The following is a 113,629-nucleotide window of genomic DNA, read 5'->3' as shown; positions in this document are numbered from 1 at the left end:
GGCGATAAGAAAAGTGAAGGTGGCGAAGGTGCTGACCCCCGCGAATCCAAAAATAGAATACAAATTGCCTGCAAAAGAAGAGGCAATGAAAGTTCCGATGTACATACAGGCGTTGGCCAAGCTCGATATGGTACCGCGCGAGGTGTCGGACAATGATTGTAAGTACCCCATCAGGACAGGCACGAGTACACCGCCGAAGCAGTACATGAAGAAGAGGACAACCTGCAAAAAGCCGACTCCCGGTATGTAAGGCAAAACAAGATAGAGCAGGGCGCTGCCCAGAAACCCAACGGTCAAAATCGTATTTGTCTTCCAACGCTCGAGTAACCAACCGCTGAGTAAGCTGCCAACGGTGTTGCCAAGCCCGATAACGAAAGTGATCAAGCCAATTTGGGTAACGGATTGCTGATATTGATCGGAAAGCCATACGCCATAGAATGAAAAGACTGCATAGACACCCGTCATGAAAACGAAATAGCCGATAAAGCTGCGTGAAGCTTGAGGCAGTCGCAACAGATCCATGTAACGTGCAAAAATAGCCACCCGGGCGTTGTTTGTTCCAAGTCCGGCTATGGCGGTAGGAGGCAATAAATCGGGAAGTTTTCGGATGATGAGTACAAAAGCTCCGAGAGAAGCAATTCCTACAGCCAAAAAAGGAAACGACCAATGATAAGCGGACAAAAAACTGCCTATAGGTACACCGATCACTTGGGAAACCGAAAGACCTGCCATGACAATCCCCATAGCTTTTCCGATACGAGCAGGGGGAAACAAAACAGGAATGGCAGCCCACACTTGAGGACCGATAAAGGCAGAGAAGGTCCCGGCAAGAAAGCGAAAGAAGAGCATCGCGGCGAAACTAGGTGCAAAGGCGCATGCAAGTGTGGAAAGTGCAAATCCGAGCATACCGAATGCCATCACATGTTTCCTGTTTCGATTATCGGATAGCGGACCGGCGACTAAAGCGGTCAAAGCAAATCCGAGAGCATACGTTCCGATCAGCCAGGCTGCCTGGTTAGTGGATACGTGATATAACTCTCGCAAGGTTGGCAGCAGTGGGCTAATGATAAATGTATTCGTACCTATCAAAAACATGGTGAAGAAAAAGATCATCAAAAATAGGCGTTCCATAAAAAATCTCTCCTCGTTGTTTTATAATTATATAGTTAAATAACTTTTGAACTGATGAGCAAAAAAAGGATACCAATCACAAGGTATCTAAAAAGCCAGGCAATATTTGATCGAAGGTTTCTTTATATATGCTCATGTACCGTGCTTGTCCATCCTTTCTGACTTTGATCAGTCCTGCCTCTCGAAGTGTCTTGAAATGATAGGAGGCATTGGACTTGGAGGTGTCGCAGGTAAAGCCTACTTCTGTACAATTTAGCTCGTTGCCGGAATGATACAAGGTCTTTAAAATGGCTAGCCTTGTCTCATCTGCCAACGCTTTAAAAATCTTGATTCGCTTTTCGGTTAGTTCAAGTTGTTCAATATTCATAAAACTATCTTACTAAGGAAACTCTATCCAGGCAACCATTTCATTCCTTTTATTTTCGATTCTTCCTATTTTCGTTGTTGTGTTGATGCTGATAGGATGATCCTTGGTTGTCTTCAGTATGCGTATCATCCGCAACTGTACTGCTGGTAAGCCCTGCAACAGCCAAGCCTTTTTGATTCAAGTTTTTGGCACTTTTGAATTTGGACATGGTACAACCCCCTGTTCGATAATGGATGCTTTCTTAAGATGTCTTGTTTCGAAAGGGAGTAGTCATCCTCATTTTCCTAGGTGAGAGTTGAGGTATACTATAAAAAAACGTGCGTGCGTCAGGAGGATGGGAACGGATGGCAGGGTGTGTCATGATCGTGGAGGGGAAGACAGACAAAGAACGCTTGCTTCGGGTGCTGGCTGAGCCTGTCACTATTCTTTGTACATACGGTTCCTACAGCTTGGAAAAAGGGGAGAAGTTGCTGGCCCAAACAGAAGCAGCAGATGCAGATGAGGTATACCTATTTACCGATGAAGATGACAGCGGGAAAAAATTGCGAACCCATTTAAGTGAAGACTTTCCTGATGCGATCCATCTGCATACACCGAAAATGTACAGAGAGGTTGCCGACACGCCTCTTTTCGTACTGGCAGAAATTCTGGAGCAAGCAGGCTTTGCGGTAATTGTGCCTCATCCTGATCTTGGAGAGCGGTAAGGGGATAAAACACCGTTTCATCGGCTATAACAGTAGTAAATGGAATGGTGGAGGTGCGAGGTAATTGCGTAGTTTGATGACGTTTTTTAATCGAATGAACATTATGGTGTGGCTGGTAGGTATCTTTGTTGCTCATGCCGCACTTTATCTGGTGCTGGGGACGGCGACGTGGCTGGCTACTTCGCTTTTGGCAACAGCGTTTTATGGCATCATTTTATTGGTAGGCAAATTAATTGCCAGCCGTTATCCAGACAAGGAAGAAAGTAGATGAAAGCCGGCGAGCAAGCAGCCGGCTTTTTTCGCATTACCAGCCCAAGAGCTGCATGAGTAAAATTAACCCACCCAATACCCAGACGTAGATAGCGAAGCCTTTCATCGAGCCTGTACTGATGATGGTAAGCATCCAGCGAATGGCTACATATCCAGCTAGTCCGGCAAACATGGTGCCCACGAGCATCGGGATCCATAAAGCTGTTTCAAGCGGTGTTTCTACGAGCTTGGCTGTTTGCAAGACACAAGCACCCAGAATCGCGGGTAAGGATATTAAAAACGAAAAGCGCGCAGCATCAGCACGGTCGATTCCGCGCAGGAGAGCACCGGCAATCGTCAGCCCTGAGCGGGAAATAGCAGGTAGGATCGCTGCACCTTGCAGTGTTCCGATGATGAGGGCGTCCGTGTAGTTGATTTCCTCGAATCTCCGATTTCCACGGCGCATGGACTCCACTGCCCAGAGGATCGCGCCTGTCGCAAGAAATTCCCAGCCGATCGTAATGCCTGTCTGGGAGATTTCTTCAAAATAATCTTCAAAGGCGAGTCCGATCACTGCGGTAGGGATCGTGCCTACGACCAATAGCTTTGTCAGCTTGCTCATCGGATTCATGATGATAAAACGAACCTGTGGCCAAAAGACAATAACGACAGCGATTAGCGTACCGAAATGAAGCATCGTGTCAAATAAAAGGCCTACCTCCTGCATGCCAAACATTTTGCGAAATAGGACGAGATGACCCGTGCTTGATATCGGTAAAAATTCAGTCAAACCTTGTACAATGCCGAGAAAAATATGTTCAAGCAACAACAGCATAGGCAAGAGTCACTCCAGTCTTGGAAAAGTAGGGCCAAGCCAGTCTTACTGTCATATGTATGTCCGTGAATGGAAGACTTGCCTATTTCGTTTCGCATCGTTATTTTGTTAGAAAAAAGTTGTGGTATTTTCTTGCGGGGGATGGGTATAGTTAGTGTGCACAATGGTAGAGAGCGAGGAAAAAATAAATATGTACAAAAGACAAATGCGTGAAAAGCGTGAGCCCCAAATCATTCAGAACGGCAATTTGGAGGCAGGGATGACGCTTACCATGACGGTAGCGCGAAAAACGGAAATCGGCTATTTTTTGCGCGATGGCAAAGATGAAGTGTTTCTCCATGCCAATGAAGCGCACGAGCGTTTACATATCGATGATGAGGTCGAAGTGTTTTTGTACCATGATCACGAAAACCGACTGGCTGCGACCATGGACATGCCTCATGTCGGCATGGGTGAATACGGCTGGCTGGAAGTAGTGGACATCTCTCCGCGCATGGGTGTATTCCTTGACAACGGCATTAACAAGGATCTGCTCTTGTTCATCGATGACCTGCCCAAGCATAGCGATGAATGGCCGCGTCCCAAGGATCAAATGCTAGTAGCGCTGAAGCAAGACAAGCTCGGCAGACTCTTGGCAAAGCCGGTCACTGAAAACGAAATCGTCAAGATCGCAGCAATGGCAGATCAGAGTATGAAGAACAAGTCTGTCGAGGGTACGGTCTACAAAGTGATTCAAGCAGGTGCATTCCTGTTGACGGAAGACGAGCATATCCTTTTCATTCATCGTGATGAAATGGTAGGACGTCTGCGCCTCGGACAAACTGTGCGCTGCCGTATTAGCTTTGTACGTGAGGATGGCCGTCTGAACGGTTCTATGAAAGAACGCAAGGAAGTACAGTATGGCGAAGATGCGGACAAGCTGCTGCGCTATTTGATCAATCGTGACGGGGCGATGCCTTACACCGATTCGACAGAAGCGGATGTCATCCGAGAAAAATTCCAAATGAGCAAGTCCAGCTTCAAGCGGGCACTCGGCAAGCTGATGAAGGAACGCCGCGTGGAGCAAGTAGACGGCTGGACCAAAATGATTCGAAGCGAACAAGAAGAATAAAAGAAGAAAACCCTCCTAGGCAAGAGAGCTTCCTGGCAACAGGAAATGAATGCTTGGGAGGGTTTTTGTTTGTTTTCTTATATTGTCGTTTGCACAGATTGTTTTTGCTTACGGGCTTTGTAATACGATAAGGAAAAAACGAGCCCTAGCAAAATAAAACCGGCGATATCCGTTTCGATCCCAGGGATGACCGCGAGCACGCCACCTGCAACTGCGAGGATACGTTCCAAGACGTTTAGCTTGGACATCCAATAGCCGATCAACCCTGCTCCCACCCCGATCATCCCAAGCGTTGAAGTCAGCATAACCCAAATCGATTCGAGCAAGGTGGTATTAATCAGCAGCAAGGCTGGTGAGATGACGAAAATATAGGGAGCCATAAAAGCAGCGATTGATAGCCGCGTGGATTCTACACCTGTCCGGATCGGCTTTGACTTGGCGATGCCTGATGCGGCAAAGGCAGCAAGCGCAACTGGCGGCGTGATGTCTGCAACGATTCCGAAGTAGAATGTAAACATGTGAGCAGCGATAGCTGGTACACCCAATTGAATGAGTGCCGGGGCAGCGATGGTAGAAGTGATGATGTAGTTCGCAGTCGTAGGTGTTCCCATGCCCAAGATAAGCGATGCGATCATCGTGAAAAACAGCGTAAGGAAAAGCTGACCGCCAGCCAAATCAATCAAGCCATTTGCCAGCTTCAATCCGATCCCAGTCAACGTAATCGTACCGACGATAATTCCGGCACACGCAGTTGCGGCCACGACACCGAGAGCCATTCTGGCACCTGAGGCAAGTGCTTCTAAAATATCAGCAATAGACATGCGGGTTTCTTTTCGGAAGGCGCCCACGATAATGGTGGAGATGATGCCGATAATCGCGGAGCGCTCGGCTGATATGTTCATCATCAGAGCGGTAATAATGATCACGATGGGGAGGAGCAAGTACATTTTTTTCAAAACTTCTTTTTTGTTCGGTAGTTCTTCCTTGGAGAGTCCGCGTAACCCGAGGCGCTTTGCTTCGAAGTGCGTCATAATCCAGATGCCCACGAAAAATAAAATCGCAGGAAGGATTGCAGATTTGGCGATTTCCAAGTAAGGAACGCCGATGAATTCCGCCATCAAAAAGGCAGCAGCCCCCATGACAGGCGGCATGATTTGTCCACCAGTAGAGGACGAGGCCTCCACCGCCGCGGCAAATTCGGAACGATAGCCGAGCCGTTTCATCATCGGGATGGTAAAGGCGCCGGAGGTAACGACATTGGCAACGGAGCTGCCGCTAATCGTCCCTTGCAAGGCGCTGGAAAATACGGCCACCTTCGCAGGGCCACCGATTCGTCTGCCTGCAATGACCAGCGACAAATCGTTAAAATACTCACCGACCCCTGTTTTTTCGAGAAACGCGCCAAATAGCACAAACAAAAAGATGAAGGTAGAGGAAACGGCGAGCGGAGTACCGAGAATACCCTCTAGTGTGTAGTAGCTGTGCCCAATAATCCGCTCGACATCACTGCCGCGATGCTCCAAAAAGCCTGGCATGTAAGGTCCGAAGTAGGTGTATAAAAGAAAAATAGTGGCGATGAGAGCGATTGGAATTCCGACGACTCGTCGTGCAGCCTCTAGGACGAGCGCGATGGCAATACCGCCGACCACCATATCCATCGTCGTATAGTTACCTGTTCGGGTCACGAGTCCTTCGTAGTCAATGACCCAATACAGCGATACGAAGACACCCAACAAGGCGAGAATCATGTTCACGATTCCGATTTTGTTACGGTTGCCTTTGGATGTTCCTGCATATAACAGATAGACAAGTGCCAGTCCGAAGGCCAAGTGGATCGGACGATGAATCTGGGGAGGCAGCGTGAAGAAAAGCGTGCTGGATAACTGGTACAGGGAGAAGAGGACAAGTAGACCAAAAGAAATCCACTTCATAGGACCCGCGAGCTGGCGTGTGGCTGATTCCTTGTCATATTGCGCGATCAGCTTATCCATCTCTAGTTGGTTCATATTCGTTGTTGTACTCATCTAGTAACCTCCTAACTCGCTCAGAATGGATCGCTTTTCTGCCTGAATCGTGATGGCTTCTCCTGGCTTGTCGATCAAGCTCAACGGAATATCCTGTCCAGCGAAAAGCAACGTATGATTAGCCCGTACTTGCCCGATAAAAAGCCGCAGGGCAGGAAAAGAGCGCTGCATATTGCGAATGTGGAATCGTCCATCGGCCAGAATCAGCTCCTCGCCAGGAGCCAATTCATTTTCCATGCCGATACCGTAGTCGTGAAAGCTCATCTCTGACAAAATAATTTGACCATCTACAATCCGGTATTGCTCCTCGATTGTCGACCGATGAATGGAATGAGTCCAGCGGATGCCAAAGGCTGCTTCATTGTATATGTTTGCACGCCAAACTACCTGATTCGATTGAGTATCCCGGATAACCAGAGCGGGAATCAGCGGAGTGGCGATGCCCACATAAATGACAATGACGAGAAGAAAGAAGGAGAAAAGGCGGAACAACGTCCGCCCTCTTTGCTTTGATACTTCCTGGATAAAAACCATCTGGTTTTACTTCACGCCTTTTTCGTCAAAGTACTTTTGGGCGCCCGGGTGAACAGGGATGCTGACGCCGTTCTTCACGTTCTCCAGCTTGATTTCTTTGGCTTTGGCGTGACCGAGCTTGTCGCTGTTCTCAAAGATCGCCTTTGTTACTTTGTACACGAGGCCTTCACTGAGATCGGAGCGAATCAAAAGCATTGATTTGACGGAGACGGTGGTCACTTCTTCCGGAACGGTTTGGTACGTATTGGCTGGGACGGTTGTTTTTACGTAGTAAGGGTATTTGGCGATGATCGCATCGATTTTGTCCGCATCAATAGGAATGATTTTTACGCCAGTTGTTGCTGCCAGCTCCGTGATTGCTGCGGTAGGCGTACCAGCAGTTTGGAAGGCAGCATCCAATTGGCCGTCCTGAATGGCTTTGGCTGAGTCAGCGAAGGAGAGGCGCTGGAGCTTGGTGTCTTCAAAGGTCATGCCATATGCTTCTAAAATTTGCTGAGCGTTCACTTCAGTGCCGCTTCCTGGAGCGCCTACAGATACGCGCTTATCTTTCAAATCGGCAACGCTTTTAATATTGCTGTCAGCAGAGACGACGACTTGGATGGTCTCATCGTAGAGAGCGCCCAATGCTTGGAAGGAATCAATTTTACCGTCTTGCTGGAACATGTTCGTTCCTTTTGACGCATACTCGGCAATGTCATTTTGCGTGAAGGCGATGTCCGCCTTTTTATCACGAAGGAGGCGAATGTTTTCTGCTGAAGCGCCTGTGGCTTGTGCTGTAGCAGTGAGGCCAGCGTTTTTCGTTATATGGTCAGCCATGCCGCCACCGAGTGGGAAATAAGTGCCGCCTGTACCGCCTGTTGCAATAATTAATTGGGAGGGATCGGCGCCTCCACCTGCACCTCCTTGTGAAGAGTTGCCACCACCACATGCCGTGATGAGCGACATGGACAGAAGTAGTGTGAGCGAGAGAAGAAAATGACGATTCTTCAAGATAATTCCCCCTAGTCTAAATGTTCTGTTTATATAACTTTCCTTGGCATTGTAAGGGGAGGTCTATAAAAAACTACAAAAATCTATAGAAAAATATAGTAAACTAAGAAATAAACAGGAAGTGCGGGCAACATTGTATGAGAGAGACCCTTTCGATCCTGCTGCTTATGCTCATTGCTGTCCCGATTGCCGGGGAGCTCAAATTCCACCCGTTTCAAGATGATTTCCGCATTAGCTTTGGTACAACGGCTTTTTTCTTTTTTTTATTGTGGCTGCGTCCTTCTTTCTTGGCAGGGATAGTAACTGGATTAATTGTTGTTCTATTTAGAATAATCTTAGATTTCTTGTATGGAGATGTCTTTTCGTTTCTGCCTTCTCTTCAGATGCATTTCCCCGCCTTTTGCTATTACGCTACCTTTGCTTGTCTATTCTCGCTCTTGCGCGTTAATACACTACATCATCGACCGCTTTGGGTGGGACTGTTGGGGACAGTCTCAGAAATAGCTGCCAATTTGGTAGAGCTGTCCTTTCGTGCTGTGTCCTGGGAGGGAGTCTTTCAGCTGGAGGTCGTAGGGCCGATTGCCGTCATTGCTTTGATACGCAGTTTTTTTGTCCTTAGTTTTTTCAATATGATTCAGCTGCGTCAGGCGAAATGGATGGAAAAGCAACAGCGCAATCGAAACGAGCAGATGTTGATGCTCATTTCCAACTTGTACGAGGAATCTGTTCATCTAAAAAAGACATTGCATCAGGTCGAGGAAATCACGCGCAGCTGCTATGAGTTGTATCGCGAGATGAACGAGGTGGAGCACAAGGATGGGACGAGCAAGCGATATGCAAAGCGGCTACTGTCCCTTGCCGGACAAGTGCATGAAGTGAAAAAGGACAATCAACGCATATATGCAGGCCTTTCCAAGCTGATTACTGACGAGAACGAACGAGATTATATGCCACTGGGCGAATTGATTGCTATTATTGTTCAGGTGCAACGAAAGTACGCGAGACTGTTGGAGAAGGACATTCAGTTTGAAACGAATGTGGAGGTGCCCTATCTCGCTTGCCACATTTACACGACACTCTCACTCATCAACAATCTGGTCGGCAACAGTGTTGAAGCAATCCGTGACCAGGGGATGGTCTCGATCGTTGCCTCCATTGACGAGAGTCAGGAGTGGATTCATTTTGATGTGACCGATGATGGGCCAGGCATTGTGGTGGAGGACAAGGAGCTCTTGTTCATGCCTGGATTCACGACCAAATACGACGTATCGGGCAGGCCTTCCACGGGGATAGGACTTTCATACGTAAAGGAAGTGACAGACAATCTCCAAGGAAGGATTGATATAGCCGAGGCCTCGTGCGGACAAACCACACAATTTTGCATTCGCCTGCCAATCGCAACTCTGATTCAGAAAGGGTGACCTAATGCGCTACTTCATCGTGGACGACGATCCGGCGATTCGATTCATGCTCGCTCAGATCATAGAGGATGCTGATTTGGGAGAGGTATGTGGGGAAGCAGAGGATGGTTTACAGATTGACCACGATTTTTTGAATTGGAAGCAAGTAGACATCTTGTTGATTGATCTTTTGATGCCGAATCGAGATGGCATTGAAACAGTGCGCCAACTGAGGCGTTTTACAGGCAAGATTGTCATGATCTCGCAAATCGAAACGAAGGAGATAATCGCAGAGGCGTATGCGACAGGGATCGAATACTACGTGACCAAACCGGTGAATCGACTGGAGGTCATCAGTGTTCTGCAAAAGGTACGGGAACGCATATTGCTGCAGCAATCCATCGAGGGTATTCAGCGGTCGCTTTCCGTTTTGTCCGGCAGTATGAACGTGACGGCAGCTCTTTCAAAAGAAACAACGTATCCTGAAAAGGGGATCTTGTCTTCCGCACGGTTTCTCTTAACCGAACTGGGGATGATTAGCGAAAAAGGCAGCAAAGATTTACTCGACATGATGGAGTGGCTGTATCACTGGGAGAAGGAAAGGGATGGGGAAGTGAATCTCCCACCTTTACGCGATATTTTTTGGGCGATTGCTGCCCGCAAGCTGGGTAAGGGAGTGACTGTCCTGATCCAAAAGGAAACGAAGGCCGCTGAGCAACGGGTTCGCAGAGCCATTTATCAGGCATTAACCCATCTGGCTTCCCTTGGGCTGACTGATTACAGTAATCCCAAATTCGAGAGCTACGCGACCACATTCTTTGATTTTACCGAGGTGCGAAAACGCATGTTGGAGCTGGAGAATCAGATGGAAATGACGATCTCTTCTACTCGTATCAATACCAAAAAGTTTATTTTTGTACTCTATATGGAGTCAAAAAGACGAATTGGTGTATTTCAGGGCTGATTTTTGGAGTGGGCATCCAAATGTGATAAGATATTTCTATTGGTCATGAGCGAGGGCTTCGATGTAAGCTGATAAAAGCTTGGGAATGCCTCCGTTTTACATTTGTTTTGGGAGGGAAGTAAGTGAGCGAACTACGTAATCCATGGCAGCTACTTTACCGAGTCTATCGTCATGTGCAACCTGTTCTGGAGCGAGAGTTTGCGGCCTGGTACAAAAGAGCACAGGCGATTCCCAATCCCGAGCTGAGAAAACAGGCACAAGACAGCATGAACTCCAAAAAGTTTCACTGCCAAGGGGGATGTGTTTATGCTGCACAGGTCATCCCGCATGTAGAGACAATTGTCCCGCTGATTGTCGCCTACCAAACGATCAGTGACTACTTGGATAATCTGTGTGATCGCAGCACGTCATTAGACCCGCAAGACTTCCGTCAGCTTCACGTGTCGATGCAGGATGCACTGACACCAGGCGCGCCATTACGCGACTATTATTTGTACCGCGTGGATAAGGATGACGGCGGCTTTTTGGCTGGGCTGGTTCAGACCTGTCAACAACATGTCGCACAATTGCCAGCCTATGAAAAAATCCAGGCAAAGATACTCGAGTTTTCTTGTTTGTATAGTGATTTGCAAGTATACAAGCACATTGCTCCCCATTTGCGCGAGGATCACTTGTTGACGTGGTGGGATCAGTATAAGGAACGCTATCATGATTTGTACTGGCAAGAATTTGCGGCTGTCACAGGCTCGACCATCGGGATATTCGCTCTTTTTTGCTTGTCGACTGATCCAGATGTAGGGGAAGAGCAAATTCAAATGGTAAGTGAAGCTTACTTTCCATGGCTGTGCGGGTTACATATTTTATTAGACTATTTAATTGACCTGGAAGAAGATAAAATGGGTGGAGATTTAAACTTTGTGAGCTATTACGATTCAGAACGGATAGCGACTGAACGCTTGAAGCTTTTCATAGAACAAGCAAAGGCAAGCGTTAAACGCTTGCCAAATCCTGCATTTCACCGTATGATCGTGGACGGGCTAGTCGCGTTTTATCTCGCGGATCGCAAGGTGAATCGGAGCCAGCCACACATTTATACTATCGCTAGACAACTACTGAAGCAGGCAAAGGGCTTGCCCTCTGTCCTGTTTTATGTGAACAGTTTACTTGTACGGCGATAACGGAGAAGAGGTTAGCGCATATGCTTGCGCTTGTACGAAAAGCCAAATCCCATCAACGAGAAGGCAACAACGATACAGCCAAGGATACCGAGGGGGCTTTTTTCCCCAATGGCAATGCCAACTCCGATGAGACAGGCGGTTACCAAAAATGCCAAAGCCAGTGTTACCAATTGATAACGATTCATCGGTCTGTAACCTCCTATCTGTCAATGTTCCCATTATACCTTATTTTCCGCGAAAAGCATCCAGGTAAAGATTTCGGAAATCCCGGTAATATAATTGTGCGAAGTGGTGGAGAACGCAGATGGAAAGCATAATACAAATTAGAAAAGGGAATCGAGTGATAGAAGGTCATGTTACCTATGAAGAAGGAGACTTGATCGAAGCCGTATTTCCCAGCCCATTGGATGTCACTGTAGGGGATCAGATCCCTTGTCTATTGACGGCTGATTATGAAACGATCAATACGTTTGAAGCCGTAGTCGTGGCTAAAGACAAAAATCGCTTGTTTTTGTTCCACTCTCCAACAGCTACTGAATTTCGGGAACAGCGCAGACGCTATCCCCGTTTCGACATGGAGGTTAAGGGCTGGATCCAGTATCCGACGCAGGAGCCAGACTCATTTTTTTCCGTTTATAGCCAAATGGTGTACTTGGTGAATTTGAGCCTGGGAGGCTTGGCATTCCGCTCAGACAAACATATTCCTGCGGATCAGCAAATTGTTTTTTCCTTTGAATTGCATGGTCGCAATCGCCCGGATGGGGTAGTGAAAACTGACCTGGTTATCATTCATGAACGAATAGAAGGTCCGAACTATTTTTACGGCTGTACGATCAAAGGAATCAATGCACGTCACTTTCACAATTTGCGAAAGTACATTTTGCATCGACAAATCGAGGAACGAAGACAAGTGAATATCGAGTAGGTCTTTTCGTGAATTGGTTCAATGGGGACCAATTTTTTTTTGTCTTTTTTCCGGGGTAGATTAGGAGGGGCTGTAGTGGGGGGAAGAAGCGGATTTCCAGTCTACGCTTCAACCTACGCCCTGCCGGGAGGCGGGGGCTGTCCGCTACGGAATGAATGTCGGGAGCGCTTCAAACGTTGAAGTTTCAAGGGAGTATATCATAAGTGAAGCTGAAAACCCCCGACATTCATTCCTTCGCTGGGTTGGGCTCCAGAGGCGCTTGGACTGGAAATCCGCTTCTTCCTACGCGGCTTCAGTCAACATTTTAAAGGCATAAAAGAGGAAAAAAAGATAAAGAAAAACGGAAAGACTTCTCTGATTAACTACACAAACGTTCTAAAAAAGCTGGACGCCCACCTCAGTTGTGGAAGCACGGTGATATGTTTGGAAGGAGACCGCCCGAACGAAGAGAGGATATAGGCGACTGGAAAACATGTCACCGGGCTTCGGTCCCGGCACAACTGCTGGAGGACATCCAAAACAGATTTTTTCGCAGTGAAAAAAGGATCATAAGCGTACATTCGCGAAGCTTTGTCTAAATGCTTCCTGGTTCCTACTGGAAAATCGCACAGGGAGGAAAACGTGAGATGTGGAAAAAATGGATGGTGTGTGTTCTTACCTTGATCTTGAGTATGCCGGTTGTGGCCTGTGAGGCGAATCCCGCTCCTGAGTCGCAGCCAGCTCAACAGACTCTTCCATATCGGATGGAGGTAGTGGCTGATCAGTTGGCTGTGCCGTGGGCGATGGATATAGCCTCGGATGGTCGAATCTTTTTCACAGAGCGACCAGGAAGAGTGCGAGTGATCCAGTCAGGCAAGCTGTTGCCGGATCCGCTCATCTCATTCCCTGCCCCGTTCATCAGCGAGGGAGAGGGCGGGCTGTTGGGCCTTGTGCTCGATCCTGATTTTGCGAATAACCACTACTTGTACGTTTACCATACATACAAAGAGGGAGAGGCTATTTTCAATCGTGTTCTGCGACTGCGAGAAGCAAATCATGCAGCACAGATTGACAAGGTACTCCTCGATAAAATCCCGGGAAGCTCGATCCACAACGGAGGACGGATTAAAATCGGTCCGGATCAGCGTCTTTATATTACGACAGGCGATGCGCATGAGCCGATGATTGCGCAAGATCGGGCAAGTCTCGCCGGAAAAATTTTGCGCATCAATCTGGATGGAACCATTCCTGCCGACAATCCTTTTTCTGGCTCACCTGTATACAGCTATGGACATCGTAATCCGCAAGGCATCGCATGGCATCCGGATACAGGAATACTCTACAGCTCGGAGCACGGCCAGACTGCACATGATGAGATTAATCGGATCGAGCCAGGCGCAAATTACGGCTGGCCGGTCATTTCTGGTGAACAGCAAAAAGAGGGGATGAAAACCCCCCTCCTGCAAAGCGGTGATACGACATGGGCTCCTTCTGGCATGACGTTTGTATCCAAAGGGCCGTGGAAAGGACAACTGCTCGTAGCGAACCTCAGGGGTACGCAGCTTCAGAAAATTAGCTTAGACGCTACTCGACCTGATACGGTATTGGAGGCTGCTACTTTGTTCCAAGACGAGTTCGGACGATTGCGCGATGTGGTCGAAGGAAAAGACGGCGCACTCTATTTGTTGACCAACAACCGCGATGGTCGTGGAAATCCGAGAGAAGGGGACGATAAAATTATCCGACTCGTTCCGATCCAGCCGTAGCGGTAGCAACAGCCACGTCTTTTGTTCGTTTCCCCCAAATCCATTGTTGTAAGAGAACAGCGCCTCCACCAATCGTAGCGATTAACATTCCGACCCATAAAAAAGCAGTGTTTGGACCCCAGATGGTCATAATGACGCCACCGAGCAACGGAGCAATAATGAAAGTAGCGCTCGTCAATGAATCGATAATTCCCCTCACACGGCCCAGTGCTTGCGGGGGGCTTTCTTTTTGTACCAGATAATTGGCGCCGACCGAAGTCAGACCTGTTCCGATTCCTGCCAATAAAGCGGGAATCAGCAGCCAATACATGCCAGCACCAGCCTGGAAAAATCCAATCCACGAAAAGCTAATTCCGATGAGCAATACGCCACCGCCCAGCACCCACCCGTAGGAACGCATCTCTTTTAAACGATGTAGCCAGGTGACAGTAACAAGTGCGCCTAATCCAATGACACTGACTGTAAACCCGAGCATTTCCGGATTGTCGGGCAGCTTCTCGCGGAAGATCACGGGAAACTGTGTATCCGCCAATTGAATCGCCAACGAGGTAACGGTTGCGAAGATCGTGCTGAACAACAGGACACGGTTTTGCAAAAAGATCCGCCATCCCTCTTGCCATGCTTGACGGTAAGGGAGAGGCTGCTCTTCTACGGATGTACGAGACAACGTATTCTCCACTTTCCGAATCATGAACAGAAATCCAGTAGAGAGAAGGAAGGTCGAAGCATTAATCATCAGACAAATGGCAGGTGCAAAAACGGCCGCTACCAATCCTCCGGCAAGTGGACCAATCAATTTCCCCATCTGATATACGGCTCCATTCAAAGCAGAGGCTTGTAACAATTGATTCTCAGGTACGATTTGACGCGTCAAGGTCTGTTGCGCTGGATCATTGAAGACAGAGGCACCTGAACGCAGGGCAATGACCACCAGGAACCAGAGTGGAGTAGGCATGGCAAGCAGGAGCAGAGTGAGAGCAGCCTGAATGATATTCATGGTCATGATCATACGTACCTTGTTCACGCGGTCTGCAAGCACCCCGGCAAACTGCCCGAGCAAAATGCTTGGAGCCGCATAGGCAACCGGCAGGAGAGCCATGGTCATCGGATCAACCTTCCACACAAATCCTAATAGGATGGATACCGCAATAAAATCAAACCAATCGCCAAGCGTAGACAGTCCGTAAGAGATGAACAGTGTGCGAAACGTTCTATTTTCCTTTAACAAAAAAATCCCTCCATCGATCTGTTAACTCGATGATAAAAGGGATTTGTCAGAGGAATATCAGATAGTCGATGGGATGATGGCACGAATCTTTTTCTGCAAGTAGTCAAACTGGTACTCTTCGGATAATTCCGCCCACATTTTCTGGTATTTGCGCTCCCATTCTGCATCATAGCCGAAGTTTTTTAAGAACAACAAGATCATTTGTACGCCATAAATCAGATGGGGGACAAACTTAGTACTTCGTACTACTTCCAGACCTTCATCGACCAATCGGCGCGCCTTGGCAATCTCCTGTCGATGGTACAGACAAAGGCCGCGCGCAATGGTAAAGCTGCCGAGCTCACGCTGCATAGGGAGTTCTTGCAAGATTTCCTCAGAGCGTTGAATGACTTTCTCAGCTTCGTCACTCTCACCCATGAGTAGATACAGGAGGGCCTCTACTGCTTGAAAAAAGAGTCGAAAGCCGGGTGAATTGACTCGGTCGACAACCTCTCTAGCAGGTATCAGCTGTTTTTTGGCTCGCTCCCACTCTTTGGCTTGGGCGTAGACACTGATTGCGGTGATTTGTAGCTCATCCTGATAATTTTCAGGCATACTTTTCGCGTTTTCCAGAGCCCATTGTAAAATTTCTACTGTTTTTTGCGAGTCAAGTTCCGTCATATGGTACAAATGGAACATATAAAACAGCTTGTCGGAAATGGGTGTAGCTTTATCCTCTACAAACCAGTTGAAGTCACCGACAACAAATCGCAAAAAGGTAGCGTAAAATGGGTCCATCTGAATGCCCAGTACCTTCTGATGAGTATAAAGGGTCTGCAACGCGGCCCCCATTCCCATACCGTGATAGGTGCTCAGCATTTTATTGATGGTTTCTGAGAAATTGCTGTTCAATATCGTTGGACTAGGTGATTTCTGCTCTTTTAGCGTAAGCCGATAGCCGACTCCTCGGACCGTATCAATCGTGAGCAGATGCGACCACTTTTGTAATTTTTTCCGCAAGCGGTAAATGTGATCGTCGACAGTACGGTCAGTAGGCTCTTCCAGCGGCCAGACGCGATCCAGCAAATCACTCCTTGAAAAGGACCGATTTTTCCACGTGTACAGAAATTGAAACAAGGCGTATTCCTTCGGCAAAAGGACAATCGTTTCCCCGGCATAATGGATTTGATACGTATTATCATCCGACCATGTGATCAATCCCATTTGAAAGACTCCTCGTTTATATTGAACTTCTTCATTTTATTGTAAAGGGTTCCGCGAGATACGCCGAGCAGCTCGGCTGCTGCCTTTTTGTTGCCATACGTGCGCTCCAATGCTGCCAGAATGCGCTCTTTTTCGTTCACAGGTGGAGCAGTGTACGCAATCGACGGACGTAGGATTGACGGCGGCGTCGGAGTCGGCGGCGCATACGTTCCCCCAATCGGTGTGTGCACAGAAACTTGGGTGGGTTCTGCGTGGCTGCGAATGACAGTCGGCAGATGCTCAGGCAATATAACACCGTTTTCTTGCAGGATCGACAGACGTTCGATGACGTTGCGAAGCTGTCGGATGTTCCCAGGCCAATTGTACTCGAACAACGCTTGCATGACCTCGGGAGAGATGCGTGGTACGGAGTGGTCATGGGCCACGGAATACTCATGAATGAAAATTTGCACGAGCTCTGGCAAATCTTCGCGTCGTTCACGCAGCGGCGGGATTTCCAGAGAAAAGACGTTCAGCCGATAATACAAATCCTCGCGAAAACGACCGTCTGCAACCATTTGCTCCAGCTGTCTGTTTGTCGCTGCTACGATCCGTGTGTTAACGGTGATCGGCTCTGTTCCGCCTACGCGGTAAAACTGCCGTTCCTGTAAGGCACGAAGCAGCTTGACCTGCAACTCTAGCGGCAGCTCCCCAATTTCATCGAGGAAAAGCGTCCCGCCATGCGCCAGCTCCAGCTTGCCAGGCTTGCCTTTTTTCTCGGCTCCAGTAAAAGCACCGCCCTGATAGCCAAACAGCTCACTTTCGAACAGCGCAGCAGGAATGGCACCGCAGTTGATCGCGATAAAAGGCTTCTCATGTCGGCGACTTGCCTGATGAATCGCTTTGGCAAACAGTTCCTTCCCGACGCCGCTTTCTCCATAAATGAGTACAGTCGCATCCGTCTGCGCCACTTTTTTTGCGGAACCAATAGCGGATTGTATCGAGGCGGAATGCCCTTTGATTGCATAAAAAGGATCGTCTGCTGCCTGAAACCGACTCATCTCTTGCTGTAAATTGTGGAGATGGGCCGTCGTATGTGCTAATTCTTCATTGAGACGAACCAGCTCAGTAATATCCTGTTCAATGGAAATCGCGCCGATAATTTCACCCTCGCGGCGAATCGGTGCCGCATTAATGAGTACATGACTATCAGGACGAGGAATGTGATAGACACGTTGAACAGATGTCCCTTGACGCAGGGCATCGAGCAGGCGGATCGATTCACTGGCGAAGTGCTCATCGAGAGAAGTTCCGACGACTTGCTCGCGATCGATTTCATAAATGGTTTCTGCTGCCCGATTCCAGTGTTGGACAACGTTGCGGGAGTCCACGATAGTGACGGCCTCACTCATCGTACCCATCAAGGTACTGAGCAGGGCAGACTGGTTTTGGGTCAACACGACAAAGGCAGTCATGAGCTGGTATGGCTCAACCATTCCCGTCGGAGTCCCTTGTTCATCCACGATGACGAGTGTAGGCAGATCGGAAACGCCTGGGCCAGCGAGAATGTGGCTGATGGATTGTTCGAGCGTAGTTGTAGGAGAAACGATGACGACTCTGCCTTTTTGTTCTTTATCAACCCATTCACCTAGGGTTTCACCTGCGCGTATTTTGACCATATCAGGTGGAATCGGAATCGCAAAGAAAGAGAGTGTACTGTCCAACGAAAATAACGGTTTCAAATTGTCACCTCTTATCCAAACTAACAGGAAAAGGGATCGTCCCTGTTGTACATCTAATCAAAAGTGTACAAGAATAAACACGCAATGTACATATGTGTTGAAAGTGTCGTAGAGACATCACGATAGCGCTTACGAGAATAAGTTGGCATGATTCATGCTAGTAGAAGTGGACAGAGTACGTTGAGGAGGAGACAGTCAACGATGGAACAAGCTATGAAGGATTTCTTTCTATTTTTATCTAAAAACAAAACCTTAAATTCTGCCGCGAAAAAGTGGGGTCTGCGCTTTGGAGCGAGTCGCTTTGTATCCGGTCAAACCATTGCGGAGGCAATTAGCGCCGTACGTAAGCTGAATCAGCAAGGTCTCGTGTGCACGCTGGATCATCTGGGCGAATTCGTGTTCAGTGTAGAGGAAGCAAACGAGTCTGCTGACTATTGCATCAAAACGCTGGAAGCGATCCACCAATCCGGTGTCGATTGCAATCTCTCGTTGAAAATGACTTCGCTTGGCCTGGACATCAGTCGTGAGCTCTGCATGAACAACATGAGACGCATTTTGGATTCGGCTAAGAAAAACGGAAACATTTTCGTTCGTATCGACATGGAGGACTATGCACACAATCACGTGACCATGGAGATTCTGAACGAATTACTGCAAGAGTACGACAACGTAGGAACCGTTATTCAGGCGTATCTCTACAAAGCAGCGGATGATATCGACAGCCTGAAGGACAAAAAAGTGAACTTCCGTCTCGTAAAAGGAGCTTACAAGGAGTCTCCTGAAGTCGCTTACCCGAACAAGCCAGATGTAGATGAGAACTACAAGAAAATCATCAAGCAGCATCTGTTGAACGGCGGGTATGCTGCTGTAGCAACCCATGATGACAACATTATTGATTTTGTGAAAAAGCTGGAAAAGGAACACAACATCCCGCGCACACAGTTTGAATTTCAAATGCTGTATGGCATTCGTACGCAGTCCCAAATTGACTTGGCTCGCGAAGGCTATAAAATGCGTGTTTATGTACCGTATGGAAACGACTGGTACGGATATTTCATGCGCCGTTTGGCAGAAAGTCCGGCAAACGTAAAATTTGTTCTCAAAGGGATGTTTACGAAATAAGTTTTGCAAAGTATACTTGACACCTTCGGAGGATTCTCCGGAGGTTTTTATTTTATCTGGAAAGGTGAGAGTCTTGTGAATTGTTCGATTATTCCGCTTACTCCCCCGTATTCTTTTGACCGGTTGCTTCGGCGTCTTGAGACACATCCAGATACGCAGATACGTGTGAATAAAGAAAAAAATAGCCTAGAGCGCGTCTTTCGTATTGGCTTACGGCCTGTTCTGGTCCATATGCAATTTGTGGGTAGCTTGGAAGAACCCGTATTGCACTACGAGACACAGGCGATTTTGTCCACGACAGACCAGCAGCTGCTAGAAAAAATGATCCGCCGTACTTTTAGTGCCGATTTGGATCTATCCGTTATTTACGAGCAAATGAGGGCGGAAAAGGAACTCGCCATTCTGACCGAGCGGTTTCGTGGTCTTCGTCTTATGCTGGATGCAGATTTATTTCAGTGTATGGTCAAGACCATTATCGGGCAGCAGATCAATCTGACCTTTGCAGCCAATTTGACCGAAAGGCTGGTGACACTGGCAGGTGACCCAGTAGAAAACCCAAACGGCGAGGGCCTCATCGCTTTTCCGACTCCTGACGCGGTAGCGAGATTGACTGTAGAGGATTTGCGTACACTGCAATTTAGTCAGCGAAAAGCAGAGTATATTATCGATTTCGCCCGTGCCATTGTGAATGAAACGATAGATTTGGAAAGACTATGGACAATGGGTGACGAGGAAATCATTACGTACCTCACTTCGCTGCGAGGAATTGGACGGTGGACAGTAGAGTGCCTTCTCATGTTTGGGATGGGGCGTCCAGACTTGTTGCCGGCTGCTGATATCGGTTTGCGAAATGGAATTGTTCACCTCTATGGAATGAATTCGAAGCCAAATGAAAACGATATTCGCAAGATAGGGGAAAAGTGGGCTCCATGGCGTAGTATCTATTGTCTCTACGTATGGGAAGCAGTGGGGGCGATCAAGAGAAAAGAGGTATTTGACCTGTAAAAACTTTCATTTTTAACAAAAGTTCAATAATTTTAAAAAATTAAAGGTTGAATAATGAGTTAATTTTAAGTTATACTAATGAAAATTTTATTTTATTAAACAATATTGAGAGGATTCATATGAAAGAACTTTCAACGAAAGAAACAATTACAATTGGTTTGATGCTGTTTGCCCTATTCTTTGGAGCAGGGAACATGATTTTTCCGCCAGCTCTAGGACAAGCTGCAGGAGATAATGTTTGGGTCGCGATGGCTGGCTTTTTGATTACTGGTGTAGGTCTGCCTTTACTGGGAATCATTGCGGTAGGCTTGGCTGGTGGTAATTTGCAGACGATGGCGTCAAGAGTCCATCCAATGTTTGCAGTTGTGTTCACCTTTATTGTGTATCTGTCGATTGGTCCATTCATGGCGATTCCGCGGACAGGTACAGTAACCTTTGAGATGGGCGTGTTGCCGTATTTGCCTGAATCCATGAAAGGCAGTTGGGTACCGCTTTTTGTGACCACGATCGTCTATTTTGCCATCACCTTCTGGTTGAGTCTGAACCCGAGCAAGCTGGTGGATCGAATCGGTAAAATCTTAACACCTGCTCTTTTGATCATTATTGGTCTGATGTTTGTCAAATCACTCATTTCGCCTTTGGGTGAGGTAGGACAGCCGACAGGCGCCTATCAGGATACAGCATTTTTCAAAGGATTTATCGAAGGCTATCTGACGCTAGATGCGTTGGCTGCGATGGTATTTGGTCTGGTAGTAACATCGGCTGTTCAGGATAGAGGTATCATCGATCGCAAAAAAGTGATGTGGTCCACGATCAAAGCCGGAATCCTCGCCGCTACGGGTCTCGGACTCGTATACCTTGCCCTCAGCTATCTGGGAGCGACGAGTGTTTCGATTGCGAAATCGGCAAACGGCGGTCAGATCTTAACTGGGGTTGTGCTGCAACTGTTCGGTCCATTAGGCTCACTCCTGCTGGGAGCAGCTGTTACGCTTGCTTGCCTCACCACTTCTGTTGGGCTCGTCACAGCGTGCAGTCAATTTTTCTCGAGTCGTATTCCTAGCATTTCCTACAAGAAAATGGCTGTGATCCTGTGTGCGTTCAGTGCTGCGGTAGCAAACGTAGGCTTGACGCAGCTGATTACCTTCTCAGTGCCTGTCTTGATGGCGATTTATCCGCTGGCGATTGTGCTGATGCTGCTGACGTTTTGTGATCGGATGTTCAATGGACATCGTGCTGTATACGTAGGCGCGATCACGGCAACGGCTGTCATCAGTCTGTTGGATGGAGCATCTCAGCTTGGATTGTCTATCGACTCTCTGACGCCATTCTTGGAACAATTGCCACTGTACAAAGTAGGAATTGGTTGGCTGGTGCCAGCTTTTGCAGGCGCACTGTTAGGGTTGTTGTGGGCTAGCCTCACACGCAGTGTTCCGATTGTAAGAGAAACGAAGTAAAGAATAAAGAGCGAGTGGGCTTTAGGTCTACTCGCTTTTTTCATGTCGCAAACAATTCTTGTCCTGCTTTTACCAGCTGCATAGGACTTCTATCCGTCCACAATACGGGTGATCTATGTTACCATGGAAAAACGTAAATTGTCTGAACGACATGTTTCATTTTATGTCGTTTTGAAAGAAGGGAGGTTATTGGCTATGTCCACGATGAAAGTCTTGGTTGCCGATGACGATCCAAACGTACGCGAAATTATTCGCCTTTATTTTGAAAAACAACAAATCGAGCTCATCTCAGCAACAGATGGAAGAGAAGCTCTTGAGATGATGGAAAAGGAACAGCCGGATGTGGTCATTCTCGATGTCATGATGCCACAAGTGGACGGCTTTGAAGCATGTCGGGAAATCCGCAAGAAGTGGGATACGCCGATTATTATGCTGACGGCAAAGGATGAGGAGTTTGATCGTGTACTCGGCTTGGAGCTCGGAGCGGATGATTACGTAACGAAGCCGTTTAGTCCACGTGAGATCGTTGCTCGTATCCGCGCGATTATGCGCAGATTGCAGCCAAAGCCAAGAGTAGAAGATGAGGCAGTGCTTCGGACCTTTACTTTTGATCAATTGACGATTGACCTGGATAAACGAGAAGTAATCGTTGCCGGGGAAAAAGTGAGCTTTCGCCCGAAGGAGTTTGATCTGCTAGTTCAACTTGTCAAATCTCCGGGAAGTGTATGGTCACGGGAGCAATTGCTGGAACAAGTGTGGGGCTTCGATTATTTTGGCGATGTTCGAACGATCGATGTTCATATTAAAAAGATCAGACAGCGTTTAGATAAGCTCCCTTATGAATGCATTCAAACAGTTTGGGGGATCGGCTATAAGTTTGGGGTGGATAACTGATGCTAGGCATGTCGAAAAGTATCTATCGCAGACTGCTGGTCAGCTTTTTGGCTACCGTTTTGGTGGGGCTGGGGATTACCGGTATCGTTCTCTCCTTTTTTACGAAGGAGTACATCTACAATGCCAAGGAAGAAGAGCTTTTGCGGATGGCGAAAAAAGTGAATGCCGCTATCCATAACAGTAATGAAGTAAACAAACAGCTCTTGGACAAGCTGGCGATGCTGGACGAGTCATTTGATACCCGCATCTGGTTATTTGATTCGAAAGGAAAAATCGTCGCGACTTCGATGAAGGATGAGATGCTTACGGGCAAGTCCGTGGCAGTTTCCATCGCGGGTAACGTGCTTCACGGAAAAAGCGCGGTAACCGAGCTGCAAATCGAAGGTCTGGATGACCCGATGCTGTCGGTCTCCGTCCCGTGGGGCGAGGGCGAAAACGTTTATGGCGGAATTATTTTGCATGCGCCGATTGAAGGAATTGAGAAAACCTTTGGTCAAATGCGCGAGTCGATTCTGTGGGCGACATTGTTTGGGGTGCTTCTTTCTACGATCATGGTTTCGTATTTGTCATGGTCAATCTCCCGCCCATTGCGAACCATTGAGAGAACAGCGGCTGAAATTGGTCGCGGGAATTATGCAGAGCGCGTTCAGGTCGATACGTCTGACGAGATCAGCGACTTGGCGCAAACGATCAATACAATGGCACAGAAGCTGGAAAAGGTAGAGCAGGAGCGTCATCATCTGGAGCAAGTGCGCAATGATTTTTTGGCGAATGTCTCCCATGAATTGCGGACGCCTCTCACCGCGATCCAAGGTTTTCTCGAGGCGTTGCAAGACGGCTTGGTAGAAGAAGAAGAGGCTCGACAGAAGTATTACGCTGTGATGTACACCGAAACGATGCAAGTGAATCGCTTGGTGGATGACCTGATGGACTTGATGAAGCTGGAGAACAACGAAGTAAATCTGGCCAAATTCCCTGTCGATGTGGCAGATGTCATGAATCGGGTTGCTTTTTCCTTCCATCAAGAAGCAGAGGAAAAAGGGCTTCGCATGGGAGTAGAGGTAGAGGACGAGCTTCCGCGAATTTATGCTGACAAGGACCGGATCGCGCAAATTCTGAAAAATCTGGTGAAGAATGCGCTCAAGTTTACGACTACAGGTGAAATTCGCATGCGTGCTTCGCTGGAAGAGGAATACGTACAGATTCAAGTGATCGATACAGGGATGGGGATTGCCGCAGATGACCTGGATCGCATCTGGGAACGTTTTTTCAAAGTGGATCGGGGACGTTCCAAGAACAATAAAGGGACAGGACTTGGACTCGCCATTGTAAAAGAGCTGGTAGAACTGCATGATGGCAAATGTAGAGTAGAGAGCACGCCTGGGAAAGGCAGTACTTTTACGATATGGCTTCCAAGGATTAAGCCGGAGAACTAAAGCATGATCCACTCCAAATGATCATGGTCATACTTTTTTCATATTTTGATCATCGTTTTTTCCCACTTTCCTTACAGAATGGTTATCTTTGTCCGTTACGATATAGGTGTGACAGCGAGAAGGTCACGAAGCCAAGGAATGAAAGGGGAATGAACATGAACAAAAAATGGTTCTCCATTGCCACTGTCGCATTACTCCTGTCTGGCAGCTTGGTTGCCTGCTCTGACACAACAGGAACACCTGAACCGGCGACACAATCAGAGGGCACGACAAGCGAAACCGCTCCGGGGTCCTCCACTACTGATAGCGGACAATCGACCGATAGCTCGGTTTCGCAAGATCAGTCTACAACGGATGCCTCTGCGGACAAAGGTTCGTCTACGGAAGCACCTGCGACAGATGCCAATTCTGATGCAGGTACCAGCACTGGATCGCCTGGTGCTGCGGGAACTGACAACAGCGGTTCCACTGGACAGGCTGCAACGACTGACGCCAGCAAGAAGTAATCATTCACGAACTCGAAACACGTTCGTTTGAACTCCTCTACTTCCCTCCCGTTTTATATAACTTGATGACGGCCATAGGTCGTCTTTTTTTTGTCTAAGAAAAGTAGTCGTAGTGATGAGAGCCTGGAAGATACTTTGGTGGTATGTGGTATGATTATCCAAAATCATAGAGAGCGAGCGGGAGGGAGAAGCATGATCACGTATCCATCGTTAAAAAAGGGCGCTACTATAGGGGTAACTGCGCCATCATCTGGTGTACCAGTGTATTTGCATGAACTAATCAGGCTGGCATGCAGTCGTATGGAGAGCAGGGGGTATTCCATCGTTTGCAAAGATACAGTCTGGACACAGGAAAAAGCCAAGTCAGCTCCTGCCACAAAACGCGCAGCCGAATTGAACTCCCTGATGCAAGAGGAAGACGTCGATATCATCATCCCTCCCTGGGGTGGCGAGCTGCTGATTGAGATTTTAGACAAGCTTGATTTTCAGTCCATGCAACCAAAATGGGTGTTAGGCTATTCAGATGTGAGTGTGCTGTTGCTCGCGATTACATTAAAAAAGGGGATGGCTACGGCCCATGGGACGAATCTGGTGGATTTGCGTGGAGCAGATATGGATGAGACGACCTCCATGTGGGAAACGGTTCTGTCAACGAAAGAGGGCGAATCTGTGTTGCAGTACTCTTCCCCGATGTATCAAAAGGAATGGCAGCATACGAATCCTTCGCCGCATATCTTTCACCTGACAGAACCGACTGTATGGAAAACTACAGAGACTACTCCCCACGTAAACATGCAGGGCCGGCTACTTGGCGGCTGTATCGATACCATTCGGCATGTGATCGGCACACCGTATGGGGACGTGCAAACGTTTCAAAAAGAACAGATCGGGAATGAAGCGATCATCTGGTATTTGGAAAACTGTGAGCTTTCTACGACCGATCTGCGCAGATCATTGGTACAGATGAAGCTGGCCGGATGGTTCGATCATTGTGCGGGGATCATGTTTGGGCGCAGTCCAGCGAATCAGGCGGTCGACGGCTATACCGTGGAAGACGTCTATCAGGAGTTGGCTGCTGAGCTGCAAGTTCCTGTCCTCTACGATGTAGATTGCGGGCATATACCGCCACAAATCACGTTTATTAATGGCGCCTTTGCTGAAGTGGAGTTGTCTTTCGAAAAAGGAAGCGTCCGGCAATATTTTCGTCCATAAGCATAAGAAAACGAGGGCTTCCCAACGAATGGGAAGTCCTCGTAGCATGTAAGCATACATGATTTTTAGCCTTGCTTCTCGTTGTAATGGGGGAGAGGATGTTCCTTCGTCGATTCACGTGTTCGCAGAGTGGACAAGGCGACACCAAGGAAAATAAATGCGCCGCCAGCGAAAAAGCCAACACCCAAATGTTCATGTAGCAACAGCCAGCCTAAACATGCACCGACAATGGGCTGAACAAAAAAGAACCCAGCCCCACTCCCTGCGGGCATCAGCTCGAAGCCTTTGTTCCACAAATAAAAAGCACCTGCGGTAGAAATCACCCCGATATAGAGAACGCCTGCCCAGATGTCCCAACCAAATTGCCAGGAGACAGGCGTGACAGACAGCTCCCAAAACATGAGCGGACTCGTAAAGATGATGCCAAACAATGCTACGTAGGTAGTGACTAACAGGGACGAATAGCGTTGCGTTGCCTTTTTGCTGAGAACGGTATACAATCCCCAGCTAATCGCTGCTACGAGCAAAATCAGGTTGCCTGTCAGGGAAGACTGGGCGTCAGCTTGATCTGGAACACCGATGACGATGATCACACCAATCGTCGCTAACAAAATACCCGCTGCCTGCTTCAAATGGATGAGCTCCTTTAGTAGCCAGACCGCAAAAATGGCAATAAAGGCAGGCGATGCGGAGGTAATCAATGCACCCATGTGGGCAGTAGACAGCTTGGTACCAAGAAATTGCGCGGCGATTGAGATCGTGACCCCGACGAATGCGATGGCCATCAGTAGAGGATAATCCTTTTTCGCGACACGCTCCTTGTGAGCAACGGTAAATGCCCCCAACACGACTAAAGCAATGCAAAAGCGAAAAATCAATAGCGTGAACGGTGGAATCACTTCCAACACGACCTTGCTGACTACATAAACACCGCCCCAGATCGCTGCGGCGAGCGTTAGGCAGACAGCACCCAAAAACATTTGCTTCCATTGTGATTGTGACATAACAGGTCCCTCCCGGAATAATGAATCAATCATTCGAGCGTTATTCCGTAGCCGGGAGGCAGTAAGAGAACCGCTTCCTCACCGACTAGGAGAGGAGGGTGGGCACATCATTTTCAAAAAGGCGACGGTTCATATATTTCACCTCCTTACTTTGTAGGGGTTAGCCACTTGGCTACCAGCAGCACCGGTTGTGTCAGACGACCGACTGGTGCCTCCACCTGACGATACTGCTCATAGCCAAGCCGCCCCCAGAAAAGAAGAGTGGGTTCATTATGCGCAATGACACCGTGATGAACATGCTGACTGCCATGTTGGATGCAGTAGTCTTCTATGAGCGCCACTGCCTCTTTTCCAAAGCCCTGCTGCTGATAGTCGGCATGCAGTAGCAAGAGACTAATCCAGCTTTTTGGATCGTTTTCACTGGAGAGGACGATATGGATGACTCCGATGATCGTACCTTCACGAGTAATGGCGAGCCAATGTCCGGAAGGTATGCGTATGGTGGCGTCATATTCGGCTTCCAGTTCAGCAAGACATACTGTACTCATGCCGTTTCGAAGCTGATTGTACTTTGGATTACTGTTGTAGGTGGCGAGTAAGTCGGGTAAGTCCTCGCGCAGCAATTCGCGAATGATGAGCCGCTCACCTGTCAGAATGAGACTCATTGAGGTCCTCCGTACTTGCGGATAAGTCCAATCTGCCCGCCGTGGTAGCCCATATGATAGATCAGACGACCAAGTGCCTGACGGGGAGTCAACGTGGCAATCGGTGCTTCACAGGGGATGTCCCACGCGTCTTTTGGCAGGGTAGCCAGAGAATCCAGCAAGTGGTGGTAGGCAGCCTCTTTGAAAGCAAGCAAGGCAGACAAGTCGGTAAAATTTCCTTCATCCTTTACAGGTCCAATTGTAGTGAGGGTGATTTCGGACGGGATTGCTCTGCCGAAAAACATCATACAGAATCGATATTCAACTTCCGCGATGTGATGAATCAAAAATCCGATAGAATTGGAGCCCGGAGCCAGCTTCCAGCCAAGCTCGGCTTCATTCAAATGGACGAGTGCATCCTGATACCGAGAGCGAGCTGTTTGCAAGGTCGGCAATAGTTCTTGTTCGAACATCCAATCTTCCTTTCTAGTGGTTTATTTTTATTATAGGAAAAAGATCAGGAAAGAACAGCATGATCATTCGGAATATTTTGAATGAATGTTCACTCAGCTAGCTGAATTCGTTATACTGAAGAAAAACAAGGAGTGAGAACGATGGCTCATCGCTATAATTTAACTGTGCGTTCTACTGATATTGATGTAATCGGACATGTAAACAATGCTAAGTATTTAGAGTACATGGAGTGGGCGCGTTTTGAGTGGATATGGGAGCAAGGATTTACACTGGATGAATTGAGGCGACGGTCCATCATGCCGGTAGTGGTCAATATAAATATTAACTACCGCAAAGAGTTGAAGATGCGTGAAGAGGTAACGGCGCTTACTACGGTGATCAAGGTGGGTGAAAAAAGCTTCGTCATCCGCCAGGAGCTGTACAACGCTGCAGAGGTATTAGTGGCGGACGCCGATGTGACAATGGTCATGATCGATGCGAATACACGCCAGTCTATTTCTTTGCCAGTTGAGTTGAAAGAGACACTGCTTGTGGAATTGCCTAAAAGCTAAAGGCATCAGGATGACTTGCGAATGAAATCTCGGCGGAAATTATTCCATTCGAGAGCGCGCAGCGCCAATGTCTCCAAGATACGCTCATGGCGATCTTGACCTTCCTTTAACTCAGCAACATCCTGCTTTAGTTCGGCAACATCGTTTTTTAACTGGTGAACGTCCATAGTCAAAGCTTCCATCTTGGCATCCAATTCGTCCTGCCGATCCATAAGAGCATGAGAAACCAAACGCAACTCATTCATACCCTCTATCAAAATATCCAGTTTTTCGTTAGACATGTTTCCACCTCCTTTTTCCGTTACAATGATCATAACAAAAGACAGAGTCATATGCACAATGAAACAGCAAGAAAAAGGGAAGGGGACGCAACTCAGCCATGTCCAAATTTACAACAATCCTATTTGATCTCGACGACACTCTCTTCGATTTTTCAGCTTGCTGGGAGAAAGGGATGCAGCAGACGATCGCGGCACATGCACTTACAGCAGAACTAGACCAAGAGAAATTCCTTGAGGGTCTGCGGCGCCACGGAGATGATTTGTGGGGCGATGTGATTGCCAAACGCTACGATTTTACGCAATACAGAAGGTTACGTTTTCAGCGAGCCATGGCTGATTGTAACCGACAGATTGAAGTGGAGCAGGTCGACGATTTTCAACGCGCCTATCAGGCGGCATGTATGGATGCAGTCCAGCCAGATGTCACTGTTCAGTCTACCATTGCGAAGTTGGCAGAAGAGCATACGCTAGGGATTGTCACCAATGGCCCTGTCGATATGGCTTTTATCAAAGTGGAGCGGTTGGGTTTGTCTGCGTATTTTCCTCGGGAGCGGGTGTTTATCTCCGAAATCATCGGACATCATAAGCCTGATCTACGCATATATGAACATGTTCGTGAAAAACTCGGTGTTGAGAGCAAACAGGTGCTGTTCGTTGGAGATACGTGGGAGGCAGATGTAGCAGGCGCGATGGACGCAGGCTTCTCAGCGGTTTGGATCAATCCAGGTGGGAAGAAACCTACTTCCGAGCATCAGCCACTCGCTGTCATTGAACGACTGGATCAACTTCTTGCAATCTTGTAGAAAAAAGCAGCCCGTTGCCCCATAGCTGTTTTCGGTGGCAATCGAGCTGCTTTTTTCTAAGTATTTTCTTGCTTCTTTTGTTCCTCACGTTTTGCGTACTGCTTTCTCATGAAAAGGATGAGAGTAACAATAATCAGCCCAATTAAAATCCCAATAGCTCCCGATGAAAGATTTCCCCAAAAGATTTTATACAGTAACATCCCTGTCAGGATAACGGCAAACTCCAGATATCTACTGGCCATGCGAATCTTCCCCCATTTACATGAGCCTGATTATCGATGGTTTCTACTAACCTGATCTTTCATTTTTTCATGATGACTCTTCCTGTACTTTGTGATGAAAAAGATGAGATTGAGGACAATCAGGCCAATCGTGATTGACATACTTCCGGTGGTCACGCTTTTTCCTATCGAGATGTTGAAAAGCAGCATCCCGGATAGAAGCAGGGCAAAAACGAGATTAAGCATCATGAGCTTCTTCCCCCATAAAGATTCGTTCGAGCGAAGGTACTTCAACGTTCACGCCATAAATATCCACGCGTCCCTGAACAAGAGCACGAACGAGGGTTGCCACTTTTTGATCATCATCGACCTGGATCGAGAGACGCCCGTCTTCCCAAATTGTATTGCGCCCGAGTGACTCAATAAAGGTGCGCAGGTTTCCAGAATCCTCTGTAGCAAAAGCCGAGTGGCGCACATGCACAGATCGCCATGCCTGATGGGCAGCTTGCAACTCATCGAGAGTGCCGAGAGAACTGATATTTCCGCTTTTCATGATGGCGATGCGAGTACAGATTTTCTCGACTTCATTCAAATTGTGCGAGGTCATGAAGATCGTTTTTCCTTGTTGATGGAGCTTGCGCAGCAAATTTTGAATATGCAGGGCTGATTCGACGTCTACGCCAGAAGTAGGTTCATCAAGGAAGATGAGCTCTGGGTCTCCGACTAATGCTTGGGCAATCCCCAGCTTCTTTTTCATCCCGAAGGAAAAGGTTTTGGCTTTGCGGGATGCATGCTCCTCAAGCTCAACGGCTGTCAGGATACGCATGCATTCTTCCTTTGTCAGTGTGACGCCTTTTACCTGAGCGAAATAGTGGAGGTGCTCCGCAGGTGAGAGATGGTCGTAGAAGGTGGAGTAATCTGGCAGTACGCCAATTCGTTTTTTCCATCCCTCTGTATGGGCATCTTCTCCAAACATGCGAATGGTGCCTGCTGTCGGAATCAGAATGCCTGTCAGCATATTGATAAAGGTCGATTTTCCTGCGCCGTTTCGACCGAGGAATCCGAAAATCTCCCCGCTGTGCACAGTAAGACTGACGTCATTCACGACCGTGCGATTGCCAAAGCGCTTGTTCAACTGTATGGTCTCGATCATTGCCATTAACAATCCCTCCGTCGGAATAAGTACATAGAAGCGATTAGGAAAGCTGCTGCATAGAGCCATATGAAGCCGGTCCAGGCGCCGCCTTTTTCCATAAATGAAAAGGGTGTCAAATATTTAATCCATGGTGCTGCTGGGTGACTGGAGAAGGTGCTCCACAGACCGAGACCTGGCATAATCAGTGCGATCACAATTCCCAAAAACATCGTGTAGCTGGGGCGAGGTATCACGAGCGAGAGCAGCAGTGCCAGCGAGATGCAATAGATAAGCAGGGATACGCAGAGGTAAAAGGTCTTGGCGTCAAACGTTTGCACGGTGGCGAATACTACGCCAAACGTAATAAGCATGCAGGTTAGCCAGAAGAACGCCACTCCGAGAAATTTCCCTAAAATGATCTGATTACGTGAGGTCCGAGTGACGAGAAAGCGAATCGTCCTGCCCGCTAGCTCACGATTTATGACATCATGGGACAGGCTGAATACAAACAACGGTCCAAACAGCATGATAAGTACAAAGATACCAAGCGCATGTCCCTGCGCTAGCTCCTGTTGTGGTAGAAAGCTTGCTGCCTGATTGACGAGGTCAGAAACCAAGTACGAGATGCCCACGATAAAGGCAACGGTAATTAACGATTTGATACTTTTAAACAACTGAAAAAATTCGTGTTGGCAAATAGCCCACATAGGTGAATCCGCTCCTTTCTCCTTCATCATAATGGCCAGACCTTTCCCCTACTAAAACGCTACCTTACCATTTCCTTATCTTTTTTGTTGGCGTCGTTTCTCATGGTAGAATGAATGACAGCAGGGGAGGGAACGGATATGGAGAAAGAAGCAAGAATCTTGCTGGTAGATGATGAAGAAGCGATTTTGCAGATGCTCCAAACAGTGCTGAAAAAGGAAGGCTTTGTCCAGATCGATACATGTACGACAGCAGCAGAGGCGATTCGTCTCGTGGAGGAGAAGACATACGACTTGTTGATTCTGGATGTGATGCTGCCTGATAAAAATGGCTTTGAGCTGTGCGGAGCAGTGCGCCAGAGAACAAAGGCACCGATCTTTTTTCTGACAGCAAAGGGCACGGATTTTGATAAATTAAGCGGATTCGCTTATGGAGCGGACGATTATATTACGAAGCCGTTTCATCCGTTAGAGGTCGTGGCCCGGATGAAGGCTCATCTGCGCAGAACCTTGGGGGGAGCTGCTCCATCGACGGAAGAAAAACGCTTTGATTTTGGACGTTTTCACGTAAATGTGGAGGCAGCCGAGCTGTTCGTGAACGGAGAGCGAGTAGACTGCCCGGCGCAAGTATTTTCCTTGCTCGTCTTCTTCTGCCAGAATCCAAACCGAGTATTTACGAAAGAACAAATATACGATCATGTATGGAAAGACGAGTACGGGATGTTTGATGAAAATACAGTCATGGTGCACATTCACAAGCTGCGTCAGCGCATAGAAGAAAATCCGGGACAGCCAAAGCTCCTGGTTACGGTGAGAGGGCTGGGCTACAAGCTGGTTAGCCCGGCAAGACAGTCATGAATTTGCGGAACAAGCTGATCTTTCAATATGTCCGGCAGCTGTTCGGATTTCTCCTCGTTTTACTGCTATTTCTGATTATCGCGATGCTGGGGTTAGGCTGGCGGATCATGAACGAGCAATTGTCCATCGATTTGTCCAGGCTGGATGCGTCTGATATGACGTTGAAGATTGATTATGAGGGGGAGCGTATTCACGTCAATCCGGAAATCGAGAAGAGTGTGGCGAGACATCAGGGCTGGTTGCAGATCATCGACAAGCACGGTAAAATTCTGTACAACTATCGGACACCTGCTGATGTTCCCAGTCAATTTGGGCCAGGGGAGTGGATCGCTTATGTAGAAAATCGTGATGCTTCTCGTTATCACATCACACATTGGGTCATTAACCAATTTGACGAGAACATGATCATCCTTTATGGAACACCCGCTCCCGAAAAAGAAATGATGAAGCGCCTGATCGCAGCAAAAACGGGAAAGAGCAAGGAGACATGGAACGAGTTGAACGAAAGCTTTTCCCAAGAAAAGGCATGGTACTTGGTATACGATCGTGCGGGGAAACTCATCCATCAATGGAATCACCCGAACGCTTCCGCCCAGTTAGACATGACGGAAGTTCTTCAGAATGGTGAGACAGCCAAAAATGTTCCTGTTCATATCACTAGCAGATATGACAAAAATAGCGATTTGACATACGTAGTGGGCATTCCGAATCCAACCTATCAGTCTGGTGTCCAAGAGACGTCTGAGGATGCCATGGTCAAGGAAACGTTCCTTCAGATCGGTATTGTTTTGATCCTGGTCGTTTTATTCGCAGGCAGCTGGTATGCGTGGCGGGTAGGTAAGCCGCTCTTGCATATGGTGAATTGGCTGGAAAGACTGGCCCAAGGTCGCTATGAGGAGCCCATCGGGAAAAAAGGAAAACCAATCGGAAGGAATTGGCGTGGGAAAGAAAAGAAGTCATTTCGTGTGTTCAAGGATGTGTTTGACGCTCTCCGGCATCTGAGTGAAACCTTGCGTTCCAATGAAAAGCTTCAACGAGAGATCGAGCAGACGCGAGAGGAATGGATTACTGGGCTCTCCCATGATCTTAAGACACCGCTGAGCTCGATTTACGGTTATGCTACCTTTTTGGAGTCCGAACAGTACGAGTGGGACAGAAAAGAAGTCAGCGAATTTGGGAAAACGATACGGGAAAAGTCAGACTACATGAACGGGCTGATTGAGGATTTGAATTTGACCTATCGACTTAAGAACCAAGCTTTGCCGATGGTCAAACAACCTGTCGCGATCGTAGAAACCATTCGCAGGATTGTGGTGGATATGGTGAACGATCCGAGCTCTTCTTTGCATGACATCGAATTTTCGGCGAATGTCCAATCGATAACAGCCGAGGTCGATCCAATCTGGTTTCGCCGCATCATCGTCAACATTTTGACAAACGCGATCAAGTATACCCCGACAGGTACACACGTGCTCGTAGAGGTACAGTCGATTGCAGCAGATCAATTTGTCGTCAAAATTGCCGACGATGGTCCGGGAATGGATGAGACGACACTGGCTAATCTGTTCGAAAGATACTACCGAGGTGGGCATACAGGAGAGAATACTAGTGGAACGGGGCTGGGCATGGCGATAGCCAAGCAGCTGGTCTTGGCTCACGGGGGAGAGATTACGGTGGACAGCAAGCTGGGTAGCGGAACTGTTGTCGTAATGACGTTTCCTGCGGTCACCAGCTAGCTGGTTTCTATAAGGAAAGCCAAGGGATTCGCAATGTCCCTTGGCTTTTTCTAGTATTACGGTTTCGAAATAAACGTTTGAATGACTTTGCCATCCTCTTGACGCTCTTGATAGTGATGGGCTGTGTAATCGCGGATGCTGGTACGCCAAAAGCTGATGGCAGGGATGTTGTTTTCCAATTGAAAGACTTCCCAGGCACCCGGGAACATTTTGAAGATTTGATGGGAGACCGCTTTTCCGATCCCCAGCCGACGGTAGCGTTTCATGATGAAAAACTCAGCAATGGAGTGGATCGATGGCAAATCTGGATCAGAGGTTGTGAGCATGCGGACAAGGACAAACCCGGCCAGCTTACCATTTACCTTGATAAAAAAGGGATGGCGTTCTGGTTCTACCCAATACTTCTCAAAGTAGTCATAGCCAAACAAGCCGTTGTCATCTACTTCGAAAGGCTCAAACTCAGTGAAATCGTACGTATACAGCTCCAACAGTTGCTTGAGAGCGTGCTTCTGTTCAAAAGGAACTCGTTCTATCGAGAATGCTTGATTCACTGAGAAAACCTCCTTCATCCATGAGTGATACGAATATCGTACTCTATTTATCAGCTTGTGGAAACAAATGGTAGACATTTCTTTACAGAACGTAATTACAAAAATACCCTATAGAACGACTTTTTAAAAGTCGCTCTATAGGGTACACTTTTTTCCCTCTAATGAATCGCTTTCTTCTTAAACTGCCCGCCGCGCACATCGTGAATATTGCCGACAGCCAAGAAGGCATTCTCGTCAACTTCTTCCACGATCAGCTTCAGCTTGGCTTCTTCTAATCGTGTAATAATGCAGAAAATTACTTTCTTGTCGTCTCCAGTATAGCCGCCTTCACCATTCAAATAGGTCACACCACGGCCCAGACGAGCAACAATCGCATCTCCCAAATCCTTGTGATTGTCGCTAATGATCCATACCGCTTTCGACTCCTGGAAGCCTTCGATGGTCAGATCGATCATTTTGAATGCAATGTAGTAGGCAATCAGCGAGTACATCGCGCGATCCCAACCGAATACAAATCCGGCACTGCTCAAAATGAATAAGTTCATGAACATAACGATCTCACCAACGGAGAACGGAGATTTCTTGTTAAGTAGTACAGCGACGATCTCTGTACCATCCAGAGAGCCTCCATAGCGAAGAACAAGTCCTACACCAATCCCGAGAAGTATGCCGCCAAATACAGCTGCAAGCAGGGGATCATCCGTTAGCCCTGGGACAGGGTGAAGGAGTGTCGTTCCAATTGACATGATCGTAACCCCAAAGAGGGTCGAGAGTGCAAACGTTTTTCCGATTTGCTTGTACCCTATGATTAAGAAGGGCAAGTTAAGCACGAAAAGGAAAACGCCAAGAGGCAATCCAGACAGATGCGAGGTAATAATCGAGATACCTACGATTCCACCGTCGATAATATTGTTCGGTACGAGAAAAATCTCGAGTGCTACCGAGAACAGGGAAGCACCAATCAGGATACCGAAGACCCTCTTGAGCAATTTTCCAATGGGTAATTTCTGATGAGTCGATTTTGCAAGTGGTTGTTCCATCGTTCCTCTCCCCATTGTGAAATTTTTTACTTACTTAGCTATTATAGCATTCATTCTTATGCGATTACTGCACAATTACACTTTTTAGTAAAAAATATTCCATTCAGACTTGTTCAGACTCATTTATACGCTTAAAATCTCGTTCAGGCATGAAATTGGAGATAGCGAGTGCTTGTATTGACTGGATATACAGAAATTGCTATTTTCAAACTGTTAGGAAAATAGTTGGGGGGAAGTTTAATGGGTTTCTTCAAAACGGAGATAGAAGTATCATCATCCATAGAGCTGGTTTGGTGGGCATGGACACGAAAGGAACGACTTGTTCAGTGGTTTGCGCCTGATGCAACGATTGAGCCGTATCTGGGCGGAACGTACGAATTGTACTTCCATCCAGCCAATCGCGACCAGATGGGGACGAAAGGGTGCATCATTACCCATTTTGAACCGAAGGAGCGTTTGGGCTTTACATGGAAGGGACCGGATGAATTCGCAGATACCATGAATCACGAGGATGCCTTGACTTACGTGCTTGTCACCTTGTCTGAAGCAGAGGGGAAAACGCAAGTATTGGTCGAGCATTTCGGTTGGAAAGAGGGAGAGGAGTGGGAAAAGGCTCGGGGCTGGCACGAAATGGCTTGGTCTCATGTTTTGGGGAGCCTGAAATCTGCACTTGAATCGGGCAAAGGAGATCTGTGCTGCTCTCCACAGGCTGCCCATCAAGGGTAGATTTTGAAGATTCGTCCGTCATGGCGAGCCAATGTGATGATTACATATACAGACTATGAGGGACAATCAGATAATAGACGTGATCTTTGCACTTACTCGTTTTGATAGGAAAAGAGGAAACATGGATGACGGTATCGATACTATTGTTTATTTTAGCGGGATTGGCCGAAATCGGCGGGGGATATTTGGTATGGCTTTGGCTAAAGGAGTCCAAGCCATACTGGTACGGTATCGTCGGGGCGCTGATCCTGGTGTTGTACGGAATCATTCCTACGCTTCAAAGCTTCCCTTCCTTCGGGCGGGTATATGCCGCCTATGGAGGGGTCTTTATCATTCTTGCTGTTTTTTGGGGATGGCTGGTGGATAAAAAGACACCTGATTTGTATGACTGGGTAGGCGCTATTATCTGCCTGATCGGAGTGAGCGTCATCTTATGGGCGCCGCGCCAATAACTTTGGAGTGGAGGTTGCAATGAAAAGCTTCGAGGAATTGTACTGCGAAAAGGATTCAGCGATCGAAGAGATAAAAAAATGGCAGTCAGCATCAGACCGAAAGATTACCCTTCTTCCATCTGAACAGGAGAAAGGGGAAAAACAGCTTGTTGATTTACAAGTAACGACGAGGTCAACTCTAGGGGCTGTTGCTTTTGAAACAGGCGGGATTCTGATTCATCAAGGCTGGCTCCGGATTCTAGGGTCAGGTCATCCGAATTTACCCCGTTCCATCACTTCTTGGAATCAGCAATGTGCCATGAATCAGATGCTGTTGGTAGCAGACGATGTCATAGGGGGATTCTTTGCGATTAATGGTGGAATGTTTCCAGATTCGGTAGGCGGTATATGGTATTTTGCTCCGGACAGTCTCGCGTGGGAGGATCTTGAGATTGGCTATACCGACTTTTTGCACTGGGCAATGACGGGGGATATCCATACGTTTTATGCGACATTTTTCTGGAAGGATTGGGAGAAGGACGTTTCCAAGCTAAAAGGGGATGAAATGTTCGCGATCTATCCTTTTTTGTGGTCAAAAGAAGCGCGTGAATTAACGATGGAGGGGTGCTCAAAAAAGCCGGTACCTGCATGGGAAATTTGGGAGATGAACCAGAAGGTTGTGTAAAGGAAAAAAGAGCGGCCCACGAAGGACCGCTCTTTTGCTTTTATTGTTTGGTTGCTGCAACTTCAGCTTGAGCGCTATTATGATGATCCAAGTACTCATCTGGACCGATAATTCCCGCAGCACGATCTTGTTTTTCTAGTTCAAGTGCTTTCGGAACGGAGAGCCAGTAAGCAAAAGCAATCCCGATAATACCTGCACCCAATTTACCAATCATAACCGGCAAGATAATGTTCGGTTGGAAGTTTGCCGAGAAGGACAAGTGGTCACCCAGCAAGAAAGCGGAACAAACCCCGAAGGAAATGTTGATAACTTTGTCTTTTGGCGGCATGGAACGAATGAGACGGAACATAGCCAGGATGTTCGCGCTAGTTGCGAGCAAGCCTGCACTACCAGAAGGGCTCATGCCCAGCTTATTACCCAATGCTTCGAGTGGCTTCGCTGCATATTTACGCAGCATGTAAACCATTGGGAACGCACCTGCGAGCATGATACCGATGTAACCAGCGGTCTCCAACGCACGGTATTGATCGGTTGGATCGGCGATGATTGGATCGAAGCCCCAAGCTCCGAAAATCTTTGTAAAGATGCCAGTAAAGTGTTGCACGATCGAGAATACGAGAACGAGCTTGATAGCTGCATCCATTGTCTTCCCGAAAATCATGAAGCCTTTAATCATCAAGTCTGGCAGGAAACGCAGACCAGCAGCAATCGCTAGTACGAAGAACAAAATCGGTGAAAGGTTCAGAAGTACCTGTCCGAAGCCAATGGCAAAAGCATAAGTCGATTCAGCGTTCGTCGAGATTTCAGCACGAACCTCTGCATTTGTCAAAACAAGAATGGCACTAGAGATAAAAGCACCAATCGGAACAGTCAAAATACCGGACATTACGCCAAGCGCCATGTATTTATGGTCGCGCTTGTCCAACATAGCAAGTCCCATTGGGATGGAGAACACGATCGTAGCACCGGCCATCAGACCGACGATCATCGCCATAACCCATCCTTCTGTGGAGGTCTTCAGGAGGTTTGCCAACTGATAGCCACCCATGTCAGATGCGAGAATCGCAGTTGCCGCAATCGCAGGATCTGCTCCAATTTTGTTGAAGATGGGTGATACCGCTTTTTCTACGAACCAAGAGATGTACGGTAGGGACGCCATAATACCGGCAGCAGGAACGAAGATGTAACCTGTTGAGTGAATCCCTTCCATGAACTCCTTACCGAGACCCTCATCGGCGTTGCGAATCGCGGCAATGGCACCAATCACTGCACATAACATGATGATGTAAATAATGACGCTTCCAATGTGCTCCATGGATATCCCACCTTTTTGCGGATGTAAACAATAAAAGCACTTAGGACCTCATCAATGAATGAGATAGACCCTAAGCGCCTTTGCTTACTTTTGTATGAACTTGTTTACAGGTAATGGCAATAACAACCAGCTGGAACCGCTTTCATAGCTCGCTAAAAATAAACAAAAAATACAAATCACGTTTATTTTATTGTGTCATTTTAGAAACTTATGCTAGAAAGCGCCGTTGCTTTACTCTGCATTATAAAGTGATTATATGGGGAGGCATGGCTAATGTCAACTGCTCTTTAGGAACAAAGAACGAATTTTGCGAAGAAAAAAAGCTGAAAAAAAAAGCCGCCCTTGTTATTCGCAAGGGCAGCTTTATGTGTAATTTACAGTTTTGTTACGTTCTCAGCTTGTGGACCACGGTTGCCTTCAACCACGTTGAATTCAACGCGTTGGCCTTCTTCGAGGGTTTTGAAACCGTCGCCTTGGATTGCGCTGAAGTGAACGAATACATCGTTTCCGCCTTCAACTGCGATGAAGCCATAACCTTTTTCTGCATTGAACCATTTAACTGTACCTGTTTGCATGGGTGTTACCTCCAACAAAATAAAATGAATATGTAACTTTTATTTATGGATAAAATAAAATTCACACATTGTAAAAGGTTCAAACATAAGTGTAAACCCTTTACAATATGTGAACGCTTTAAATAAGAATCTTTTGTTTAAGCTAATACTATCACAGAAGAAAGAGGAAAGCAATCGCTCAATACATGAAAGGACGGCCCGAATACGAAATGATCAGAGCCGTCCATTACAACATTGAACAAAATGTTACTTAGGAAAAGAACTTCACTCTCTCATCCAAAGGCTGGAATTGTTTTTCACCTGGTTGAGCGGTTGGTTTGCCAAAAGGCATTTGTGCTCGCAGCTTCCATTCGCTCGGGAGGTTCCACGTTTGTTGGATTTCTTCATCGATGAGTGGATTGTAATGCTGCAAGGAAGCACCGAAGCCCTCGATTTCCAGCGCAGTCCACACAACATATTGAAGCATGCCGGAAGATTGCTCGGACCAAATCGGGAAATTATCTTTGTACGCTGCGAATTGCTGCATGAGGTTTTCGACGACGCTCTGGTCTTCAAAGAAAAGAACAGTACCGTAGCCGCTACCGAAAGCGTTCATTTTTTCTTCCGTGGCCCCGAAATTTTCGGCGGGAACGATTTTACGCAGTGTTTCTTTGGTAATGTTCCACAGCTTATCGTGCTCCGCACCCAAGAGGACAACAACGCGAGCGCTTTGGGAGTTGAATGAGGATGGTGTGTACTTTACTGCTTCCTGCACGATTTCTTTAATACGCTCGTCAGATACAACATTTTCCTTGCTGATCCCATAGTACGTTCTTCTGTCTTTTACGGCTGCAATAAAATCCTTACCCACTCTGCATTCCTCCTGCAACTTGTTTTTACACTAACATGATGCATTGAAAGGGAGAAGCTTATTCAATGCATGGTTCCTTACATTTCGTAATTAAATATAAATTCTTGTGAAACTGCTGTCAACATTTGGGTGTGCTGATAGCGATAAGTAAACTTTTTTTCGGTTAGAATGGGATGATAAGGTTCGAGTTAGTAAGGAGGAAATGATGATTACCAAAATGGCAACGGTAGCTGTTTACGTAGAAGATCAACAACGCGCAAAAGTGTTCTGGACAGAAAAGGTTGGATTTGAAGTCAAGCAAGAGCACCCGATGGGACCAAACAGCAGTTGGCTGGAGGTAGGACCAGCAGGTGCACAGACTGCTTTGGTACTCTATCCGAAAAGTATGATGAGCAACTGGCAGGAACAAAAAGCCTCGATCGTTTTTGAATGTACAGAAATTGAAAAGAAGTACGAAACGATGCGCACAAACGGTGTTGTTTTTCAAGGAGAACTGAACAAGATGCAGTGGGGGACCTATGCGACTTTTCAGGATGAAGATGGCAACAGCTATTTGCTAAAAGGATAAGCGGAGTGAAGACCTCTGGCCAAATGCGGCTGGAGGTTTTTTTAGGACGAATCAAACAATCGCGCGAACGAGGTAATACATGTGCGTAGTTGGTAGACCATCAGACGTCGCATAGTGGTCAAAAATCGGCATAACACTCTCCATGTGCTGTTCGATGGCGGACGAGAGAATAGTGGGACTTTGTCCGAAGCAACGCATGCGAATGACATCGAGCGGGGTCTGAAGATACTCGGTGGCGATCACCGTCTGAATATCCACTCGCTGAAAAGCAGCTTGTCTGAGTCTCTCTTGCAAATTTTGCAGGATCGGAGTGTCTACTGGACGTGAACCAAATAAATAAGGAAACCATTCGAATAATTCGGCGGACAACTGATCGCCCGGATGTAATCCGATGAAGGAGCCTCCTCTTTTAACGACGCGTGCTATATCTGGATAGGCGGAGGTAGGTCCCTTGCGATTGTAGGCGCAATCGAACGTATCGTCATGGAAGGGGAGAGTATATTTCGTATTGGTGACAACGAAGGAGACGTTTTCGGGTGTTTGCGTGCGGGCCTTTTGCACAAAGTTTTCTGTCACATCCAAGCCGACAATTTCTTTGACAGAACGGGTCCAGTGCAGTGTGAATGCACCATGTCCGCAGCCGATGTCGAGAACGGATTGATTCGGAACCATGCGACTAATTTCTTCCATAAAAAGCGACTCGCCATTCGGTTCCGTAATGGTAGAACGCCACGGGTATACGTATTCACCAGTCATTTCGCCCAGCTGAGTGTACCAGGCCAAAGAGTGGGGGGCGAGCCAGTCGGGATGGGTGTTTGGATTCGGTGGATGAAGCATGATCGGTCACCTCTCATCTAACGAAAATGCACAACAGGTATCATTGTAATAATTTCCCTGTCTTTTGACAAACTCTTTAAACGGCTTTACACGAACGAAAAGTAGCGATAACGTGGAAGATGGAAAGCGGTTGAAAGGAGCCAGGGCAAATGATTTTGTCACAACAATATAGAAGCATTCTGATCGTGACCTCCGTTGACGCAGAACGGGATGCAGTAATGCGCGGCATTCAAGGGGATGAGCGTTTCACAGTCATCGCTGGGGGAGTAGGGCCAGCGGCAGCCGCAGCGAGTACAGCCAGAGCGCTTGCTTGCGCGGACTACGATCTGGTCATTTGTGCAGGAATATGCGGTGGATTCGTGGGAGAAGCAGAGATTGGGTCGCTGGTTGTCGCGACAGAGATTATTTGTGCGGATTTGGGGGCAGAAACGCCTGAGGGCTTTTGCAGTGTGGACGAGCTGGGATTTGGATCAGCTCGGGTAAGTGTCGATCAAGAGATGGTCGAACGGGTCACGGAAGCAATGAAGGTGGCAGGCTTGGTCGCCAAAAAAGGCATTGTACTCACACTATCAACCGTGACGGGAACAGCGGAAACAGCGGCGGCTTTGGCACAGCGGATGCCAGATGCGCTAGCTGAAGCGATGGAGGGGTATGGGGTTGCGACTGCTGCCCAGGCTGCCAGACGACCTGTTCTGGAAATTCGCACGGTATCGAATGCAATTGGACCGCGGGATAAATCCGCTTGGCGGATAAAAGATGCGTTGGAATCACTGGAAAAGGGAAGCTCTGTACTACGGGAGGTACTATCATGAAAATTGCGTTTTCACCATGTCCGAATGACACTTTTGTTTTTCATGCCTGGGCACATGATTTAATTCCGGGAGCGCCAAAGCTCGATATTATGTACGCAGATATCGATATTACGAATACGCTTGCTGCACAGGGGGAAGGCCGAGAAGTAATGAAAATCTCCTATGCGGCATTGCCTTGGGTGATGGACAACTACTCGTTGCTCCCTTGCGGCGGTGCACTGGGCAGAGGATGCGGGCCACTCGTTTTGACCCAAGGAAATTCTAGCGAGAGTGCGAACGATCCAGCACGCCTGTCCAACAAACGTGTAGCAGTTCCGAGTGAGCGCTCCACAGCTTATTTACTGTTCCGGCTCTGGGCTGCACAAAATGTCCCGGGTGGTGTAGGGGAGATCGTCGTCATGCCGTTTCATGAGATTATGCCTGCTGTACGTGACGGCAAGATCGATGCGGGACTCGTGATCCACGAGGCGCGTTTCACGTATCAAAACTACGGGCTGTCTCTTATGACTGACTTGGGCAACTGGTGGGAGTCTGATACGAATTTGCCGATTCCGTTGGGGGCCATCATCGCGAAAAAATCAATGGACATCGAGGCACTGACCAATTGGACGCGCTCCTCTGTGGAATATGCTTGGGCGAATCCGACCGCATCACAACAATATGTCATGTCCCATGCCCAAGAGCTGTCCCTGGAGGTAGCGCAAGCACATATTAACTTGTACGTGAATGAGTTTACGAGAAATTTGGGTAACGATGGTTATGCAGCAGTCGAGGCTTTGCTCGGTCGTGCAGCCGAGGAAGGGCTTGTACCAGCATTTGATTTGTCGACATTACGGCGATAACTGATTCAATAATCGGAGGGGGCAGCTTGCAGAGTTGCCCCCTTTTCCTGTTCGAGTAAAGCGTTATCCAGCGTAGATCAATCCACATGCCAGTCGTTTTCCGCTATTACCTGCCGGCTGCGAATGGAAGTCATCGGGACTTTGATGGATGATCACGCTTCTGCCGACCACATCTGCTGCACTGATTTTGTTTGTGAAAAAAGTCATTCGTGCATAGCCGTCATTGGAAAACAGCACAGGGAAGTCGCCTACGTGGTTGCCATGTGGCTGATGCGTGGGGTTCCAGTGACTGCCTGCTGCGGTAAAGGGATCTTCCGGATTTCCTACCGTACAGACGCCATGCTCATGTAAATGAAAACCAAATGGCCCGATTTGCAGGTGATTGCCGGAAGCAGGCTGGAAATTGGGAAGACCGCTGACTTCCACGAACACTTCGGTGCCGTAGGGGACATCGGTAAACACAACGTAGCCGTGCAGGTTCGGTGCCAGTGGACCACCCTGAATTTCGGCAAAAGATTGTCCTGTTCTCCGTCCATGTTGTGAGGATACGGCTCGTAAGTCATGCTCATATGGGTATTCATAAGGCTGATATCCGTACATGTTACACACCACCTTACATTTATCCAGTTTGCCATATCTTATGTAAGGGATGGGCACATGGTTACTGGGCTGCGTAGGAGAACATTGACGCTGATAATTATTTTCATCTACAATCAGGTGGAATTCCCCGGCATGGGCAAAAGGGTGGGCAAAACGTGAAAAGAGTGCTGCTGATAGAAGATGAGATCAATATGGCCCGATTTATTGAACTGGAGCTGCGCTATGAATCGTTTGCGATTACAGTCGCGCATGATGGACATAAAGGACTCGAGCTCGCTTTACAGGAAGAATGGGATGTCATCTTATTGGACGTCATGCTTCCGGGGCTCGATGGTATAGCAGTTTGTCAAAAAATACGCAGCGTGAAAAAAACGCCGATTATTATGCTGACAGCCAGAGACAGCATTACGGACCGCGTCTCAGGCTTGGATAGTGGTGCCGATGATTATATTCCGAAACCATTCGCGATCGAGGAGTTGTTGGCACGCATACGCGTTGTGTTTCGCCGTCAGGAAGAGAAGGAGAATGTCCCCCAAACCTTGCTTGCGCACCGAGGGCTGGTGGTCCAAATGGAGGGACGTATCGTCACCAAAAATAATCAACCTGTTGAGTTGACCAAAAGAGAATACGATTTGCTCGTGACGTTCATGAAAAATATCAATCGAGTCCTGCCTCGCGAGGTGCTACTCGATACCGTATGGGGATTCGAGGCGGCTGTCGAGACCAATGTTGTCGATGTGTACGTTCGGTATTTGCGCAATAAAATCGATTCTCCCAATGAGGACAGCTATATCTCGACTGTACGCGGGATTGGCTACGTAATGAGAAAATGAGAGGACCATCGAGATTCTTAAAGCTCCCGATTAAATGGAAGCTGACACTTTGGTCGTCACTTCTGCTTTTTCTCGTATTCATTGGCTATAATAGCTTCCAATATTTTTTTGTAGAGAAGTGGATGTTTAATAATGAGCAGCAGGTTGTGCAACAGACGATGCGAGAGTTCCTGAACTACGCGCTGGAAAAAGAGCAATCTTTTGAGGGAGAGGACCTCGCAGAGTTGCGCAGCTTCCTGGAGAAAATCAATCAACGAAACCAGATGATTCGCATTCTGGACGAAGAGGGTAATCCGATTGTCGTGGTCTCGGAAAACTTTCAAGATATCCCACTGCCAGCGCTTCCGCCTGTTCAGTCGATTCGCACCCAGACCCAAGAAGTACGTGATGACCTGTTGATCATGAGCAGTCCGCTTACGATCTTTCAATTTAACGGGACAGTCATGATTTTGAAGAATATGAAAGAGTTTGAGCAGTTGAGTGGTGCGCTTTTTCAGGTCATGGCAATTGGGTGCTTGACCGCTGTGATCATAAGTGGTTTGGGGGGCAGATTGCTCGCGCGACAGTTGCTTAGGCCCCTGCAATCGATGAATGAAACGATGAGCAACGTCCGGCAAAAAGGATTCCATGAACGTGTGCAGTTTCACGATAATCAGGATGAGATTGCGACCTTGATGAAAATGTTCAATAAAATGATGGATCAGGTGGAGCGGTCCTTTTTGCAGCAGAGACAATTCGTCGAAGATGCCTCACATGAGCTGCGCACGCCGATTGCGATTATCGAAGGGCATCTGGGAATGCTACGGCGTTGGGGCAAAAATGATCCAGCTGTTTTGGAGGAATCCTTGCAGACATCGATTCAAGAGCTCGCCAGACTAAAAGGACTGGTGCAGGAACTGCTCGCTTTGACGAGAGCGGAGCATGTGGAGATAGAAGAGGATGTCGCGCTCCGTGATCCGGATCGGGCTGTCTGTCACATGATCAAGAAATTCGCCATGATTCAGCCGACATTTACGATTGAGCAAGAACTTGCACCTTTGGCTGGAGAAATCCTTGCCATATCAGAAGAACACCTGGAGCAAGTGTTACTGATCCTTTTGGATAATGCGGTCAAGTATTCCGGGGAGAGCAGAAGAATCTGCGTGAGGGCCAAGGTGCAAGAAAATGTAGTCTGTATGGAAATCATAGATGAAGGAATCGGCATACCCGAGCAGGATTTGCCGTATGTCTTGGACCGATTGTATCGGGTAGACAAAGCGAGAAATAGCGGGGAAAGCGGGCACGGACTCGGACTGGCGATTGCCAAACGATTGCTTGCGCGTTACAACGGCAGCATAACGATTCAAAGTGTGGAACAGAAAGGGACGACTGTGACTGTTTTTGTACCGCTTCGTCAGTGAGTTTCACCCGATCCACCTATCACGAAAAATAATTAGGGATGTTTTTTTATTTTCACAGCATTTTCTCATTTTTGTTCGTTACAATAAGCCTTGTCAATTGGCAATGATATTCATTATCAATAATCAGTGCGATAGAGAGGGAGAATCAAAATGAGAAAAAAATCGATGCTGGCGGTCATGCTGAGTACGATGCTGACACTGCCTTTGCTTGCTGCATGCGGAAACGGTGCGAATACTGCCCAGCCACAAACAGAAGCACCAAAGGCACAGGAGCCGGCTGCCACAGAGCAAGTCGTTAACGTATTTACTGCGCGCCATTACGATATTGATAGCAAACTGTTCGCAGAATTCACGAAGCAAACAGGCATCAAGGTAAATGAAGTGAAGGGTACAGCAGAAGAGCTGGTTGAGCGCTTGAAGCGTGAAGGAGAGAGCTCCGAAGCAGATTTGTTCATCACGGTTGACGGTGGTGTTCTGAACTACGCGAAGCAAAATGGCGTTCTGCAACCGATTCAATCTGCCGAAGTAGAGAAAAACGTACCGAAAGAACTGCGTGATCCTGACAACCAATGGATCGGTATGGCTACCCGTGCACGTGTAATCGTGTATGCGAAGGATCGCGTGAAGCCAGAGCAGCTGTCTACGTATGAAGATTTGGCTACAGATAAATGGAAAGGCAAAGTATTGGTACGCTCTTCTTCCAACCTGTACAACCAGTCACTCGTTGCTTCTTTTATTGAGCTGAATGGCGAGCAGGCTGCATTGGATTGGGCAAAGGGTCTTGTAAACAATTTCGCGCGAAAGCCTGAAGGTGGAGACCGTGATCAGGCAAAAGCTGTCGTTGCCAAAGTCGGTGACGTTGCGATCATGAACACCTACTATGTTGGACAAATGCTGAACTCTAAAGATGCAGAGGAAGTAAAAGTCGCGCAAAACATCGGCGTTTTCTTCCCGAACCAAGAAACGACAGGCACACACTTGAACATCAGCGGTATTGGTTTGACTAAGCACGCGAAAAACAAGGACAATGCCGTGAAATTGATTGAGTTCGTTACAGGGAAAGAGGCTCAAACGATGCTGACAAGCGGAAGCTACGAGTTCCCTGTCAATGCAGAGGCTGACAAGCCTGCTCTTTTGAAAGAGTGGGGAGAATTTAAAACGCAAAAGCTCGACTTTGCTAAGCTCGGCGAGTATAACAAAAAAGCGGTAGAACTGCTGAATCAAGCAGGTTGGAAATAAGCATGACGGGAGCACTTTTGCGTAGAAGCCTGAGACGAAAACTGAACGGGTGGGTAACGCTGAGCGTGATAGGGGCCTTTTTGGCCCTTCTCCCGTCTCTTTATATTTTTTTCGGACTCTTTCAAAAACAGAATGAAAACTGGCAGCATATCCAAGAGTACATGCTGTTGGATTACGCGTTGCAATCGTTATGGCTCGTGCTCGGTACTGGAGCCTGTACGATCATCGTAGGTGTGACGCTAGCTTGGCTGGTCGCTGCCTACGATTTTCCATTGCGTCGCTTTTTTTCATTTGCTTTTGTACTGCCGCTGGCGATTCCTCCGTATATCGCGGCATACACATACGGTTCCATGCTCAGCTACACGGGGAGCGTTCAGACGATTTTGCGTGATACATTCGGGCTGACGCTCGATCAACGCTACTTTGACATTATGTCGATGAAGGGCGCTATTTTTATTTTTACTCTGTTTTTGTTCCCGTACGTTTATTTGATTACGAAAACCTTTCTCGAAAAGCAGAGTGCTGTGTTCATTGAAAATGCCAGATTGCTCGGAAAAAACCAAACGCATATCTTTTTTCGCATCGTCCTGCCTATGTCGCAGGCAGCCATCGTCGGTGGGGCTAGTCTTGTGGCCTTTGAAGTGCTCAATGATTTTGGAGTGACGAAGCATTTTGGGATTCAGTCTTTTACAGCGGCGATTTTCAAGACGTGGTTTGGCATGTATGACGTAGAATCGGCCATCCGTTTGTCCGCCTGGCTCATGACGTTGATCATCGGGATCTTTATCGTCGAACGTCTCGTGCGTAAACGGAAAAAATACAGCTCGCCTACGAACAGGAGCACGCCGCTCACACGCAGAAAATTGCGCGGAATCCCGATGTACGCTGCCGTCATCTTCGGATTGGTTATTGTTTCGTTTTCGTTTGTAATCCCTGTTGCGCAGTTGAGTGTCTGGGCGACGTGGACGTATGGGGAAGTGTTGAACGAGACCTTCTGGAAGCTCTTGAGCAATACGCTATTCATTTCCTGTATCTCCATCACCATCTTGATGCTGCTTGCGGTAATCGTAGCGAATGTCATCCGATTCTCCCGAGGCTCGATATTCGCAGTGGCACTGACGCGCTTGATTTCCATGGGCTATTCTATTCCGGGCGCAGTCTTGTCCATCGGTGTGATGGCGGTGGTGATGTCCGTAGATAAAGAACTGAGTTCCTTCTATAGCTGGCTAGGTTTGGGCGCCAACAAGCTGGTACTCAGCATGTCCTTGTTCATGCTGACGTTTGCCTACATCATCCGCTTTCTTGCAGTTGGATTCAATGCAGTCGAGGCAGGATTTGAGAAGACGGGAAACCGCTATTCAGAAGCGGCACGTATGCTCGGGATGAGCATGACACGGACTTTTTTTAAGGTGGATTTACCATTAATCAAAGGGGCTGTGCTCACTGGTTTTATCTTGGTGTTCATGGAAATTGTGAAGGAATTGCCGCTTACCTTGCTCCTTCGTCCCTATAACTTCGAGACGCTGGCAACAAAGGCGTATCAATATGCAAGCGATGAACAAATTCATCAGGCCGCGATTCCGTCGCTCTGTATTATTGCGGTGGGGATCGTCTCCGTTATTTTCTATCACTGGTTAGGAGAGAGACAGGCAAAATGACTTTTTTTGAAGTGAAAAACCTGACGTTTGGTTATGCAAGCGGGAACGGCAGCGTCATCCGGGATTTTTCTTTGCAGATGGAGCAGGGGGAAGTTGTCGGGCTGCTCGGGAATAGCGGTTGCGGAAAAAGTACATTGCTTCGATTGATAGCCGGACTGGAGTCACCCAAGAGCGGACGCATCCAGATCGATGGGAAGGTGTTGGTCGATCAGGGGCAGTTTGTGGAGCCAGAGCAGCGAGGGATCGGTATGATTTTTCAGGATTATGCGCTGTTCCCCCATTTAACTGTCGAGCAAAACATCTTGTTCGGGCTGCATCGCTTATCCAAAGCAGAGCGTCTGGTTCGTTTGAAAGAGATGTTGGCGCTCGTACAGCTCGAAGGATATGGCAAGCGATATCCACATGAACTGAGCGGGGGACAGCAACAGCGTGTCGCATTTGCGCGTGCACTGGCACCTAGACCGGCTATCTTGTTGATGGATGAGCCGTTCAGTAATCTGGATGCCGAGCTGAAAACGAAAATACGCGATGACTTGAAGCGAATGCTCCGAGCTGCCAAGATGACTTCGATCCTGGTCACGCATGACAAAGCAGATGCGGAAACAATATGTGATCGCATCATTCGAATGACTCGCTAAGGGCAAAGTGCAGCTTTCAGCCTCCAAAGTGCATAGTCGTACCGTACGTTGTTGTATAATGTGCATACGACGAATTTTGTAGTGTGCGGTCTGCTGTCTTTTGGTCAGCACCGTTCAAATAGAGGAGGATGGAACATGAAAATTGAAATCTGGTCTGATTTTGCCTGCCCGTTTTGCTATATCGGAAAGCGCCGTCTGGAAGGAGCGCTGTCTCAATTTCCGCATAAGGATCAAGTAGAGGTAGTATATCGCAGCTTCCAGCTCGACCCGCAGATGGAACGCGATACTGATATGGACATGCATGAAGTACTGGCAGCCAAGTATAGTATTCCGCTCGCACAGGCGAAGGGCATGAATGACCAAGTAACCCAAATGGCAAAAGGCGTCGGTCTCGACTATCATTTTGACACGATCATTCCGACCAATACATTCGATGCGCATCGCTTGACGCACTTTGCTCATGCCCATGGAAAAATGAAGGAAATGAAGGAGCGAATGCTGAAGGCGTATTTTACGGAATCGCTCCATCTCGGTGACCATGAGGTGCTGGCACAGCTTGCTTCTGAGGTAGGCTTGGACAAGGAAGCGACGCTCGCCATGCTGGCAGGAGACGAATACAGAGAGCAAGTACAAGAGGACAAACAAAGAGGCAACGATTTGGGTGTCACAGGTGTACCGTTCTTTGTCATTAATAACAAATATGCAGTCTCTGGCGCGCAGTCAGGTGAAGTCTTTTTAGGTGCATTGAACCAGGTATGGGAAGAAGAAAGCACTGCTCCTGCTCTGAAATTCGTGCAGAACGACGAGAAAAAAGACGAGCAATCCGGCGACAATTGCGCGGATGGCTCCTGCAAAATATAAGCGACACAAAACGAATAACTCAATGTTAGACCCTTAATGTTGTAAATTGCGCATTTTGTTGGTGCTACCCCTGACCAGTAAAATCTCAAAAGCCGATCCTCCTGAAATGATGGGGAATCGGCTTTTCTCATGAAAAGTTGCTTTGAGAAGTAATGGAAGTTATTGAGTTGTCGATCGCCTAAAATCACTGAATAACGAGATTAGTTCCTGATACTGTGAACTGTTTACCAATAGAAGAAGCAAATTGGGATGAAGCAGCGCTAACGCTTCCAATTTGCCTGCCAGAACTGTAGTCATGACTTCCTTGGAGCGTAATATTCTCGAGACCATAAAAGAATATTGTCAATGTGAGCATTGCCGTATTCTGCGCTTCAGTTCCCTGATGCACGGTGCGCTTCGTACTCGCGTAATAGGCTACATGGTTATTTCCATCATACACTTTACCACCTTCATATTGCCACACACCAGCAGCGTCATCCACATTCGTCAGACTGAGTCGATTTAATGTCAGATTCAAGTTAGTTACCCCCCGTAGTAGCCTTGTGCCTTGTTTCTACTGGTCATCATATGCCCTGGCTGCCCAAAGTTGTCGGCATAACACGCCTATTTCCATGTGATTCATGATTTGGTATTATATGTATTTTGATAATTCCTCCCCACCGATGGGCTTGTTACCGAGCTTACGGGCAACTTTTCGGATTTATCTTGGATACATACGGATCAGACAGCAAAAACGCTCTCCAAGGAAGAGGCACTTGTTCTATTTGTGCAGCATGCTCCACTGGAACTCGTATACGTACCAGCGGAAAAAGGGGCGGAGCCAGCACTTACTTTTCAAATCCGCCGGGATTCAGAACAGCCATGGGCAATAGAAGCCACGACAGGCAAGGTCATCAATTATGAAAAGACGCTTCATGGAGGTTTTGATTCTTTACTGGCGCGCAAGCTGTTTCTGTAGTGCAAGCGCGAGCTCCAAAGACTCGACTGCATGATCAACATCGATGATCGATTGTGTATGGTCCGCAAAGCATTGAATGGCATGACGCAAGCTCTCTTCATACGGATTGACAGGTTCTAGAACGAGCTCATTCTTGCCTGAGGACGTGTATTCCCATAAAAAAGTTTCGGTCTGACCATGGCTGTCAGCTTCCTGAAAGACGAGCTTTGCCTTCTCAAAGTACGCCTCGTAACCGACAGTGAATGGGTACGAGGTCGGCATCTGCGAGGAGGCGACTATTTCAGCATGCGCATCAGGGTAATGAAAGTGCGAGTGGACGATGGACTGTTTTTTATCCGATGACTCTGTCCCCCATGCGCTCATATTGGCATTGCGACCGAACAGCCATGTTACGAAGTCCAGCTCGTGGATCATCAGATTGGTTGTAATGGAGGACAAGCCTAGATCCCCCCATAAAGGAGCTGTTTCTCTTTTGAGCGAGAGGGAGAGGAGCTGTCCGTACTTGTTTTCTGTCTGAGCGCTGCGAAGGTAGGCGTACGCCGGATCAAATTTGATAAACTGATTTACCAACAGCTTTTTCCCCGACTGGTCCCTTGCATGCTTCATGGCTAATGCATCGTCTAGCGTATAGCAAACCGGTGTTTCACAGAATACATGCTTTCCGTTTTCGAGTGCTTCTACTGCGAATTGCCGATGCAGCTGCGAAGGCAAGCATATATCCACGACATCGATCGTAGGATCGCACATGATCTCGTCCATATGCTTCGTAATTTCCACATGCAGCTCTTCCTTCAACTTTTGCAGCTTCGATTCATTCCGACCGAAAACTACTAATCTATCTACACCATTCATTTTTTTCAGTAGATGCGCATGATACGCACCAAAGCCAGTTCCTAATACCGCAATGTTCATCTTGCATCCCTCCCATAATGATAGCTCTATGATATCTTTGTATTGTTGACAGCATTGTGTCATCAATTTGACCGGGTTGAAAAATAGAGTGGTCGTTTTGTCATGGAGGCTGGGGATGAGACTGCATCGATTGATTGCGATCTTGCTGCTGATTGAATCAAGAGGAAAAATGAAAGCAAAAGAACTCGCTATAGCACTGGAGACGTCTGTTCGCTCGATTTATCGGGATATTGACGCACTGTCCCAGGCAGGGATTCCGATCGCGGCAACTTCGGGACCTAGCGGTGGAATTTATTTGATGGAAGGATATACGGTCAATCTGAAACAGCTGTACGTCGATGATGTCGTGCACTTGTATTTGACCGGGATGGGGATTCATGTTGGACAGGATACCGAGACTGGACACAAATTAACGTCTGCTTTGCTCAAATTGGAAAAGACATTGCCGCAGACTTATCGGCCGGATATCGAGAAAGCGAAGAAGCGTTTCTATTTCGATGAGACGCCGTGGTGGGAAGAGAGAGTAGTCATACCGCATCTGGAGGTTTTGCGGGCAGCGGTTTGGCGATCAAGCAAACTCGTCATTGCCTACCGCAAAATGGATGGGAGCAGCTCGTCACGTACCGTATGTCCCTACGGTCTCGTCGTGAAAAAAACGGAGTGGTATCTCGTTGCTTACTGTGAAAACGCCCAGGAGATTCGAACATTCAAGTGCGAGCGGATTCCTTCTGTTCATATACTGGAGGAGGCATGCGAGATTCCGGAAAGCTTTTCGTTGGCAGGTTATTGGACGAATCAGGAGGCGGCGTTCAAGCAGGCTTGTCGTGAAGTCGAATATTTTCCTGTAGTGATCAGATTGCATGCTGAAAAGCTGGCCGTGCGAGAGAGGCTGGAGGTGATTTTCGCTGTGCAGCAGGGAGATTACGAGCAATTGACGGTTAATTTGTACAGTTATGAAAGAGCATGTCGCGATATTTTGGATATGATCGGACATATGGAGGTAGTGGAGCCAGCGGAATTAAGAGCTTTTGCAAAAGAGAGGCTGCGAGAAAGGATGGCACTCTATAAGTAGCATACGCCAAAAGGCTTCGCACCAAGTCGATGCGAAGCCTTTAGCGAGAAAGCATGGGATAACTCGCATGCACATGCTGTTTGAAGCCTTCATAGTCCGAGGCATGTATATGAGAGTCGTGGTCGCTTATACAGACATGCTTCATGCAAAGGCGCTGAGCGAACCGATTGCCAGCTTCTGTGATATTGTCCATGATGATCGATTGGATGCGGTAGCCACTCTGTTCGACATGAGCCAGTACATCGAGATAATGATGCAGCATCATGCGCAAGGCAGGGCTTTTCCGATAAGATTGATCGACAACGACACAGGACAGAAAATAATAGACTTGCTCGGGAGAAGTAGTTAAATCTTCGATATCCGCTGTCGTCATCAGGCTGTCCTTAAACGTCCCTTGTGCAATTTGCAAATAGATATGCGGCTTGACGGGAAGTAGGTTCATAAAAGCGATGATGCGCCCATTCTCTTCGATCGCAACGACCGAATCGGGACGAAACAAATACCAATTGTAGCTCTCTTGGTACGGTGTAATAAATTCAGCATCATAGTATTGAAGCTCGAGTTGTTCCATCTGTCTAAAATGCTCAAGGTGCAAATGCTCCATGATCTTCACAAGCAAATCTCCTTCCTTATGTAAAGCGGCTTTTCCGGAGAGCTTCAGCTCGTTGTACGCTTTCTTTGATCCAAGGTGGAGTCTTGGGATGATCTGTGCGCCATGCTTTGTGGGGTGTTATTCCCTCTTACTAGGCGACAGCTCGCAGATATAGTGTATAAAGCGCTGGGTTTCCTTTGCCCGCTTGAATCTGTTCGAAAATAAAGATGGTTCGTTTGGTTGGTAGCGTATTCGCAAGGATTCTTTCAGTAAAAGATGCCATTCATTTGGGAGTTCTTGCAGAGCCTGTTCTACCGCTTTTCTCTTCGGAATAATGTCCTCATGGATGAGCGCGTAATAGATTCGGCATAAGGTGAAAACGGCGAAGTCTACCCAACCATCGAGCAAGAATTTCCGCATGCTTTTTCCTTTCGGTGACCAATAATCATGGACATTGTATTTCATCGTTTCCCCGACATCAAACCACTGGGTCGGGATGTGTAATGCTTCAATACTTTTCCCCATAACGGTAATGCCCTGTTGCTTGAGGATCCACCACGTCACATGATTAACATCATAGTGGCCGGATGATTTGAATGTCCCATTGTCAACGTAAGGATAAGGCTCCAAGGATGGATTGGTTTTTCCGATGTCATCCAGCTTGATATACATGCCGTCCATTCTTTTAGCGAGTGGGTTAGCGTTTTGGAGAGCATAATGAATGTTCTTGAGCGTTTTTAATTCTGCATTCGTTAACCCACTATGCAAAATCGTTACAAAATCAATATCGCTGTTATCTTCCTCGAAGCCTGACAGTGCAATAGAGCCATACAAATACACACCGTAGATGACATCAGGCAGTTCTGCCATGAGTCGCTGCGTATAGTCGTGTAAGAATGGTCTAACACTTTCTGGGATTCTCGTGTCCATAAGGAAACTCCTTCTCCCCAATTTTTTCGAAGTCGCCTGTGAAATTGATCACTTCCATAATTTTCATACCACCAGTAAATGAGATAAAGTTTACTTGGTTTTTAATTTTCTCGCAAGATGAATTCTAACCTGATAGAAAAATGGTTTGATAGCCAAGAAGGGACACGGTATGATAATTCAGATGGTAACAATTGTTAAAGGAGGCGTTTATTGTGATTGGGTACATGCTAACAAAGGGCAAATTTTTGATGGGGAACTCGCGTAAGTAGCCCGCAAACCCGCGATATTCCCCGAGGATGAAAGGGGTATTATTGTGAGTCAATTATCAACTGACATGATTATTCGGAATTTTCAAAAGGAAGACTTCTCGTTACTTGGCGAGCTATATCAAGCCGTTACCTCAAAAGAGAACGCCACGTTTTGGTGGGTCGGTGAAGAAGCAAACTGGAGTAATGTCTATTGTGCATTTGAAAATGGAAAGATGGTGGCGAAGGGTCAAGTCAGTATTATTACGATTATCCCTCCTGGACGTTCAGCAGCAAATAAGCATTCGATCTACCTGAATCTGAAGACGCTACCGGAAAGAGACAATGACTTCGATTTGCTAGAAAACGTGTATCAGCACCTATTTCTAAGAGTCTTGCAAGTAAAAGAAACGTTGCCAAGTGAATATCAAACGATGCTGTGTGTCGGTAACGATTCATCCGAACTAGAAAACAACCGCTTTTTTATCCAAAAGGGCTATACCCATTGGAATAGCTTGTTTCAGATGAAGCGTGATTTACTAGAACCTATCCCCGCGTTAACGCTGAATGAAAACTTTCACTTTTCGTATTGGAAAATGGAGAGCGCACAGGAAGAAAAAGATTACTTGGATCTGGAAGCCACGATTTGGCCGGACGCTCCTTTAGGGTTTGAAAGACTTTCTGAATACAAGAACAAGGCGCTCTGGACATCCATGGTGATTCGTCAAAACGACACGATTGCTGCCAGCTTGATGGCATGGCAGGAGGAAAAAGAAGGAGTAGTCGAGGATGTTTTCGTACAGGAACCTTGGAGAAAGCGTGGGCTTGCGAAGTTTTTACTGACACAAGCATTGGGATATCTAAAATCGCATGAACTGAAATCCGCGTATCTCATGGTGGAAACGACGAATGAAACTGCTTTGTCTCTATACAAATCGGTTGGATTCGAGGTAGATAAAGAGGAGATCAGGTACTATATGGTGCTGAAATAAGAAGGAAATGGGAGGAGCGCTAGAGTGGCGCCCCTCTTTTTTGTGCAAGTTGATTCGAAATTCCCTTGCAAGAATTACAAAGATAAGGTAAATGTTGGGTGTATCTCATGCCGATACAATAGAGAGGACCTAGCGTCTAAATATGAGAAGGTGAGGATTTGCGATGAATTTTTTCAAGAAGCTATTCGGCGGTACGAACAACGGAGAAAAGTCAGGGGACGGCACTGCGATTTACACATATAACGAACAAGCTGATTATGAACCTCCAGCTCCCATGGAATATGTAGAAGAAATTGTTGCCCACTTTGAGACGGTATTTGCGGGAAGAGAAAGCAGTGTTTTTCACGAAATTATTTCCGATATGATACATATTGATGTGAATGTAATGAGTCCTACAGAAGAAGAACCATTTTGGGTTCTGTATACGACTGGGATGAGTGATTTACCGATGACGATCCCGGATGAAATACAGGAGCAGATGGAAGAGAATTTCGATCGAGCAGAAGTGATGATATTTTTGCCGGCTTCCTGGGAGCTGACACAAGAATCACTACAGGATGAAAACAACTACTGGCCGATCAGGCTGATGAAGCAAATGGCTCGTTTTCCTCACCAGTACAATACGTGGTTGGGATACGGACATACGATACCAAATTATGAGGACTATGTACCGTATGCGGATGGCACTGGCTTAAATGGAGTCGTTCTGTTTCAGCTATCCGAAGAGATCAGCGTCATTCCCACCAAGGATGGGAACAAGGTTCATGCCTATTTCTTGATTCCTTTGTATAAAGAAGAGATGGAATATAAATTGGAGCATGGCTTGGATGCGCTGTTGGATAAATTGTTTGAGCTGGAAGATGATGCGCTAATTTTGAATCCGAATCGAAGAAATACGTGCAAGTAAAAATATATGAAAGCATGAGCGTGTAACAAAACGGGTTCCATATACGATATAGAACCCGTTGCTCCTTTGCTGTGACCTCCGAACTCAAAGTCAGTCTCTTTCTATACCGATCCCATAAATCGTTCCAACATCCCTATCAAAAAGCTTTATGGATAAACGTGGTTTCCCAGGAGTGTCACTTCTCAATATATAGCCGCCCCAATCCTTGCCGCCATAAGCCTTGTACCCAGTAGTGTCTATGCCAAAAATATCTTGAATAAGCGGCTTCGTGACGGGAATCGCTTCATCGATTGATTTGATGATAATATGCTTGTGTTCCGTTACATGCTGCACATCATATACTTGGCCTGTTTTTGCTCCGACTTCCACCTCATATCTTTCTTGCTCGTTGTGAAACGTCCACCTATCCTCTTTCTCATCTGATGATTTTACGGCTAGGGTGAAGGAGAGATCATTTTTATTGGTGAAGCGCGTCAAAGCTTTTTGCGCGATGTCCAGAGACTTTTGATCTGCATCCTTAGGGTTGTAATTCAAGGTATAATCAATGACTTTGTTTGTAGATAAATCAACATCAACATCCTGATCTTGATCCAAGTCAAAGCTTAGAATAGCTATGTCTTTTCTTTTATAAAATTCTGTTGTTTCGAAGTTAACCGGTTGTTTCGTAACCCTATAGGCTTCACGTGCAGTCTCTACATATTTTTGATAAGGTTCCGTCAATTCTTGGATGGCAAAAGTTGCTTTGACGGCAATCACCTCTGTCGTATCGGCCTTAAAATATACCCAGGCTTCTTCATCCTTTGTCAGTACAACAAAGGACTCTTCGTTTTTCTCGATCTCTGCAAAAGTAAAATTCTTCTCAATGCCGCTCGCCGTAGTGATTGCCTGCTGGGCAGCCGTAAAATACTTTTGCTCTTCGGGAGTCAAAGCTGCACTGCTCGTTGATTCTGCTGGTGCAGAAAATGGTTTCATCCAGAAAAAACCGAGCAACAGGCCGCAGGTGATCAGCCCTTTTGCCATCCATCCATAGTACATTCTTCGTTTATTCACTTTTTGAAGTCTACCTCCTTCTTCTCGCATACCCTCTAATATTGCTTGGCTTCGTTCTCGGGAAAGGATTTGCTCCGGGAATTGATTCAATTCTTCTAGAATGATCTGCTCATCACATGATGGCATCGTTCATCACCTCCGCAATCGAAACATTTCGTTTGTTTTGAATCGACTTTATCGCTCGATGCATTGTGAGATTGACCTTGGCTTCCGTCCATCCCAAAACCTCCGCAGTCTCCTTGCTCGATAATCCCTTGATCCCTCTGAGTATCAACACGTCCCGATAAGAAGACTTTAACTGATTGATCATTTCATAAAGCAGACGCTTGTTTTCACTTAACTCCAGCGACTCTTCCGGTGTTTTGTCGTGCGAAACGAGATGCTGCAAGAAGATATCTGGCAACCAGCTAATCAGTTTTGTCTTGCGCCTTTCATCGATGGCTACGTTTCGTGCTATGGCAAACAGCCACGTTTTGGGATTCTCAACCTCTGTGTCGTGTATGGCTTTCAGGGCACGAATAAAGGTCTCTTGAACAAGATCGTCGATATCGGTTCGTCCCGTGTAATAGACGAGAAATCGATATACATCCTGGCTGTATGAGTGAAACCATTGCTCGATTCGTGCGCCAGTATGATCCTCCACTGGTGTTACACCTCCTTGTCACTGTATAGACGGAAAAGCTGCTGACAATCTTTCACTTTCAAAATAAAAAAATGAGACACCTCAGATGATCAGTCAGGTGTCTTTGTTCTCTCGCATAGATCTAGTTGGCGGGGAAGATCAGTTTGGCTATTGTCCCTTTCCCCGGTTCAGAGGAAAAGCTCAGTTCTGCCCCATGGCAATCAGCAATCTGTTTGCAAAGCGTCAAGCCTAATCCCGCCCCGCCGCCATTGCGAGTGCGGGAGGGATCTACGCGATAGAATGCCTCTGTTATGTGGAGGAGATGTTCTGCTGACATTCCTTTTCCATTATCTTCGACCATTATTCCTTTTTGTCCATGATCTAGAAAAGCAGCCATCTTGATTTGTCCACCAGTACCACAAGCCTTCAACGCGTTATCTACGAAATTGACGAGCAATATATGCATGAAATCAGGATCACACTCCAACGAATCAAAGTGACATTCCGAAGTAATCCGAACGCTTTGATCTGCTGCCATAAGAGACAGAGCTTGCTCGACGCCAAGAAACAGCTGCTTTATTTGTACAGTCGTTGGCTCGATCTTGTTTTCACGAAGGGTTGCCAATTCAAGCAAACGATACGCAATCTGTTGAAGTCTGCGGCTCTCAGACATGATATAGGTTGTGGCAAACAGCTTGTCGTCTTCTGTGCGAGCCACCTTTTGTATGTATTCTGCATAGCCGTAAATAGTCGTGAGCGGTGTGCGAAGCTCATGTGCAAAGTTGTCGATAAACTGCTGCTTCTGCTGAGCGGCTGTCGCTAACTGCTGGATTTGACTCTGAATTTCCTTTGCCATGTGATTAAAGCTTTGCGCCATTTCAGTCAGCTCGTCTTGTCCAGACACGGGAAGACGGGTATCATACGCACCAGCCGCGATTTGACGGGACGTTTGTGAAATTTGCGAGAGTGGTCTAAATAGTTTAGACAGCAATATATGAAGACCAAAAGCAAACAAAGCAGAAACCATCAAGCCTGCGAAAAACAGCATGTTTTTCATTTGCCTCCAGGCAGCAATCTCATCTGTTATGTCGTATAGGTACACCATTGTATATACATCATAGGGAGCAGGCAGCTTTCCTGAAACGAGGACTGAGGTGTTCCCGTCTGATTCTTGCACAGAAACGAGTCTGCTGCCGTCACCTGGCAGCTCAGGAAACCCGTTTGGGACCGATAAGACAGACGAATTTGAATAGACCAGTTCCTTGTCTTTAAAAAGTACCAATGTCACGTTTTGATCCCCGGCAAGATAGCTGTAAGGCTGGAGCAGAGACGGGATGGAGTTGTCGATATCCGTTCCGCGGCCTCCTACCGCATAAAAATCTTGGAGGAGCGCAGAGGTGATGAAATAATGCTCATCCAAGCTTCTTTCTTGTGCACGATGGATTGTGTCTTTGAAGGTCGTGATCGATATAATGACGATCCCTAGGTTGAATGTAAATAAAAAAAGGGCAAGGGTTGTTAAAAAGGTCCGGTATTTCATAGATTTCCTTTCGTTTCACCTCTGGTTTCATGAGAGAGCTCGCAACTCATGGGAAAAAGCCGCCAGCACGGTGTGGCGGCTGAAAAGGCTTCCTTATTTTTTTGGCTCGGCGATCTCAGGATAGGATATTATTTGGTTGGGGTGGTCCTTGTACTTTTCTTTAGCATGATAGGTGGCGCCGATGAACTCTTTATCTTTGCGCGCTATATACACAGTGGCGATTTCACCGTTCTCGCCTGTGATCTTCGCCGATAGGAGGGGGTCATTGTTCTCGACCATGCTTTGGAATTCGTATACAGCGGACTTGACTGGACCGTTGACAATATTGAACTTTTCTGCTGCCTTTTTGGCTAGGTCCACATACTCCTGCGGATTTTTCGCAAGCTCCTCATCGTAGGTCGCTTTTTCTGTGAACGTTCTCTCACGGAACATGCTGAAATATTCTCCGGTAACAGCGTCGATCGAGAAATAATAATTGAGCTTGTCATTGAATTTTACTTCACCCCACCAGTGTGCACGAGGAAGGTCTTCACGTGGGGGTTGGTATGTCATTTCTACCACCTTTCCTTCCAGGCTCTGGTCATACATCCGCCAAATAGCTTTCGCTCCGATTTCCGCCGCCGCTTCTTTTGTAAGGTCTTTACTCGTTGGCATTTGGTTGTTCATGGCTTTCACGGTATAATTCGCTTTTTTGTATCCGGGCGGCAAACTGTTTTGTGGCGTTTGGGAGGAAGTAACTGCATAATTCGCATAGCTGGTAGGGATCGTATTCGTTTTGTTGAAATCCGAAGCCGTTACGACCTGTACGAATCCTTGAAACAGCAATGTGCTGGTGCCAATAATTGCGGTGGCTGCCAAAATGGTTTGTTTGACTTTCATATGAACCTCTCCTTCATTATTTGGTTGTGATCACAGTTAGAAGTATAAGAGGGAGGAATTATCGAATCGTCATGGAGTTGTTAGGGAGTTGTAATAGTTTTTCGTTAATCTAGACCTCAAGACGATACCCCATTTTATAGACCGTCTTAATTCGGGATTCCATGTCCAGCTTCTTTCGCAGCTTTTGAATATGAACGTCCACTGTTCTTGTATCCCCAACATAGTCATAGCCCCATGCGAGCTCCAGCAGCTTTTCACGGGAAAGGGCAATATTCCGATTGTTCACCAGGACTTCCAGCAATTCGAATTCCTTGGGGGTGAAATCTACCGGATGATCATGGAGAAATAGTTGTCTGCTCTCAAATTCGATTCGGACCCCATCGAGTTCAAACGTCTTGCTCGTTTTCTTCGTTCGTCGCAACACCGCATCTACGCGCGCCAGCAGTTCCAGCATCTCGAAAGGCTTCACCAAGTAGTCATCTGCGCCGAGAGTCAGTCCCTTTACCTTGTCCGACAGGCTGCTTTTCGCTGTCAAAAAAATAGTGGGCGTCCCACGAATTTGACGGAAAACCTCATATCCATCAAACTCCGGCAGCATAATGTCCAGCACAACGAGATCCACCTCGTGCTTGTCCATCTCCTCCAGTGCCGCTTTTCCGTCCATTACCGAAATACATCTATGTCCCACTGCTTGTAGGTTTCTTTTGATGAGCTCATTGATTGGAATCTCATCCTCGACAATTAGGATGGTTGCCACTTTGGATCACCTCCCGTAAAGCATAGCATGGGGATGTAATCGAGTTGTAAAAAAATAGATGAGTCAAAAAAGAGCCGCAATGAAAAAGCGGGACGCAGATTAGTCGCGTCCCACTCTAGTAGCGGTCTTTAGCCCATAAAAGTGATTTGAATTTGCGTGTTAAAGCGATCGGTAACAACCCAGCCTTGTGGGACCAGTTGATTGTTCTTGATCCACATTTTCGCTCCATAAGAAGAGCTCGCTGATAGGGATTGTTTTAGTGAGGTATGGGATGAAATATTTAGTTCGGACGATTTCGATAGGGCTGGTTCTGCAATTCTATTTTTACTGTCTTGTCACAAAATGAAAAGAGGGCACGAGGCCCTCTTGAGAAAACTACCTATACGTTAAAAAATTCTTTCGCAGTCTTGGTAGTAGCGCTGGCCACTTCCTCAGGGCTCAACCCCATACATTGTGCGACCGCGTGTAAGATATGTCTCAAATACATTGGCTCATTCCGACCATCCACAGGCTTTTCTTTCAAATCACGAGGGGTTAAAAATGGCGCGTCCGTTTCAATCATCAAACGATTCAAGGGAATCTTTTGGACAAGCTCCCGAAGATGTTTCCCACGTCTTTCATCACAAATCCATCCCGTAATCCCGATATGAAAGTCCATTTCTAAATACGTATCCATTTCCTTGGAGGTTCCGGTAAAACAGTGCACAACCGCACGATTGATATTTTGACGATGCTCTTTCAGAATCGAGATAAAATCAAGATGAGCATCGCGTTCATGCAAAAACAACGGCAGTTGAAGCTCTGTGGCCAGGGAAATTTGTTCAATGAACCACTTTCTTTGAATATCACGCGGCGAGAAGTCACGGTTATAATCTAACCCGCACTCTCCAATCGCTACCACATGGGGAAGCGATGCCAGTTCTCTTAATTTCTTGATCGTCGATTCATCACAGCTTTTTGCATCGTGAGGATGAATACCTGCCGTAGTGTACAGCTTTCCTTTGGAGCGACTTGCATATCGGGAGGCATCCATACTGTTTCTCAAGCTTGTCCCTGTCAAAATTAATGGGTAAATTCCTTGCTTCTCAGCTCTAGTAACGACCTCATCGCGATCTTGCTGAAAGGAACGGTGCATCAGGTTTACGCCTATATCGATGATCTGTGTATCCAAGAGAATCAATCCTTTCTAGTAAGAGGTGTGAGTAAGAACTAATTTTCACTATAATTCCTATTTTTGGTTGTTTTTCATTATAGCGTATCGAGTTGTTATGTTCTAGAGACGAAAAAATCCTCCCTGCGGTGACAGAGAGGACTCGCTTCTTTCTATTCTCATGAAGGAATGGCATCTAATGCTCGCCTTACTTTTCTTGCGAAAGCAAGAGGTTTATCAACCGCTTCCACATTTACATATATCAAGCGGGGACGATCAAATAACCATTCATTATGGATAGACGAGACTTTTATGCCTTGATTCCGAATGGCTGCAATGAACGGATTGACCTCTTTCTGTAGGAATGCCGCTCTGCCTAAACAGAGGGCTTTGCCCGTTTTTTGATTGAAGGATTCGAATGAAAAAGAAGACGTAACGCGAAATCTTTTCCCCAAAATGGTCGCTTTTATTTGATTTCGATTGATGGTCGCGACGCATTTTCCGCCGGCAAAACCGGATTGCCCCCTGATAATTCTGGAGAACTGCTCACAAAGCGAGACTTTTTTGGGCATTCCTCGTTTCCTCCCTGTTTTTGTTTATCGTATGAAGACAGGGATAGGATGGAAACGGATGATGACCTATTCTGCTGGGGGATGGGGATGAAACAGCTCAGCTCATTCTACACTTTTTAAAGACTCAATCATATTGATGTTGGTTACTTTTCGACGAAGTAGCAAGTTAGAGAGAATCGTAAGCAAGTAGGCAAGAATAACAGAAACCAATAGGATAGAAATATGTAACTGATCCGGGATCTGTTGGTGGGTGCTAGACAGTGCTTTGACAATCATGGCATAAACATAGCCACTTATCGGTAAAGCGACAATGACCGCAAATGTAGTGAGTAGGATGTTTTCAAAAAAGATAAGTCTGTTTATTTTATGTTTTTGGTAGCCTAATACTTTAAGGGTTGCAAGCTCACGATTCCTTTCATAAATGTTGATGGAAGAGATCGTATAGATGGCGCCAAAGGAGAGGATGACGGCGCATACGATAAACATGATAAATACAAAGCTGTTTTGTTTCAAAATATATTCAGCGGTTTTCTTTAAATCATCTCTATCAGCGATGGTTTCTACTTGAGGATCTTGTTCAAAGAAGGTACGAACGCTATTAAGATCTACAGAGCTATTTGCTTCAACTAAAAGCGAGGTTGGTCTGTAGTCTATGCCAAAGCTCTTTAAATAGTCTGGTGTGATATAAAACGAAGGATTCGAATACTGCGTAGATATATGTAAAACCTTCATATCTACAGATTTATTTGTAAGCTCTGGTGCCTTGAACGTTATATGGATGATATCTCCTGCTGAAATATGATATTTGTCTGCATAGGATTTTGGTACCAGCACACCATTATTTTCTAAGGTGATCCGATTATCATTTTCGTCAAAGAAATGAATGAGAGAGTTTTCTCTTTCCGTAACAACGAGAGTGGCATTATCTTTTTCATCACCTTTTATGAATTCAACAGGAAAGGTGGATAGAGAATAACGATTTTTCATACCGGAGGGGAGCTTTACCGTATCCGCAGATGTTCCGATCGTATAATCTACTCGTAAATCATACGTATAAACATCTTCGATTTGGCTAGCTACTTGTTGCAAGGCAGATTGAGTGCCAAAAGCAGTTATCAATAAGACCGTGCTTACAACAACGCCAATTGAGCTCGCTATAGCTTTTGGTTTATTTAGGAAAATATTTCTCAAAATGAGTTTGTAGCTATAGGAAAGATGACTCCAAATACCCGGAATTCTTTCAATCAATAGCGTTTTCATCTGCTTTGGCGGTTTAGGACGCATAGCTTGAGCCGCACGTTCTTTTAATAGGGTTCTACCACTTAAGTAACACGCTAGGATTCCAAAAGCACTGGAGAAAATAATGGGAGGGATGAAAGAATAAAAAGAAAGGGAGTAGGTAATGCCAGGCAGAGAGTAGGCTCTTGCACTTGATGCCGTTACGAATGGAACAAATACGAGAGCGGCAATAGCACACCCAATGATTGAGCCTATGATACCTGCCAGCACAGGGTAACCCATATAATGAAGCATGATGGTTCTGTTTTTGACACCTAAAGCCTTCATAATCCCTACTTGGTTTCTTTGAGAGTCAATCATTCTCGACATGGTAAGAAACAGGATAATGGCTACTATCAAAAAGAGAACGAAAGGGATAACCATACTCATCAATTTATTATTATGGATCGTTTCCTTTATTTTTGAATAGCTGAAAGTCCGTTCTTTACTTACTTGGTTTACATAAGTAAGGCTTTTGGATTGTGCTTCAATGGATTGACCTAATTTGTCCATATCGTAACCTTCTGTAGCATCGATCATGATTTCATTATAGGAGGTGCCACCTAAGATTTCAGAGATTGTTTCTTCGGCAATATAAGCGACTCCGTAGGTTTTATGGTCTTGTATTTCGTTCTTTTTTGCATGTTCGACATTCTCACCGAAGCCGCTAATGGTAAATGTAAGATTTCTTTCATTCGCACGAATACTGATTTCATCACCGACTTGAAAAAGATGTTCTTTCGCATAACGAGAATCGACTACTATCTCATTCTTTTTTGACGGGATTCTGCCCTCAATCATAGCAAGCGTGTTTATTTCGTTTTTGACAGGGATGGAATGAATTTTCAAAAAAGCTTTATCACCATCAAAGGCTTGCGTGGCATCAAAGGTATAACGTCCTTCTATTTTTTTAATGCCTTCTATTTCACTTAAAGCAGCGACATCATTTTTGGAAATTTGCTTGTAAAATACATGTAGGTCGCTTATGTTATGTTCTTTAAAATAACCTTCTGTATAAGCACTAAGATTATTGCTATAAGTTACTAGTCCCCCGTAGAAAAAGGCTCCTACTGCGATAACCAAAACAAAGGCGATAAATTGCCCGATCGATTGTTTGATATCCCTTACTAATTTTAAAAATAATTTCATTATCACCACTCAATCCCTTCCACACTTTGCTTTTCATGATTCATGGTAACGCTTTCAATCATTCCGCTTTTTACCTTAATAATTTTGTCAGCCATAGGAGCAATGGCGGAATTATGTGTGACCAATACGACGCACTTTTTCGTTTCTTTGTTCAAATCCTGGAGAAGCTTTAAGACCGACTTACCTGTCACATAATCCAATGCTCCGGTTGGCTCGTCACAAAGTAGAAGCAATGGATTTTTGGCAACAGCTCTCGCGATTGCAACTCTTTGTTGTTCGCCACCAGAGAGCTGGGAAGGGAAGTTTTTCATACGATTTTGTAATCCAACTTTATGTAAAATCTCTTTCGCATCCAGATGGTTTTTACATACTTCCGTAGCAAACTCAACATTTTCGAGAGCGTTTAAATTCGGAATTAAGTTATAGAATTGAAAGACAAAGCCGACTTTTTCACCGCGGTATTGCGTTAATTTTTTTTCGTTGAATCTGGTGATTTCTTGATCGCCAACAAATACTTGACCTGAGGTAGCCATATCCATTCCGCCAAGCAAATTCAAAATCGTACTTTTACCAGCGCCACTTGCACCCAAAATAACGACGAATTCTCCTTCTGCTATGGAAAAATCAACACCATTAAGCGCCTTGATTGGCACTTCTCCGATTTTGTATTCTTTCGTTACTTTTTTGAATTCGATTAATGCCTTCACTGATTACATCTCCTCGTACCGTATTTTTGAGACTTATATACCATAATATCCCTACAGGAAGTAGTTACATCCCACAGTCGATGTATTTTGACCTCGGTCTCGAGAAGGAGTTTGATCTCGCTTGTAAGAAAAAAGCCTCTATACGACCAGTATCGCCTTTACATTCGCCTACTATTACAAATAGGAGGGCTTCGACTTGCTCGCAAAAAAACGGAGCACCCTCTAAAGGGCTACTCCGTTTGAATCATGACTAAGCCAACGTGATTAACACCTCACATGTTTCCGTTTGAAGCCAAGCTGACCTTTACTTACTGCCTTTTGAATATTATCGAAAGCGTTTAGGAACTTGCTTTTTGCTTTGTCTTTTTGGACTTCTACAGGACCTACTGCCTTTGCGATTTCGATCGCCTTATCGTGGAGTGGTAAATAGGAAGTCCCCACCGTGTAAATGAAATTATTCATAGCGTATTTTGTTCGTTCGGGAGAAGCGTGGATCGTATTTTTCACAGTTTCTAGCATATTGGCAATTTTACTTTCGGAAAATTCACGATCTGGGCGATTACCCAAAAGCCAACAGTAACAACTCCAGCCCGCAGACATTCTGAGCTCTTCGCCGCTTGTGATCCAGTGATCGGCAACTTCTTGGGCAATATCTGCTTCAGATAAGGTTACGGCAACCACATAATCGGACAGCATATAAAAATAAGCTGAATCCATCCACCGATCAAAGTCTGCCTTGGTCATTGCTTTTGGGTCTGCGATCACTCCGGCAAAGTACATGGCGTCGTAGTTCCCGGTAGCGTAAAGCTGTTCAGCCAAGGGTTGATTGATCTTGATTTTTCTCGCCATGGGCTTCATAGCGCCTGTAGCCACGCCAAAAAGTGGTTCGTGAGCACCATTGGATAGATAAATTTTCTTGGTTCGTTCCTTGCCGAGAGCTTCCAGCTCTTGCATGATCGTTTCTAAATCCATCGTATATCACTTCTTTCATTGGCGGGTGTTCCCTTAAGATTATAACCATCCAATCCATGACTCATGTCACCTATTGACTATATTATTAGTGATTATTATAATAACCACCATAGAACTTAGAGGTTATTGCAATAATCACTAAAGATAAGTGTGCAAGGTGGTGGTTTTCTTTGGATGAAATTTATAAAGAACTTCAGAAATTGGGATTCTCACAATATGAATGCAAAGCCTATATCGGACTTTTAAAGCAGTCTCCTATAACGGGATATGAGATTAGTAAAAGATCAGGTGTACCTCGTTCCATGATTTATGAAGTATTAGGGAAATTGTTAGATAAAGGAGCAGTTTATACGGTACCTTCTGAACCTCTGACCTACTCGCCTTTGCCAGCTAAAGAATTAATCACGCGTTTGCGTAATTCTTTCGAGCAATCATTTGATTATCTTGAAAAAAATCTATCTGCATTAGAAAGTGAGCAGCAAGTAGACGTGGTTCGACGCATTAGTAGTGATGAACTGGTTATCACAGAAATGGTTGACATGATAAATAAAGCCAGAGAAGAGCTATGGTTATCGATTTGGCAACCACAGGTTTCTTTTATTAAACAGGATGCAGATAAGCGGGTAAAAGAGGGGCTCCCTGTATTTTCTATTTTGTTTGGAGCCCCCGATACCGAGATAGGTGCAACCACTCATCATGATTACATGTCTCCTAAAGTAGCAGAGGAACGTATGAGTGGTCGTTTAACCATTGTTTCCCGGGACAATGAAGAAGTATTAATAGCCAATTTCGCTCCAAATACCGCTGCATGGGCTATAAAAACACAAGACCCAGCATTAGTATTAGTAGCAATGGAGTACATCAGGCACGACATCATGTTTGCACAATTAGTGAAGGAAATTGGCCCCGAGAAAGCCGAATCTGTCTGGATTAACCATCCTGACCTGTTCCATGTGGTCACAGGAAAACGGTTCAAGTAATTTGAACCGTATTTTCTTTCACTTTTTCATAGTAGTTATGATGATAACTCCTGCAATGTGAGTGAGATTAAGGAGGGATAAAATGGGTTTAGCGAATGACCAAATCGAAACGGTGGCAGATGTAAGAGATAAGGATACTTTTCGCCAAGGTATAAAGGATTGTGTCCCTACGTTGTTGGGGTATTTAAGTATTGGTTTTGCTGCTGGTGTTATAGAAAGGACAGCGGGTCTTAGTATAGCTGAAATAGCCCTGATGTGTTTAATTCTTTATGCTGGTTCAGCACAATTTATCGCTGCTGGTATGATGGCAGCAAGCAGTTCGATTACCACCATTATTATTACGATTTTCTTTGTTAATCTTCGGCATCTTTTACTTAGTGCGGCCCTAGCACCATATTTTCGGCATCTTTCTCCGCTTAGGAACATGCTAGTAGGGTCTCTACTTACCGATGAGTCATTTGGTGTTGCTATCAACGAAGCTGCAAAAAAGAATTACATTAGTGAAAAATGGATGCACGGTCTAAATATAACGGCTTATCTAAACTGGTGCGCAGCTAATATAGCCGGAGCATTCTTCGGACAATGGATTTCAAATCCTGAAAAATTTGGTTTGGATTTTGCTTTGACAGCGATGTTTATTGGACTTTTGGTACTTTCGATGTTAAGTCGAAGGAAAATGAAACGTGATGTGGTTGTTGCGATAATCGCAGTTGTTATTGCTGTGGGAGCCAGTTCAGTGTTGTCTGGCAGTATGGGAGTTATTGTTGCTACCATTTTTGCTTCAACGATAGGGATGGTGATGGAAAAATGGAAGTAAGATGGGATGTTTTTTTGGTGATTGTAGGAACAGCTATTGTTACATTCATCCCTAGAGTCCTTCCTCTTATGGTACTGAGTCGTTTTCAATTACCAGAGTGGGCAACACGATGGTTAAGCTATGTCCCCATATCTGTTATGGCTGCTCTAGTAGCGCAAGAGATATTTAAACATGATGAAAAAATTTCTTTTTCCACTAATAATGTTGAACTTTTAGCAGCCATACCAACCTTTTTCATTGCGATAAAAACACGTAGTTTATTGGTAACTGTACTCGTAGGCATTATTGTCGTGATGGTTTTACGTTTTTTGTTTTCATCTTGATCGCTTCAAGATGTTCATGTAATTCCGTTTTCTTTCCTGACCATAACTGTCAGTGAAGTTGTTTTATAATTGATTTGTAAAAACATGACAAGGAGGGAATCACTTTGAAGGAAGTGTTCATTTTTATTACGGATGGCTTTGCTGATTGGGAGGCAAGTTACGTCAGTTCTGAGCTAAACAAGCCAGGAACAGGATATCGTGTAAAGACAATCGCCATTGATCAGGAACCGAAAGTTTCGATGGGTGGTTTAACGGTCCTTCCAGATTATAGCGTAAGCGAATTCGATCGGAATGTTGATATCGCCATGTTAATCATACCTGGTGGAACGGGATGGAGAGAAGAAAAGAATCAGCAAGCAAAAGTAGTGGTTGAGTATTGTGTGAGCAAGGATATTCCTGTCGCTGCCATCTGTGACGCTACGACTTTTTTAGGGAATCACGGATTTTTGGACAATCATAGACATACAGGCAATACGTTACCTTATTTGAAGGAAGGGGCTCCGAACTACAGAGGAGATCAACATTATGTAGACGGTCAGTCAATCCGTGACGAGAATCTCATCACTGCGAATGGAAGCGGTGCATTGGAGTTTTCAAGACATATCTTGGAGAGATTGGGTGTATTAGAAGGGGATGAATTGAATCAATGGTACGAATTATTTAAAAAGGGCTACTTTCCCTCCTAACAGATTGGTTTGATAGGAAAGCACGAAAGCATACACGCTTGGGTGCTTTCCTATTTTATTCAGATACTCATTTGCACGATATTTATTTTCATAATGTACTAAGCCGTAATTCATAAAAATATTGCACAATTGGATGCTTTAACTTCATCTTCTCGGACATATTTAAAATCCTCTTTTTTCCAACTCTTCTGTCCACCAAGGCTAGAATATTCAATAAGATATCATTGCTCTCTATGCTTTCCTCTATAGAAATAGATAAAAACCTATTAGCCACAACGATAAAATTTGATTTACTTAATGATGCCTGTGCTGACAAAAGCTCCTTTGCATATTCTGATATTTTTCTACTTCTTGCAATTACTTTTAGACGATCCTCTGGAACGATTCCCTTGGTATCTTTTCTGACCGCTTCAATTTCTTCATTGGTGATAGGAATTTGGATATCTGAATCATTCTTAATTTCCTGCTCCGTCTGATACCATTTGATTGAGCTAGTTGTATCACTCATATTAAGTACGTTCTTTTTATCTACGGCAATATAACAAATTCCGGATTTATCAGGTAAATAACGGTAACCAGTTGCACGGTATTCGACCCTGCCATCTAATGCAGGACAGAGAAAGCTCTCCAGTTGTTTCTTCACTTTGCTCCAGGACATGTATCCTCCTAAGTTCTCAAGGCCTTCTACGAGTATTTGCGGCAGTTACTCTTTTATTAACAATTATGCGTAACTTCTAGCTCATTATTGGCATAGATTGTTCCGTAAGTAGCACAAAGTAACATACCACCGCAAACCTCGCTGCTCACTTGAAAGTTTATGTTGTCTTCATATGTGTCTATGCTATCAGCTCTATTGGATGTCTTTATAAATTGAACTTGGACTATATAATCTGGGTAATCTTCACTTCCTTTATCTTCATCACCATTTTCCCAATCGACAAAGTTAATGTTACTAGCTAAGCTTTTTAATTATAGTCTTACGTTCATCGAAAAAAACATTTAGTTAACTATTAACAGGTGAAAGAATTTCATGTATGTGGATTTCATTAATTGAAGGTAGGTATTCAAGGGGGAGAACGATGTACATATATTTAGAGTTTGAAAATAAAATGGTTGATGAATTAGTAGAATTTTTAACATCAGAAACATGGAGTTTTCATGGACAGGAGAATCCTACTGAGGAGTCTATAAGAGAAAATTTAGCCAACGGAAATTATAACGAAAATGGGAACCAAACATTTTGGATCATGGATAATCATACAAAAATTGGTTTAATAAGAGTTTTTGATTTAGAAGATCCCATATGTTTATTCGATTTGCGATTGAAAGAAAAGTTTAGAGGCAAAGGAATAGCAAAGGATGTCCTTAATTGGTTGAGTACTTATATATTCAATAAATACACTCATATTATTAGAATCGAAGGTCATACTAGATATGATAATTTTGCGATGAGAAAAACGTTCTTTAATAGCGGATTTGTAAAAGAATCTTATAACCGTAGATCATGGAGACAAAGCGGACAATTATTTGATTCTGTTGGGTATGCAATGATAAGAGAAGACTGGGAGAACAATACCAAAACAATAATAGAAGATACCTTTCCATACTAACTTAAAGGACGCATAGATGAAGAAAGTTTCTGAAATGTATTTGGTTGTAATTGATCATAGATATTGCAGAAGGTTCTTCATACTGTTATATGATCTTCTTTTAATAGGCGCTATTATTGAAAAAAAGTTATCAGAAAACAATTCCACACTATTTTTCGATTACCCTAAATTTTAGCCCCCTTCATTAGGAAAAGGGGGCTTTTCTCACTGCTACATTTTTTATTTATCTTTCCTTACGAGTAGTGAAACCGACTCCACATGCGCCGTATGCGGGAACATATCCACCGGCTGCACGCTCTTCAACTCATACCGCTGCATCAGCTTCCCAACATCCTTCGCCAGCGTAGAAGGATTACAAGACACATACACAATCTTCTTCGGCTGCACATCCAACAAGGAACGAATCAGCGCATCATCCAGCCCAGTCCGCGGCGGGTCGACTACGACGACATCCGGTCGAGTCCCTTGCTTGGCCCATTTCGGCATCAAGACCTCCGCACGACCCACGTGAAAGCTGGCATTCGCCGCTTGGTTACGCTGTGCATTGCGATTGGCATCCTCTACAGCCTCAGGAATCAGCTCGATCCCGCGAACCTCACGGGCATAAGGAGCGAGCCACAAGCCAATCGTCCCTGTACCACAATACAAATCGAGCACGAGCTCTTTTCCGGTCAGTCCAGCAGCCGTTTTCACCTGATTGTACAGCTTTTGCGTCTGCTCGGGATTCAATTGGAAGAAGGCACGAGCAGACAAGTCGAAGGATAGCTCACCCAGCTTTTCAGCAATGGAAGCCCTGCCCCATAAGGATAATGTCTTGTCACCGAAAACAAGCGATGTTTTTTGCGTGTTTACGTTTTGCGCGATTCCTACCAGCTCAGGCAGTCTCGTACGGAGCTCCAAAAGTAGCTCCTTCACTCGTGGGATTTCTGGGGTAGCCGTTACAAGCGTTAATTGCGTTTCACCCGTGGCAAAAGCGACACGAGCGACGATCGTGCGGATGACGCCCGTCCGTTTTTTCTCGTCGTAGATCGGAATCCCGAGCTCTTCGATGATTTGTTTCGCGGTTTGGACGATTTTCGTTGTCGCTTCATGCTGCACCTGACAGCCTTCCAAATTGACGAGCTTGTGGCTACCTGTTTGATACAGTCCAGCGATGAGCTTGCCATTTTCCTTGCCCACCTGAAACTGTGCTTTATTTCGATACGACCACGGGTTATCCATACCAATCGTAGGGGAGACTGGTGGCTGATTCATTCGAGCGTACTTGCGCAGTGACTCGATGACGATTTCCTGCTTGCTCGCGAGCTGTGCGGCATAATCCATGTGCTGTAAGCTGCATCCGCCACACTCCGCATAGACTGGACAGAGAGGCTTCGTGCGAGAGGCTGATTTTTCAACGACGCGTAAAAGACGCGCGGTCGCGTATTTTTCTCTTGCCTCGGTCACCTCGGCATGGACGACCTCACCAGGGAGAGCACCCTCTACGAAAACGATTTTTCTTTTAAAATAGCCGATCCCTTCGCCATTAATGCCCAAGCTCTTGATCGTGAGCGTCATTTGCTGGCCGACACGGATGCTGGCGTCTTGTTCTTTTTTATGCATTGTCATCTGTTCCGTTCTCCTCAAGCAATTCAGTATTTCCCTATTATAGAGCATTACGAGAGAGGTTGCATGTATGCGAGAAGGTCTAGAGTGCCTCACAAAGCCTCACAGATAATGGTAACTTCCTGTCCAGCTTTGTTTTTGTTATAATAGTGCGGAGAATAATGAGGGAGTTGTGACGCTAGATGCAAGATCTATTTGAAAAAATGAAAGAATATCTCAACATGGATACTGAGATTTCTTTTGACGAGTTTGATGGCTACTACAAAAAGGTAACCGCGTTTCTAAACGATAGCTGGGAGACGTTGAACGAGGAAGATACCATGCTCATGCTGTTCATCCTCGACAACCTCAAGTCGAACGGTGAAGATCGTTCCAAGCGCAAAACCAAGGAAGCGAAAAAATACGCAAAAATGGCGCAGCGCACTGAGATTTGGGCAAATGCACTGATCGGCCGTCTGCGTGAAGCTGGTTTGACTGATGAAGAAATCGGCAAGCGTTACGAAGCGATTTACGAAGCAGTATAGGATGTAGCGAATAGAAAAACGGGTACCGTTTTGAGTGAAATAGCTCGAAAGGGAACCCGTTTTTTTGTCATGGCTTTCCTGCCAAATAACAAGAAGATTGACAACTTGTGGGTTTGGGCGTAGAATGTTTAACTAATTCGAATAGTTCGTATGTATGAGCGTTGAAAAGGAAGAGTAGAAACAGTAAGCAGCGTGCAGAGAGCCGTTCCCTGTGCTGAAAGAATGGCCGCCAGCCTGTTTTGAAAATCACCTTGGAGCATTGTCCTGGAAAAACAGCTTGTTTAGCCAGTGAGTATAGGACAACGAATTCGTCCTCGTTATCGGACGGGAGTTTCATAGTGAACTTCCTAAGTCTGTTTTTCGTGAGGAAGACAGAGATGCTGAGTGGTACCGCGATGCCCTCGCCTCAGCCAGCCGTGCGCAAATTGTGCGTTGCTGGTTTGGGGCGGGGGCTTTTTGGTTTGGTCTGGTCCCTACTACAAAAGAGAAGGTACTTAGGAGGAACATATATATGCATACGGTCAGAGTGGAAGACATCGTAGTAGCCAATCATGCTTTGAAAGATGTGGTGGAGAAGACTCCCTTGCAAAAAAACAAAGTACTGTCTGAGCGTTACGGCTGCAACGTGTATTTGAAAAGAGAAGACTTGCAGGTGGTTCGTTCCTTCAAAATTCGCGGTGCTTATCATTTTATGCGGAATCTTTCGACAATGGAGCGAGAGCGTGGTGTCGTTTGTGCAAGTGCGGGCAATCATGCGCAGGGTGTAGCCTACTCGTGTAACCATTTGCAAATCAAAGGCACGATCTTTATGCCAGCGACCACCCCACGTCAAAAAATATCGCAGGTCAAGCTGTTTGGTGGCTCCTATGTAGAAGTTGTATTGATCGGTGACACCTTCGATGATTCATTCGCAGAGGCGATGAAGTATTGCATTCAGGAAGATCGGACCTTTGTCCACCCGTTTGACGATCCATTGGTGGTAGCCGGACAAGGAACAGTCGGACTGGAGATTATGAATGACATGGAAGAACCAGCTGATTTCGTCTTTATGAGTATCGGTGGAGGTGGATTGGCAGCGGGTGTGGGAACGTACGTAAAAGGCATCAGCCCAAACACACAGATCATTGGTGTGGAACCAGCCGGAGCAGCTTCGATGCAAGCCGCTTTGGAACAACGCGACGTTGTCACCTTAGATGAAATTGACAAGTTTGTCGATGGTGCAGCCGTCAAGCAAGTGGGGCAGCTCACGATGAGTATTTGTCAGGAGCTGCTGGATGACATCGTGCTGGTGCCAGAAGGCAAGGTGTGCACAACCATTTTGGAGCTGTATAACAGCAATGCCATCGTCGTAGAACCTGCAGGTGCCCTTTCGATTGCGGCTCTCGATTACTACCGGGATCAAATCGCTGGGAAAAACGTAGTGTGTGTGATCAGCGGTGGAAACAACGACATTGACCGGATGCAAGAGATCAAGGAACGCTCCCTGCTGCATGAGGGATTGAAGCACTATTTTGTGATCAATTTCCCACAGCGTGCTGGAGCCTTGCGAGAGTTTATGGAAAAAGTACTGGGACCGCACGATGATATCACACGCTTTGAGTATACGAAAAAGAACAACAAAGAAAATGGTCCAGCGCTGGTTGGCATTGAAATGAAATGCAAAGATGACTATCAGCCGTTAGTCAGTCGGATGAAGCAGCATGGTATCCGCTATGTAGAGATTACGCATGATCCATATTTGTTCAATTTGTTGATTTAGGTCCTTGTGTTACAACAGATGCGGAATTTGCAAAAATGTATGAATACAGCGAAAAAAGGAGCAATGAAGAGAGAATGAGCGAGAGAGAAAGATAAATCGGCGTAATGTATTATAACAAACTTTTATAAAACAGATGCTGTTGTAATACAATACAGATAATAACACACGGGGGGTTTTAATCATGACGCCGATCACTACTTTCTTTCGCAATCTCGAAGCAAAATGCTGTGCTGCTTGCGGTCAGATGATCCACGAACAAGCAGAATCGTATGCAACTGAATGCACACCATGCCAAGAGCAAGCATCCTTTGACGCTTACAAGTACTATCATCAAAAACGCTAAGTCGAACATGAATACTGGATAAAACAGGTGTACCACAGGGCATGAGCCATGGCAGGTATACCTTTTTTTTGATTCAAAGAAAAAGCCGCTGTTCCATAACAACGGCTTTTTCGCATGTCAGCGCGGTTTCTCGGCCTGTTTTGCAGCTTCCTGCTTGACGTAATCAATCAGCCCCAATTGAAAGCCTTCCTGTGTAAGGAGACGTTTGGCTTCATACGTACTCGCATAGTAGGCTTGGACATGCGGATCGTTGTCCAAAACGTAACGACACGCCTGATCACGAGACAACTCCTGGTACCAGTCTGTCTGTTTGATTTGGGCGACGAGATCCTCATAGGCAGGTTCCGGCTTTTTCCATGGATTCAAACGATGAATAATTTCACCAAGGATTGCAACAATGATTAGAATTCCGATTAAAAACATAGCTGTCACCTCAAAGGTTGGATCACTCTCATGGTACCACTCTCCTGGAGGCACCGCCATGGGGAAGTCGGTCTGCTTGCAAAACAAGTAGAAAGCAGGCATGCTATATACTGTAAATAGAAAGGGCCCGATTGCTTGGGATAAGGAGGGCGCGAGATGTTTCATCCGCTTGTTTTTGACAATATCAGGGTTGTGTTGGAAGGTGCGGTATACGACCGGGACTTCGAAGGGGCAATTACGATTACGAACCGTTCGGATGTCATGGATATGGCTACATTCCATCGACAGTTTCAGATCCAGTTCAAGCTGGCTGATCAACATGATCATACCGCAGCTGTTCGTGCTGAGATGCAGCTTCGTACTCAGTTAGCTGATATTGCAGCCGAGCAGCTAGAACAGCCGTTGACAGATCATATCGGATGTACGATTTGCATCCATTTTTACTTGCAGATGGAAAATTACAGAGATGTGCCCGCAGAAGCGAGAGAAATCACATCGATTCTCAATGACATCTGGGGTCAGCGTCCGTATATTACACAGAAAGTATCGGCTAAGCTAGAGGAGCATCGAATCGATTGGCCACCGAAGCAAATAACCAACCAGGTGACGCTGGACTTTCATCGAAAAATTGATGAAGGCAATATCGATGACCTGAACGAATTAATCGATTATACGGTTCAGTCCCTTCAAAAGCTGCAACTATACATGGATCAACAAGCAAAAAGGTAAGCGGACAGAACGGGGATTTACAAAAGGGCAGATGCGTATTATTATTTTGTTAACCTTATAACATTTTCAGTTAACAAAACGGAGGCTAGTACGCATGAGAAACGAACGCTTGAGATGGCTGTTGCTCTCTGCCATCTTTGCCGCAATGACAGCGGTATTGTCGCAGGTGACTATTCCCTTGCCGTTGATTCCGATTACCGCGCAGACGTTAGCAGTAGGGCTGACGGCGACCATTTTGGGAAGACGATACGGGACACTGGCTTTGGTTATTTACGTTTTACTCGGTGCAGTCGGATTGCCTGTATTCAGCGAGGCAAAAGGTGGATTGCAAATATTGGTCGGTAAATCAGGCGGGTACATATTTGGGTTTATTGCAACCGCTTATGTGACCGGACTCTACCTGGAGAAAACAAGATTCAACCTGAAAAACGCCATTATCGCCAATATCATTGGCATGTTTGTCACACTCGCTTTTGGTACAGTACAACTCAAATATGTCATGGACATTCCATGGGATAAAGCTGTCGCATTTGGTGCAACACCTTTCCTCATTGTAGGCGTTGTCAAAGCAGTTCTGGCTTCTCTGATTGGCATCAAGGTCCGCGAGCGACTGATTGCTTCTCGTCTGTTGCGTACAGATCAACCTGTTACACGATAAACAAAATGATTTCGTAAGCCATCCGAAGTTCGGGTGGCTTTTTTTCGCATAATCTCCTTATCGTGCCGGATACTATCGGTAGGATTTTGCATGTAAAAAGGAGGAGACACATGAATATCACGATCACCGGCCCAAAAGGCCTTCCGATCTCAGGGAACTTGATGGCATTTCGCCGATCGCCGCTTCAGTTCATCCGCGACGCTGTAGAAGAGCATGGAGAAGTCGTCCATTTTCGCTTTGGTCCTTCTCGCCATGTTTACCTGTTAACGAATCCGGATCATATCAAAGAGGTTTTGGTCAGCAAGCAGGCGCATTTTCGAAAAGGAAAAGCATTGCAGTCCGCACGACCTGTCGTAGGGGATGGAATTCTCACCAGTGAAGGAAAAAAGCATCTACGACAACGACGGCTTATGCAGCCAGCTTTTCATCGAGAACGTATCGCCAGCTACGGAGAGGTGATGGTCCGGCAAGCAGTTGATCTTATGTCGGATTGGAAAACCGGGGAGCTGCGCGATATTCACTCGGACATGATGAAAGTAACCCTTGCGATCATTACGGAGACTATGTTTGGCAAAACCGTCAAGGAAGGTGCCGATCAGATTGGGCATGCCATCGATGTCGGTTTGAAATACGTGGCTAATAAAGGCTCCTCTTTTATCGACATTCCTTTGTCCGTACCTACTAAAAGCAATCGGGAGTTCCTGGAGTCGAGTGAGCTGCTGGACAAAACGATCTACTCCTTGATCGAAGCTCGTCGTAATAGCGAAGGAGAAGAGCACAAGGACTTGTTGGGGATGCTTTTGGCTGCGCGTGATGAAGATGATGGGGAAGGAATGACAGATGAGCAGGTGCGCGACGAGGTCATGACCATTTTTGTAGCTGGTCATGAGACGACTGCGAATACCATGTCGTGGATTTTTTATTTGCTGGCTACCTATCCCGAGGTGGAGAAAAAACTGCATGACGAGCTGTCAACCGTGCTGTGTGAAAAGCTGCCGACAGTCGAGGACCTACCCCAGCTGAAGTATACGAATCTCATTGTACAGGAAACGCTGAGGCTCTATCCAGCAGCCTGGACGATCAACCGGGAAGTGGTAGAAGAGGTGGAGATCGGCGGTCAAACGTACAAGCCAGGTGAAACACTGATGATGAGCCAATATGTCATGCACCGTAACCCACGCTATTATGAGCAGCCTGAACAATTCATTCCAGAGCGTTTTGACAGCGACCTTTTAAAAAGAAATCCAGCTTATGCTTATTTCCCGTTTGGCGGTGGGCCGCGTGTTTGTATCGGGAACAACTTTGCTTTGATGGAGGCAGCTTTGCTATTGGCAACCATCGCGCAGCGATATCGACTACGACTGGCTGAACCAAATCAGGAAGTGGAACCCGAGCCGTTGGTCACCTTGCGTCCAAAGAACGGATTGCCGATGCGTTTGGAGAAGAGATAGAAAAAAATGGAAATAGAGGGCAAAAAAAGAGGCATCTTGTCACTACGGTTTCGCCGATTGTGTCAGATACCGAACTGGGGGTTATTTATCACTGAAAGCAACATGCTTACAAAAATTATTTTACTAGTAAAATATAAAGAAATAATTAACTGAGAATAAATCTATATAAAGTAAGGGTAGCTTGTGAAAGCTACCCGTGGAAGAAGGGGATGGTGAAGGAGAAACTGCTTCCCATTCCCAGTTCACTGTTTACCATCAAATCTCCGCCGTGAAGCCGGACGATGCTTTTGCAAATCGTCAAGCCTAAGCCCGTACCGCCACTGTTGCGATTTCGTGATTTTTCCGCCCGATAAAACTTGGTAAAAATCTTCGGCAAGTCTTCAGAGGCGATTCCTTCTCCTTTGTCGATCACAGTAAAAAGGACATGTCCTTCTCGCTGATCACATGTAAGGTAAATGGAGCCATCTGGTTTGTTGTAGTGAATGGCGTTGTTCAACAGGTTTTCCATGACACGTCGCAGCTTGGTCTCATCCGCTTCGATGTGTAGTTCATTAGAGATACGCAGCTTCCAGTGAAAGGTGAGGCCTGCCTCTTTAATCCTCGGCAAATAGTCCTCAATGATTCCTCTCAAGAAGCTTTTGACATGAATACGATTAATGTTGAGTCGGACTTCGGAGCTTTGGGCGGTGAAGTCCTGCAATTCATCGAGCAGCTTTTCCAAGTCCGTCGTTTTTAGCTCGATTTTGCTCATCTGTTTCTGTATTTTGGTCATATCCGTCACACGACCGGAGCCGATATATGACGCATACCCTTTGATCGTGGTGAGAGGTGTGCGGAAGTCGTGGGCGATCGACGCAATCATTTCGGCCTGTCTTTCTTCCGCTAAGCGAAGCTCATCAACCATATCCCCGAAATATCGAAAGAGTTGCCCAAATTCATCATGGGAGCGATACGTAAATGTCACTAACCGTTTCCCTTCCTGGATTTCTTGGGTGACGCGCGATAATTCGTTCACAGGCCGTAGTATCCAGCGAACGAACAAAGCGAGCAGAACCAATCCCACCAGACTAATGCTTCCGTAAATAAACCAGAGCATCATGGAAACCCCTGTCGTAGCCATCATGTCGTAATCATCTGTGTAGAAATAAACAACGATCTCCCCTGTACGCGGTGGCTCCTGCTGAAAGTGGTACTCAGCTACCACTTTGAGGTCATTTTGCTTGGAAGAATCGCCACGGTTTGATGAGGAGGGAGAAGGCATTTTCAAATTATAGGCGCGCGATGTTTTGCTGTAGATGGTGTTTCCATTGGCATCCTTCACGAGCATGCGGTACATCACGTCGTCTGGCAACTGCTTCTCAAGCTCCAAACGTTCGATTGGGTCCTTGAAATTACTGACGAGAAGCAGTTGATTGAGCATGACCTTCTCTGCGGCTTCCTTCTCAGCCTGATACTGATTATGCCGATCATTTTTGAGTTGAGCGACAATAATGTCTTGAAAAACAAATTTAAACAACAAGATGTTGAGTGTGATCAAGGCAATGAAGGAGAGAAAAATTTTATTACGTAAGCTCATTTAAAGCTTCTCCCCGATAAATACGTAGCCTGTCCCCCATTGTGTTTTAATAAACTGACGCTCTGTTTCCAGCTTTTCCCGGAGGTTTTTGATATGGACGGTCACTGTATTGAGCGAGCCATAACCATATCCCCAGACACGGTCATAGATTTGCTCTCTTGTAAAGACGATGCCCGCATTTTCTGCGAGGAATGTGAGCAGTTGAAATTCTTTTGTAGAGAGCTCAATCTTTTGATTACATACATAAACGGAATACGTTTCTTTATGAATTTCTAGGTCCTTGAATTTCAAAACGGTAATCGGAGAAGAGGCTGTTTCCTTCTCAGGCTGCTCTTCCGTATGCTTGCGAATACGCTCATAGCGACGCAGGTGGGCACGAATGCGAGCGAGCAGTTCTTCTGTATCAAAAGGCTTCGTGATGTAATCGTCTGCGCCGATTTCGAAGCCGACTACCTTATCTACCGCTTTTCCTTTTGCACTGAGAAACAGTATAGGCAAATCCCACTCACGGCGAATCTGAGAGCAGAGCTCGTAGCCACTCATGTTGGGCATCATAATATCCAAAAGGATCAGGTTAGGTCGCTCTCCTTGGCTGAGCAGGGAGAGAGCATCTTCTCCACTCTCTGCGGAGGAAACGGTGAAGCCCTCGTTCTCCAAAATGTCTTCTAGCAGTTCAATAATCTCCAGATTGTCATCGACAATTAAAATGTGATCTTTCACCGGAACAACCCCCAGTTACTTCTATTAATAAGGAATACCATTCAAAGAATGGGTCTTGTCTATCATAACATGCTTTGACCTCATCAGGGGAAGAAACCCCGTAAGTTATTAAGTTGTTCTAATATGTAAGGGTACCTCTTTAGACCAGGTACTAAATTTCGTCAGAAAAAGCCAGAGACATTGTGTCCCTGGCTTTTTATTATTTTGCCGAACGACTATTTTTGAGCTGGTTTTTCCGGCAACGATGCAGCTTGCACCGCTTTTACCTTTTTCGGAGTTTCTGCTTTCGCTAGAACAGGAGCACTGAGACGCTTAGCGCCTACATAACGCTTGCTCCAGTAGTATGGATCGTTCAACTTGGTGTTGACGACTCCACGACCAGATTCCGAGTGCACGAATGTGCCGTCTCCAATGTAGATACCCACGTGAGAAATGCTGCGACCGTTCGTATTAAAGAACACGAGATCGCCTGGCTGCAAATCTTTTCTGGCTACCTCTGTACCTAATTCGTACTGGGAAGCAGAATTGTGAGGCAGGTCTACACCTAACGCATCAAATACGTAGCGCGTGAAACCGGAGCAGTCAAAGCCCTTTTTGGACGAGCCGGAAGATTTGTAAGGGGTACCGTACAAGTCGCTGACTACTTCATTGAGAGAATTCTCCTCAGCAGCCTGTGCAGCGCCTGCCCCCATAGCAAGCATTCCAGCCATAAATAAAGATAAAACCACCTTGCGCAAAAGAAACTGCTCCCTTCGTGAGCCTACGAGGTTAGCTGAAGGGTTCGGTCGAAAGGACGCCCTAGGCTGCTAGGAGTAGCAACCATTCACCCCAAAAACGTGGTTCCCCCGTTTCCGCCAAGCGGAATTCGGCTATTTTTCGATGTTTTTTTACACGCACTCTTACGAAGATTCTACGCCAGTCCTTTTTTTCCTTCTTTTTCATCCGTTAGTTCACATATTCGTCACAAAATTACCGTCAAATGCTGTAACGTTTTCGCTCGACAGAGCAAGCCGCCTTTCGACGCAGGCTTGTTCTGCCTTGCGCGACAGCTCGTCCGATTAGGGCAGGAAATTGTCTCCGTCCAAGGGCGGAGGGAAAAACCAACCGCACGCCCGTTATGGGAAGCCTATACCGAGGGCTACAATAAGGGCATAACGTTCCACAAGCACCACATGCAAAACGAATGGAGGTAAGCGAGTAATGAGCGAACGGTCTGGCAAAGTTCTACTCGGGCTGGTTCTGCTGCTAGTCGGTGGGTTGGTTCTTCTAGATCTGGTGGGTATCGATATCGGAGACTTGCTCGGGTTCATCATTCCCGGTGTGATCATGATATACGGTGCCAAAAAGATTATGGGACAAACCGGTTCACGCTTTTGGGGAATCCTCGTCTTTCTATTCGGGTTCCTGATGCTGATTGGCAAGCTTGACCTACTGTTTCACGCGCTTCTGGCCATTGGGGTAATTTATCTGGGATATCGCTTACTGCGTCCCAGTCAAGAACCAAAGCAAGCTCCACCTACTTGGGAGCGTGAATGGGCCCAAAAAGTATTAAAGGAAGATACGCTAGACACTTGGGAGAAACATGTAACACGAAGACAACAATAACGCTACGTCGCAAGAGTCTTTTGGATGAACAATATGATGTGATATGATGAGGAGGAAAAAATAATGAGTATCTTTAAACGTTTGCGTGACCTGACAGTAGCTTCGGTGAATGATGCATTGGATTCGATGGAAGATCCGGTAGTAATGCTGAATCAATATATGCGTGACATGGAAGTAGAAATCGGACAAGTTGAAGTAGCGGTTGCCCGTCAGGTTGCACTGGAAAAGAAATTCCGCCAGCAATTGGATGAAGCCAATGCTCTGATTGAAAAACGCGATCGTCAAGTCAAGCTCGCCTTGACTGAGGGAGAAGACGAGTTGGCTCGTCGAGCACTCGCTGACAAGAAGCAGTACGAAGGCCGTGCAGCGGAATACGAAGGTCTTTACCTGTCAGCATCCGAGGCAGCTTCGCAAATGCGTGAGAAGCTGGCTGAGCTGAAGGAAGAGTTCTATAAAATGCGTGCGAAAAGGTTCACACTGATGGCACGTGCACAAGTAGCTCGTACACAAAAGCAAGTCAATCAAGCAGTTGTCGGTATCGGCAATCAGTCCGCAGGCCGTGGCTTCGCCCGCATGGAAGAAAAAGTGATGCGCATGGAAGCAGAAGCGCAAATGAGTGGACAATGGAGCCAAACGAACCGCGCTTGGGAGAACGCTTTGTCTGAACTGGAAAAGGATGATCTCGATGCAGAACTTGCCAGCATCAAAGCATCCATTAATGAAGTAAAAACACCGGTAGCCAAACCAGTACAATCCTAATTCGACAGGAACTGGGGGACTAGGTGTAGAATAGATTGTGTCAATTCGGCAGCCTGTGTACATCAGGCTGCTTTTCCCCTAGGAGGTACGATTCTTGCAGGACTTCTTGGTCTTTTTGCGGCGGTTTATCGCTGAGCCTGGACGCGTCGGTAGTATAATCCCCAGCTCTCGTTTTTTATGTGAGCAAATGTTGAAAAACGTCGATTGGGCTTCAACCGATGTGATCCTGGAGCTGGGACCTGGTACAGGGGCATTTACCCAAACGATCTATCAGCGCTTGCGTCCCGGCACACATTACGTGCTTGTGGAACGAGATCCCCATTTTCGCTCTATGCTTCAATCACGTTTTCCCGATCTTCCTATCAGGGAGGAAGCGACTAAACTTAGGTCTTACTTGGAGGAGCAGAACCTTGCAGGTGCAGATGTTATTATCTCAGGTCTGCCATTCGCCAATTTTCCACAAGAGCTGCGGGCAGCAATTCTGGACGAAGTTCAATCTGTACTGAAGCCAGGGGGCCTGTTTATTACATTCCAATATTCGCTACAACTCCAAGCTGAGTTGCAGGGTCGTTTTCCCTGGGTCAAGATCGACTTTACCCTGTTGAACATTCCGCCTGCATTCATCTATACATGTCGTAATGGTCAAAGTGAAAACGATCAGCATGGGGCGTGAGAGAGGAGACTTTTGTGAAACTGTCCCGTTTGCACAAAATGTTGGCTGGTATCCTGATTATTTTTACGGGAATCGGCCTTTTATTAGACAGTTTGGGTATCATTTCGTTCGGTCTGTTTGATTTGTGGCCGATGGTGCTTATTTATTTCGGCCTTCGTTTGTGGGGGCAGAAAAATCGGATTGGCGGAGGGATTCTATTCTCCCTGGGGACCATCATCGCGATGGATATGTGGTTTGGTGTCGGGGTTGATGATTTGTTCCAGATTGCAGTGCCAATCGTGTTTATTTATTTCGGGTTTCAGTTGATTCGGGGCAAGAACAGCAGACGAGATCACCGTGTGAATCAACCATTGGGTGATACGGGGACCTCATCTGCTGCGGAGACGATTGTGACAAGTGATGCGAGTGTTCCGAGTGACGTGAAGGTTTCCACAGAGGAGCGCCCTTGGCTAGACAGCTGGAACAAATGGAAGCATGTTGGTGGCAAAATTCCACATCACGAAAGAATGTCTTCATCACCTGACGACACGTTGCCAAAAGATTCCCGCAGTTCTCTGATTGGAGATTATCACCTGACCTCGGGGCGTTTTGAACTGAATCACTTGCATGTCTGGCATGGAATCGGGGATGTTGTGATTGATCTTTCCCGGGCAGTGCTGATGCGGGATGAGGCAGTTCTTGTCGTAGAGGGCTGGATAGGCGATGTGACGATTTATGTCCCTGTGGATCTTCCTGTATCGGTAACGGCAGGGTTGAGTATTGGTGACCTGGAGGTGCTAAGCCACCGTCAGGGAGGTATCAATCGCAGTGTTAAGATTCGTTCAGATCAGTATGATGAAGCATTGCAAAAAGTAAACTTGCATATCTCGCTGCTTGTCGGCGATATAAAAGTCAAGTACATCTAGGAGGTACTGGCGGATGCGTCGACAGCGATTGGCAAGTATTCAGTGGCAATACGTGCGCTATGGCATGTTACTGGCCGTCAGTGCAATTACTGCCGCGTTTATTTGTTTCTTTTGGCTATACTTTTTATGGAGAGACCACCCCGGGATTCATCGGTGGTACAACGAAATGATTAGCGACCGCAACTTCATGTGGTGGCTTCAAGAATATATAGGCATCAATCTGCCTGCCGATCCAGAGGGCTTGATTCAGCTTGCTGCTTTTGTTGTCTCTTTGCCTGCAGGTGTCTTAGTGGCATTGATCATTTCCTATATCATTGGCAATTTGTTGAAAAAGAGACTCAGTGTACTGTGGGAAGCTGCCATGAAGCTTGGGCGCGGGATGCTGTCGTATCGGGTTCCAGAATTGGGCGTCGATGAAGTCGGCGAATTAGGATGGCAGATCAATCGCTTGGCTTCGCAATGGGAAGAGCAAGTGGCATCTTTGCAGCGGCTGTCGAACCACAATGCGGCTCTCGCAGAGCAATTGAAGCATGCAGCGGTAACAGAGGAGCGACAGAGATTGGCGAGAGAACTGCATGATGCAGTCAGTCAGCAGCTGTTCGCCATCGCCATGACGACTGCGGCGATGAAACGGCTTGTAGAAAAAAATCCGCAACGTGCAGCACAACAGATTGAATTGGTCGAAGAGATGGCAGCAGCAGCACAAGCGGAGATGAGGGCATTGCTCTTGCATCTTCGCCCGGCTACGTTACAAAACAAGTCATTGAAGGAAGCCATTCTGGAACTTTTAGATGAGCTGACGCGTAAAAATACCATGCAGCTGTCTTGGGAGATCGAAGACGTCGAAGGCTTGCCGAGTGGAATTGAGGATCATTTGTTCCGTATTTTGCAGGAGTCCTTGTCCAATACATTGCGGCATGCCAGAGCTACCCAGATTACAGTGAAGCTGTTTACGCTGCAAGAGCAGGTTCGCCTGCGAGTATCGGATGACGGTGTTGGTTTTGATCCGGATGGGGAGAAAATGACGTCCTACGGTTTGCGCAGCATGCAAGAGCGCGTAGCAGAGGTCGGAGGCTCTATGGAGATTTACTCGGCAATTGGGAAGGGGACGCAAATTGAGGTCCGTATTCCTCTAATGTCACAGACGGAACGGGAAGGGTGAAGGCTAGGTGATTCGGGTACTACTGGTAGATGATCACGAAATGGTTCGGATGGGTCTGGCTGCTTATTTGTCTACAGAGGACGATATTGAAGTCGTAGCAGAGGCAGGCAGTGGAGAAGAAGGGGTGCGGATGACGCAAGAACTGCGCCCGGATGTCGTTTTGATGGATTTAGTTATGGAAGGCATCGGCGGTGTGGAAGCGACTCGGCGTATTCGTGAAAGCTGTCCATCCAGTAAGGTTATCGTCTTGACCAGCTTTATTGATGACGAAAAGGTATATCCGGTCATTGAAGCGGGGGCATTCAGTTACTTGCTGAAGACTTCGCGTGCAGCCGAGATTGCAAAGGCAATCCGCTCTGCTGCGGCGGGTGAGCCAGTTTTGGAATCGAGGGTAGCAGGAAAAATCATGGCCCGTTTCCGTCACGGTCAAGAGTCCCATCCCCATGAGCAACTGACGCCGCGTGAGTTGGAGGTTTTGAAGCTGATCGGTCAGGGCAAGTCCAATCAGGAGATTGCAGATGAGCTGATTATCGGGATCAAAACGGTCAAGACTCATGTGAGCAACATTCTTGCCAAGCTGAATGTGGAGGATCGCACGCAAGCGGCCATTTACGTGCATACGCATAGCTTAGGCTAATCACATAGCATCATGTATAAGTAAACGCGCCAAAAAGCTCCTCGGTAAACAGGGGCTCTTTCGCGCGTTTACTTGTTTAAACAGTTTTCTTGTATACAAACCGTGAGTTTTTTTCGTAGATGTGGTAAAGATAGTAAGTAACGAATGAGAGATTACGGAAAGGAGGGACGGGTTATGAGGCACAAACCTCAAACACGCTCCAAGGTGCTTTCGGCTGACGATGGTGTGGATATCGTTGGAGATGTTCACGGCTGTTACGACGAATTTATAGAATTGCTCAAACGCTTGGGATATGAACAAACCCCAGACGGGACCTATCGCCATCCCCACGGCCGAAAGCTCCTTTCCCTCGGTGATATCACGAGTCGTGGACCTTACTCAATTAAAATGCTGCAATTTTTTCACCATCATGTCACGGCAGGCCTGGCTGAGATGGTGGATAGTAATCATGGGTGGAAAGTAGCCCGCTGGTTGGATGGCAGACCAGTGACATTGGCACATGGAGATGAAAAGGTAGAAGAGGAGATTCGGCTGTATCAGCAAGAATACGGGCCGAAGAAGGCCTCCTTGCTACGAGAGCAGAGTCGCAGATTGCTATTTTCTTCTCCTTCTCACATGATCATCAAACGGAATGAAAAAATAGTAGCAGTCGCCGTTCATGCGGGGATTCGTGATGATTACATAGGGATGGATTCGCCTGCGGTCTATACGTTTTGCCGATATGGCGATGTGGCAGGGACGGGACCAGATGGACGCCCGATCCGCAGAGAGTGGGCAAAAGAGAGAAAAGTGACCTCGCCCATTATTGTATGGGGACATGATCCGCATCCAGAACCAAAACGAAAAAATGGCACCATCAACATCGACCAAGGATGTGTATTCGGCGGAATGTTAACCGCCTACCGCTACCCAGAGGACGAATTGGTGAGTGTGCCAGCAAAGAGAAATTATTCGGGCTTAATGGATACGCCGCTGACCCGTTTTAAGACCGACGATTAAACGGAGACGTTACGTTACGTTTTGAGCTTTTCGAATAAACGTTTTAGGATGACAGCCTGTGCCCAGAGCGGCAGAGGCTGGTCAGGCTGCTTACGCCATTGTTCGTCGGTTAATAAGCCTTGATCATACAGCCAGTTGACAGCTTCCTGCTTCCAGTCAGGGACCGTCCCGTTTCCAGGAGAAGTGGTGGGAGCAAGAGTCGGTGCTGCAGTAGGTTTTGGAGTAGCAGTAGGAGACGTAGGAGGCTGGTAGGGAAGTTTGGCGTACGTGCAAAATGCTCGGACTACCCCTTCCGCGAGATCTCGCCAATCCTGTTGCAGTTTATTTGCGTCCAAAGCATTGTCAGCAAAGCCGTACTCGACGATAACCGTCTCTACGCTGCCAGTCTCCCGGTGCATGAAGTAGTAATCGAGCCGCGGATTATCTGGCAGTGTCCGCGTAAAAATGCGTCGATTCGGCATCCCTTCGGCTGCCAGGGCATCCTGGATCAATTGGGGGAAGGTTGGGGACCCATAAATCGAGTAAATGACCTCGGAGCCTCGACCGCCACCTGAGTTAATGTGGTTCGCTATACAGTAGCGAGCACCGCTGTTGCGAACCAGAGCAGTCCGAGCTTCACTTGTCAGAGTCACATCGGTTGTCCGTGTGATAGCGACAGGAATATTTAGAGCCAAAAAGCGATTATATTGATAGAGCGATATTTGCAAATTCATATCTTTCTCGGTAAACTGCGTGTTGTTTCCTCCACCTGGATCGCTGCCACCGTGTCCAGCGTCCAGAATCACAATTGGAGCCATAGTTGCTTCACCTCTTGCTATTAGAATATGCTTGAGACAAAGATATTGTTGAGGGCAGTGTTCTCATTTTCCAAGTTTTCTAATCACAATTTACAGAAGATAGCTCAACTATGGTACAATAAAAGAGTTCATAATTACGTATAGAGGATGGTAATGTATTGATGGCTTGGTACAACTGGGTAATTCCAATTGTTACATTGTTAATCGGTCTCGCTGGTGGATTTTATGGAGGGACTTATTTATTGAAAAAACAAATGTCCAACATGCAAATGGACGACAAGCAGCTTCAAGCCATGGCCCGTTCAATGGGGATGAATCTCAACCAAAAGCAGCTTAAACAAATGAGCCGTACGATGAAAAACATGAAAATGCCAAATAAATTCGGGAAGTAGCGTGAAAGGGAGTGTCGTTTGATGGGGGCGACCCGGCTGCGCTACACGATGATCGGTTTTATAATCGGGGTGTTTATCGTGTATTTGAAAGACCTGCCGCTTGCTGAAGGAACTCGGTTTGCGGCCCCTTTTTACGGAGCGGGGATTGGACTGCTCATTGACGGCATTATTTTACGTATGAAAAAAAGAAAACAAGAGTAGGGGAAGAGCCTGGCGAATGATGCCAGGCTTTTTTTCTTTTGGGAAGGGGCTTATTTTTCAAGAGAATCAGCAAAATACTGGACGATAAAATCACAGAATTTGCGTGCTGCCAGGGAGAGATATCTTTTTTCGTGACGAATCATTTGAAAATGTCGCTGGCAGATCGGGTGTTCGATCGGAACCATGACAAGGTGAGGGTCTTCTTCTCGACTGATACAGCCATAGAGGGCGATGCCAAGACCTGCGCGGACCAGCTTTTGTATAGAGCCTGGATCATCTACCCGACAAGCGAATTTGGGGGTAATCCCTGCTTTTTGAAAGAACTGATCGTACAGCATTTGGATGGGAAAGTCCTCCCTGTAGCCGATAAATGACTCTTCAGCCAGCTGACTTAGACGAATACTGTTTTGTTTGGCTAAGTGATGTGTGCGGGGGACAGCTACATGAATATCTTCTTTCAATACGGGCGTAGTCAAAACATCCGGCACTCTGATCGGCAAATGCGTGAAGCAAATATCCACTTCGCCTGACTCCAGGAGGGTTGCCATTTCTTCGATGCTGGCTTGCGTGATCTGGAAGTGTACATCGGGATGGAGGGCGAGAAACTTCCCCAACGGTTCTGATAACAAATCCAAGGTTGACGTTGCCAGATGAATACGACCATGTTCCATTCCGGCCAGATCCGATACGACTTTTTGACCTTCCTCCAACAAGTTCAGTGCTTTATCTACACGCTCCAGATACGCCTTCCCAAATGTATTCAGCCGAATACGTCCTCGCTCGCGGTCGAATAACGGAACCCCGACATCCTCTTCCAACCGAGCAATGGTTTTGCTGAGAGCAGGCTGAGCAATCCGCAGCTCTTGGGCGGCTTTCGTCATATGCTGCCACTTGGCCACTGTCCGGAAATAGTGCAATTGCAACAATTCCATTCGATTCAACTCCATATACTCAGGTATATCAACTGCATATCAAAAGATATATTTTCGTTTATTTTAAAATCATTATAAACTACATCTAGCAAGGCAAACAATCACCTTCCCGGGAAGAAATCGGTGATAACGAGAGGTGTCTTTCCAATATGCAAAGCGAACCACAACAACAATCTGCTGAAAAAGTACTTCGCGTACTCGTGTTTACCCTCATGATTACAGTGATGAGTGCTACGATGTTCAATATCGTGTTACCGCAAATCAGGACAGAATTTCATTTATCTTTTAGCCAAGTAAGCTGGGTGACGTCTGCCTTTTTGTTAATCTATGCGGTTGGAACCGTGATGTACGGAAAGCTAGCCGATTCCTACAAGCTCAAACATTTGCTTACATTCGGATTAATTCTGTTTGCTATCGGCTCCCTTATCGGATTTTTCGCTCATAATTATGGCATGGTGCTTTTCGGGAGAATTGTGCAGGCAGCAGGAGCTGCGGTTGTTCCGGCGACGTCTTCCATTATTCCGGTGCGCTATTTTCCCCCGGAGAGTAGGGGGCGAGCTCTAGGGATCTCAATGACCGGGATGGCAATCGGTAGCGCATTAGGTCCCGTTCTTTCCTCTTTGCTGGTCAGTCTGCTCGATTGGAGATGGCTGTTCTGCATGCCGTTGTTCACGCTTTTTGCCGTGCCTTTTTTCTGTAAGTATTTGGAGGAGGAGGAGCAGCAAGCCGTCAAAATGGATTGGATCGGCGGTGGGCTTCTCGCAATCACGATTGCGTTGCTTCTGTTGGCTATTACGAATCAGAGCTTGCTGCTCGCACTGGGGTGCATCCTCTCATTCGTTCTGTTCTTGGTAAGAATTCGGACGACCGCAGAACCTTTTGTTCGCCCTGGCTTATTCCGGAGCAAACGCTATTCACTCGGGCTGTTCATTGCCTTTTTGATGATAGGGAGTGGCTATTCGTTCGCTTTCCTTAGTCCACAGTTGTTGGCCAATGTGAATCACCTGGCAACAGGACTCATCGGCTTTGTCATGGTACCGGGAGCAATTGTGACCGCGTTCTTGGGGAAAAAGGCCGGGATTCTTGCAGATAAGAAAGGGAATTCGTATTTATTTTACACAGCGTCTGGGTTGCTTTTGAGCAGCTTTGTGCTCTTCTCTTCCTTTGCGGGAGTATCTCCGTTTCTCATTGCCGTTTTTCTGATTTTTGGCAATGTCGGACTATCGTTTATGATGATTTCGATGTCAAACGCAATCTCGCAGACTCTACCAAAGGAACAGATCGGCGTCGGTATGGGACTGTTGGCAATGCTGAACTTTATTGCAGGTGCACTTGCAGCTACCTTGTTCGGCAAATCGATTGATGGAGGAGCTGCTGTGAGCTGGAATCTGCTCAATAGCTATCCTGGAGCGTCCGTCTATAGCAATATTTACTCCGCTTTAGTACTCGTGATACTGGGTCTCGCCTTCCTTTATTACAGACAGTTCGGCCGCAGCTCGGTGAGAGAACTCCATTGATTGGGTTAATAAAAATATTTTTATCGCTAGACTCCATTGACAACCAGATATAAACCGAATAAAATTTCAAACAATAATAACAATAACGCGAAGAACGGGAACAGTAAGTGGTCTGATCTGTTTAGAGAGCTGCGGGATGGTGCAACGCAGTCAGAGAAGCCAGTGAAGCTCGCCCGGGAGCGGCAGGACTGAACAAGATGTAGCGCTGCATCGAGCAGTAAGTTCTGACGGTTAACCTCCGTGATTGGGTTGTGCTGATCGACTAGGATCAGTACATGAGGTGGACTTCTGGCGAGTAGCTGGGGTCAACGAGAGTGGTACCGCGATAGACAAGGTCTGTCGTCTCTTCGATAGAGACGGCAGGCCTTTTTGATTTTCACAACGACATAGAGCAAACGCGAAGAACGGGAGCTAGTAAAGCGAATTTCTTGTCCAGAGAGCTGCGGGTAGGTGCGACGCAGTCAGGAAATGCTCGAATCTCACCCGGGAGCGGCAAGGTTGAACATAGACAGTAGACCTTGACGGATCGTCCCACGTCATCGGGATAGCGAGGTGGATTCTCTTTTGAAAAAAGAGGGGATCAACGAGAGTGGTACCGCGGCAGCCAAAAGCCTGTCGTCTCTTGTATATGGAGACGTCGGGCTTTTTTTATTGAGAAAATAACGAAAAATGAGGAGGCAATACCCATGGCAAAAAGAATTCATATTTTCGATACGACACTGCGTGACGGAGAGCAAGCACCAGGAGCGTCTCTTTCTCCGGAGCAAAAAATCGTGATAGCGAAGCATTTGGCAGACCTCGGCGTGGATGTCATTGAACCGGGCTTCCCGATCTCCAGTCCTGGTGACTTCATGGCGGTGCAACGTATTTCGCAAGAGGTGCACGGCGTGGAGATCTGTGGCTTTGCTCGTGCGGTGAAAGAGGACATCGATGCAGCCGTTCGAGCTACACAAGCGGCAGAGCGTCGCAGACTCCACATGTTCCTGTCATCCTCCAGCATTCATCTGGACTTCCAACTGCGTAAGTCGAGAGAGCAGGTGATTAAAATCGCCCGCGAGATGATTGCGTACGGCAAACAGTTTGTAGACCGGATCGAATTTTCACCGATGGATGCGACCCGTACTGGAGATGAGTTCCTGTTTGAGATGATCGAGGCAGCGATCGAAGAAGGAGCAACCATTATCAACATCCCCGATACGGTCGGATATGCGCTACCGGAAGAGTACGGAGCCATGTTCACTCGTGTCATGAAAAATGTCCGTGGCAGCGACAAGGTAGAGTTCAGTGCACACTGCCACAATGACCTGGGACTCGCGGTTGCAAACAGTTTGGCTGCAATTCGTGCTGGGGTCACCCAAGTCGAAGTAACGGTCAACGGGGTCGGTGAGCGAGCAGGGAACTGCTCCTTGGAAGAACTGGTAATGGCAATTGAGACGCGCAAAGAAGCACTGGATGCTGAGACTGGCATCAGACCAGAGCACATTTACACCACTTCACAAAAGGTGAGCCGTGCCATGAGCTTCCCGATTGCTTTCAACAAACCAATTGTCGGTCGCAATGCCTTTCAGCACGAAGCGGGAATTCATCAGGACGGCCTCTTGAAAGAGCGCAGCACATACGAAATCATGGACCCGGAGAGCTTGGGCGTACCTCGTAACATGATCATTCTCGGAAAGCACTCCGGTCGTCATGCCATCAAGCACCGTGTAAACGAATTCGGGATACAGATGACCGACGAACAGATGGAGACACTGTACGTCCAATTTAAAGAGCTGGCTGACAAGCAAAAAGTTGTTCAGGATCATCAGTTGCTTGAGCTGGTAGGACATACCGTGAACGCGGTACTGGAGCCGTTCACACTGGTCAATGCGCAAGTGCTCACCGGCACATCCGGAAGTCGTATGGCTTCCTGCACCATTACGAACAATGTGACAGGAGAAGAACAAGCATACTCTGGCACCGGAGAAGGACCTGTCGAGGCATTGGTGGCAGGCATCAAGCAGGCACTGCCGTTCGACGTAGAGTTTACGGACATGGAGCTGTATTCATTGTCGTCGGGAGAACATGCGACAGGAGAAGCGATCGTGACGGTCAGCGCTAATGGAAGTCATTTTAAAGGTGTTGCCGAGCATCGAGATGTACTGATGGCGGTCGCGCAGGCGTTTATGGCGGCGAGCAATCAGGCGGTGCGTGATCATCAGGCCAAAGTTGTTGCAGCCGGGGCTAACTAAGAGCCAAACATAAAAAGTCAGCCTGTAGATGGTTACAGGCTGACTCATCACGTGCTTATGGCTGTAGTGGGGAGAAGAATATTTCCAGTCTAGGCTCCTGGCTCCGTCCTGCTGGGGGTTAAGACTGCCCGCTCCGAAGGGATTCGCGGGGAAACGCAAAAGTGGTAGCCGCTTCGTAGTCCGGGCACGTTGCGTTTCTTTTGCCCGCTCATCCCTTCTCCGCTCAGTAGGACTCCACAAGTCGCTACGTCTGGAAATATTCTTCTCTGTCGTTGCTGAAGATTTAAAGTCTTCTAAAACCCGTTTAAGCATGGAAAGCTCGTAGAGGAAACAGGAGAAATAAGCGAAGATCTTAGGGATACCGACCGAGACGGAATGCAAAAAGCGAAACACGCTCTCAAGCGTCCACCTCTGAAAAACTTCCTGAATGGACTACTTTGGACGCGGTTTCGCTTTTTGCATGGAGTCGGGCAGTCAATCCCACAGCGGGTGGCCCTAGAAGCTGAGCGTTTTCTCCTGTTTCCTCCCCACCACTACAGTAACGTGCAAGAAGGTCTTTTGATATCAAGCAGTAAAAATCAACTCATATACCATCTTCACAATCAAGGTAATGGATACGACCAAGAACAACGGTCGGACATAACGTACCCCCGTTTTGATGGCCATTTTGGCACCAAGGTTAGCGCCCAACAGCATCGCGATCCCCATGATAAGACCAGTCATGAAGACAACCTTGCCCTCCATTGTGAAGACAAAAAGCGCTGAAATGTTACTGGCCAGATTCAAAATTCGGCCATTGCCGGCCGCAATCACAAAATCATAGCCAAACAAAAGCACCATTAGAAAAACAAAGAACGAACCGGTTCCAGGCCCGAAAAATCCATCGTAAAATCCGATTAAAAAGGTAAAAGGAATCCCGATGCCTAGCGTAAATTTGGTCAGCCCTTTGTAGTTGGAATCTTGACCGAAACGCTTGTTGAAAAGGGTGTAAACGAAAATGAGTGCCATCATGATAACGACAAGGATTTTCAAAAACTCCTGGGGAACGAACAGAACTGTTTTCGCTCCGAAATAGGCGCCGATCAGGGAGACGGGAAATAAGATCAGCATGAGCTTCTTGTCAAATTTACCGTTCTTGATAAAGGTGTAAGAACTGGTGGCTGATGAAATCGTGCCAGCCAATTTGTTCGTGCCAAGAGCAAGGTACGGTGGCATTCCTAGACCGAGCAGAGCGGGGAGGGAGATGAGTCCGCCTCCACCAACAGTACTGTCGATGAATGCTGCAATGAATCCAAAGACAGCGAGAAGTACGATCGTTGATAAGTCCATTTCCACTAAATATCACCTGATTCTCTTCGTTTGTAATAATCCAAGTCTAGCACGCTCGGTTTTGTTTTCAAGATAGAAATCTTTGAAATAATAAATAGATTAATATACTTTGCATACCGATTTGTTGAAAAACTGTTTGGCTTACAGTATAATGAAGGCGTAAGCTTGACCTACATAATTTGAGGAGGAATGTTACAATGGCACATCAACTTCCTGCATTGCCTTATGCACACAACGCTTTGGAACCACATATCGACGCTCAAACCATGGAGATCCATCACGGACGTCACCATGCTACTTATGTTAACAACCTGAATGCAGCTCTGGAAGCACACGCTGACCTGCAAGGTAAAAGCATTGAAGAGCTGATCAGCAATCTGGATGCTCTGCCTGAGTCCATCCGCACTGCTGTTCGCAACAACGGTGGAGGCCATGCTAACCACACACTGTTCTGGGAAATCATGAGCCCGAATGGCGGCGGCGCACCAACTGGTGAACTGGCTGACGCAATCAACGCGGCTTTCGGAAGCTTTGACAACTTCAAAGCAGAATTCGCAAAAGCAGCTACTACTCGTTTCGGTTCCGGATGGGCTTGGCTGACTGCAGAAGGCGGAAAAGTAGCAATTAGCTCTACTCCTAACCAAGACAGCCCAATCATGGAAGGTAAAACACCTATCCTTGGTCTGGACGTTTGGGAGCATGCTTACTACCTGAACTACCAAAACAAACGCCCTGACTACATCGGCGCGTTCTGGAATGTTGTAAACTGGGATGAAGTTAGCAAGCGTTTCGCAGCAGCGAAGTAATTGTAACTTTACCTGTCATAAGGCTTGTCGTTCTTTAAGAGCGGCAAGCCTTTTTTTGTTCAGAGAAAAGAAACGGCATCAATTTAGGATACACTTGTAACCGTAGTGATTATGAGATATAATACTTACTAAAAGTAACTAAGTTTAAAAAGTATAGAGGAGAGTGTACGCAAATGATGCCGTCTTTTTTCATTGCACATGGTGCCCCGTTACTTGCCATAGAAAACAATGCCTATACAGAAGCACTGAACCAATTGCCTAGCCTGCTCCCACGCAAGCCGCGAGCAATCGTCATGTTTTCGGCTCACTGGGAAGCTTTTGAGCAAACGGTGGGAACGATGGATATCTTCCCGACTATTCACGATTTTGGCGGATTCCCGCAGGAGTTGTATGAGATTGAGTATCCAGCAAAAGGAGAGCGAGAAATAGCGGAGGAAACAGTCCGCCTTCTTCAGGAAGCGGGCGTACCAGTTGCTCTCAACACGACACGCGGACTTGATCATGGACATTGGGTCATTCTGCGCCATATGTATCCGGATGCAGATATTCCTGTTGTTGCCTTATCAGTTAATCCGAACCTGACCGTGACAGAGCAATATCAGATCGGTAAAGCACTCAGTCCGCTCCGCGAAAAAGACGTTCTGATCCTCGGTAGTGGCGGAACCGTCCATAATTTTTCCTATATGAACCTGAGAGAGTCCGATAGTGCTACCTTTGAGTGGGCGGAGCAATTCGAAGACTGGCTGCAAACAACATTGACTGACTGGAATGTCGAGGATCTCGCCCACTACCGCGAGCTTGCTCCACATGCCGAAAAAGCTGTTCCCGCGTATGGAACCGAGCATTTTGTTCCGCTTGTGTACGTCATGGGAGCTGCCGACGATGAACGTACAGCGAAGCGCCTGCATATGAGCATCCGCTATGGAAGTCTCAGTCACACCATTTGGCAGTTTGGTGATACGAAATAATGACAGTGCACATGGGGGATGTTTATCGGGAGTATAAATCATTACTGTTTTCCCTTGCGTACCGGATGACTGGCTCGGTAACGGAGGCGGAGGACATTGTACAGGATACGTTTCTTGCGCTGGCAGGTACCGACATCCAAGACATTCACCATGTAAAAAGCTATCTGTGCAAAGCTGTGACCAATCGTTGTCTGGACTTATTAAAATCAGCCCGTTGGAAGCGGGAGCAGTATGTAGGGGAATGGCTGCCGGAGCCGATGCTGGACGCTTCGGAAACCAATGATCCCTTGCAAACAGTGATTGCCGAAGAAACAGTCTCGTATGGCTTGCTTGTTCTCTTAGAGAATCTACCGTCGACGCTACGTGCCGTTTTTGTGCTCCGAACGGCACTCGACTACGAATACAGCGAAATTGCAGCGATGCTCGAAATGACCGAAGTAAACTGTCGTAAGAAGTTTAGCCTTGCGAGAAAAAAGCTGGCTGAAGCAGGATATCAGGCGATCGTCCCTCAGTCGAATCGGACTTCGAGCTTGGTAGAACAGCTGATGCAGGCCATCTCCCAATCAGATGCGAAGTCGTTGATCGGACTTTTGACAAAAGATGCTGTGTTTGTCAGCGATGGTGGAGGGAAAGTCCGTGCGGCTATTCATCCCATCTTTTCAGACGAGCGGATTACTGCCTTCTGGATGGGTGTATGGCCGAGGTGGGCTTCTCATGCTACGATGCAGATTCGCTCGATCAATGGTCAAGATGGGATTGCCGTCTACTCCGAAGGTCAGCTGAAAATGATCATCCAGATCACAATGAATGAAGAAGAAGATCGCATTGCACGCTTGTACATGATGGTCAATCCAGATAAGCTTGCCCATTTGCAAAAAGAAAATGGATGATTCGTCACAAGAAGGACGCTTCACTCGTCTTTGAGATTGAAAGCAAATTCGAGTGGAGAGGAAAGATGAATGATGCAAGCTAGATTCAATCATCGTGCAGCAAATCCTGAGGCGTTACAAACCATGCTCAAGCTGGAAAATTTCGTGAATGAGAGCGGCTTGGACAAAAAACTGATTGAGCTGATCAAAATTCGTGCTTCCCAAATCAACGGCTGCGCTTTTTGCATGGATAAGCATACACAGGATGCACGCAAACTCGGTGAAACAGAGCAACGCATTTATTTACTCAGCCTATGGAGAGAATCCGCGGTTTACACAGAGGCAGAGCGGGCCGTCCTTGCTCTGACAGAAGCTGTCACTGTCATTACGGCTAACGGCGTTTCGGAAGAGCTCTATCAGCAGGTCCGCGAGCATTTTGACGAGAATCAGTACGTTGCCTTGATTATGGCGATCAATACGATTAACAGCTGGAACCGAATCGCGATTTCGACAGGAATGAGTGCTCCGTATAATAAGTAAAGATCAGTCAAGAAAAAGACACGCTTTTAGGAAAAGGAGCGTGTCTTTTTTCGTTGCTATACATCCATCTCGACTTTTCTGCCTGGATAGAACTGCTGCTCTTCGGAAGGTGGATTGCCTTTGGCGGTCAGCACGGTAGGCGTAATCCGGAAGATGGCGGTCGTACTGCCCATCGAAGAACGATACTTGAGGACATGCTGCAAAGGCAACGCTTCTGAATAGTAGCCGGGTACGTACTTGTCGATCATGGATTGCATCGCATCGCGCATCTCCTCAGGTTCAGAAACACGCTCAATTGTCCCAGCGATAAACACACTCATGTAAGCTGTATCGATATGGGCAGGCACAGGTGAGGCGATTGTGCCGTACTCCTCGCAAACACTGAAACATACACGGTTGTTGCCATTCATCATCTCGATTTTTCTGCCAGAATCTGCGCCGTGAAAATAAATACAGCCATTCCACCATGCAAAATTCAAAGGGAGGATGTACGGCTCGATTTCATTGGACAAGCCGAGATGGCCGACCTTAGCCACTTGCAAAAACTGGTCAATTTGCTCCTGATCAGTAATGGTACGCTTGGAATAACGAATTGGTATCATGTCGAGTCCCCCAGTCTGTCGTTGTTATTTTGATCGTAATGGGTATTTGACTAGGAGAACAGGTGCAATTTTGGTAAAAATGAACGGGTCAGATGACAAAAAAATAACCGCCCTCTACTGGAAGGGGCGGCAGTCTCGTCGATTACGAGCGTTTTGAATCCAATTTTTTGGTAAGCTGTTCTTCTCCGTGGTGGATCCAACCGACGAAGGAATCGCGGATGGTCAGATCAAAATTGAGGTAGACCACGGCGACGAACATGTAGTGACTTTTCCCTTGAAAACGGGAGCGGTAGCGCAGATCAATCCATTTGACCTCATAGCCAAAGGAGCGCTCCTTTGTTTCTACATGCACATGATGGGTAAAAGCGAGGAAGGACTGGACTTTGTAGCTTTTCTTGGCTGCCGCAATCCGCTCATTTTCCGGTTTGATGGAGAAGGTGTCCAGGATGACGACGTCGCCTGAAATGACTTCACCTACATACCAATGCTGGTCTGTCTTGGCGACGAAGGTCCAATACGTCCAGGAAAGCGTAGGGATGATGGTGAAGGTACCAGCTTTGCCGATTCGCTGACGAACCAACTCGGTCGTTCGTCTTTGCGCCTGACAACGCCAGTAATAGTATCCGGCAATGATCACGTATATCCATAAAAAGACGTGTCCTGGATGCGCACCTGCTGCCCATAGCATAAAGCCGACGAGATGAGCAGCGAAAATGAACGGATCGAAAATGAAAATGGCGTTGAGAGCCACCCATTTGTCGCGAAACGGGTACAGGCCCTTTGTGCCATAGGAATTGAACAAGTCAACGAAGACGTGTAAACAGACGGCTAGGAATATCCAGCCGAGCAAATGCAGCCAATGGGGCTGTGGCATCATGGCCTGGATGAGAACGAAAATGGCTCCCGTCCAGAGAAATAAAGCCGGAACCGAGTGAGAAACACCTCGGTGGTTGCGAATGTAGGCAGCGGTACCACGAAGGCGGACTAAGCCATCCAAATCAGGTGCCTGCGAGCCAATGACCGTACCGATCATGACGGCCACTGCAAGTGACGGAGTAGAAGCTACGACAGGATCAAGATAGGCGAGCCCGGCCAATCCAAAGCCCATGGCAAAATGTGTGGCTGTATCCATGGAATCGTTGTCTTCCTCCCTTCCTTCCACTTTTATTGTTTATTATAGCGTTTGCCTAAGCTTAATTCCCGCCCGTTCTGAAAATATTTGTGTGCTTGTTCGCACCGGGTGGGAAGGGTATGATGAAAGCGTTGAATCGTTAAAGGAGGAACATGTCGCATGCTAACGGTTTTCATTGAATACAAGTTGGATACTGAAAAACGGAGTCACGCTCTGCGATTGCTCTCCTCGATGTCTGAGCGAATGGAAGCGATGGGTGCACGTCAGTATCGCTCAATGGAGGGCTTGGATCAGCCCGGTCTGTTTGTTGAAACGTTTGAGGTCGAGACTGTTCACGTATACGAAGAAATCAAGGCAAACCGTTTGGCAGACCAAGACTTTTGCGACTGTATTTCCGGCGGAGCTGCGAAACTGCATGTGTGGGCGTTTCGTCCCGCGGAACTGGGATGAAAAGGAGTAGAATAAACGCAAATGGCAAGAAAAAAAGAAAGCTTGAAATATACCCTTCCTGAACAATTTCATGTGTTTGGCTTTGCCCAAGATTTGCTGGCCTGGTACGACTCACAAAAGCGGGATTTGCCTTGGCGGATCAACAAAGACCCATATCGAATCTGGGTATCGGAGATCATGCTTCAGCAAACACGCGTAGAGACCGTTAAACCTTATTATGCGAATTTCATGGAGAAATTTCCGACGGTGAGTGATTTAGCGAAAGCGCCCGAGGATGATGTCTTAAAAGCGTGGGAAGGGCTCGGTTATTATTCCCGCGCGCGCAATCTTCAAGCCGCAGCCCGCGAGGTAACGGTTCGCTATGGAGGAGTTGTGCCGGATACACCAGAAGAGATCGCTACACTAAAAGGTGTCGGTCCGTATACAGCAGGTGCCATTCTTAGCATTGCCTATGAAAAGGCGGAGCCGGCTGTGGATGGAAATGTTATGCGTGTCTTTTCACGTCTGCTGTATTTAACGGACGACATCGCCAAGCCTGCCACGAGAATCAAAATCGAGCATCTCGTACGCCAGGTCATTCCAGCGGGGAGAGCTGGTGATTTCAATCAGGCTTTAATGGAGCTGGGAGCGATGGTCTGTGTGCCGCGCACTCCGCAATGCTTGACCTGTCCGGTGTTTGACTACTGTATGGCCCGTCAGGAGGGAGTGGCAGAAGAGCTGCCGGTCAAAGGCAAAGCCAAACCTCCACGTCCTGTTGACCTGCAAGTAGGCATTATCATTCGCGACGGCAAAGTATTGATGAACAAGCGTCCCGATCAGGGGCTTCTCGCCGGCATGTGGGAATTCCCTACTGTTGAAACCGAACAGGAAAATGATGCTGCCAAGCAGGAGGCACTTGCAGTTGGTTTGCGTGAACGATTCGGAATTGATGTAGAAGTCATGCAGCCACTCGGTACGGTTCAGCACGTCTTCTCCCATTTGCAGTGGAACATGCAAGTATGGTCCTGTGACTGGATCGAAGGGGAAGAGCTCCCCGCTCATGCAAGATACGCAGCTTGGGAGGAATTAGATGCTTACACCATCCCGATGGCGCATCAAAAAATTCGCGAGCTGTTGGGACAAAAATAACGATTAGGCAAAGCTGTCGAGCATTTCTCGGCAGCTTTTATTTCATCAGACCGATGTGACGCAAGCCGTGAGATATCCCGCCATCATCGACGTGCCGTGTTACGTAATTGGCATGCGGCAACAAAGCTTCATGCGCATTGCCCATCGCGATTCCCATCCCGACATAAGACAGCATTTCTTTGTCATTCAGACCGTCTCCAAAAGCAACCGCCTTACTTGGCGCAAGCCCGATATGCGAGAGGAGGGCTTCAATACCGAGGGCTTTTGAACCGCCTTTCGCAAAAACATCCATACAATACTCATGCCAGCGTATAAACGAGAGAGCCGGAATCGCTTCTCTGTACTGTTGTTCGTGCGCTTCTGGTGTAAACAACAGCGCCTGATAAATATTTTCAGAATGGGCGAAGTTTGCATTGTGATCAGGGGAATCAAGCTTCAATTGCTGAAAGGTCCAATCCAAATAAGGATGCTGCTTATGAGTAGAAAAGCCCGCCGTACTGCCTTGAAACACGATGGGATGGTCGTGCTGGTCTGCGATCTGCTGCAATTGATCGAGTGTTGTGGTCGGGATGGGGCGATCATAAATGGTTTTTCCTTGATAGACGACATATGCGCCATTGCAACTGATATACGAATCGATGCCGCACTGCTGGGCAAGCTCGTCAAAATAATAATGAGCTCTGCCTGTTGCTAAGACGACCTCGATCTTGTTTCTTTGTAGCTCTTGAATCGCTTCGAGTGTATCCGGTGGTATGATTTTCTCTTCATTGACGAGTGTTCCATCAATGTCTATAAAGACGATTTGATACTCCATGATTTCACTCCCCACTTTTCTCTTTTGAATCCATTATAAAGCTTCGAGAGAGGGGAAGAGCAGTGGAAAATAAAAAGATCATGCCCCCGCAGACATGATCTTTGTAAAACCGTTTCTTTTTATCGAATCAAAAACTCTGGAAATTGTGTGACGATCTGATGCTTTTGTTCTTCGATGCGTTTCAGCGCTTGCTGTTGCATGTATTTTGCTTCAATTTGCTTCGGTGTCAATTTCCGTTTCTCAATTATGATTGTGAAGAAAATCATTGGAATGTACATGAGTGTATCCCTCCCATCCCGTTAGTTTGGTGCAGTCAGCTACCATCTATCGCTTTGACTCCCGTAAACCTCATCATCTGACGCCGTTGTTTGTTTTTCATACTAAAATCCCTCCTGTAGTCAAGTAATCGTGTTTCGTCCATTAAATACGGCTCACAAATTGTGCTGCTTGAAAAGCATGTTCTTCGGCGCGTTCTTCGAGATAGCGACAGCGAGCAGATTCTGCGAAAAGTGTCTCCGCTTGTTCCTTATTGCGTTCAATCTTGACTGTGAAAAGCAAAAAGTTCAGTACCATTACCAATCACCCCCTTTCAAGGTGGAAAATGTTAATTGAAGAGAAAGAAAAAGACCACGGGCGAAAGCCTGCGGTCTTCTGGCATCAACAAACGGACATGCCGTTTTGAAGGGCATAGAAAGACCACAAGCAACAACGCCTGTGGTCGGTAATAGACGAAATGGAAATGTTGAAGAGTACGAATACTACTGGAATTCGTCGACCCAGGAGGCGCTGCTATATTCAGTTAAAACATCCACAAGACGATCAATAAGAGCTGGATTTGGATTCATTGCTATCATCATCATGGTGCTGCCTCCTTTCTTTCCGTAGTAGTAGTGGTAGTAGTAGTAGTGTGTGGAACGTACTCTTAGAATATGGCATTTTTTTCTTGTTGTAAAGCGATTTTTTACCTATTTCTAGAAGAAAGTATATTCTGAATATAATAAAAAATAATAAATAATAAACGAATGTGCAGTTTAGTGGGCAAATGAAGGTTTACCATTAGGCATATAGCGGGTATCAATATAGGACAATCATGACACGCAGAAAGGTGATGCTAGCGAATGAAAACCCCCAGACTCACTGTAAAATCCAAGCTGATCGCTACATTTTCCACAATTTTAGTGATCCCCATGCTTTTGCTCGGGTTGCTCTCTTATCAGAGTGCCAAGGCAGAGTTGTCTGATGAATTGCTTACGACTGCCTCTGAAAACGTTCGGTTGATAGATGCGCTTTTGAACCACACACTGCTGGAGCAATCGAGGAATGTGGAATGGATTGCTTCTGATATTGTACGCCATGACATCTTGGAAGAGACCAAAATGGAAACGAAAAAGCAATTGCAGCGTTTTCTCGCGATGAACCCAGAAGTGAGTGAAGCGTATATCGGGGATGAGAATGGTGGCATGTTGACTGCGACTGATTCCAAGCTTCCCGACGGATTCGACCCAAGAAAGAGGGATTGGTACATAGCCGCCATGAAGCAACCAGGAAAGAGCGTCATTGTGGACCCATACATTGATGCCATAACCGGAAAAGTTGTGTTGGGAATCGCGATGTCCTTGCCTGATAAATCTGGTGTACTTGGAATTGATATTCAACTGACAGCGCTGGACGCGACGGTCAAGCAAGCGAAAATCGGTACCCAAGGATATATGGCGATTTTGGATAAAAACCGAAAAATGCTGGTCAATCCAAATGGAGAGTCTGGCGTTGAGGTTGCAGCGTCTTGGACGGATACAGTATATGCAGAAGAGTCAGGTCGTTTACAATTTCAGCACGAAGGAAATCCCGTCCAAGCCGTGTTTACTACGAACGAAAATACGGGCTGGAAGCTTATAGGCGTGATGTATGAAAGTGAAGCAGCAGAAGCAGCAAGTCCGATTTTTTACACGATGCTCGTGATTATCATTGCTGCGCTGGTGGTAGCTGGCGGAGCCATTTACGTGATTTTGCGCTCCTTACTCCGTCCTTTGCGTATGTTGACAGAAGCAGCGGAAAAAATGAGCCAAGGCGATGTGACACAACAAGTAGCTATACGGAGTGACGATGAGTTGGGTACGTTGGGCAAAGCCTTCAATCATATGGCGGAATCTCTTCGTTCCTTGCTCCATTCTGTGAATGATTCTGTTCAGCAGCTGGCTTCTTCGGCAGAGCAGCTCGCTGCCAGTGCGGATCAGACAAGCAAAGCGACAGAACAGATCGCAGAGACCATGCAAGCAATGGCGGAGGGAACCGAGCAGCAAGTCTCCCATACGCAGGAGGGGAACGCAGCAGTCGAACAAATGTCAGCAAGAATCGGTCAGATTGTAGAGCATACACAAAATGTATTCACCGCAGCCCAGGATTCGTCGGACTTGGCAGTGGCCGGAAACAAAGCCATTCAATCGGCTGTGATGCAAATGAACGCATCTAGCGAATCGATTCACGGTCTGGCAAAAGTTGTGGATAATCTGGGGACGCGTTCCCAAGAAATTGGAAACATCGTGGATGTGATTACTGCCATCGCTAATCAAACCAACCTGCTCGCACTTAATGCAGCAATCGAAGCGGCTCGAGCAGGGGAGTATGGACGAGGCTTTGCTGTGGTGGCTGATGAGGTACGCAAGCTGGCAGAGCAATCCGCAAGCTCAGCACAACAAATTAGTCAACTGATCACCGCGATTCAAGCGGAGACAAACCAAGCTGTGATCGTTATGGATCAGAGTAAGCATGAAGTAACGGAAGGTATTGAAAAAGTGAACGAAGCTGGCCAGTCCTTCGAACAAATTCAATCAGCCGTCAATGAAGTGGCAGAGAAAATCGGTCAGGTATCTGAAGCGACGCGCGATTTCTCCACAAGGGCACAGCAAGTGGTTGAGATCATCGGCCATATTTCCGAGGTGACACTGCAAGCATCTGATGGAACACAAAGTGTATCCGCAGCTGCCCAGGAGCAGCTAGCCTCTATGGAAGAGATCGCTTCCTCAGCCGTTTCTCTCGAACACCTCGCGGAGGAATTACAAAACCAGCTCGGCAAATTCCGTATATAAAAATAAGCCCGGCGCCGTGTTTACATACACGAGCAGCCGGGTTTTTACTTAATCGTAAATAGGTGACGAGGAATGATCCCATCCCCCACTGTCTCCATTCACTGGCCCACGGGATTCAAGCTCATGGATGACTTTGACGTGAAGAGAGGCTCCTTCTGTACTGAGATAAGCTGCCAGTTGTGAAAAGCTGTGATGGTAATAAAGCAGCTCATTCATTTCCCAATCAGCCAGTGGCACCATGGTTAATTCAGACAATTCCCGACCTATGTACACCCTGCCATTCCTCCTTATGTGGTAGTGGTTTGCCTGATACTGCGAGCTTAGTATGGCTATAGTCGAGAGGATCAAGTCATGCCGGGATTTTTTCCGTAGGTAGAAAAAGCGCAGGTGGAGTTGTATAATGAATGAGTGATTTTTATTTATTAGTACCTGCTATTAATAGTTGGTCAGATCGGGAGGTAATCTTTTTATGAATACAACGAAAAAAGTAGCACTGGTTACTGGCGGAACGCGAGGAATCGGAAAAGCGATTGCGCTTCAATTGGCGGAACAGGGCTATGACCTGGTGCTGAACTATTTGCGTAACCGCACTGCGGCAAGAGAAGCAGCAGCAGAGCTGGAAGCAAAGGGCGCTCGTGTCCATCTGATCAAAGCCAATGTAGGGGATGTAGCAAAAATCAAAGAGTTGTTCGCAGAAATTGACCAGGAATTCGGTCGCTTGGATGTATTTGTGAACAATGCGGCATCGGGTGTACTGCGTCCGCTGATGGAGCTGGAAGAAAGCCATTGGGACTGGACCATGGAAATTAACAGCAAGGCGCTGTTGTTCTGTGCGCAAGAAGCGGCAAAACTAATGATCAAGGGCGGCAACGGCGGAAAAATCGTGAGCTTGTCCAGCCTTGGGTCCATTCGCGTTCTTGACAACTATACAGCGGTTGGCGTATCGAAGGCAGCTGTAGAAGCGATTACTCGTTATTTGGCAGTCGAGCTCGCACCGCATAATATTGTAGTAAACGCTGTTTCTGGCGGAGCGGTGGATACGGATGCACTCAAACATTTCCCGAATCGTGAAGAATTGCTCGGTAGCTCAGCAGAGCGTACGCCAGCAGGACGTATTGTGGAGCCGGAAGATTTGGCTAATGCGGTGATATTCTTGCTCTCTGACAAAGCGTGGATGGTTCGCGGACAAACATTGATTGTAGACGGCGGTATTTCTCTTTTGACATAATGATTTATTGAAGCTGGAGTATGGAGTTGGAGACTTTGTGGTGTTGCGACACAAGACAAAGTTGTCCATGTGTTGTACAATAGAGGAAGAAGGTTACGAAGGAGGCAACACATGCTGATTCGTCCGTTTCGACTCGGTGACTATTCGGCTATCACACGTATTTGGCAGGAGACGGGGTTGGACCAATCGGACAAAGAGTCATTGAACGATTTGGCCCAGCATTTGGCTTGGGACAGCGATCTGGTAATGGTTGCAGAAATGGAAGGCAGAGTTGTAGGGGTCGTGGTTGGCACGATCGACGGTGCACGTGCCTATTTCTACCGATTGGCTGTACTTCCAGAGATGCAAGGCTCAGGTATTGGTCGCGAACTCGTTGAAGCAATTGAAAAGCGTTTCAAGCAACGAGGTGTCAATAACGTCTTGATCATGGTCAATCAATCAAATCCGGAAGTCCTTCCGTTTTACCTTTCACTTGGCTATGAAGTACAAAAATATGTTACACTTTCCAAAAAGCTCTCTTCTTAAAGGAGGCTTGTCCCCATTCAAATAGAGAAGAGAAGAAAGGGGAGAGTCATGTCACCAACTCCGGGCTCCAATATCCGCATAGAAAGTTATAAACATGACCATTCGTTGCACCGCATATGGGACAAATCTACGTTGATTCATACCAGTGATGCGGTGGTGATTGGGGGAAATGATCGGGTCAAGGTGACAGAAGCAGACGGGCGGGAATGGCGTACGCGTGAACCGGCCATTTGTACATTTGGTAGAGGCCAGTGGTTCAATACCATTGCCATGATTCGTGATGACGGTATTTATTATTATTGCAACATTGGTTCGCCCTTCAGCATGAAGGGACAATTGCTTAGCTACATAGACTATGATCTCGACGTAAAAGTGTTTCCCGATATGACGTACTCGATTCTCGACGAAGAGGAGTTTCTTTTGCACAGCAAACAGATGAACTATCCTCCATTTGTTGTGGAAAGAGTGCAGACAGCATTGCGAGAGGTGCTGGATTGGGTAAGCGCGCGACGTGGCCCTTTTCAAAACGGTTTCGTCCAACGTTGGTACGAACGTTATCTTTTAGTGCGAGATGATGAGGAATAATCCCTTTCCCGAATGACCGGGGGAGGGATTTCCTTGTTTGCAAAGGAGGTATGATGGTTGAGCATACGCCGCTATTTGGCTTATGTCCTGCCCTATTGGAAACAAATATTGGGCACCATATTCATTGGTATTATAAAGTTTGCGATCCCACTTGCTCTGCCGCTTCTTATCAAATACGTCATTGATGACCTGCTGCCAAGTCCGCTTCCTCAAGAGGAAAAGCTGAAACAGTTATTTTGGCTGATGCTCGGGGCCTTTTTGTTATTTACCGTCGTTCGCGCCCCTGTTGAGTACATCCGGCAATACTATGCACAGTGGGTATCCAGTCGTATCTTGTTTGACATCCGCAATCAATTGTTTTCTCATTTACAACGACTGTCGATGCGCTACTACAACAATACAAAAACGGGTGAGGTCATCTCTCGCGTCATTAACGACGTGGAATCAACCAAAAGCTTCGTGGAAACGGGATTGATGAATCTCTGGTTGGACCTGATTACGATCATCCTGACACTGGCGATCATGCTCTACATGGATGTGGAACTGACACTTGTGGCGATTGTCGTTTTCCCTTTGTACAGTATTTCAGTCAAATTTTTCTACAAGCGCTTGCGTCAATTAACCAAGGATCGTTCTGCGGCACTGGCGCGTTTGCAAGGATATTTGTACGAACGCGTCAATGGGATGGCGCTCATCCGCAGCTTTGCCTTGGAGAAGCAGGAAAGCAAGGAATTCGCAAAGGAAAACAATCAGTTTTTGGATAAGGCACTGGCGCAAACACGCTGGAATGCTCGAACTTTTGCTGTAATTAATACGGTGACGGATATCGCACCGCTCCTGGTCATTGCTTATGCTGGCTATCAAGTTATTGGCGGGAGCATGAGCGTAGGGACGTTGGTTGCGTTTTATGTTTATTTGGATCGCTTGTACACGCCGCTGCGACGCTTGGTCAATTCCAGTACGGTGCTGACACAGGCAATTGCCTCGATGGATCGGATGTTCGAGTTTATCGATGAATCGTACGATATCGTCGACAAGCCAAACGCGGGGGAGCTGCCTGTCGACCCTGCAACCAAACGCATTCACGGGGAAATCCGCTTCGAGAACGTGTCCTTCCGCTATCGGGAGGAAGGCCCTCTCGTCTTGAACAATGTGAATCTGAACATCTCTTCTGGCGAAACGGTTGCAATTGTCGGGATGTCAGGCGGCGGAAAATCTTCTCTGATTAGCTTGCTCCCGCGTTTTTGGGACGTGACAGAAGGGAAAATTACGATTGATGGCATCGATATCCGCGATGTGAAGCAGCAAAATTTGCGTCACCACATCGGGATGGTGCAGCAAGATAATATTTTGTTTAGTGAATCAGCAAAAGTGAATATTTTAATGGGCAATCCTGATGCGGATGACAATGCTGTGCAAGAAGCTGCGAAGGCGGCAAATGCCCATGACTTTATTAGCGAATTACCGAATGGGTACCATACGGAGCTGGGAGAGCGTGGCGTGAAGCTCTCGGGCGGACAAAAGCAGCGAATCGCGATTGCGCGTGTTTTCCTGCGTGACCCGGGTATTCTGATCCTGGATGAAGCGACGTCTGCACTCGACTTGGAATCAGAGCACACGATTCAGGAGTCTTTGTCTAGGTTGGCAAAAGGAAGAACCACACTCATCGTGGCCCATCGACTTTCGACGATTACGCATGCGGACAAAATCATTGTCATGAAAGAGGGACAAATCGTTGAGGAAGGCACGCATGAGCAATTGCTTGCGAGAAAGGGAGTATACTATGGCCTGTGGAGTGTGCAAGATCTAGGAAGTACATCCGACCCGCAACTGGGATAAGCAGATGGGATTGGAGGAAATCCGATGGAGATATGGCGCCGTAATTTATATGTACTCTGCGGATCCTTGTTTTTCGTCATGGTGGCGATGAGCATGATCATGCCTTTTTTACCGCTTTACATTCAGCAGGATTTCGGAATTGAAGACCCTCATCAAGTAACGGCTTGGGCGGGGATTATTTTTGGGGCCAACTTTTTGACGGCGGGCCTCGTCTCGCCTATTTGGGGAAATTTGGCCGATAAGCACGGGCGCAAGATCATGATTTTGCGCTCGGGATTTTTCATGTCCATTACCATGGCACTGACCGGTTTTGCGGGAAGTCTGTGGCAGCTTTTGGCCCTTCGTCTACTCAATGGACTTGTAGGGGGAATCATCCCTGCCAGTACCGCATTGGTAGCATCCTCTGTACCAAAAGAACGAATTGGCTATGCAACAGGGTTGCTTCAGTCGTTTATTACGGCTGGAACCATTATGGGACCGCTGTTTGGCGGTGTTCTCGCGGAGAAGATCGGCTTTCGGATGATTTTTGTGATTACCGGTTGCGTATTATTACTGGCGACCTTGGTCATTACGTTTATGGTGAAAGAGAATTTTGTTCCACCTGAAAAAAAGGAACGGTCGAGTCTACGGGAAGATTTTCAGATGATCTTCTCTTCCAAAGAACTCCCGGCGCTCTTTTTTGTAACCGTAATGATCCAGTTTGCGTTGTTTAGCATTATCCCTGTGTTGCCGATCTACATTTCGCAATTGGTTGGATCAGAAGGGGCAAAGGTAGCACTGTGGGCCGGTATTGTCCAGGCATGCATGGGGGTAGCAAACGTCTTTGCCTCTCCACAGCTGGGGCGTTTAGGAGATCGGTTTGGTTCGCAAAAGGTGCTCTTGTTCTCGCTTTTGGCTGCCGCAATCATCTTCATTCCACAAGGTCTGGTACATACGGTATGGCAATTGGTCGCGCTCAGGTTTTTGTTAGGATTATCGCTGGGAGGATTGCTTCCATCCGTCAATGCTTTGCTGCGACGAGCAACACCTGTACATATGGTCAGTCGTGTCTACGGCTATAACAACAGCTTCGTCAGTATCGGCAGCATGCTTGGACCGATGATTGGTGGCTTTTTGGCAGGCTATGTGAGTATTAGCGGAGTCTTTTACATGACGAGTGCTTTCTTGTTTATTAACGCAGGCTGGGTGTACTACAGCTTTTTCCGAAACAAATCTGTACAGCATTCTGATTCTGGAATAGAATAAAAGGTAATTTTCGCGAAAAGAGGTGCACCTCCATTGTGATGGCGAGTCGGTGTGAATAACTTCATATTCCATCAGGACGTATAGGCTGGTCCTGAACCGACAGGAGGGTGTGCTTTATGTGGCATCGACGCTTTATTTGCCTCTGGGCGGGTCAGACATTGGCCAACCTTGGGGATGTATTTTATATTGTCGCGTTTATTTCGATCATCTACGCTGCAACTGGCTCTGTCATGTACACGGCGTTTATTCCGGTTGTCATCGTAGCGTCGCAGTCTGTGAGCAGCTTGTTGGCTCCGTTGGTGTTTCAGCGATTGTCGTTGACGGGCATGCTCGTGCTGTCGCAAGGCTTGAAGACGATACTTTTGGCTGCAGCCTCATTAGCTGTCAGCAGCGGTGTAGGAGAGCAGGGAGAGTGGATCTGGCTGTTGTTCGGATTGGGGTCAACCATCGCCTTTATGGATGGCTGGGCAAACCCTGCGCGTAATGCCATGGTGCCGCAGTTGGTCGGACGAGAAGACCTCATGCGAGCGAATGGGTTGCTTGCCACTTCGGATCAAACTGTTCATTTTGCTGGCTGGGCCGCAGGGGGATTACTCGTTTCTTGGCTGGGAGCAGGTGTTGTTCTGTGGGGAACGGTTGGTGCCTATGTTGTGGCAACGATCGCAATGACAGGTATTGTACCAGCAAGCGAAAAGCTGCGTGAAGAACAGGCAGCTAAGGCGACAACAAATTGGCTCACTGGATGGAAGACAATTCGCGATGTACCTGTACTGCGACTGTTGGTCGCAATGGATATCGTGATCGGCTTGTCCGGGGGTGTGTGGATCGCTGCGATTATGCTGCCATTTGTCCTCGATGTGCTTGGACAAGGCGAAGAATGGTGGGGCTACATCAATGCCGGTTACATGCTTGGAGCCATTGCAGGTGGGACGCTGCTATTGATGTATGCGGAGCGGATGCGTCGCCATTTATTTCGCTGGATCATTTGCGGTACGATTGGCGTCGGATTCTTTACCTTTTGTTTTGGCAGCAGTACGAACGCTCTTGTGGCACTGTTGTTTTCCTTTGCACTGGGCCCATTTTTGGAAATGGTGCATGTAAGCAAGCAGACACTTTTGCAGCAAGAGACTGAGGAATCAGCACTGCCCTATGTCATGTCAGCGAAGGGGACGATTGATTTACTTGTCTTTGGCGCTTCTGCCTTGGTGATGGGGGCTATCGCTGAATGGCAGGGAGTCCGGGCTGTTTATTATGTATCTGCTGGATTGTTACTCGTTGCTTTCCTTTTTGCGTTGCGCTTGCAAAAAAAGCAGACGGAGCATTCGAGTGGGGTTTCCGTAAATTAAAACAGAACAGGCTGTCTTTCCGTAGACTT

Annotated in this window: 124 protein-coding genes, 1 riboswitch and 3 other annotated features (1 of these 128 cut by a window edge); of the genes, 70 read left to right on the top strand and 54 right to left on the bottom strand. The window is 46.8% G+C overall.

Annotated features, from left to right (window positions below):
* The 3 genes from HPY28_RS12080 to HPY28_RS12070 all read right to left on the bottom strand — a co-directional run.
* Positions 1–1,131, bottom strand: partial view of an MFS transporter gene (locus HPY28_RS12080; protein WP_174225061.1) — the 5' portion only. 54 nt of this gene lie to the left of the window's left edge; only the first 1,131 of its 1,185 coding nucleotides appear in the window; its start codon is at positions 1,129–1,131; the stop codon falls past the left edge of the window.
* Between the two features lie 76 nt (positions 1,132–1,207).
* Entirely contained in the window at positions 1,208–1,498 is a 291-nt protein-coding gene (locus HPY28_RS12075) for an ArsR/SmtB family transcription factor (RefSeq protein WP_017250024.1), read from the bottom strand.
* Between the two features lie 49 nt (positions 1,499–1,547).
* Positions 1,548–1,706, bottom strand: a complete 159-nt coding sequence (locus HPY28_RS12070) for a hypothetical protein (protein ID WP_174230630.1) — start codon at positions 1,704–1,706, stop codon at positions 1,548–1,550.
* Positions 1,707–1,842: 136 nt separating this feature from the next.
* Here HPY28_RS12070 and HPY28_RS12065 point away from each other — a divergent pair, with 136 nt between their 5' ends.
* Both HPY28_RS12065 and HPY28_RS12060 read left to right on the top strand, forming a co-directional pair.
* Entirely contained in the window at positions 1,843–2,202 is a 360-nt protein-coding gene (locus HPY28_RS12065) for a toprim domain-containing protein (RefSeq protein WP_017250026.1), read from the top strand.
* Positions 2,203–2,266: 64 nt separating this feature from the next.
* Complete coding sequence (locus HPY28_RS12060) at positions 2,267–2,473, top strand: hypothetical protein (RefSeq protein WP_017250027.1); 207 nt, start codon at positions 2,267–2,269, stop codon at positions 2,471–2,473.
* A 33-nt stretch (positions 2,474–2,506) separates the two neighbouring features.
* On the opposite strand, the gene HPY28_RS12055 is transcribed toward HPY28_RS12060, so the two are convergent.
* Positions 2,507–3,286: an undecaprenyl-diphosphate phosphatase gene (locus HPY28_RS12055; RefSeq protein ID WP_174230629.1), complete on the bottom strand. Its 780-nt coding sequence runs from the start codon at positions 3,284–3,286 to the stop codon at positions 2,507–2,509.
* Positions 3,287–3,476: 190 nt separating this feature from the next.
* Here HPY28_RS12055 and HPY28_RS12050 point away from each other — a divergent pair, with 190 nt between their 5' ends.
* Positions 3,477–4,397 (top strand): CvfB family protein, encoded by a 921-nt coding sequence (locus tag HPY28_RS12050; RefSeq protein WP_017250029.1) that lies wholly within the window; start codon positions 3,477–3,479, stop codon positions 4,395–4,397.
* A 77-nt stretch (positions 4,398–4,474) separates the two neighbouring features.
* Here the strand turns inward: HPY28_RS12050 and HPY28_RS12045 are convergent, their stop codons facing one another.
* Genes HPY28_RS12045 through HPY28_RS12035 form a run of 3 tightly spaced genes read right to left on the bottom strand, consistent with a single transcriptional unit; the run spans position 4,475 to position 7,945 of the window.
* Positions 4,475–6,421, bottom strand: coding sequence for a TRAP transporter permease (locus HPY28_RS12045; RefSeq protein ID WP_174230628.1), 1,947 nt, complete (start codon positions 6,419–6,421; stop codon positions 4,475–4,477).
* On the bottom strand, positions 6,422–6,955 hold the full coding sequence (locus tag HPY28_RS12040) for a DUF1850 domain-containing protein (RefSeq protein WP_174225064.1): 534 nt from the start codon (positions 6,953–6,955) through the stop codon (positions 6,422–6,424).
* A 6-nt stretch (positions 6,956–6,961) separates the two neighbouring features.
* Positions 6,962–7,945, bottom strand: a complete 984-nt coding sequence (locus HPY28_RS12035) for a TAXI family TRAP transporter solute-binding subunit (protein WP_174225065.1) — start codon at positions 7,943–7,945, stop codon at positions 6,962–6,964.
* 137 nt (positions 7,946–8,082) lie between these two features.
* On the opposite strand from HPY28_RS12035, the gene HPY28_RS12030 reads away from it, so the two are divergent.
* The 3 genes from HPY28_RS12030 to HPY28_RS12020 all read left to right on the top strand — a co-directional run bounded on the left by HPY28_RS12030 (position 8,083) and on the right by HPY28_RS12020 (position 11,487).
* The gene (locus HPY28_RS12030; protein ID WP_174225066.1) at positions 8,083–9,366 is read left to right on the top strand and encodes a sensor histidine kinase; all 1,284 of its coding nucleotides are present in this window, start codon (positions 8,083–8,085) and stop codon (positions 9,364–9,366) included.
* Positions 9,367–9,370: 4 nt separating this feature from the next.
* Positions 9,371–10,309 carry a response regulator gene (locus HPY28_RS12025; protein ID WP_174225067.1) on the top strand — a complete coding sequence of 313 codons (939 nt, stop codon included), beginning with the start codon at positions 9,371–9,373 and terminating at the stop codon, positions 10,307–10,309.
* A 122-nt stretch (positions 10,310–10,431) separates the two neighbouring features.
* A complete protein-coding gene (locus HPY28_RS12020) occupies positions 10,432–11,487 on the top strand; it encodes a tetraprenyl-beta-curcumene synthase family protein (protein ID WP_017250035.1) in 1,056 nt (351 codons plus the stop codon).
* Between the two features lie 11 nt (positions 11,488–11,498).
* Here HPY28_RS12020 and HPY28_RS12015 read toward each other — a convergent pair whose 3' ends face one another.
* Positions 11,499–11,672 (bottom strand): YlaF family protein, encoded by a 174-nt coding sequence (locus HPY28_RS12015; RefSeq protein ID WP_007722723.1) that lies wholly within the window; start codon positions 11,670–11,672, stop codon positions 11,499–11,501.
* Positions 11,673–11,791: 119 nt separating this feature from the next.
* Between HPY28_RS12015 and HPY28_RS12010 the strand changes: the two genes are divergently transcribed.
* Positions 11,792–12,412: a PilZ domain-containing protein gene (locus HPY28_RS12010; RefSeq protein ID WP_017250036.1), complete on the top strand. Its 621-nt coding sequence runs from the start codon at positions 11,792–11,794 to the stop codon at positions 12,410–12,412.
* Between the two features lie 626 nt (positions 12,413–13,038).
* Positions 13,039–14,157 (top strand): PQQ-dependent sugar dehydrogenase, encoded by a 1,119-nt coding sequence (locus tag HPY28_RS12005; protein WP_017250037.1) that lies wholly within the window; start codon positions 13,039–13,041, stop codon positions 14,155–14,157.
* On the opposite strand, the gene HPY28_RS12000 is transcribed toward HPY28_RS12005, so the two are convergent.
* From HPY28_RS12000 to HPY28_RS11990, 3 genes are read right to left on the bottom strand one after another with little or no spacing between them, the layout of a single operon-like run.
* The gene (locus HPY28_RS12000) at positions 14,129–15,385 is read right to left on the bottom strand and encodes an MFS transporter (protein WP_174230627.1); all 1,257 of its coding nucleotides are present in this window, start codon (positions 15,383–15,385) and stop codon (positions 14,129–14,131) included. The genes HPY28_RS12005 and HPY28_RS12000 overlap by 29 nt on opposite strands.
* Positions 15,386–15,442: 57 nt before the next feature.
* Complete coding sequence (locus tag HPY28_RS11995) at positions 15,443–16,588, bottom strand: winged helix-turn-helix domain-containing protein (RefSeq protein ID WP_174230626.1); 1,146 nt, start codon at positions 16,586–16,588, stop codon at positions 15,443–15,445.
* Positions 16,579–18,309, bottom strand: a complete 1,731-nt coding sequence (locus tag HPY28_RS11990) for a sigma-54 interaction domain-containing protein (protein ID WP_017250040.1) — start codon at positions 18,307–18,309, stop codon at positions 16,579–16,581. The genes HPY28_RS11995 and HPY28_RS11990 overlap by 10 nt, the downstream gene beginning before the upstream one ends.
* Before the next feature lie 201 nt (positions 18,310–18,510).
* Here HPY28_RS11990 and HPY28_RS11985 point away from each other — a divergent pair, with 201 nt between their 5' ends.
* The 7 genes from HPY28_RS11985 to HPY28_RS11955 all read left to right on the top strand — a co-directional run bounded on the left by HPY28_RS11985 (position 18,511) and on the right by HPY28_RS11955 (position 25,938).
* Positions 18,511–19,431 carry a proline dehydrogenase family protein gene (locus tag HPY28_RS11985; protein ID WP_017250041.1) on the top strand — a complete coding sequence of 307 codons (921 nt, stop codon included), beginning with the start codon at positions 18,511–18,513 and terminating at the stop codon, positions 19,429–19,431.
* 75 nt (positions 19,432–19,506) lie between these two features.
* Positions 19,507–20,436 carry a DNA-3-methyladenine glycosylase family protein gene (locus HPY28_RS11980; protein ID WP_017250042.1) on the top strand — a complete coding sequence of 310 codons (930 nt, stop codon included), beginning with the start codon at positions 19,507–19,509 and terminating at the stop codon, positions 20,434–20,436.
* A 119-nt stretch (positions 20,437–20,555) separates the two neighbouring features.
* Positions 20,556–21,890, top strand: coding sequence for a branched-chain amino acid transport system II carrier protein (brnQ, locus tag HPY28_RS11975; protein WP_017250043.1), 1,335 nt, complete (start codon positions 20,556–20,558; stop codon positions 21,888–21,890).
* 195 nt (positions 21,891–22,085) lie between these two features.
* Complete coding sequence (locus tag HPY28_RS11970) at positions 22,086–22,784, top strand: response regulator transcription factor (protein ID WP_174225073.1); 699 nt, start codon at positions 22,086–22,088, stop codon at positions 22,782–22,784.
* Positions 22,784–24,220, top strand: a complete 1,437-nt coding sequence (locus tag HPY28_RS11965) for a sensor histidine kinase (protein WP_174230625.1) — start codon at positions 22,784–22,786, stop codon at positions 24,218–24,220. Before HPY28_RS11970 ends, HPY28_RS11965 begins: the two co-directional genes overlap by 1 nt.
* A 155-nt stretch (positions 24,221–24,375) precedes the next feature.
* Positions 24,376–24,726, top strand: coding sequence for a hypothetical protein (locus tag HPY28_RS11960; protein ID WP_174225075.1), 351 nt, complete (start codon positions 24,376–24,378; stop codon positions 24,724–24,726).
* Positions 24,727–24,918: 192 nt separating this feature from the next.
* Entirely contained in the window at positions 24,919–25,938 is a 1,020-nt protein-coding gene (locus tag HPY28_RS11955) for a S66 family peptidase (RefSeq protein ID WP_174230624.1), read from the top strand.
* 65 nt (positions 25,939–26,003) lie between these two features.
* Here the strand turns inward: HPY28_RS11955 and HPY28_RS11950 are convergent, their stop codons facing one another.
* From HPY28_RS11950 to HPY28_RS11940, 3 genes are all read right to left on the bottom strand, one after another.
* Complete coding sequence (locus HPY28_RS11950) at positions 26,004–26,942, bottom strand: DMT family transporter (RefSeq protein WP_174225077.1); 939 nt, start codon at positions 26,940–26,942, stop codon at positions 26,004–26,006.
* 146 nt (positions 26,943–27,088) lie between these two features.
* Positions 27,089–27,607 (bottom strand): GNAT family N-acetyltransferase, encoded by a 519-nt coding sequence (locus HPY28_RS11945; protein WP_173622745.1) that lies wholly within the window; start codon positions 27,605–27,607, stop codon positions 27,089–27,091.
* The gene (locus HPY28_RS11940) at positions 27,604–28,059 is read right to left on the bottom strand and encodes a DinB family protein (protein WP_017250050.1); all 456 of its coding nucleotides are present in this window, start codon (positions 28,057–28,059) and stop codon (positions 27,604–27,606) included. The genes HPY28_RS11945 and HPY28_RS11940 overlap by 4 nt, the downstream gene beginning before the upstream one ends.
* 141 nt (positions 28,060–28,200) lie before the next feature.
* Here HPY28_RS11940 and HPY28_RS11935 point away from each other — a divergent pair, with 141 nt between their 5' ends.
* Positions 28,201–28,611: an acyl-CoA thioesterase gene (locus HPY28_RS11935; protein WP_174230623.1), complete on the top strand. Its 411-nt coding sequence runs from the start codon at positions 28,201–28,203 to the stop codon at positions 28,609–28,611.
* A 5-nt stretch (positions 28,612–28,616) separates the two neighbouring features.
* Here HPY28_RS11935 and HPY28_RS11930 read toward each other — a convergent pair whose 3' ends face one another.
* On the bottom strand, positions 28,617–28,892 hold the full coding sequence (locus tag HPY28_RS11930; protein ID WP_026043211.1) for a hypothetical protein: 276 nt from the start codon (positions 28,890–28,892) through the stop codon (positions 28,617–28,619).
* A gap of 98 nt (positions 28,893–28,990) precedes the next feature.
* On the opposite strand from HPY28_RS11930, the gene HPY28_RS11925 reads away from it, so the two are divergent.
* A complete protein-coding gene (locus HPY28_RS11925) occupies positions 28,991–29,695 on the top strand; it encodes an HAD family hydrolase (RefSeq protein WP_174225079.1) in 705 nt (234 codons plus the stop codon).
* 272 nt (positions 29,696–29,967) lie between these two features.
* Here HPY28_RS11925 and HPY28_RS11920 read toward each other — a convergent pair whose 3' ends face one another.
* Genes HPY28_RS11920 through HPY28_RS11910 form a run of 3 tightly spaced genes read right to left on the bottom strand, consistent with a single transcriptional unit; the run spans position 29,968 to position 31,788 of the window.
* The gene (locus HPY28_RS11920; RefSeq protein ID WP_017250054.1) at positions 29,968–30,165 is read right to left on the bottom strand and encodes a hypothetical protein; all 198 of its coding nucleotides are present in this window, start codon (positions 30,163–30,165) and stop codon (positions 29,968–29,970) included.
* Positions 30,155–31,075 (bottom strand): ABC transporter ATP-binding protein, encoded by a 921-nt coding sequence (locus HPY28_RS11915; protein WP_174230622.1) that lies wholly within the window; start codon positions 31,073–31,075, stop codon positions 30,155–30,157. The genes HPY28_RS11920 and HPY28_RS11915 overlap by 11 nt, the downstream gene beginning before the upstream one ends.
* On the bottom strand, positions 31,075–31,788 hold the full coding sequence (locus HPY28_RS11910; RefSeq protein WP_174230621.1) for an ABC transporter permease: 714 nt from the start codon (positions 31,786–31,788) through the stop codon (positions 31,075–31,077). Before HPY28_RS11910 ends, HPY28_RS11915 begins: the two co-directional genes overlap by 1 nt.
* 108 nt (positions 31,789–31,896) lie before the next feature.
* On the opposite strand from HPY28_RS11910, the gene HPY28_RS11905 reads away from it, so the two are divergent.
* Positions 31,897–32,613 carry a response regulator transcription factor gene (locus tag HPY28_RS11905; RefSeq protein ID WP_174230620.1) on the top strand — a complete coding sequence of 239 codons (717 nt, stop codon included), beginning with the start codon at positions 31,897–31,899 and terminating at the stop codon, positions 32,611–32,613.
* Positions 32,610–34,349 (top strand): sensor histidine kinase, encoded by a 1,740-nt coding sequence (locus HPY28_RS11900; RefSeq protein ID WP_174230619.1) that lies wholly within the window; start codon positions 32,610–32,612, stop codon positions 34,347–34,349. The genes HPY28_RS11905 and HPY28_RS11900 overlap by 4 nt, the downstream gene beginning before the upstream one ends.
* Before the next feature lie 56 nt (positions 34,350–34,405).
* On the opposite strand, the gene HPY28_RS11895 is transcribed toward HPY28_RS11900, so the two are convergent.
* Both HPY28_RS11895 and HPY28_RS11890 read right to left on the bottom strand, forming a co-directional pair.
* Positions 34,406–34,900: a GNAT family N-acetyltransferase gene (locus HPY28_RS11895; protein WP_174230618.1), complete on the bottom strand. Its 495-nt coding sequence runs from the start codon at positions 34,898–34,900 to the stop codon at positions 34,406–34,408.
* Between the two features lie 158 nt (positions 34,901–35,058).
* Positions 35,059–35,940, bottom strand: a complete 882-nt coding sequence (locus tag HPY28_RS11890) for a YitT family protein (RefSeq protein WP_017250060.1) — start codon at positions 35,938–35,940, stop codon at positions 35,059–35,061.
* Between the two features lie 240 nt (positions 35,941–36,180).
* Here HPY28_RS11890 and HPY28_RS11885 point away from each other — a divergent pair, with 240 nt between their 5' ends.
* The 3 genes from HPY28_RS11885 (at position 36,181) to HPY28_RS11875 (ending at position 37,782) form a co-directional block, all read left to right on the top strand.
* Complete coding sequence (locus tag HPY28_RS11885) at positions 36,181–36,666, top strand: SRPBCC family protein (RefSeq protein ID WP_174225082.1); 486 nt, start codon at positions 36,181–36,183, stop codon at positions 36,664–36,666.
* Positions 36,667–36,791: 125 nt separating this feature from the next.
* Positions 36,792–37,118 (top strand): YnfA family protein, encoded by a 327-nt coding sequence (locus HPY28_RS11880; RefSeq protein WP_106833682.1) that lies wholly within the window; start codon positions 36,792–36,794, stop codon positions 37,116–37,118.
* 19 nt (positions 37,119–37,137) lie between these two features.
* A complete protein-coding gene (locus HPY28_RS11875; protein WP_173622753.1) occupies positions 37,138–37,782 on the top strand; it encodes a DUF2625 domain-containing protein in 645 nt (214 codons plus the stop codon).
* A gap of 40 nt (positions 37,783–37,822) precedes the next feature.
* Here the strand turns inward: HPY28_RS11875 and eutH are convergent, their stop codons facing one another.
* From eutH to HPY28_RS11860, 3 genes are all read right to left on the bottom strand, one after another.
* Positions 37,823–39,097 carry an ethanolamine utilization protein EutH gene (eutH, locus tag HPY28_RS11870; protein ID WP_017250064.1) on the bottom strand — a complete coding sequence of 425 codons (1,275 nt, stop codon included), beginning with the start codon at positions 39,095–39,097 and terminating at the stop codon, positions 37,823–37,825.
* A 374-nt stretch (positions 39,098–39,471) separates the two neighbouring features.
* Complete coding sequence (locus HPY28_RS11865) at positions 39,472–39,672, bottom strand: cold-shock protein (protein WP_007725380.1); 201 nt, start codon at positions 39,670–39,672, stop codon at positions 39,472–39,474.
* Between the two features lie 250 nt (positions 39,673–39,922).
* A complete protein-coding gene (locus HPY28_RS11860) occupies positions 39,923–40,522 on the bottom strand; it encodes a nitroreductase family protein (protein WP_017250065.1) in 600 nt (199 codons plus the stop codon).
* A 205-nt stretch (positions 40,523–40,727) separates the two neighbouring features.
* Here HPY28_RS11860 and HPY28_RS11855 point away from each other — a divergent pair, with 205 nt between their 5' ends.
* Entirely contained in the window at positions 40,728–41,090 is a 363-nt protein-coding gene (locus tag HPY28_RS11855) for a VOC family protein (protein ID WP_174230761.1), read from the top strand.
* A 51-nt stretch (positions 41,091–41,141) separates the two neighbouring features.
* On the opposite strand, the gene HPY28_RS11850 is transcribed toward HPY28_RS11855, so the two are convergent.
* Positions 41,142–41,927: a class I SAM-dependent methyltransferase gene (locus HPY28_RS11850; protein ID WP_174230617.1), complete on the bottom strand. Its 786-nt coding sequence runs from the start codon at positions 41,925–41,927 to the stop codon at positions 41,142–41,144.
* A gap of 149 nt (positions 41,928–42,076) precedes the next feature.
* Here HPY28_RS11850 and HPY28_RS11845 point away from each other — a divergent pair, with 149 nt between their 5' ends.
* Both HPY28_RS11845 and HPY28_RS11840 read left to right on the top strand, forming a co-directional pair.
* A complete protein-coding gene (locus HPY28_RS11845; RefSeq protein WP_106833677.1) occupies positions 42,077–42,739 on the top strand; it encodes a futalosine hydrolase in 663 nt (220 codons plus the stop codon).
* Positions 42,736–43,581 carry a 1,4-dihydroxy-6-naphtoate synthase gene (locus HPY28_RS11840; RefSeq protein ID WP_174230616.1) on the top strand — a complete coding sequence of 282 codons (846 nt, stop codon included), beginning with the start codon at positions 42,736–42,738 and terminating at the stop codon, positions 43,579–43,581. The genes HPY28_RS11845 and HPY28_RS11840 overlap by 4 nt, the downstream gene beginning before the upstream one ends.
* A gap of 63 nt (positions 43,582–43,644) precedes the next feature.
* Here HPY28_RS11840 and HPY28_RS11835 read toward each other — a convergent pair whose 3' ends face one another.
* Positions 43,645–44,181 (bottom strand): superoxide dismutase family protein, encoded by a 537-nt coding sequence (locus HPY28_RS11835; RefSeq protein ID WP_017250070.1) that lies wholly within the window; start codon positions 44,179–44,181, stop codon positions 43,645–43,647.
* Between the two features lie 155 nt (positions 44,182–44,336).
* Here HPY28_RS11835 and HPY28_RS11830 point away from each other — a divergent pair, with 155 nt between their 5' ends.
* From HPY28_RS11830 to HPY28_RS11805, 6 genes are all read left to right on the top strand, one after another.
* The gene (locus tag HPY28_RS11830) at positions 44,337–45,014 is read left to right on the top strand and encodes a response regulator transcription factor (RefSeq protein WP_106835189.1); all 678 of its coding nucleotides are present in this window, start codon (positions 44,337–44,339) and stop codon (positions 45,012–45,014) included.
* Entirely contained in the window at positions 45,011–46,414 is a 1,404-nt protein-coding gene (locus HPY28_RS11825; protein ID WP_017250072.1) for a sensor histidine kinase, read from the top strand. The genes HPY28_RS11830 and HPY28_RS11825 overlap by 4 nt, the downstream gene beginning before the upstream one ends.
* Before the next feature lie 150 nt (positions 46,415–46,564).
* The gene (locus HPY28_RS11820) at positions 46,565–47,653 is read left to right on the top strand and encodes a Fe(3+) ABC transporter substrate-binding protein (RefSeq protein ID WP_017250073.1); all 1,089 of its coding nucleotides are present in this window, start codon (positions 46,565–46,567) and stop codon (positions 47,651–47,653) included.
* 2 nt (positions 47,654–47,655) lie between these two features.
* Positions 47,656–49,311, top strand: coding sequence for an ABC transporter permease (locus HPY28_RS11815; RefSeq protein ID WP_174230615.1), 1,656 nt, complete (start codon positions 47,656–47,658; stop codon positions 49,309–49,311).
* Complete coding sequence (locus HPY28_RS11810) at positions 49,308–49,949, top strand: ABC transporter ATP-binding protein (RefSeq protein WP_017250075.1); 642 nt, start codon at positions 49,308–49,310, stop codon at positions 49,947–49,949. Before HPY28_RS11815 ends, HPY28_RS11810 begins: the two co-directional genes overlap by 4 nt.
* A 135-nt stretch (positions 49,950–50,084) precedes the next feature.
* Entirely contained in the window at positions 50,085–50,810 is a 726-nt protein-coding gene (locus HPY28_RS11805) for a DsbA family oxidoreductase (RefSeq protein ID WP_174230614.1), read from the top strand.
* A gap of 184 nt (positions 50,811–50,994) precedes the next feature.
* Here the strand turns inward: HPY28_RS11805 and HPY28_RS11800 are convergent, their stop codons facing one another.
* Entirely contained in the window at positions 50,995–51,327 is a 333-nt protein-coding gene (locus HPY28_RS11800; protein WP_017250076.1) for a hypothetical protein, read from the bottom strand.
* A gap of 249 nt (positions 51,328–51,576) precedes the next feature.
* Here HPY28_RS11800 and HPY28_RS11795 point away from each other — a divergent pair, with 249 nt between their 5' ends.
* Positions 51,577–51,768: a hypothetical protein gene (locus HPY28_RS11795; protein WP_254613107.1), complete on the top strand. Its 192-nt coding sequence runs from the start codon at positions 51,577–51,579 to the stop codon at positions 51,766–51,768.
* Here the strand turns inward: HPY28_RS11795 and HPY28_RS11790 are convergent.
* Positions 51,742–52,680, bottom strand: a complete 939-nt coding sequence (locus HPY28_RS11790) for a Gfo/Idh/MocA family protein (RefSeq protein WP_174230613.1) — start codon at positions 52,678–52,680, stop codon at positions 51,742–51,744. The two genes, HPY28_RS11795 and HPY28_RS11790, sit on opposite strands and share 27 nt — an antisense overlap.
* Before the next feature lie 115 nt (positions 52,681–52,795).
* Here HPY28_RS11790 and HPY28_RS11785 point away from each other — a divergent pair, with 115 nt between their 5' ends.
* Positions 52,796–53,752, top strand: a complete 957-nt coding sequence (locus HPY28_RS11785; protein WP_026043214.1) for a helix-turn-helix transcriptional regulator — start codon at positions 52,796–52,798, stop codon at positions 53,750–53,752.
* Positions 53,753–53,792: 40 nt separating this feature from the next.
* Here HPY28_RS11785 and HPY28_RS11780 read toward each other — a convergent pair whose 3' ends face one another.
* Together HPY28_RS11780 and HPY28_RS11775 are read right to left on the bottom strand one after the other, a co-directional pair.
* Positions 53,793–54,356 carry a GNAT family N-acetyltransferase gene (locus tag HPY28_RS11780; protein WP_217444790.1) on the bottom strand — a complete coding sequence of 188 codons (564 nt, stop codon included), beginning with the start codon at positions 54,354–54,356 and terminating at the stop codon, positions 53,793–53,795.
* 126 nt (positions 54,357–54,482) lie between these two features.
* The gene (locus HPY28_RS11775; RefSeq protein ID WP_017250081.1) at positions 54,483–55,274 is read right to left on the bottom strand and encodes a nucleotidyltransferase domain-containing protein; all 792 of its coding nucleotides are present in this window, start codon (positions 55,272–55,274) and stop codon (positions 54,483–54,485) included.
* 313 nt (positions 55,275–55,587) lie between these two features.
* Here HPY28_RS11775 and HPY28_RS11770 point away from each other — a divergent pair, with 313 nt between their 5' ends.
* The gene (locus HPY28_RS11770; RefSeq protein WP_371813463.1) at positions 55,588–56,511 is read left to right on the top strand and encodes a GNAT family N-acetyltransferase; all 924 of its coding nucleotides are present in this window, start codon (positions 55,588–55,590) and stop codon (positions 56,509–56,511) included.
* A 163-nt stretch (positions 56,512–56,674) separates the two neighbouring features.
* Positions 56,675–57,418, top strand: a complete 744-nt coding sequence (locus HPY28_RS11765) for a suppressor of fused domain protein (protein WP_017250084.1) — start codon at positions 56,675–56,677, stop codon at positions 57,416–57,418.
* A 90-nt stretch (positions 57,419–57,508) separates the two neighbouring features.
* Here the strand turns inward: HPY28_RS11765 and HPY28_RS11760 are convergent, their stop codons facing one another.
* The 10 genes from HPY28_RS11760 to HPY28_RS11715 form a co-directional block, all read right to left on the bottom strand.
* Positions 57,509–58,594, bottom strand: coding sequence for a hypothetical protein (locus HPY28_RS11760; protein ID WP_174230611.1), 1,086 nt, complete (start codon positions 58,592–58,594; stop codon positions 57,509–57,511).
* Positions 58,581–59,111, bottom strand: coding sequence for an RNA polymerase sigma factor (locus HPY28_RS11755; RefSeq protein ID WP_017250086.1), 531 nt, complete (start codon positions 59,109–59,111; stop codon positions 58,581–58,583). The genes HPY28_RS11760 and HPY28_RS11755 overlap by 14 nt, the downstream gene beginning before the upstream one ends.
* Before the next feature lie 121 nt (positions 59,112–59,232).
* A complete protein-coding gene (locus tag HPY28_RS11750) occupies positions 59,233–60,630 on the bottom strand; it encodes a sensor histidine kinase (RefSeq protein WP_017250087.1) in 1,398 nt (465 codons plus the stop codon).
* A gap of 93 nt (positions 60,631–60,723) precedes the next feature.
* Positions 60,724–61,509 carry a hypothetical protein gene (locus tag HPY28_RS11745; RefSeq protein ID WP_017250088.1) on the bottom strand — a complete coding sequence of 262 codons (786 nt, stop codon included), beginning with the start codon at positions 61,507–61,509 and terminating at the stop codon, positions 60,724–60,726.
* Positions 61,510–61,618: 109 nt separating this feature from the next.
* Positions 61,619–62,266 (bottom strand): response regulator transcription factor, encoded by a 648-nt coding sequence (locus HPY28_RS11740; protein WP_174225093.1) that lies wholly within the window; start codon positions 62,264–62,266, stop codon positions 61,619–61,621.
* Between the two features lie 379 nt (positions 62,267–62,645).
* The gene (locus HPY28_RS11735; protein WP_371813462.1) at positions 62,646–63,446 is read right to left on the bottom strand and encodes a TatD family hydrolase; all 801 of its coding nucleotides are present in this window, start codon (positions 63,444–63,446) and stop codon (positions 62,646–62,648) included.
* A gap of 149 nt (positions 63,447–63,595) precedes the next feature.
* The gene (locus tag HPY28_RS11730; protein ID WP_173622766.1) at positions 63,596–63,988 is read right to left on the bottom strand and encodes a DUF1259 domain-containing protein; all 393 of its coding nucleotides are present in this window, start codon (positions 63,986–63,988) and stop codon (positions 63,596–63,598) included.
* A 102-nt stretch (positions 63,989–64,090) separates the two neighbouring features.
* Complete coding sequence (locus tag HPY28_RS11725; RefSeq protein ID WP_174230759.1) at positions 64,091–66,415, bottom strand: ABC transporter permease; 2,325 nt, start codon at positions 66,413–66,415, stop codon at positions 64,091–64,093.
* A gap of 2 nt (positions 66,416–66,417) precedes the next feature.
* A complete protein-coding gene (locus HPY28_RS11720) occupies positions 66,418–67,122 on the bottom strand; it encodes an ABC transporter ATP-binding protein (protein WP_174225095.1) in 705 nt (234 codons plus the stop codon).
* Positions 67,123–67,386: 264 nt separating this feature from the next.
* Complete coding sequence (locus HPY28_RS11715; RefSeq protein WP_174230610.1) at positions 67,387–68,094, bottom strand: DNA alkylation repair protein; 708 nt, start codon at positions 68,092–68,094, stop codon at positions 67,387–67,389.
* A gap of 170 nt (positions 68,095–68,264) precedes the next feature.
* Between HPY28_RS11715 and HPY28_RS11710 the strand changes: the two genes are divergently transcribed.
* The 4 genes from HPY28_RS11710 (at position 68,265) to HPY28_RS11695 (ending at position 70,900) form a co-directional block, all read left to right on the top strand.
* A complete protein-coding gene (locus HPY28_RS11710; protein WP_174230609.1) occupies positions 68,265–69,074 on the top strand; it encodes a TrmB family transcriptional regulator in 810 nt (269 codons plus the stop codon).
* Between the two features lie 82 nt (positions 69,075–69,156).
* Complete coding sequence (locus HPY28_RS11705; RefSeq protein ID WP_017250095.1) at positions 69,157–69,891, top strand: AzlC family ABC transporter permease; 735 nt, start codon at positions 69,157–69,159, stop codon at positions 69,889–69,891.
* Entirely contained in the window at positions 69,882–70,214 is a 333-nt protein-coding gene (locus HPY28_RS11700) for an AzlD domain-containing protein (RefSeq protein ID WP_017250096.1), read from the top strand. Before HPY28_RS11705 ends, HPY28_RS11700 begins: the two co-directional genes overlap by 10 nt.
* A 104-nt stretch (positions 70,215–70,318) precedes the next feature.
* Positions 70,319–70,900, top strand: coding sequence for a type 1 glutamine amidotransferase family protein (locus HPY28_RS11695; RefSeq protein ID WP_017250097.1), 582 nt, complete (start codon positions 70,319–70,321; stop codon positions 70,898–70,900).
* An 88-nt stretch (positions 70,901–70,988) separates the two neighbouring features.
* Here HPY28_RS11695 and HPY28_RS11690 read toward each other — a convergent pair whose 3' ends face one another.
* The gene (locus HPY28_RS11690; RefSeq protein ID WP_174230608.1) at positions 70,989–71,558 is read right to left on the bottom strand and encodes an SF0329 family protein; all 570 of its coding nucleotides are present in this window, start codon (positions 71,556–71,558) and stop codon (positions 70,989–70,991) included.
* A 421-nt stretch (positions 71,559–71,979) separates the two neighbouring features.
* On the opposite strand from HPY28_RS11690, the gene HPY28_RS11685 reads away from it, so the two are divergent.
* Positions 71,980–72,510, top strand: coding sequence for a GNAT family N-acetyltransferase (locus tag HPY28_RS11685; protein ID WP_174225100.1), 531 nt, complete (start codon positions 71,980–71,982; stop codon positions 72,508–72,510).
* A gap of 219 nt (positions 72,511–72,729) precedes the next feature.
* On the opposite strand, the gene rlmD is transcribed toward HPY28_RS11685, so the two are convergent.
* Positions 72,730–74,118 (bottom strand): 23S rRNA (uracil(1939)-C(5))-methyltransferase RlmD, encoded by a 1,389-nt coding sequence (rlmD, locus tag HPY28_RS11680; RefSeq protein ID WP_174225101.1) that lies wholly within the window; start codon positions 74,116–74,118, stop codon positions 72,730–72,732.
* 179 nt (positions 74,119–74,297) lie between these two features.
* Here rlmD and HPY28_RS11675 point away from each other — a divergent pair, with 179 nt between their 5' ends.
* The 3 genes from HPY28_RS11675 (at position 74,298) to yhfH (ending at position 76,741) form a co-directional block, all read left to right on the top strand.
* Positions 74,298–74,639, top strand: a complete 342-nt coding sequence (locus HPY28_RS11675; RefSeq protein WP_017250110.1) for a hypothetical protein — start codon at positions 74,298–74,300, stop codon at positions 74,637–74,639.
* Between the two features lie 152 nt (positions 74,640–74,791).
* Positions 74,792–75,051: a binding site (T-box leader), on the top strand.
* A 99-nt stretch (positions 75,052–75,150) separates the two neighbouring features.
* Complete coding sequence (gene ilvA, locus HPY28_RS11670; protein ID WP_173622776.1) at positions 75,151–76,398, top strand: threonine ammonia-lyase IlvA; 1,248 nt, start codon at positions 75,151–75,153, stop codon at positions 76,396–76,398.
* Positions 76,399–76,579: 181 nt separating this feature from the next.
* Positions 76,580–76,741, top strand: a complete 162-nt coding sequence (yhfH, locus tag HPY28_RS11665; protein WP_017250112.1) for a protein YhfH — start codon at positions 76,580–76,582, stop codon at positions 76,739–76,741.
* A gap of 117 nt (positions 76,742–76,858) precedes the next feature.
* Here yhfH and HPY28_RS11660 read toward each other — a convergent pair whose 3' ends face one another.
* Positions 76,859–77,224: a hypothetical protein gene (locus HPY28_RS11660; protein WP_254613106.1), complete on the bottom strand. Its 366-nt coding sequence runs from the start codon at positions 77,222–77,224 to the stop codon at positions 76,859–76,861.
* 96 nt (positions 77,225–77,320) lie between these two features.
* On the opposite strand from HPY28_RS11660, the gene HPY28_RS11655 reads away from it, so the two are divergent.
* The 3 genes from HPY28_RS11655 (at position 77,321) to HPY28_RS11645 (ending at position 80,002) form a co-directional block, all read left to right on the top strand.
* Positions 77,321–77,893 (top strand): hypothetical protein, encoded by a 573-nt coding sequence (locus HPY28_RS11655; RefSeq protein WP_017250114.1) that lies wholly within the window; start codon positions 77,321–77,323, stop codon positions 77,891–77,893.
* A gap of 94 nt (positions 77,894–77,987) precedes the next feature.
* Positions 77,988–78,551, top strand: a complete 564-nt coding sequence (locus tag HPY28_RS11650; RefSeq protein ID WP_017250115.1) for a biotin transporter BioY — start codon at positions 77,988–77,990, stop codon at positions 78,549–78,551.
* A 110-nt stretch (positions 78,552–78,661) separates the two neighbouring features.
* Positions 78,662–80,002, top strand: a complete 1,341-nt coding sequence (locus HPY28_RS11645; RefSeq protein ID WP_017250116.1) for a cytochrome P450 — start codon at positions 78,662–78,664, stop codon at positions 80,000–80,002.
* A 190-nt stretch (positions 80,003–80,192) separates the two neighbouring features.
* Here the strand turns inward: HPY28_RS11645 and HPY28_RS11640 are convergent, their stop codons facing one another.
* From HPY28_RS11640 to HPY28_RS11630, 3 genes are all read right to left on the bottom strand, one after another.
* The gene (locus tag HPY28_RS11640; protein ID WP_017250118.1) at positions 80,193–81,578 is read right to left on the bottom strand and encodes a sensor histidine kinase; all 1,386 of its coding nucleotides are present in this window, start codon (positions 81,576–81,578) and stop codon (positions 80,193–80,195) included.
* Complete coding sequence (locus HPY28_RS11635; protein WP_007721564.1) at positions 81,579–82,298, bottom strand: response regulator transcription factor; 720 nt, start codon at positions 82,296–82,298, stop codon at positions 81,579–81,581.
* A 215-nt stretch (positions 82,299–82,513) separates the two neighbouring features.
* A complete protein-coding gene (locus HPY28_RS11630) occupies positions 82,514–83,035 on the bottom strand; it encodes a C40 family peptidase (RefSeq protein ID WP_017250119.1) in 522 nt (173 codons plus the stop codon).
* A gap of 4 nt (positions 83,036–83,039) precedes the next feature.
* Positions 83,040–83,179, bottom strand: a riboswitch (cyclic di-AMP (ydaO/yuaA leader).
* Between the two features lie 319 nt (positions 83,180–83,498).
* On the opposite strand from HPY28_RS11630, the gene HPY28_RS11625 reads away from it, so the two are divergent.
* The 7 genes from HPY28_RS11625 to prpE all read left to right on the top strand — a co-directional run bounded on the left by HPY28_RS11625 (position 83,499) and on the right by prpE (position 89,038).
* Entirely contained in the window at positions 83,499–83,903 is a 405-nt protein-coding gene (locus HPY28_RS11625) for a LiaF transmembrane domain-containing protein (protein WP_017250121.1), read from the top strand.
* Between the two features lie 63 nt (positions 83,904–83,966).
* Positions 83,967–84,662 carry a PspA/IM30 family protein gene (locus tag HPY28_RS11620; RefSeq protein WP_017250122.1) on the top strand — a complete coding sequence of 232 codons (696 nt, stop codon included), beginning with the start codon at positions 83,967–83,969 and terminating at the stop codon, positions 84,660–84,662.
* 94 nt (positions 84,663–84,756) lie between these two features.
* A complete protein-coding gene (locus HPY28_RS11615; RefSeq protein ID WP_017250123.1) occupies positions 84,757–85,335 on the top strand; it encodes a class I SAM-dependent methyltransferase in 579 nt (192 codons plus the stop codon).
* Positions 85,336–85,349: 14 nt separating this feature from the next.
* Positions 85,350–86,240 carry a cell wall-active antibiotics response protein LiaF gene (liaF, locus tag HPY28_RS11610; protein ID WP_174225104.1) on the top strand — a complete coding sequence of 297 codons (891 nt, stop codon included), beginning with the start codon at positions 85,350–85,352 and terminating at the stop codon, positions 86,238–86,240.
* Positions 86,241–86,253: 13 nt separating this feature from the next.
* Entirely contained in the window at positions 86,254–87,402 is a 1,149-nt protein-coding gene (locus HPY28_RS11605) for a HAMP domain-containing sensor histidine kinase (protein WP_174225105.1), read from the top strand.
* 7 nt (positions 87,403–87,409) lie between these two features.
* Complete coding sequence (locus tag HPY28_RS11600) at positions 87,410–88,039, top strand: response regulator (protein WP_007721557.1); 630 nt, start codon at positions 87,410–87,412, stop codon at positions 88,037–88,039.
* 174 nt (positions 88,040–88,213) lie between these two features.
* Positions 88,214–89,038, top strand: a complete 825-nt coding sequence (gene prpE / locus HPY28_RS11595) for a bis(5'-nucleosyl)-tetraphosphatase PrpE (protein ID WP_173622779.1) — start codon at positions 88,214–88,216, stop codon at positions 89,036–89,038.
* Positions 89,039–89,052: 14 nt separating this feature from the next.
* Here prpE and HPY28_RS11590 read toward each other — a convergent pair whose 3' ends face one another.
* A complete protein-coding gene (locus HPY28_RS11590; protein WP_017250128.1) occupies positions 89,053–89,835 on the bottom strand; it encodes an N-acetylmuramoyl-L-alanine amidase family protein in 783 nt (260 codons plus the stop codon).
* Positions 89,836–89,996: 161 nt separating this feature from the next.
* Here HPY28_RS11590 and HPY28_RS11585 point away from each other — a divergent pair, with 161 nt between their 5' ends.
* Together HPY28_RS11585 and HPY28_RS11580 are read left to right on the top strand one after the other, a co-directional pair.
* Positions 89,997–90,227: a YneF family protein gene (locus HPY28_RS11585; protein WP_012684742.1), complete on the top strand. Its 231-nt coding sequence runs from the start codon at positions 89,997–89,999 to the stop codon at positions 90,225–90,227.
* Between the two features lie 21 nt (positions 90,228–90,248).
* A complete protein-coding gene (locus tag HPY28_RS11580; RefSeq protein WP_017250129.1) occupies positions 90,249–90,428 on the top strand; it encodes a hypothetical protein in 180 nt (59 codons plus the stop codon).
* A gap of 50 nt (positions 90,429–90,478) precedes the next feature.
* Here the strand turns inward: HPY28_RS11580 and HPY28_RS11575 are convergent, their stop codons facing one another.
* Positions 90,479–91,360 carry a LysR family transcriptional regulator gene (locus tag HPY28_RS11575; RefSeq protein ID WP_174225106.1) on the bottom strand — a complete coding sequence of 294 codons (882 nt, stop codon included), beginning with the start codon at positions 91,358–91,360 and terminating at the stop codon, positions 90,479–90,481.
* Between the two features lie 149 nt (positions 91,361–91,509).
* Here HPY28_RS11575 and HPY28_RS11570 point away from each other — a divergent pair, with 149 nt between their 5' ends.
* Both HPY28_RS11570 and HPY28_RS11565 read left to right on the top strand, forming a co-directional pair.
* Complete coding sequence (locus HPY28_RS11570) at positions 91,510–92,877, top strand: MFS transporter (RefSeq protein WP_174225107.1); 1,368 nt, start codon at positions 91,510–91,512, stop codon at positions 92,875–92,877.
* Between the two features lie 81 nt (positions 92,878–92,958).
* Positions 92,959–93,227, top strand: a binding site (T-box leader).
* A 41-nt stretch (positions 93,228–93,268) separates the two neighbouring features.
* Positions 93,269–93,503, top strand: a binding site (T-box leader).
* Between the two features lie 60 nt (positions 93,504–93,563).
* Positions 93,564–95,108 (top strand): 2-isopropylmalate synthase, encoded by a 1,545-nt coding sequence (locus HPY28_RS11565; RefSeq protein WP_017250133.1) that lies wholly within the window; start codon positions 93,564–93,566, stop codon positions 95,106–95,108.
* A 564-nt stretch (positions 95,109–95,672) separates the two neighbouring features.
* Here HPY28_RS11565 and HPY28_RS11560 read toward each other — a convergent pair.
* A complete protein-coding gene (locus HPY28_RS11560; protein WP_173618037.1) occupies positions 95,673–96,443 on the bottom strand; it encodes a sulfite exporter TauE/SafE family protein in 771 nt (256 codons plus the stop codon).
* Between the two features lie 191 nt (positions 96,444–96,634).
* Here HPY28_RS11560 and HPY28_RS11555 point away from each other — a divergent pair, with 191 nt between their 5' ends.
* The 4 genes from HPY28_RS11555 to HPY28_RS11540 all read left to right on the top strand — a co-directional run bounded on the left by HPY28_RS11555 (position 96,635) and on the right by HPY28_RS11540 (position 99,620).
* Complete coding sequence (locus tag HPY28_RS11555) at positions 96,635–97,243, top strand: superoxide dismutase (protein ID WP_012684750.1); 609 nt, start codon at positions 96,635–96,637, stop codon at positions 97,241–97,243.
* Between the two features lie 173 nt (positions 97,244–97,416).
* On the top strand, positions 97,417–98,211 hold the full coding sequence (locus HPY28_RS11550; protein ID WP_017250135.1) for a dioxygenase family protein: 795 nt from the start codon (positions 97,417–97,419) through the stop codon (positions 98,209–98,211).
* Positions 98,211–99,101, top strand: a complete 891-nt coding sequence (gene sigJ / locus HPY28_RS11545) for an RNA polymerase sigma factor SigJ (RefSeq protein ID WP_174225108.1) — start codon at positions 98,211–98,213, stop codon at positions 99,099–99,101. The genes HPY28_RS11550 and sigJ overlap by 1 nt, the downstream gene beginning before the upstream one ends.
* Positions 99,102–99,173: 72 nt before the next feature.
* Positions 99,174–99,620 carry a carboxymuconolactone decarboxylase family protein gene (locus HPY28_RS11540; protein WP_174225136.1) on the top strand — a complete coding sequence of 149 codons (447 nt, stop codon included), beginning with the start codon at positions 99,174–99,176 and terminating at the stop codon, positions 99,618–99,620.
* A gap of 56 nt (positions 99,621–99,676) precedes the next feature.
* Here HPY28_RS11540 and HPY28_RS11535 read toward each other — a convergent pair whose 3' ends face one another.
* Both HPY28_RS11535 and HPY28_RS11530 read right to left on the bottom strand, forming a co-directional pair.
* Entirely contained in the window at positions 99,677–100,222 is a 546-nt protein-coding gene (locus HPY28_RS11535) for a pyridoxamine 5'-phosphate oxidase family protein (RefSeq protein ID WP_174230606.1), read from the bottom strand.
* A 142-nt stretch (positions 100,223–100,364) separates the two neighbouring features.
* Positions 100,365–101,354, bottom strand: coding sequence for a metal-dependent hydrolase (locus tag HPY28_RS11530; RefSeq protein WP_017250139.1), 990 nt, complete (start codon positions 101,352–101,354; stop codon positions 100,365–100,367).
* A gap of 159 nt (positions 101,355–101,513) precedes the next feature.
* Between HPY28_RS11530 and HPY28_RS11525 the strand changes: the two genes are divergently transcribed.
* On the top strand, positions 101,514–101,804 hold the full coding sequence (locus tag HPY28_RS11525; RefSeq protein ID WP_017250140.1) for an MFS transporter: 291 nt from the start codon (positions 101,514–101,516) through the stop codon (positions 101,802–101,804).
* Between the two features lie 21 nt (positions 101,805–101,825).
* Complete coding sequence (mutY, locus tag HPY28_RS11520) at positions 101,826–102,932, top strand: A/G-specific adenine glycosylase (RefSeq protein WP_173622785.1); 1,107 nt, start codon at positions 101,826–101,828, stop codon at positions 102,930–102,932.
* 37 nt (positions 102,933–102,969) lie between these two features.
* On the opposite strand, the gene HPY28_RS11515 is transcribed toward mutY, so the two are convergent.
* The 3 genes from HPY28_RS11515 to HPY28_RS11505 all read right to left on the bottom strand — a co-directional run bounded on the left by HPY28_RS11515 (position 102,970) and on the right by HPY28_RS11505 (position 104,319).
* Positions 102,970–103,746 (bottom strand): Cof-type HAD-IIB family hydrolase, encoded by a 777-nt coding sequence (locus HPY28_RS11515; RefSeq protein WP_174225109.1) that lies wholly within the window; start codon positions 103,744–103,746, stop codon positions 102,970–102,972.
* Positions 103,747–103,865: 119 nt separating this feature from the next.
* A complete protein-coding gene (locus HPY28_RS11510) occupies positions 103,866–104,024 on the bottom strand; it encodes a hypothetical protein (RefSeq protein WP_007729792.1) in 159 nt (52 codons plus the stop codon).
* Between the two features lie 142 nt (positions 104,025–104,166).
* Positions 104,167–104,319: a hypothetical protein gene (locus tag HPY28_RS11505; RefSeq protein ID WP_017250143.1), complete on the bottom strand. Its 153-nt coding sequence runs from the start codon at positions 104,317–104,319 to the stop codon at positions 104,167–104,169.
* Between the two features lie 545 nt (positions 104,320–104,864).
* On the opposite strand from HPY28_RS11505, the gene HPY28_RS11500 reads away from it, so the two are divergent.
* Positions 104,865–106,832, top strand: coding sequence for a methyl-accepting chemotaxis protein (locus HPY28_RS11500; RefSeq protein ID WP_174230605.1), 1,968 nt, complete (start codon positions 104,865–104,867; stop codon positions 106,830–106,832).
* Positions 106,833–106,880: 48 nt separating this feature from the next.
* On the opposite strand, the gene HPY28_RS11495 is transcribed toward HPY28_RS11500, so the two are convergent.
* Entirely contained in the window at positions 106,881–107,105 is a 225-nt protein-coding gene (locus HPY28_RS11495) for a hypothetical protein (protein ID WP_017250146.1), read from the bottom strand.
* A gap of 196 nt (positions 107,106–107,301) precedes the next feature.
* On the opposite strand from HPY28_RS11495, the gene fabL reads away from it, so the two are divergent.
* The 6 genes from fabL (at position 107,302) to HPY28_RS11465 (ending at position 113,600) form a co-directional block, all read left to right on the top strand.
* Positions 107,302–108,060 carry an enoyl-[acyl-carrier-protein] reductase FabL gene (gene fabL / locus HPY28_RS11490; protein ID WP_017250147.1) on the top strand — a complete coding sequence of 253 codons (759 nt, stop codon included), beginning with the start codon at positions 107,302–107,304 and terminating at the stop codon, positions 108,058–108,060.
* A 111-nt stretch (positions 108,061–108,171) separates the two neighbouring features.
* Positions 108,172–108,585: a GNAT family N-acetyltransferase gene (locus HPY28_RS11485; protein WP_017250148.1), complete on the top strand. Its 414-nt coding sequence runs from the start codon at positions 108,172–108,174 to the stop codon at positions 108,583–108,585.
* Between the two features lie 48 nt (positions 108,586–108,633).
* Positions 108,634–109,170, top strand: coding sequence for a DUF402 domain-containing protein (locus HPY28_RS11480; protein ID WP_007729805.1), 537 nt, complete (start codon positions 108,634–108,636; stop codon positions 109,168–109,170).
* Between the two features lie 57 nt (positions 109,171–109,227).
* On the top strand, positions 109,228–111,009 hold the full coding sequence (locus HPY28_RS11475; protein WP_174225111.1) for an ABC transporter ATP-binding protein: 1,782 nt from the start codon (positions 109,228–109,230) through the stop codon (positions 111,007–111,009).
* A gap of 24 nt (positions 111,010–111,033) precedes the next feature.
* A complete protein-coding gene (locus HPY28_RS11470; RefSeq protein WP_017250150.1) occupies positions 111,034–112,254 on the top strand; it encodes an MFS transporter in 1,221 nt (406 codons plus the stop codon).
* Between the two features lie 116 nt (positions 112,255–112,370).
* Positions 112,371–113,600, top strand: coding sequence for an MFS transporter (locus HPY28_RS11465; RefSeq protein ID WP_174230604.1), 1,230 nt, complete (start codon positions 112,371–112,373; stop codon positions 113,598–113,600).
* The last annotated feature ends 29 nt before the right edge of the window (positions 113,601–113,629 follow it).

The organism is Brevibacillus sp. HB1.2, assembly GCF_013332495.1.
GTDB lineage: Bacteria > Bacillota > Bacilli > Brevibacillales > Brevibacillaceae > Brevibacillus > Brevibacillus porteri.
Note: the sequence above shows the minus strand (reverse complement) of the source record. Positions and strands in the feature narration are given on the sequence as shown.

Coding starts and splice junctions, on each gene's coding strand:
- HPY28_RS12075 (WP_017250024.1), bottom strand. CDS start 1,498: ATGAATATTGAACAACTTGAACTAACCGAAAAGCGAATCAAGATTTTT.
- HPY28_RS12070 (WP_174230630.1), bottom strand. CDS start 1,706: ATGTCCAAATTCAAAAGTGCCAAAAACTTGAATCAAAAAGGCTTGGCT.
- HPY28_RS12065 (WP_017250026.1), top strand. CDS start 1,843: ATGGCAGGGTGTGTCATGATCGTGGAGGGGAAGACAGACAAAGAACGC.
- HPY28_RS12055 (WP_174230629.1), bottom strand. CDS start 3,286: ATGCTGTTGTTGCTTGAACATATTTTTCTCGGCATTGTACAAGGTTTG.
- HPY28_RS12050 (WP_017250029.1), top strand. CDS start 3,477: ATGTACAAAAGACAAATGCGTGAAAAGCGTGAGCCCCAAATCATTCAG.
- HPY28_RS12045 (WP_174230628.1), bottom strand. CDS start 6,421: ATGAGTACAACAACGAATATGAACCAACTAGAGATGGATAAGCTGATC.
- HPY28_RS12040 (WP_174225064.1), bottom strand. CDS start 6,955: ATGGTTTTTATCCAGGAAGTATCAAAGCAAAGAGGGCGGACGTTGTTC.
- HPY28_RS12030 (WP_174225066.1), top strand. CDS start 8,083: ATGAGAGAGACCCTTTCGATCCTGCTGCTTATGCTCATTGCTGTCCCG.
- HPY28_RS12025 (WP_174225067.1), top strand. CDS start 9,371: ATGCGCTACTTCATCGTGGACGACGATCCGGCGATTCGATTCATGCTC.
- HPY28_RS12015 (WP_007722723.1), bottom strand. CDS start 11,672: ATGAATCGTTATCAATTGGTAACACTGGCTTTGGCATTTTTGGTAACC.
- HPY28_RS12010 (WP_017250036.1), top strand. CDS start 11,792: ATGGAAAGCATAATACAAATTAGAAAAGGGAATCGAGTGATAGAAGGT.
- HPY28_RS12005 (WP_017250037.1), top strand. CDS start 13,039: ATGTGGAAAAAATGGATGGTGTGTGTTCTTACCTTGATCTTGAGTATG.
- HPY28_RS11995 (WP_174230626.1), bottom strand. CDS start 16,588: ATGGGATTGATCACATGGTCGGATGATAATACGTATCAAATCCATTAT.
- HPY28_RS11985 (WP_017250041.1), top strand. CDS start 18,511: ATGGAACAAGCTATGAAGGATTTCTTTCTATTTTTATCTAAAAACAAA.
- brnQ (WP_017250043.1), top strand. CDS start 20,556: ATGAAAGAACTTTCAACGAAAGAAACAATTACAATTGGTTTGATGCTG.
- HPY28_RS11970 (WP_174225073.1), top strand. CDS start 22,086: ATGTCCACGATGAAAGTCTTGGTTGCCGATGACGATCCAAACGTACGC.
- HPY28_RS11965 (WP_174230625.1), top strand. CDS start 22,784: ATGCTAGGCATGTCGAAAAGTATCTATCGCAGACTGCTGGTCAGCTTT.
- HPY28_RS11960 (WP_174225075.1), top strand. CDS start 24,376: ATGAACAAAAAATGGTTCTCCATTGCCACTGTCGCATTACTCCTGTCT.
- HPY28_RS11955 (WP_174230624.1), top strand. CDS start 24,919: ATGATCACGTATCCATCGTTAAAAAAGGGCGCTACTATAGGGGTAACT.
- HPY28_RS11950 (WP_174225077.1), bottom strand. CDS start 26,942: ATGTCACAATCACAATGGAAGCAAATGTTTTTGGGTGCTGTCTGCCTA.
- HPY28_RS11945 (WP_173622745.1), bottom strand. CDS start 27,607: ATGAGTCTCATTCTGACAGGTGAGCGGCTCATCATTCGCGAATTGCTG.
- HPY28_RS11940 (WP_017250050.1), bottom strand. CDS start 28,059: ATGTTCGAACAAGAACTATTGCCGACCTTGCAAACAGCTCGCTCTCGG.
- HPY28_RS11935 (WP_174230623.1), top strand. CDS start 28,201: ATGGCTCATCGCTATAATTTAACTGTGCGTTCTACTGATATTGATGTA.
- HPY28_RS11930 (WP_026043211.1), bottom strand. CDS start 28,892: ATGTCTAACGAAAAACTGGATATTTTGATAGAGGGTATGAATGAGTTG.
- HPY28_RS11925 (WP_174225079.1), top strand. CDS start 28,991: ATGTCCAAATTTACAACAATCCTATTTGATCTCGACGACACTCTCTTC.
- HPY28_RS11920 (WP_017250054.1), bottom strand. CDS start 30,165: ATGATGCTTAATCTCGTTTTTGCCCTGCTTCTATCCGGGATGCTGCTT.
- HPY28_RS11915 (WP_174230622.1), bottom strand. CDS start 31,075: ATGGCAATGATCGAGACCATACAGTTGAACAAGCGCTTTGGCAATCGC.
- HPY28_RS11910 (WP_174230621.1), bottom strand. CDS start 31,788: ATGATGAAGGAGAAAGGAGCGGATTCACCTATGTGGGCTATTTGCCAA.
- HPY28_RS11905 (WP_174230620.1), top strand. CDS start 31,897: ATGGAGAAAGAAGCAAGAATCTTGCTGGTAGATGATGAAGAAGCGATT.
- HPY28_RS11900 (WP_174230619.1), top strand. CDS start 32,610: ATGAATTTGCGGAACAAGCTGATCTTTCAATATGTCCGGCAGCTGTTC.
- HPY28_RS11890 (WP_017250060.1), bottom strand. CDS start 35,940: ATGGAACAACCACTTGCAAAATCGACTCATCAGAAATTACCCATTGGA.
- HPY28_RS11885 (WP_174225082.1), top strand. CDS start 36,181: ATGGGTTTCTTCAAAACGGAGATAGAAGTATCATCATCCATAGAGCTG.
- HPY28_RS11880 (WP_106833682.1), top strand. CDS start 36,792: ATGACGGTATCGATACTATTGTTTATTTTAGCGGGATTGGCCGAAATC.
- HPY28_RS11875 (WP_173622753.1), top strand. CDS start 37,138: ATGAAAAGCTTCGAGGAATTGTACTGCGAAAAGGATTCAGCGATCGAA.
- eutH (WP_017250064.1), bottom strand. CDS start 39,097: ATGGAGCACATTGGAAGCGTCATTATTTACATCATCATGTTATGTGCA.
- HPY28_RS11865 (WP_007725380.1), bottom strand. CDS start 39,672: ATGCAAACAGGTACAGTTAAATGGTTCAATGCAGAAAAAGGTTATGGC.
- HPY28_RS11855 (WP_174230761.1), top strand. CDS start 40,728: ATGATTACCAAAATGGCAACGGTAGCTGTTTACGTAGAAGATCAACAA.
- HPY28_RS11850 (WP_174230617.1), bottom strand. CDS start 41,927: ATGCTTCATCCACCGAATCCAAACACCCATCCCGACTGGCTCGCCCCC.
- HPY28_RS11845 (WP_106833677.1), top strand. CDS start 42,077: ATGATTTTGTCACAACAATATAGAAGCATTCTGATCGTGACCTCCGTT.
- HPY28_RS11840 (WP_174230616.1), top strand. CDS start 42,736: ATGAAAATTGCGTTTTCACCATGTCCGAATGACACTTTTGTTTTTCAT.
- HPY28_RS11835 (WP_017250070.1), bottom strand. CDS start 44,181: ATGTACGGATATCAGCCTTATGAATACCCATATGAGCATGACTTACGA.
- HPY28_RS11825 (WP_017250072.1), top strand. CDS start 45,011: ATGAGAGGACCATCGAGATTCTTAAAGCTCCCGATTAAATGGAAGCTG.
- HPY28_RS11820 (WP_017250073.1), top strand. CDS start 46,565: ATGAGAAAAAAATCGATGCTGGCGGTCATGCTGAGTACGATGCTGACA.
- HPY28_RS11815 (WP_174230615.1), top strand. CDS start 47,656: ATGACGGGAGCACTTTTGCGTAGAAGCCTGAGACGAAAACTGAACGGG.
- HPY28_RS11810 (WP_017250075.1), top strand. CDS start 49,308: ATGACTTTTTTTGAAGTGAAAAACCTGACGTTTGGTTATGCAAGCGGG.
- HPY28_RS11805 (WP_174230614.1), top strand. CDS start 50,085: ATGAAAATTGAAATCTGGTCTGATTTTGCCTGCCCGTTTTGCTATATC.
- HPY28_RS11790 (WP_174230613.1), bottom strand. CDS start 52,680: ATGAACATTGCGGTATTAGGAACTGGCTTTGGTGCGTATCATGCGCAT.
- HPY28_RS11785 (WP_026043214.1), top strand. CDS start 52,796: ATGAGACTGCATCGATTGATTGCGATCTTGCTGCTGATTGAATCAAGA.
- HPY28_RS11780 (WP_217444790.1), bottom strand. CDS start 54,356: ATGGAGCATTTGCACCTTGAGCATTTTAGACAGATGGAACAACTCGAG.
- HPY28_RS11775 (WP_017250081.1), bottom strand. CDS start 55,274: ATGGACACGAGAATCCCAGAAAGTGTTAGACCATTCTTACACGACTAT.
- HPY28_RS11765 (WP_017250084.1), top strand. CDS start 56,675: ATGAATTTTTTCAAGAAGCTATTCGGCGGTACGAACAACGGAGAAAAG.
- HPY28_RS11760 (WP_174230611.1), bottom strand. CDS start 58,594: ATGCCATCATGTGATGAGCAGATCATTCTAGAAGAATTGAATCAATTC.
- HPY28_RS11750 (WP_017250087.1), bottom strand. CDS start 60,630: ATGAAATACCGGACCTTTTTAACAACCCTTGCCCTTTTTTTATTTACA.
- HPY28_RS11745 (WP_017250088.1), bottom strand. CDS start 61,509: ATGAAAGTCAAACAAACCATTTTGGCAGCCACCGCAATTATTGGCACC.
- HPY28_RS11730 (WP_173622766.1), bottom strand. CDS start 63,988: ATGCCCAAAAAAGTCTCGCTTTGTGAGCAGTTCTCCAGAATTATCAGG.
- HPY28_RS11725 (WP_174230759.1), bottom strand. CDS start 66,415: ATGAAATTATTTTTAAAATTAGTAAGGGATATCAAACAATCGATCGGG.
- HPY28_RS11715 (WP_174230610.1), bottom strand. CDS start 68,094: ATGGATTTAGAAACGATCATGCAAGAGCTGGAAGCTCTCGGCAAGGAA.
- HPY28_RS11705 (WP_017250095.1), top strand. CDS start 69,157: ATGGGTTTAGCGAATGACCAAATCGAAACGGTGGCAGATGTAAGAGAT.
- HPY28_RS11700 (WP_017250096.1), top strand. CDS start 69,882: ATGGAAGTAAGATGGGATGTTTTTTTGGTGATTGTAGGAACAGCTATT.
- HPY28_RS11690 (WP_174230608.1), bottom strand. CDS start 71,558: ATGTCCTGGAGCAAAGTGAAGAAACAACTGGAGAGCTTTCTCTGTCCT.
- HPY28_RS11685 (WP_174225100.1), top strand. CDS start 71,980: ATGTACATATATTTAGAGTTTGAAAATAAAATGGTTGATGAATTAGTA.
- rlmD (WP_174225101.1), bottom strand. CDS start 74,118: ATGACAATGCATAAAAAAGAACAAGACGCCAGCATCCGTGTCGGCCAG.
- HPY28_RS11675 (WP_017250110.1), top strand. CDS start 74,298: ATGCAAGATCTATTTGAAAAAATGAAAGAATATCTCAACATGGATACT.
- ilvA (WP_173622776.1), top strand. CDS start 75,151: ATGCATACGGTCAGAGTGGAAGACATCGTAGTAGCCAATCATGCTTTG.
- yhfH (WP_017250112.1), top strand. CDS start 76,580: ATGACGCCGATCACTACTTTCTTTCGCAATCTCGAAGCAAAATGCTGT.
- HPY28_RS11660 (WP_254613106.1), bottom strand. CDS start 77,224: ATGGCGGTGCCTCCAGGAGAGTGGTACCATGAGAGTGATCCAACCTTT.
- HPY28_RS11655 (WP_017250114.1), top strand. CDS start 77,321: ATGTTTCATCCGCTTGTTTTTGACAATATCAGGGTTGTGTTGGAAGGT.
- HPY28_RS11650 (WP_017250115.1), top strand. CDS start 77,988: ATGAGAAACGAACGCTTGAGATGGCTGTTGCTCTCTGCCATCTTTGCC.
- HPY28_RS11645 (WP_017250116.1), top strand. CDS start 78,662: ATGAATATCACGATCACCGGCCCAAAAGGCCTTCCGATCTCAGGGAAC.
- HPY28_RS11640 (WP_017250118.1), bottom strand. CDS start 81,578: ATGAGCTTACGTAATAAAATTTTTCTCTCCTTCATTGCCTTGATCACA.
- HPY28_RS11625 (WP_017250121.1), top strand. CDS start 83,499: ATGAGCGAACGGTCTGGCAAAGTTCTACTCGGGCTGGTTCTGCTGCTA.
- HPY28_RS11620 (WP_017250122.1), top strand. CDS start 83,967: ATGAGTATCTTTAAACGTTTGCGTGACCTGACAGTAGCTTCGGTGAAT.
- HPY28_RS11605 (WP_174225105.1), top strand. CDS start 86,254: ATGCGTCGACAGCGATTGGCAAGTATTCAGTGGCAATACGTGCGCTAT.
- prpE (WP_173622779.1), top strand. CDS start 88,214: ATGAGGCACAAACCTCAAACACGCTCCAAGGTGCTTTCGGCTGACGAT.
- HPY28_RS11590 (WP_017250128.1), bottom strand. CDS start 89,835: ATGGCTCCAATTGTGATTCTGGACGCTGGACACGGTGGCAGCGATCCA.
- HPY28_RS11585 (WP_012684742.1), top strand. CDS start 89,997: ATGGCTTGGTACAACTGGGTAATTCCAATTGTTACATTGTTAATCGGT.
- HPY28_RS11580 (WP_017250129.1), top strand. CDS start 90,249: ATGGGGGCGACCCGGCTGCGCTACACGATGATCGGTTTTATAATCGGG.
- HPY28_RS11575 (WP_174225106.1), bottom strand. CDS start 91,360: ATGGAATTGTTGCAATTGCACTATTTCCGGACAGTGGCCAAGTGGCAG.
- HPY28_RS11570 (WP_174225107.1), top strand. CDS start 91,510: ATGCAAAGCGAACCACAACAACAATCTGCTGAAAAAGTACTTCGCGTA.
- HPY28_RS11565 (WP_017250133.1), top strand. CDS start 93,564: ATGGCAAAAAGAATTCATATTTTCGATACGACACTGCGTGACGGAGAG.
- HPY28_RS11555 (WP_012684750.1), top strand. CDS start 96,635: ATGGCACATCAACTTCCTGCATTGCCTTATGCACACAACGCTTTGGAA.
- HPY28_RS11550 (WP_017250135.1), top strand. CDS start 97,417: ATGATGCCGTCTTTTTTCATTGCACATGGTGCCCCGTTACTTGCCATA.
- sigJ (WP_174225108.1), top strand. CDS start 98,211: ATGACAGTGCACATGGGGGATGTTTATCGGGAGTATAAATCATTACTG.
- HPY28_RS11540 (WP_174225136.1), top strand. CDS start 99,174: ATGCAAGCTAGATTCAATCATCGTGCAGCAAATCCTGAGGCGTTACAA.
- HPY28_RS11535 (WP_174230606.1), bottom strand. CDS start 100,222: ATGATACCAATTCGTTATTCCAAGCGTACCATTACTGATCAGGAGCAA.
- HPY28_RS11530 (WP_017250139.1), bottom strand. CDS start 101,354: ATGGATACAGCCACACATTTTGCCATGGGCTTTGGATTGGCCGGGCTC.
- HPY28_RS11525 (WP_017250140.1), top strand. CDS start 101,514: ATGCTAACGGTTTTCATTGAATACAAGTTGGATACTGAAAAACGGAGT.
- mutY (WP_173622785.1), top strand. CDS start 101,826: ATGGCAAGAAAAAAAGAAAGCTTGAAATATACCCTTCCTGAACAATTT.
- HPY28_RS11515 (WP_174225109.1), bottom strand. CDS start 103,746: ATGGAGTATCAAATCGTCTTTATAGACATTGATGGAACACTCGTCAAT.
- HPY28_RS11510 (WP_007729792.1), bottom strand. CDS start 104,024: ATGTACATTCCAATGATTTTCTTCACAATCATAATTGAGAAACGGAAA.
- HPY28_RS11505 (WP_017250143.1), bottom strand. CDS start 104,319: ATGGTACTGAACTTTTTGCTTTTCACAGTCAAGATTGAACGCAATAAG.
- HPY28_RS11500 (WP_174230605.1), top strand. CDS start 104,865: ATGAAAACCCCCAGACTCACTGTAAAATCCAAGCTGATCGCTACATTT.
- fabL (WP_017250147.1), top strand. CDS start 107,302: ATGAATACAACGAAAAAAGTAGCACTGGTTACTGGCGGAACGCGAGGA.
- HPY28_RS11485 (WP_017250148.1), top strand. CDS start 108,172: ATGCTGATTCGTCCGTTTCGACTCGGTGACTATTCGGCTATCACACGT.
- HPY28_RS11480 (WP_007729805.1), top strand. CDS start 108,634: ATGTCACCAACTCCGGGCTCCAATATCCGCATAGAAAGTTATAAACAT.
- HPY28_RS11470 (WP_017250150.1), top strand. CDS start 111,034: ATGGAGATATGGCGCCGTAATTTATATGTACTCTGCGGATCCTTGTTT.
- HPY28_RS11465 (WP_174230604.1), top strand. CDS start 112,371: ATGTGGCATCGACGCTTTATTTGCCTCTGGGCGGGTCAGACATTGGCC.